Annotated in this window: 110 protein-coding genes and 4 pseudogenes; 57 read left to right on the top strand and 57 right to left on the bottom strand. The window is 62.4% G+C overall.

The annotated features are described in order from the left end of the window. The first annotated feature begins 457 nt into the window (after positions 1-457). From NKI08_RS05005 to NKI08_RS04985, 5 genes are all read left to right on the top strand, one after another. The gene (locus tag NKI08_RS05005; protein ID WP_352767573.1) at positions 458-1462 is read left to right on the top strand and encodes a LacI family DNA-binding transcriptional regulator; all 1005 of its coding nucleotides are present in this window, start codon (positions 458-460) and stop codon (positions 1460-1462) included. Between the two features lie 73 nt (positions 1463-1535). Next, complete coding sequence (locus NKI08_RS05000; RefSeq protein WP_352539309.1) at positions 1536-2891, top strand: ABC transporter substrate-binding protein; 1356 nt, start codon at positions 1536-1538, stop codon at positions 2889-2891. Between the two features lie 21 nt (positions 2892-2912). Then, positions 2913-3839: a carbohydrate ABC transporter permease gene (locus tag NKI08_RS04995; RefSeq protein ID WP_352448137.1), complete on the top strand. Its 927-nt coding sequence runs from the start codon at positions 2913-2915 to the stop codon at positions 3837-3839. Then, complete coding sequence (locus NKI08_RS04990; RefSeq protein WP_352469604.1) at positions 3832-4674, top strand: carbohydrate ABC transporter permease; 843 nt, start codon at positions 3832-3834, stop codon at positions 4672-4674. The genes NKI08_RS04995 and NKI08_RS04990 overlap by 8 nt, the downstream gene beginning before the upstream one ends. A 24-nt stretch (positions 4675-4698) precedes the next feature. Next, positions 4699-5895, top strand: coding sequence for a glycoside hydrolase family 172 protein (locus tag NKI08_RS04985; RefSeq protein WP_352767570.1), 1197 nt, complete (start codon positions 4699-4701; stop codon positions 5893-5895). Between the two features lie 76 nt (positions 5896-5971). Here NKI08_RS04985 and NKI08_RS04980 read toward each other — a convergent pair whose 3' ends face one another. Continuing rightward, positions 5972-6397: a VOC family protein gene (locus tag NKI08_RS04980; RefSeq protein ID WP_352469607.1), complete on the bottom strand. Its 426-nt coding sequence runs from the start codon at positions 6395-6397 to the stop codon at positions 5972-5974. Positions 6398-7090: 693 nt separating this feature from the next. On the opposite strand from NKI08_RS04980, the gene NKI08_RS04975 reads away from it, so the two are divergent. Beyond that, positions 7091-7531, top strand: a complete 441-nt coding sequence (locus NKI08_RS04975) for a DUF2267 domain-containing protein (RefSeq protein WP_352448133.1) — start codon at positions 7091-7093, stop codon at positions 7529-7531. Between the two features lie 12 nt (positions 7532-7543). Here NKI08_RS04975 and NKI08_RS04970 read toward each other — a convergent pair whose 3' ends face one another. The 12 genes from NKI08_RS04970 to NKI08_RS04915 form a co-directional block, all read right to left on the bottom strand. Then, complete coding sequence (locus NKI08_RS04970) at positions 7544-8539, bottom strand: LacI family DNA-binding transcriptional regulator (RefSeq protein WP_352539305.1); 996 nt, start codon at positions 8537-8539, stop codon at positions 7544-7546. Between the two features lie 68 nt (positions 8540-8607). After that, a complete protein-coding gene (locus NKI08_RS04965) occupies positions 8608-9942 on the bottom strand; it encodes a sulfatase family protein (protein ID WP_352767567.1) in 1335 nt (444 codons plus the stop codon). A 22-nt stretch (positions 9943-9964) separates the two neighbouring features. After that, complete coding sequence (locus NKI08_RS04960; RefSeq protein ID WP_352539303.1) at positions 9965-10780, bottom strand: carbohydrate ABC transporter permease; 816 nt, start codon at positions 10778-10780, stop codon at positions 9965-9967. A gap of 7 nt (positions 10781-10787) precedes the next feature. Continuing rightward, complete coding sequence (locus tag NKI08_RS04955; protein ID WP_023675501.1) at positions 10788-11741, bottom strand: carbohydrate ABC transporter permease; 954 nt, start codon at positions 11739-11741, stop codon at positions 10788-10790. 4 nt (positions 11742-11745) lie between these two features. Beyond that, positions 11746-12993, bottom strand: coding sequence for an ABC transporter substrate-binding protein (locus tag NKI08_RS04950; protein ID WP_352469613.1), 1248 nt, complete (start codon positions 12991-12993; stop codon positions 11746-11748). Positions 12994-13190: 197 nt separating this feature from the next. Beyond that, entirely contained in the window at positions 13191-14003 is an 813-nt protein-coding gene (locus NKI08_RS04945) for an SDR family NAD(P)-dependent oxidoreductase (protein ID WP_352469614.1), read from the bottom strand. Continuing rightward, positions 14000-15001, bottom strand: a complete 1002-nt coding sequence (locus tag NKI08_RS04940; protein ID WP_352469616.1) for a sugar phosphate isomerase/epimerase family protein — start codon at positions 14999-15001, stop codon at positions 14000-14002. Before NKI08_RS04940 ends, NKI08_RS04945 begins: the two co-directional genes overlap by 4 nt. Before the next feature lie 37 nt (positions 15002-15038). After that, a complete protein-coding gene (locus tag NKI08_RS04935; RefSeq protein ID WP_352469617.1) occupies positions 15039-15812 on the bottom strand; it encodes an SDR family NAD(P)-dependent oxidoreductase in 774 nt (257 codons plus the stop codon). 4 nt (positions 15813-15816) lie between these two features. Continuing rightward, positions 15817-16914, bottom strand: a complete 1098-nt coding sequence (locus NKI08_RS04930; RefSeq protein WP_352448125.1) for an ABC transporter ATP-binding protein — start codon at positions 16912-16914, stop codon at positions 15817-15819. 10 nt (positions 16915-16924) lie between these two features. Further along, complete coding sequence (locus tag NKI08_RS04925) at positions 16925-17827, bottom strand: carbohydrate ABC transporter permease (protein WP_292660005.1); 903 nt, start codon at positions 17825-17827, stop codon at positions 16925-16927. Next, complete coding sequence (locus NKI08_RS04920; RefSeq protein ID WP_352448124.1) at positions 17820-18758, bottom strand: carbohydrate ABC transporter permease; 939 nt, start codon at positions 18756-18758, stop codon at positions 17820-17822. The genes NKI08_RS04925 and NKI08_RS04920 overlap by 8 nt, the downstream gene beginning before the upstream one ends. Before the next feature lie 57 nt (positions 18759-18815). Further along, positions 18816-20081 (bottom strand): ABC transporter substrate-binding protein, encoded by a 1266-nt coding sequence (locus NKI08_RS04915; RefSeq protein ID WP_352448123.1) that lies wholly within the window; start codon positions 20079-20081, stop codon positions 18816-18818. Positions 20082-20224: 143 nt separating this feature from the next. Between NKI08_RS04915 and NKI08_RS04910 the strand changes: the two genes are divergently transcribed. Then, positions 20225-21421: an ROK family transcriptional regulator gene (locus NKI08_RS04910; RefSeq protein WP_352767560.1), complete on the top strand. Its 1197-nt coding sequence runs from the start codon at positions 20225-20227 to the stop codon at positions 21419-21421. A gap of 68 nt (positions 21422-21489) precedes the next feature. Here NKI08_RS04910 and NKI08_RS04905 read toward each other — a convergent pair whose 3' ends face one another. Beyond that, entirely contained in the window at positions 21490-22449 is a 960-nt protein-coding gene (locus NKI08_RS04905) for a DMT family transporter (protein ID WP_031211408.1), read from the bottom strand. 399 nt (positions 22450-22848) lie between these two features. On the opposite strand from NKI08_RS04905, the gene NKI08_RS04900 reads away from it, so the two are divergent. Then, positions 22849-24180: a PQQ-dependent sugar dehydrogenase gene (locus NKI08_RS04900; protein ID WP_352767558.1), complete on the top strand. Its 1332-nt coding sequence runs from the start codon at positions 22849-22851 to the stop codon at positions 24178-24180. 104 nt (positions 24181-24284) lie between these two features. Here NKI08_RS04900 and NKI08_RS04895 read toward each other — a convergent pair whose 3' ends face one another. The 8 genes from NKI08_RS04895 to NKI08_RS04860 all read right to left on the bottom strand — a co-directional run bounded on the left by NKI08_RS04895 (position 24285) and on the right by NKI08_RS04860 (position 31829). Beyond that, positions 24285-25793, bottom strand: coding sequence for an aldehyde dehydrogenase family protein (locus NKI08_RS04895; RefSeq protein ID WP_352767556.1), 1509 nt, complete (start codon positions 25791-25793; stop codon positions 24285-24287). Positions 25794-25954: 161 nt separating this feature from the next. Beyond that, positions 25955-26299, bottom strand: coding sequence for a cupin domain-containing protein (locus NKI08_RS04890; protein ID WP_352767554.1), 345 nt, complete (start codon positions 26297-26299; stop codon positions 25955-25957). A gap of 23 nt (positions 26300-26322) precedes the next feature. Next, on the bottom strand, positions 26323-26670 hold the full coding sequence (locus tag NKI08_RS04885; protein ID WP_352767552.1) for a cupin domain-containing protein: 348 nt from the start codon (positions 26668-26670) through the stop codon (positions 26323-26325). Beyond that, positions 26667-27941: a glycosyltransferase gene (locus NKI08_RS04880; protein WP_352469624.1), complete on the bottom strand. Its 1275-nt coding sequence runs from the start codon at positions 27939-27941 to the stop codon at positions 26667-26669. Before NKI08_RS04880 ends, NKI08_RS04885 begins: the two co-directional genes overlap by 4 nt. 17 nt (positions 27942-27958) lie before the next feature. Beyond that, the gene (locus NKI08_RS04875; protein WP_352767550.1) at positions 27959-29032 is read right to left on the bottom strand and encodes an ABC transporter ATP-binding protein; all 1074 of its coding nucleotides are present in this window, start codon (positions 29030-29032) and stop codon (positions 27959-27961) included. Then, a complete protein-coding gene (locus NKI08_RS04870; RefSeq protein WP_352767548.1) occupies positions 29029-29823 on the bottom strand; it encodes an ABC transporter permease in 795 nt (264 codons plus the stop codon). Before NKI08_RS04870 ends, NKI08_RS04875 begins: the two co-directional genes overlap by 4 nt. Then, the gene (locus tag NKI08_RS04865) at positions 29816-30658 is read right to left on the bottom strand and encodes an ABC transporter permease (RefSeq protein WP_352767546.1); all 843 of its coding nucleotides are present in this window, start codon (positions 30656-30658) and stop codon (positions 29816-29818) included. Before NKI08_RS04865 ends, NKI08_RS04870 begins: the two co-directional genes overlap by 8 nt. A gap of 106 nt (positions 30659-30764) precedes the next feature. Then, positions 30765-31829, bottom strand: a complete 1065-nt coding sequence (locus NKI08_RS04860) for a polyamine ABC transporter substrate-binding protein (RefSeq protein WP_352767544.1) — start codon at positions 31827-31829, stop codon at positions 30765-30767. A 231-nt stretch (positions 31830-32060) separates the two neighbouring features. On the opposite strand from NKI08_RS04860, the gene NKI08_RS04855 reads away from it, so the two are divergent. The 5 genes from NKI08_RS04855 (at position 32061) to NKI08_RS04835 (ending at position 37459) form a co-directional block, all read left to right on the top strand. Continuing rightward, positions 32061-32999 carry a GntR family transcriptional regulator gene (locus NKI08_RS04855; protein WP_352767542.1) on the top strand — a complete coding sequence of 313 codons (939 nt, stop codon included), beginning with the start codon at positions 32061-32063 and terminating at the stop codon, positions 32997-32999. A 5-nt stretch (positions 33000-33004) separates the two neighbouring features. Beyond that, positions 33005-34300: a nucleotide disphospho-sugar-binding domain-containing protein gene (locus tag NKI08_RS04850; RefSeq protein ID WP_352767900.1), complete on the top strand. Its 1296-nt coding sequence runs from the start codon at positions 33005-33007 to the stop codon at positions 34298-34300. Continuing rightward, positions 34293-35678, top strand: a complete 1386-nt coding sequence (locus tag NKI08_RS04845) for a glutamine synthetase family protein (RefSeq protein WP_352767540.1) — start codon at positions 34293-34295, stop codon at positions 35676-35678. The genes NKI08_RS04850 and NKI08_RS04845 overlap by 8 nt, the downstream gene beginning before the upstream one ends. Then, positions 35678-36982 carry an NAD(P)/FAD-dependent oxidoreductase gene (locus NKI08_RS04840; RefSeq protein ID WP_352767235.1) on the top strand — a complete coding sequence of 435 codons (1305 nt, stop codon included), beginning with the start codon at positions 35678-35680 and terminating at the stop codon, positions 36980-36982. The genes NKI08_RS04845 and NKI08_RS04840 overlap by 1 nt, the downstream gene beginning before the upstream one ends. A 231-nt stretch (positions 36983-37213) precedes the next feature. Beyond that, on the top strand, positions 37214-37459 hold the full coding sequence (locus NKI08_RS04835) for a hypothetical protein (protein WP_352767537.1): 246 nt from the start codon (positions 37214-37216) through the stop codon (positions 37457-37459). Positions 37460-37747: 288 nt separating this feature from the next. Here the strand turns inward: NKI08_RS04835 and NKI08_RS04830 are convergent, their stop codons facing one another. From NKI08_RS04830 to NKI08_RS04795, 8 genes are all read right to left on the bottom strand, one after another. Continuing rightward, a complete protein-coding gene (locus tag NKI08_RS04830; RefSeq protein WP_352767535.1) occupies positions 37748-38287 on the bottom strand; it encodes an NADH-quinone oxidoreductase subunit B family protein in 540 nt (179 codons plus the stop codon). 12 nt (positions 38288-38299) lie between these two features. Beyond that, on the bottom strand, positions 38300-39817 hold the full coding sequence (locus NKI08_RS04825; RefSeq protein WP_352452926.1) for a hydrogenase large subunit: 1518 nt from the start codon (positions 39815-39817) through the stop codon (positions 38300-38302). A 19-nt stretch (positions 39818-39836) separates the two neighbouring features. Further along, positions 39837-41288, bottom strand: coding sequence for a hydrogenase 4 subunit F (locus tag NKI08_RS04820; RefSeq protein WP_352469630.1), 1452 nt, complete (start codon positions 41286-41288; stop codon positions 39837-39839). Beyond that, positions 41285-41947 carry a hydrogenase-4 component E gene (locus tag NKI08_RS04815; protein ID WP_023675519.1) on the bottom strand — a complete coding sequence of 221 codons (663 nt, stop codon included), beginning with the start codon at positions 41945-41947 and terminating at the stop codon, positions 41285-41287. The genes NKI08_RS04820 and NKI08_RS04815 overlap by 4 nt, the downstream gene beginning before the upstream one ends. Beyond that, positions 41947-42903, bottom strand: coding sequence for a respiratory chain complex I subunit 1 family protein (locus tag NKI08_RS04810; protein WP_352469631.1), 957 nt, complete (start codon positions 42901-42903; stop codon positions 41947-41949). The genes NKI08_RS04815 and NKI08_RS04810 overlap by 1 nt, the downstream gene beginning before the upstream one ends. Then, positions 42894-44915 (bottom strand): hydrogenase 4 subunit B, encoded by a 2022-nt coding sequence (gene hyfB / locus NKI08_RS04805; RefSeq protein WP_502893726.1) that lies wholly within the window; start codon positions 44913-44915, stop codon positions 42894-42896. The genes NKI08_RS04810 and hyfB overlap by 10 nt, the downstream gene beginning before the upstream one ends. Then, positions 44912-45226, bottom strand: a complete 315-nt coding sequence (locus NKI08_RS04800; RefSeq protein WP_023675522.1) for a helix-turn-helix domain-containing protein — start codon at positions 45224-45226, stop codon at positions 44912-44914. The genes hyfB and NKI08_RS04800 overlap by 4 nt, the downstream gene beginning before the upstream one ends. 456 nt (positions 45227-45682) lie before the next feature. After that, positions 45683-45832 (bottom strand): hypothetical protein, encoded by a 150-nt coding sequence (locus NKI08_RS04795; protein WP_352469632.1) that lies wholly within the window; start codon positions 45830-45832, stop codon positions 45683-45685. Between the two features lie 83 nt (positions 45833-45915). Here NKI08_RS04795 and NKI08_RS04790 point away from each other — a divergent pair, with 83 nt between their 5' ends. Beyond that, on the top strand, positions 45916-46719 hold the full coding sequence (locus NKI08_RS04790; protein ID WP_352612811.1) for an ABC transporter permease: 804 nt from the start codon (positions 45916-45918) through the stop codon (positions 46717-46719). 369 nt (positions 46720-47088) lie between these two features. On the opposite strand, the gene hpaH is transcribed toward NKI08_RS04790, so the two are convergent. From hpaH to NKI08_RS04765, 5 genes are read right to left on the bottom strand one after another with little or no spacing between them, the layout of a single operon-like run. Then, on the bottom strand, positions 47089-47895 hold the full coding sequence (hpaH, locus tag NKI08_RS04785; protein WP_352767531.1) for a 2-oxo-hept-4-ene-1,7-dioate hydratase: 807 nt from the start codon (positions 47893-47895) through the stop codon (positions 47089-47091). Further along, positions 47892-48767, bottom strand: coding sequence for a fumarylacetoacetate hydrolase family protein (locus NKI08_RS04780; RefSeq protein ID WP_352767529.1), 876 nt, complete (start codon positions 48765-48767; stop codon positions 47892-47894). Before NKI08_RS04780 ends, hpaH begins: the two co-directional genes overlap by 4 nt. A 25-nt stretch (positions 48768-48792) precedes the next feature. Next, a complete protein-coding gene (hpaD, locus tag NKI08_RS04775; protein ID WP_352767243.1) occupies positions 48793-49773 on the bottom strand; it encodes a 3,4-dihydroxyphenylacetate 2,3-dioxygenase in 981 nt (326 codons plus the stop codon). A 15-nt stretch (positions 49774-49788) separates the two neighbouring features. Continuing rightward, a complete protein-coding gene (gene hpaE / locus NKI08_RS04770; RefSeq protein WP_352767526.1) occupies positions 49789-51306 on the bottom strand; it encodes a 5-carboxymethyl-2-hydroxymuconate semialdehyde dehydrogenase in 1518 nt (505 codons plus the stop codon). Positions 51307-51320: 14 nt separating this feature from the next. After that, positions 51321-51707 (bottom strand): 5-carboxymethyl-2-hydroxymuconate Delta-isomerase, encoded by a 387-nt coding sequence (locus NKI08_RS04765; RefSeq protein WP_352767524.1) that lies wholly within the window; start codon positions 51705-51707, stop codon positions 51321-51323. Positions 51708-51931: 224 nt separating this feature from the next. Here NKI08_RS04765 and hpaR point away from each other — a divergent pair, with 224 nt between their 5' ends. Beyond that, positions 51932-52342: a homoprotocatechuate degradation operon regulator HpaR gene (hpaR, locus tag NKI08_RS04760; protein WP_352767897.1), complete on the top strand. Its 411-nt coding sequence runs from the start codon at positions 51932-51934 to the stop codon at positions 52340-52342. A 6-nt stretch (positions 52343-52348) separates the two neighbouring features. Here hpaR and NKI08_RS04755 read toward each other — a convergent pair whose 3' ends face one another. Continuing rightward, positions 52349-52858 carry a flavin reductase gene (locus NKI08_RS04755; RefSeq protein ID WP_352767522.1) on the bottom strand — a complete coding sequence of 170 codons (510 nt, stop codon included), beginning with the start codon at positions 52856-52858 and terminating at the stop codon, positions 52349-52351. Between the two features lie 10 nt (positions 52859-52868). Continuing rightward, positions 52869-54046, bottom strand: a pseudogene (locus NKI08_RS04750) (4-hydroxyphenylacetate 3-hydroxylase N-terminal domain-containing protein). 91 nt (positions 54047-54137) lie between these two features. Between NKI08_RS04750 and NKI08_RS04745 the strand changes: the two are divergent. After that, a complete protein-coding gene (locus NKI08_RS04745; protein WP_352767520.1) occupies positions 54138-55007 on the top strand; it encodes a helix-turn-helix domain-containing protein in 870 nt (289 codons plus the stop codon). 13 nt (positions 55008-55020) lie between these two features. Here NKI08_RS04745 and NKI08_RS04740 read toward each other — a convergent pair whose 3' ends face one another. Genes NKI08_RS04740 through NKI08_RS04725 form a run of 4 tightly spaced genes read right to left on the bottom strand, consistent with a single transcriptional unit; the run spans position 55021 to position 59116 of the window. Next, on the bottom strand, positions 55021-56373 hold the full coding sequence (locus tag NKI08_RS04740; protein ID WP_352767518.1) for an aminotransferase class III-fold pyridoxal phosphate-dependent enzyme: 1353 nt from the start codon (positions 56371-56373) through the stop codon (positions 55021-55023). A 21-nt stretch (positions 56374-56394) separates the two neighbouring features. Beyond that, a complete protein-coding gene (locus NKI08_RS04735) occupies positions 56395-57045 on the bottom strand; it encodes an HAD family hydrolase (protein WP_352767894.1) in 651 nt (216 codons plus the stop codon). A gap of 8 nt (positions 57046-57053) precedes the next feature. Next, positions 57054-58349: a Tm-1-like ATP-binding domain-containing protein gene (locus NKI08_RS04730; RefSeq protein ID WP_352767516.1), complete on the bottom strand. Its 1296-nt coding sequence runs from the start codon at positions 58347-58349 to the stop codon at positions 57054-57056. After that, the gene (locus NKI08_RS04725) at positions 58346-59116 is read right to left on the bottom strand and encodes an IclR family transcriptional regulator (RefSeq protein ID WP_352767251.1); all 771 of its coding nucleotides are present in this window, start codon (positions 59114-59116) and stop codon (positions 58346-58348) included. The genes NKI08_RS04730 and NKI08_RS04725 overlap by 4 nt, the downstream gene beginning before the upstream one ends. Before the next feature lie 177 nt (positions 59117-59293). Here NKI08_RS04725 and NKI08_RS04720 point away from each other — a divergent pair, with 177 nt between their 5' ends. The 3 genes from NKI08_RS04720 to NKI08_RS04710 are packed head-to-tail and all read left to right on the top strand — an operon-like array spanning position 59294 to position 63478. After that, positions 59294-60739: an APC family permease gene (locus tag NKI08_RS04720; protein ID WP_352767514.1), complete on the top strand. Its 1446-nt coding sequence runs from the start codon at positions 59294-59296 to the stop codon at positions 60737-60739. A gap of 58 nt (positions 60740-60797) precedes the next feature. After that, on the top strand, positions 60798-61991 hold the full coding sequence (locus NKI08_RS04715; protein WP_352767512.1) for a cytochrome P450: 1194 nt from the start codon (positions 60798-60800) through the stop codon (positions 61989-61991). After that, positions 61988-63478, top strand: a complete 1491-nt coding sequence (locus NKI08_RS04710) for an aldehyde dehydrogenase (RefSeq protein WP_352767510.1) — start codon at positions 61988-61990, stop codon at positions 63476-63478. The genes NKI08_RS04715 and NKI08_RS04710 overlap by 4 nt, the downstream gene beginning before the upstream one ends. Before the next feature lie 10 nt (positions 63479-63488). Here NKI08_RS04710 and NKI08_RS04705 read toward each other — a convergent pair whose 3' ends face one another. Together NKI08_RS04705 and NKI08_RS04700 are read right to left on the bottom strand one after the other, a co-directional pair. Further along, positions 63489-65078 carry a GMC family oxidoreductase gene (locus NKI08_RS04705; protein WP_352767508.1) on the bottom strand — a complete coding sequence of 530 codons (1590 nt, stop codon included), beginning with the start codon at positions 65076-65078 and terminating at the stop codon, positions 63489-63491. Between the two features lie 4 nt (positions 65079-65082). Beyond that, on the bottom strand, positions 65083-66585 hold the full coding sequence (locus NKI08_RS04700; protein ID WP_352767506.1) for an aldehyde dehydrogenase family protein: 1503 nt from the start codon (positions 66583-66585) through the stop codon (positions 65083-65085). 209 nt (positions 66586-66794) lie between these two features. Between NKI08_RS04700 and NKI08_RS04695 the strand changes: the two genes are divergently transcribed. The 10 genes from NKI08_RS04695 (at position 66795) to NKI08_RS04650 (ending at position 75226) form a co-directional block, all read left to right on the top strand. Beyond that, positions 66795-67688, top strand: a complete 894-nt coding sequence (locus NKI08_RS04695; protein WP_352767504.1) for a hypothetical protein — start codon at positions 66795-66797, stop codon at positions 67686-67688. 41 nt (positions 67689-67729) lie between these two features. Beyond that, entirely contained in the window at positions 67730-68311 is a 582-nt protein-coding gene (locus tag NKI08_RS04690; RefSeq protein ID WP_352539477.1) for a YceI family protein, read from the top strand. 175 nt (positions 68312-68486) lie between these two features. Next, entirely contained in the window at positions 68487-69275 is a 789-nt protein-coding gene (locus NKI08_RS04685; RefSeq protein ID WP_352469653.1) for an SDR family NAD(P)-dependent oxidoreductase, read from the top strand. Positions 69276-69288: 13 nt separating this feature from the next. Beyond that, a complete protein-coding gene (locus NKI08_RS04680) occupies positions 69289-70083 on the top strand; it encodes a MoaF C-terminal domain-containing protein (protein WP_352767502.1) in 795 nt (264 codons plus the stop codon). A gap of 17 nt (positions 70084-70100) precedes the next feature. Then, positions 70101-70490 (top strand): nuclear transport factor 2 family protein, encoded by a 390-nt coding sequence (locus tag NKI08_RS04675; protein WP_352469655.1) that lies wholly within the window; start codon positions 70101-70103, stop codon positions 70488-70490. Between the two features lie 55 nt (positions 70491-70545). After that, positions 70546-71754 carry an amino acid ABC transporter substrate-binding protein gene (locus tag NKI08_RS04670; protein ID WP_352469657.1) on the top strand — a complete coding sequence of 403 codons (1209 nt, stop codon included), beginning with the start codon at positions 70546-70548 and terminating at the stop codon, positions 71752-71754. 140 nt (positions 71755-71894) lie between these two features. Further along, positions 71895-72632, top strand: coding sequence for an ABC transporter ATP-binding protein (locus NKI08_RS04665; RefSeq protein ID WP_027027454.1), 738 nt, complete (start codon positions 71895-71897; stop codon positions 72630-72632). Further along, a complete protein-coding gene (locus tag NKI08_RS04660; RefSeq protein WP_502899556.1) occupies positions 72613-73341 on the top strand; it encodes an ABC transporter ATP-binding protein in 729 nt (242 codons plus the stop codon). The genes NKI08_RS04665 and NKI08_RS04660 overlap by 20 nt, the downstream gene beginning before the upstream one ends. Continuing rightward, a complete protein-coding gene (locus NKI08_RS04655; RefSeq protein WP_352469658.1) occupies positions 73338-74234 on the top strand; it encodes a branched-chain amino acid ABC transporter permease in 897 nt (298 codons plus the stop codon). The genes NKI08_RS04660 and NKI08_RS04655 overlap by 4 nt, the downstream gene beginning before the upstream one ends. 5 nt (positions 74235-74239) lie before the next feature. Beyond that, complete coding sequence (locus NKI08_RS04650; protein ID WP_352767499.1) at positions 74240-75226, top strand: branched-chain amino acid ABC transporter permease; 987 nt, start codon at positions 74240-74242, stop codon at positions 75224-75226. Positions 75227-75263: 37 nt separating this feature from the next. On the opposite strand, the gene NKI08_RS04645 is transcribed toward NKI08_RS04650, so the two are convergent. Both NKI08_RS04645 and NKI08_RS04640 read right to left on the bottom strand, forming a co-directional pair. Then, a complete protein-coding gene (locus NKI08_RS04645; RefSeq protein ID WP_352767497.1) occupies positions 75264-76211 on the bottom strand; it encodes a helix-turn-helix domain-containing protein in 948 nt (315 codons plus the stop codon). 456 nt (positions 76212-76667) lie between these two features. Beyond that, a complete protein-coding gene (locus tag NKI08_RS04640; protein WP_352767495.1) occupies positions 76668-77567 on the bottom strand; it encodes an MBL fold metallo-hydrolase in 900 nt (299 codons plus the stop codon). A gap of 497 nt (positions 77568-78064) precedes the next feature. Here NKI08_RS04640 and NKI08_RS04635 point away from each other — a divergent pair, with 497 nt between their 5' ends. After that, positions 78065-78982 (top strand): LysR family transcriptional regulator, encoded by a 918-nt coding sequence (locus NKI08_RS04635; protein ID WP_352469662.1) that lies wholly within the window; start codon positions 78065-78067, stop codon positions 78980-78982. Between the two features lie 293 nt (positions 78983-79275). Here NKI08_RS04635 and NKI08_RS04630 read toward each other — a convergent pair whose 3' ends face one another. Beyond that, on the bottom strand, positions 79276-80022 hold the full coding sequence (locus tag NKI08_RS04630; RefSeq protein WP_352767493.1) for an IclR family transcriptional regulator: 747 nt from the start codon (positions 80020-80022) through the stop codon (positions 79276-79278). A gap of 156 nt (positions 80023-80178) precedes the next feature. Between NKI08_RS04630 and NKI08_RS04625 the strand changes: the two genes are divergently transcribed. The 3 genes from NKI08_RS04625 to NKI08_RS04615 are packed head-to-tail and all read left to right on the top strand — an operon-like array spanning position 80179 to position 83141. After that, the gene (locus NKI08_RS04625; protein WP_352767491.1) at positions 80179-81570 is read left to right on the top strand and encodes a transaminase; all 1392 of its coding nucleotides are present in this window, start codon (positions 80179-80181) and stop codon (positions 81568-81570) included. Positions 81571-81573: 3 nt separating this feature from the next. Next, positions 81574-82371: an SDR family oxidoreductase gene (locus NKI08_RS04620; RefSeq protein ID WP_352767489.1), complete on the top strand. Its 798-nt coding sequence runs from the start codon at positions 81574-81576 to the stop codon at positions 82369-82371. Then, on the top strand, positions 82368-83141 hold the full coding sequence (locus tag NKI08_RS04615; protein WP_352767268.1) for an SDR family NAD(P)-dependent oxidoreductase: 774 nt from the start codon (positions 82368-82370) through the stop codon (positions 83139-83141). The genes NKI08_RS04620 and NKI08_RS04615 overlap by 4 nt, the downstream gene beginning before the upstream one ends. Before the next feature lie 493 nt (positions 83142-83634). Here NKI08_RS04615 and NKI08_RS04610 read toward each other — a convergent pair whose 3' ends face one another. Next, positions 83635-84009 carry a glutathione S-transferase N-terminal domain-containing protein gene (locus NKI08_RS04610; protein ID WP_352767487.1) on the bottom strand — a complete coding sequence of 125 codons (375 nt, stop codon included), beginning with the start codon at positions 84007-84009 and terminating at the stop codon, positions 83635-83637. A 138-nt stretch (positions 84010-84147) separates the two neighbouring features. Continuing rightward, complete coding sequence (locus tag NKI08_RS04605) at positions 84148-85017, bottom strand: NmrA/HSCARG family protein (RefSeq protein ID WP_352767485.1); 870 nt, start codon at positions 85015-85017, stop codon at positions 84148-84150. 101 nt (positions 85018-85118) lie between these two features. Here NKI08_RS04605 and NKI08_RS04600 point away from each other — a divergent pair, with 101 nt between their 5' ends. Then, positions 85119-86012: a LysR family transcriptional regulator gene (locus tag NKI08_RS04600; protein ID WP_352767274.1), complete on the top strand. Its 894-nt coding sequence runs from the start codon at positions 85119-85121 to the stop codon at positions 86010-86012. Between the two features lie 128 nt (positions 86013-86140). Here NKI08_RS04600 and NKI08_RS04595 read toward each other — a convergent pair whose 3' ends face one another. Then, positions 86141-87202, bottom strand: coding sequence for an alkene reductase (locus tag NKI08_RS04595; RefSeq protein ID WP_352767483.1), 1062 nt, complete (start codon positions 87200-87202; stop codon positions 86141-86143). Positions 87203-87234: 32 nt separating this feature from the next. Continuing rightward, entirely contained in the window at positions 87235-87696 is a 462-nt protein-coding gene (locus tag NKI08_RS04590; RefSeq protein ID WP_352767481.1) for a zinc-binding dehydrogenase, read from the bottom strand. On the opposite strand from NKI08_RS04590, the gene NKI08_RS04585 reads away from it, so the two are divergent. Genes NKI08_RS04585 through NKI08_RS04570 form a run of 4 tightly spaced genes read left to right on the top strand, consistent with a single transcriptional unit; the run spans position 87650 to position 91943 of the window. Next, positions 87650-89062, top strand: a complete 1413-nt coding sequence (locus NKI08_RS04585) for a sugar ABC transporter ATP-binding protein (RefSeq protein WP_352767479.1) — start codon at positions 87650-87652, stop codon at positions 89060-89062. The genes NKI08_RS04590 and NKI08_RS04585 overlap by 47 nt on opposite strands. 33 nt (positions 89063-89095) lie before the next feature. Then, the gene (locus NKI08_RS04580; protein ID WP_352767477.1) at positions 89096-90094 is read left to right on the top strand and encodes an ABC transporter permease; all 999 of its coding nucleotides are present in this window, start codon (positions 89096-89098) and stop codon (positions 90092-90094) included. Next, positions 90091-91059, top strand: a complete 969-nt coding sequence (locus NKI08_RS04575; protein ID WP_352539234.1) for an ABC transporter permease — start codon at positions 90091-90093, stop codon at positions 91057-91059. Before NKI08_RS04580 ends, NKI08_RS04575 begins: the two co-directional genes overlap by 4 nt. A gap of 2 nt (positions 91060-91061) precedes the next feature. Then, on the top strand, positions 91062-91943 hold the full coding sequence (locus NKI08_RS04570; protein ID WP_352539233.1) for an SMP-30/gluconolactonase/LRE family protein: 882 nt from the start codon (positions 91062-91064) through the stop codon (positions 91941-91943). Positions 91944-92289: 346 nt separating this feature from the next. Here the strand turns inward: NKI08_RS04570 and NKI08_RS04565 are convergent, their stop codons facing one another. Beyond that, positions 92290-92589 (bottom strand): hypothetical protein, encoded by a 300-nt coding sequence (locus NKI08_RS04565; RefSeq protein ID WP_352767474.1) that lies wholly within the window; start codon positions 92587-92589, stop codon positions 92290-92292. A 95-nt stretch (positions 92590-92684) separates the two neighbouring features. Continuing rightward, the gene (locus tag NKI08_RS04560; protein ID WP_352503877.1) at positions 92685-93440 is read right to left on the bottom strand and encodes an SDR family NAD(P)-dependent oxidoreductase; all 756 of its coding nucleotides are present in this window, start codon (positions 93438-93440) and stop codon (positions 92685-92687) included. A gap of 190 nt (positions 93441-93630) precedes the next feature. On the opposite strand from NKI08_RS04560, the gene NKI08_RS04555 reads away from it, so the two are divergent. The 6 genes from NKI08_RS04555 to NKI08_RS04530 all read left to right on the top strand — a co-directional run bounded on the left by NKI08_RS04555 (position 93631) and on the right by NKI08_RS04530 (position 97715). Then, positions 93631-94203 carry a L,D-transpeptidase gene (locus tag NKI08_RS04555; protein WP_352503876.1) on the top strand — a complete coding sequence of 191 codons (573 nt, stop codon included), beginning with the start codon at positions 93631-93633 and terminating at the stop codon, positions 94201-94203. Positions 94204-94402: 199 nt separating this feature from the next. After that, positions 94403-94537: an ABC transporter gene (locus NKI08_RS04550; protein WP_352503875.1), complete on the top strand. Its 135-nt coding sequence runs from the start codon at positions 94403-94405 to the stop codon at positions 94535-94537. 139 nt (positions 94538-94676) lie between these two features. Further along, on the top strand, positions 94677-95249 hold the full coding sequence (locus tag NKI08_RS04545) for a hypothetical protein (RefSeq protein ID WP_352503882.1): 573 nt from the start codon (positions 94677-94679) through the stop codon (positions 95247-95249). 200 nt (positions 95250-95449) lie between these two features. Beyond that, positions 95450-96037, top strand: a complete 588-nt coding sequence (locus NKI08_RS04540; RefSeq protein ID WP_352503881.1) for a protein-S-isoprenylcysteine O-methyltransferase — start codon at positions 95450-95452, stop codon at positions 96035-96037. Between the two features lie 11 nt (positions 96038-96048). Next, positions 96049-96828, top strand: a complete 780-nt coding sequence (locus NKI08_RS04535; RefSeq protein WP_352539231.1) for a hypothetical protein — start codon at positions 96049-96051, stop codon at positions 96826-96828. Next, positions 96825-97715 (top strand): SDR family NAD(P)-dependent oxidoreductase, encoded by an 891-nt coding sequence (locus NKI08_RS04530; protein ID WP_352767471.1) that lies wholly within the window; start codon positions 96825-96827, stop codon positions 97713-97715. Before NKI08_RS04535 ends, NKI08_RS04530 begins: the two co-directional genes overlap by 4 nt. A 25-nt stretch (positions 97716-97740) precedes the next feature. On the opposite strand, the gene NKI08_RS04525 is transcribed toward NKI08_RS04530, so the two are convergent. Beyond that, the gene (locus NKI08_RS04525) at positions 97741-97902 is read right to left on the bottom strand and encodes a hypothetical protein (protein ID WP_352539229.1); all 162 of its coding nucleotides are present in this window, start codon (positions 97900-97902) and stop codon (positions 97741-97743) included. 101 nt (positions 97903-98003) lie between these two features. On the opposite strand from NKI08_RS04525, the gene NKI08_RS04520 reads away from it, so the two are divergent. From NKI08_RS04520 to NKI08_RS04510, 3 genes are all read left to right on the top strand, one after another. After that, entirely contained in the window at positions 98004-98351 is a 348-nt protein-coding gene (locus tag NKI08_RS04520; RefSeq protein WP_352539228.1) for an ester cyclase, read from the top strand. After that, on the top strand, positions 98264-98629 hold the full coding sequence (locus NKI08_RS04515; RefSeq protein WP_352539474.1) for an ester cyclase: 366 nt from the start codon (positions 98264-98266) through the stop codon (positions 98627-98629). Before NKI08_RS04520 ends, NKI08_RS04515 begins: the two co-directional genes overlap by 88 nt. Before the next feature lie 324 nt (positions 98630-98953). Then, a complete protein-coding gene (locus NKI08_RS04510; RefSeq protein WP_352767468.1) occupies positions 98954-99856 on the top strand; it encodes an ArdC family protein in 903 nt (300 codons plus the stop codon). A 119-nt stretch (positions 99857-99975) separates the two neighbouring features. Here the strand turns inward: NKI08_RS04510 and NKI08_RS04505 are convergent, their stop codons facing one another. After that, on the bottom strand, positions 99976-100311 hold the full coding sequence (locus tag NKI08_RS04505; RefSeq protein ID WP_352767466.1) for a hypothetical protein: 336 nt from the start codon (positions 100309-100311) through the stop codon (positions 99976-99978). 359 nt (positions 100312-100670) lie between these two features. On the opposite strand from NKI08_RS04505, the gene NKI08_RS04500 reads away from it, so the two are divergent. The 3 genes and pseudogenes from NKI08_RS04500 to NKI08_RS04490 all read left to right on the top strand — a co-directional run. Next, positions 100671-100937, top strand: a complete 267-nt coding sequence (locus tag NKI08_RS04500; RefSeq protein WP_352767464.1) for a hypothetical protein — start codon at positions 100671-100673, stop codon at positions 100935-100937. Between the two features lie 630 nt (positions 100938-101567). After that, complete coding sequence (locus NKI08_RS04495; RefSeq protein ID WP_352539225.1) at positions 101568-102950, top strand: adenylate/guanylate cyclase domain-containing protein; 1383 nt, start codon at positions 101568-101570, stop codon at positions 102948-102950. A 47-nt stretch (positions 102951-102997) separates the two neighbouring features. Then, a pseudogene (locus tag NKI08_RS04490) lies at positions 102998-103228 on the top strand (hypothetical protein); the annotation flags it as partial. Between the two features lie 265 nt (positions 103229-103493). On the opposite strand, the gene NKI08_RS04485 reads toward NKI08_RS04490, so the two are convergent. Further along, positions 103494-104096 carry a hypothetical protein gene (locus NKI08_RS04485; protein ID WP_352767462.1) on the bottom strand — a complete coding sequence of 201 codons (603 nt, stop codon included), beginning with the start codon at positions 104094-104096 and terminating at the stop codon, positions 103494-103496. Positions 104097-104244: 148 nt separating this feature from the next. Between NKI08_RS04485 and NKI08_RS04480 the strand changes: the two genes are divergently transcribed. The 5 genes and pseudogenes from NKI08_RS04480 to NKI08_RS04460 form a co-directional block, all read left to right on the top strand. After that, entirely contained in the window at positions 104245-104811 is a 567-nt protein-coding gene (locus tag NKI08_RS04480) for a hypothetical protein (protein ID WP_352767886.1), read from the top strand. Then, positions 104808-105497: a hypothetical protein gene (locus NKI08_RS04475; protein WP_352767460.1), complete on the top strand. Its 690-nt coding sequence runs from the start codon at positions 104808-104810 to the stop codon at positions 105495-105497. Before NKI08_RS04480 ends, NKI08_RS04475 begins: the two co-directional genes overlap by 4 nt. Before the next feature lie 8 nt (positions 105498-105505). Beyond that, positions 105506-105699: pseudogene (locus NKI08_RS04470) on the top strand (LysR substrate-binding domain-containing protein); the annotation flags it as partial. A gap of 217 nt (positions 105700-105916) precedes the next feature. After that, positions 105917-108667, top strand: coding sequence for a TM0106 family RecB-like putative nuclease (locus NKI08_RS04465; RefSeq protein ID WP_352767458.1), 2751 nt, complete (start codon positions 105917-105919; stop codon positions 108665-108667). Between the two features lie 10 nt (positions 108668-108677). Further along, positions 108678-108758, top strand: a pseudogene (locus NKI08_RS04460) (ParA family partition ATPase); the annotation flags it as partial. 60 nt (positions 108759-108818) lie between these two features. On the opposite strand, the gene NKI08_RS04455 reads toward NKI08_RS04460, so the two are convergent. Further along, entirely contained in the window at positions 108819-109085 is a 267-nt protein-coding gene (locus tag NKI08_RS04455; RefSeq protein WP_352767456.1) for a conjugal transfer protein TraD, read from the bottom strand. Position 109086: 1 nt separating this feature from the next. Then, on the bottom strand, positions 109087-109413 hold the full coding sequence (locus tag NKI08_RS04450; protein ID WP_352767454.1) for a conjugal transfer protein TraD: 327 nt from the start codon (positions 109411-109413) through the stop codon (positions 109087-109089). 172 nt (positions 109414-109585) lie between these two features. On the opposite strand from NKI08_RS04450, the gene traA reads away from it, so the two are divergent. After that, the gene (gene traA, locus NKI08_RS04445) at positions 109586-112576 is read left to right on the top strand and encodes a Ti-type conjugative transfer relaxase TraA (RefSeq protein WP_352767452.1); all 2991 of its coding nucleotides are present in this window, start codon (positions 109586-109588) and stop codon (positions 112574-112576) included. A gap of 130 nt (positions 112577-112706) precedes the next feature. Then, positions 112707-112904 carry a helix-turn-helix transcriptional regulator gene (locus NKI08_RS04440; protein WP_352767450.1) on the top strand — a complete coding sequence of 66 codons (198 nt, stop codon included), beginning with the start codon at positions 112707-112709 and terminating at the stop codon, positions 112902-112904. Positions 112905-113133: the final 229 nt, after the last annotated feature.

The following is a 113133-nucleotide window of genomic DNA, read 5'->3' as shown; positions in this document are numbered from 1 at the left end:
AACTCAGTTCCTGAAACTCTCGCATTTCGGGCTTTTGCGATAGCAGCCTCGGACCAAAGTTTGGCTGTGCGGGTCCTTGGTCGATAGGCCTACAGACTGAAGTCCCTATGCCAGGAGCCACCCTGCATTCGGCGACCTTTGTGTCCAACTGGCAGCTGCGATCCACCGCCCCCTTCGAATGCTTTGCGTTTCTGGCTCTATGGCAGCAACGCCGTTGGTCTACTGCCGCATCGTTGAAACGCCACCAATACAGACCCATATGCGAATTGCGTCGGATGTCTCCTCCCATTGCGTCCGGCGCGTTCCCCTCTGGAGGTTATAGACCTTCACACTTGGCCGGGCTTAACAGTCCGGCCTTTTCTTTTGGCATTTTGCGCAATCCGCCTGACGGCCCTAATTTGCGAGACACCGGTAAAATCGATTTGCAAATGCATTCATGTGCTCATAACCTGTCACCATGAGCACGATTTCCAAAGTTGCTACGCGAGCGGGCGTGTCGCGCACGACCGTGTCGCATGTCATCAACCATGCGGACCGGGTATCGAAATCGCTGCGTGAACGCGTACAAGCGGCGATCGACGAACTCGGCTACACGCCGAACCCGCAGGCGCAAAGCCTGCGCACCGGCCGCACCAACATCATCGCGATGCTGATCCCGGACATCCGCAACCCGTTCTATCCGGAGCTGGTGAAAACGGCGCAGTCGACGCTCGAAGTGGTCGGCCTCGACATGCTGATCTTCAACACCGACGTGCCGGGCGGACATTCACAGGATCACGGCCGCGAGTATTTGCGCCAGATAGGGCGCAAGCGGGTCGATGGCGTCATCGTTGCCGACTTCGCGCTGCACGGCATGCACAGCGAACTGCTCAGCCTCGATCTGCCCGCCGTCTTCATCGGCCATCTGCCGAACCATGCTGTCGACAGCGTCCAGCTGGACGATTTCGGCGGCGGCTATCTGATGGGCGAGTATCTGGCGAAGAGGGGCCATCGCCGCGTCGCCCATGTCACCGGGCCAGCCTTTTTCAAGGAGGCGATGGCGCGTGCCGCCGGCTTCGAAAAAGGGCTCGCCGACAATGGCGTGCCAATCTCCGCCGATCTGCGGTTCGAGGGAAGCTATCTTGCCCCGTCAGGGCGGGAAGCGGTCACCTGGCTCAGGGAGAAGCACGGCGGAAACCTGCCGTCGGCGATGTTCTTCGCCAATTATCTGATGGCCTCCGGTGCGCTGACCGAATTCTACGACCATGGGATCAATATCCCTCAGGATATCGCCATCGCAGTCTTCGATGACCTGCCTCAACTGGAATATGTCAGGCCGAAGCTGACCCGTGTCGGCAACAGTCCGACAATGCTTGCCAAGCGCGCCACGCAAATGCTGCTCGAACGGCTGGCTGGCAAAGTCGAGGGCGCGCCGCGCACCGAAGTGATCCCATGCGTGTTGAGCCCATTCGACAGCGCGTGACGCCAGATGCCGGCAAAGGGAACGGAGGTCCCTTCGCCAACGTTCGACCGAACAACATCCAAGGGAGGAATTGATGACTGACAAAACGACCCGCGACCGGCCATTGGCCAGCCTGAACCGCCGTCGGCTGATCCAGGGCGGCGCCACTTTCGCTGCCGCCGGCCTCACAGGCTTCCCGTTCATCAACAGGATGGCCGTGCGCGCTCAGGAAGCGCCGCTGAAATTCTGGCAGTTCTATGCGCCTGGGGGAGACGTGAAGCCGCAGGTCCAGTGGTTCGAGAAGCTGGTGGCCGACTGGAACGACGGCCACGACCAGAAGGTCGAGCTCGAATATGTCGTCAACAGCGAATACATCTCCGGTTCCAAGCTGGCAACGGCCTTCGCGTCGGGCGAGGGCCCTGACATCTTCCTCATCAGCCCCGGCGATTTCCTGCGTTATTACAATGGCGGCGTACTTGCCGACCTGACGCCGCATATCGAGGATGCCGCCAAGGCCGATTTCCCGGAAAGCGTCATCGCCAACCGCATGGTGGACGGCAAGATCTACGGTGTGCCGATGGAAGTCGAGCCGATGGCCTTCTACTATTCGGTCAAAGCGTTCGAGGATGCAAAGCTCAACGAGAACGACGTGCCGAAGACCTGGGACGAGCTGTTGGCGGTCGCCAAAAAGCTGACGACGCCCAGTCGCTACGGCGTGCTGTTCGAAACGACTCCCGGCTATTACCAGAACTTCACCTGGTATCCGTTCCTGTGGCAGGGCGGCGGCGAATTCCAGGGCAAGGACGGCAAGAGCGCCTTCGATTCGCCGGCCACCGTCCAGGCGCTGAAACTCTGGCAGGATGCCATCAATACCGGCGTGGCGCCGCGTCAGGTGGTCGGCGGCGGCTTCGACATAGTCGCCAATCTCGGGGCAGGGCTGTGCGCCATGCAGAACTGCGGCATCTGGGGTATTTCGGCGATGGACAACAACGCCAAGGACGTGCCCTACGGCATCTTCAAATTGCCGACACCGGCCAATGGCAAATACGTCACCGTCGGCGGTGGCTGGGCCTTTGTCGCCAATGCCGGAGGCAAGAACCCGGATGCTTCCGCCCAGTTCTGCGCCTGGGCGCTGGCCTCAATGGATCCGGCATCGATCGACCGGGTCGTCAACTGGTGCACTGTCGCCAAGAGCGACATGCCGCCGCGCAACAGCGCGCTGAAGGCCGGCGCCGATGTCTTCAGCACCGGCAAGTTCGGCACCTTCGCCAAGGAGATCCATCCGGGGACGCGCGCCGAGCCGCGGGTTCCGCCGGAGGCCTACAAGATCATCTCCGACGCCATCCAGTCGGCACAGCTTGGCGGGGTTGATGCCCAGCAGGCGGCGACGACGGCCAGTCAGCAACTCGATGCGTTCCTCGCTTCCTATTCCGGCGCGCCGATCCTTTAGGCCCTTTCCAGCATGGATCAGATGAAACCGCCAGCCGCGGGCGCGAATTCCGCCCGCGGCCTCACCGCCAAGCAAAGGGAGCGCTGCGCCGCATGGCTGTTCGTCCTGCCCGATGCGGTTGGCCTGCTGGTGTTCGTCGGCGTGCCGATGCTGCTGTCGCTCGCCGTCGGGTTCTTCGAGGTCAACGGCTTCGGCGGCTACAGGTTCGTCGGGTTCGGCAATTACAGGCGCATGTGGGGCGACCCGCTGTTCTGGTCGTCCGTGAAGGTGACGGTAGCTTATGCCGTCATGCTGGTGCCGGCGCTCTACGTCGCCGGACTGGGACTGGCGCTTCTGGTGCAGAAGACCAACCGCTTCAACGCGGTCATGCGCTCGATGTTCTTTGCGCCGCAGATGGTCAGCCTGGTCGTGGTGGCGCTCGTGTGGCAGCTCATGCTGGTCGAAAAGGTCGGCATCGTCAGCCGGCTGGCGCCGCTCGTCGGCCTCGGCGGAATTTCGCTGCTCGGCGATCCAAATCTGGCGCTGTTCACGCTGGTGCTGGTCAGCGTCTGGTTCCTGATGGGTTTCTACATGCTGATCTTCCTCGGCGGGCTCCAGGACATCCCGGCAGAGTACTACGAAGCCGCAAAGATCGACGGTGCCGGGCCGGTGACAAGCTTCTGGTACATTACTTTGCCCCTGCTCAAGCCGACCAGCTTCTTCGTCCTCCTGGTCTCGCTCGTCGCGGCTGTCGCCGGCGGCCAGGTCTTCGACCTGATCTATGTGATGACCAAAGGCGGTCCGGTCAATTCGACCTCGGTGCTGATCATCTACATCTACAAGCAGGCATTCCAGTTCGGCGCGTTCGGCTATGCATCGGCAATGGCATCGCTGCTGGTGCTGGCGCTGATGCTGGTCACGGTCTTCTTCTTCGTGCTGACGCGCGGCGGACGTTTCGAGCATGACTGACGGCCGAACTCCTTCCGGCCGTTCGCAGATACGAGCGGCGAGACTTGCCTGGATGCTGGCAACCGCCGCACTTGGCCTGATGACGGTATTCCCGCTTGTCTGGATGCTGGTCATCTCGCTCAAGCCGGCGAGCGACGTCTTCACGCCGAGCCTCATTCCGGAACGCCCGACGCTCGGCAATTTCCTCTATGTGCTGACCGAGGTGCCGTTCCTGCGCTATCTCTTCAATTCGTTCTTCGTGTCGGCGACGGTGACGGTCGCCGCGCTGTTCTTTCATTCGATGGCCGGCTATTCGCTCGCACGGCTGCGTTTTCCGGGCCGCGACACGCTGTTCCTCGCCATGTTCTCGACCTTTCTGGTGTCGCTGCCGGTAATCATCGTGCCGCTGTTCATCCTGACGCGGATGCTGCACATGCTGGACAGCTATGCCGGGCTGATCATTCCGGCGATCTTCAACGCGTTCGGCATCTTTCTGCTCAGGCAATACTACCTGTCGCTGCCCAGGGAACTGGAAGAAGCGGCGATCATGGATGGTGCCGGCTACTGGCGCATCTATTGGAGCATCATCCTGCCGCTCAGCCGGCCGATCCTGTCGGCACTGGCGATCCTGTTCTTCCTCGCCAACTGGAATGCTTTCCTGTGGCCGTTGACGATCACATCGGACCTCGATCTCTGGGTGGTGCAGGTAGCCATTGCGAACTTCAAGAGCCAGTACGCCGCCGCCTGGAACTACGTCATGGCCGCCTCGACCATCGTCGCCGTGCCGATGCTGGTTCTTTTCGTGATCTTCCAACGCCAGATCATGGAATCGATCAAGACAAGCGGCCTGAAATAACCGCTGAAGCAAGAGGAGAAACACATGGATAATGCCGGCTTGTCGCCGCTTCGCGGGCTCGCCAAATTGCGCGACGCCAAAACCCGCCGGTTCTCGAGCTACGACCGCACCGGCGGCAATGACGACCGGCTGCATGTTGAACCCGGCCAGACGGTGGTGATTGCCGAGCATGACGGTGCCGGCATTGTCACGCATATCTGGGCGACGCTCGCCTGCAAGAGTGAGGACTTCCTGCGCAAGATCGTGCTGCGCGCTTACTGGGATGGCGAGGAGTATCCGAGCATCGAAACGCCGATCGGTGATTTCTTCGGCATGGGGCATGCCCGCACCCGCAATTTTGCCAGCCTGCCGGTCCAGGCAAGCCCCGAGGATGGCAAGGCCTTCAACTGCTACTTTCCGATGCCGTTTGCCAGCCACATGCGCTTCACCGTCGCCAATGAAGCTGAGGACGACCTGCTTTTCTATTACTATGTCGATCTCGAACTGCATGAGGAACTCGAGGAAGGCCTGGGCCGCTTCCACGCCCAATACAGTCAGCAGCGACCTGACGGCATAGACGAGACGGGGTTGGCCAACGAGCAGGTCCTGTTTGGCGGGGAAAACACCGACGGGAACGGCAACTACACCATCCTGGAGGCGGAAGGTCATGGCCACTATGTCGGCGTACTCTATTCCGTCTATTCGCGGCGGCGTTCCGCACTATGGGACTGGTATGGCGAGGGCGACGACATGATCTTCGTCGATGGCGAGCCGGGCATTTCCGTGCCGGATACAGTGCGCAAGCCCGATCCGCGCATCGGACCGAAGGCCGAACTGATCGACGATCGCGGCGAGACCGGCCCCGGCGCCAACGATGCCTGGCCGCCGACGCTGCACGGCACCGGCACGGAAGATTATTTCAATACGGCATGGTGCCCGACACAGGACTACAGCGCGCCCTATCACGGCATCATCGCCGCCGGCGGGCCGAACTGGACCGAGCCGGTTACGCTCTATCGCTGGCACATAGAGGACCCGGTCATCTTCCACAAACGCATCCGGGTGACCATCGAGCACGGACACGCCAATCGCCGCTCGGACGACATTTCGTCGGTCGCCTTCTGGTATCAGGCCGAACCGCACAAACCGTTCGAAGCGCTTGCCGATGTCGAGGACCGCATCCCCACCTATCGCGCGCCTTATCACAATTGGAATGACGCCTTCGACGAGAAGAGGCGTTAGGCCGGGATGCGTTCGAATTGAACCGTGCATCCCGCGCTATCTGTGTCGGGGCACGACCGTGCCGCAGCGCGCCGCCTCAGCTGCGAGGTGGAAGTTGCTGGACAGACCAGGTGTTGCCGTCGGGATCCTCAAAGAAGACAAATCTGCCCCAGGGAAAATCCTTGATATCGCTGACCTCGATACCTTGAGCGGCCAGGTACCGGTGAGCCTCATCGATATCGGGCACGACGAGTTGCAGGCCCCTTATGGATCCCGGGGGGCTGTCGACGAGGCCCTTGCCCATGGCAATCGAACAGGCCGAACCGGGCGGCGTCAATTGCACGAAACGTATCTCGTCGCTTACGGTGTGGTCGTGATCGAGATGAAAGCCGACCTTCCCAACATAAAAGGCAATTGCTCTATCGACGTCCGATACGGGGACCGGGACCAGCTCCAGCTTCCAATCCATGACAGCCCTTTCGCAGCTTGATCGCCAAGTGGTGCCGAACACCGTGGGCGCCATCCCGCCATCTTCCCAATGCCATTGTCGGCGCGGGCCGCTCAGTCAGTCAAGAGATACCCGGGCTCGGGCAACGTGAGGACTGGTCTCATTGCTGAGACGGCGTTCGTAACCGATGAGCACAAGCTCAGTTAGGCGGAGGACAACCACCTTTCGGATCAGCAAGGCCGACTTTAATGATCGGAACGCAGGCGCCGAATACAACTGTGGGAAGGTTGAACGGGCGTCGTTGACGCGCGAAGGGATTGCTTGGAAGCGACGCTCGCCGAAGCTGGCGAGATCGTCGGACGGCGAAGCCGAAGCGCAATTATGCCGTGAATGCCTACGATTCGGCCTGCCTTCTCCTTGCCGCGATCAAAGACGCCAGCACTGTATCCAAGGGGACATCCGAGCCGGCGCGACGTTCTGGCGGCGGTGCACAATATCCGTTTCAAGGGAATCGCTTATCGCGAGCCCGTTCGGTGGGATGAAAAGGGTGACAATCTGGCCGCTGTGACTGCACTCAACGGGGTGGAAAACGGCCGCTTCCGACAGATCGCCGAAATCCAGCAGATGCAGAGTGTCGAGCAGACCTGACGCCGACAGGCTCTCCGACCGAACCGGTTTCCGCCGCTTTGCCAGGACGATTTTCACAGGACCACGAAACAATAATCTCCGGTCGCCGTTTCGCCCGCAGAACCTTTCGAGGAGGCGACGATGAGCGCAACCGGCTTGGACGTTTTCGACAAAACGCTGCAAATAACAAACATCTGGCTTGACGAGATCATGGCGGATCTTGGTCCGGATCGACACGTCGCCTGGCATACATTGGGCGCCGTTCTGCGAACCCTTCGCGACAGGCTGCAGATCGGACTGGCGGCCAAATTGGGAGCGGAACTGCCGCTGCTCGTGCGCGGCGCCTACTATGATCGCTATCGGCCCGCCGACATGCCCGACAAGACACGCTCGCTCGAGAAATTCCTGCAACACATCGCCGATGAATTGAAATCGACCCGTCCTGTCGATCCCGAGGATGCGGCACGCTCTGTGCTGCGTGTGCTTGCACGGCATATCGACCTTGGCCAGTCGGCAAAGGTGCGGGATGCGCTGCCAAAGGAAATCCAGGTCCTCTGGCCTGAAAGCGTGGGCGTCAAATAGCGGCGATCCTGCTCATGCGGACGCGCGACGGACCAACTGCCACGAAACGCTGAAAAGGGTAGGTATTGCGCCCGGTGTTGCCGAGATCAATGAGATCAGATGATCGGCAAGATGGTCGTAGTGGGCAGTTTCGGGGCCGATTGTCGTCAATGCCGGATGACTGAATTCGCCCTCGTCGATATTGCCGCAGCCGATGACTGCAATGTCGCCGGGCACGGAGAGGCCGGCCTCCTCGAATGCGTGCAGGGCGGTCACGGCGGCAAGATCGGATTCGACGAAAAGCGCGGTCGGCCGATCCGCGCGGGCGGCCAGCGCCGTAGCATTGGCAAACGCAGCCTTGCGCGCCTCTGCACCGCCGATCACCAGGTCGTCTCGCAGCGGAAGGCCGCGTGCTTGCAGGAAGCTGCGATAGGCGGCGAGACGGCTCCCGTCCACCGCTTGCTCATGCACCATATAGGCGATGCAGCGATGGCCGGCTCGGTAGAGGTAGTCGAGTGCCTCGAAAACGGCCCTGCCGGTATGCTGGCGCACAACCGAGAAGCCTGCCGGCTCGATGGTCGGATGGAAGATCACCGCTGGCCGGCCCGCGGCCGCCAGGCGCGCGGCCAAAAGCATCACCTCGGGCTCGGAGAGATGCTGCCAGTCGGCGATAATGCCGTCTGCCAGCCCGCTCTCGATTTCCCTCACGATCCGGTCGGTTCGTTCGAACGTGTCTCCCGCGGTGATAATTGTCGAAAATCCCCTCAGCGCCGCTCCAGATTGGATATCCTGCGCGATCCGGTCGCTGAACGGCACGCCGAGACGAGGCAGTACAAGGCAGATTCGCTCGGCCTGCTGGCGGCGCAGCTGCCGCGCGGTGCGGTTTTGCACATAGTTGAGCTCAGCGACGGCCTCGAGGATGCGCTGCCGCGCCTCCTTGCCGACGAACTTCAGGCGCGTGCTGTCGCCGCTGAGCAGGTACGACACGGCAGCGGTCGATACATTGGCGCGCCGGGCGACATCGGCCATGGTCGGCGCCTTTCTGCGATCGGAACTTCTCTCGTGCATTGTTGGATCCGCTGCGCGACGTGACATGATCAGCTGTCGCTCAGCCGGATTTCATTCCAGCTTCCATGCCCGGCGGCAAGGATCTCGGGCCTTGCCTCGCCGGCCTCCTCCATCAGGGCAACGATGCGGCCTCGCAGCCATGCACGCGTCGCTGCGTGATCGGGCGAAGCTATGAGATTGATTAGTTCGTTTGGATCGGCATCGAGGTCGTAGAGTCTCGCCTCGACATAGAAATCGCTGCCGGAATTCCGCCAGCCGTCTTTTCCCGGTGCCTCGACCTCATATTTCCACCGTCTGGTGCGCAAGGCGCGGCCGACATGGTGCTCGCTGATTTGAATGAATATCTCGTCGCGCGGCGGCCGTTCGCCCTGCAGTGCGTCGAGCAGCGAGACGCCCTGCATCGAATTGGGCACTTTCAGGCCGGCCGCGGCGAGCAGGGTCGGCGCGAGATCGACGAGGCTGACCAGGCCTTCATATGTGCCGATGCGCTGGAAGCCGGGGCCGTGGAATAGCGTCGGCACGCGGATCGACGCCTCATGACAGGAACGCTTGTATTCGTTGTTGCGAGTCTTGAAGTGACATCCGTGGTCGGAGGTGAAGAGGATGATCGTGTCGTCAAGCCGGCCAAGGCTGTAGAGCGCCTCGATCAGCCGTCCAAACGCCTCGTCGAGGCGTGCGACCATGCCCAGATAGCCGGGGAAATGTTCCGCTGTCGTGCCGCCAAGTGCGGCGAGATCGCCGGGAATGGCGAGCTTCTTGCGGATCCTGTCCTCGTATCCGAGCGGGGCAGGGTAGTTGTCCGTCTGGTTCTGGTGATGCGGCTCGAGGAAGGACAGGAATAGAAAGAACGGCTCGTCTTCCCTCGATGCGACATAGCGGATTGCAGCGTCGGTTAGGGCATCGACGCGGTATCCCGGCAGCTTCACCGCCTTGCCGTCATTGTCGTGGACGACGGTGTCGAAGGGGCCGGAAGTGAACTCCAGGATGTTGGAGGCCAGCCAGTAGCGATAGCCGCCGCGTTGTTCCTGGGTGACCGGCTCGGCGGACCCCAGGTGCCACTTGCCGATGTAGGCGGTGTCATAACCTGCCGCGGTGAAATGATGCGCGAGCGTGCGCTCGCTCTTCGGCAGTGGGATGTCGTTGCGGTAGCAGCCGGTGATGGTCGGGTACCGCCCCGTCTGGAATACGGAGCGGGCGGGTCCGCAAACGGGCTGGCAGGTAAACGAATTCGCCACGAACGTGCCGGTCCCGGCGAGGCGGTCGAAATTTGGCGTAAGCTCGAGCGGATTGCCATGGACGCCAACGGTGTCCCAACGCTGCTGGTCGGTGAAGAAGACGATTACATTCGGTCGGCGGGACGTCATAGGGTGCAATGCCTTCGAATGGTCATTTCATGCCTGCCAGCATCACGCTGCGGACGAAGTAGCGCTGCGTGAAGAGGAACAGCAGCAGGCTCGGGATGAAGAGAATGATCCCGCCCGTCGCCGTCAGGTTCCACTGAGTGAAGAATTCCTGGTTGAAAAGCGTCAGTCCCGTCGTGATCGGCCGCATTTCGGTGGTGTTGACGGCGACCAGCGGCCAGAGGAATTCGTTCCACTGGAACACGAAGGTGAGGAGGGCCAGCGTCGCCAGTGCCGGACGGACCTGCGGCAGCACGATGCGCCAGTAAAGGCCGAGTTCCGAGCAGCCGTCCATCCGTGCAGCGTCAAGCAACTCGTCGGGAATTGGACGGATGAACTGCCGCATCAGGAAGATTCCGTAGGCGCTCATGGCGAATGGAAGGATAAGGCCCTGATAGGTGTTGAGCCATCCCATCCGCGCGGTGAGCACATAGAGCGGGATCATGCGGATGAAGAATGGGATCATCAGCGTCGACAGCACCGCGACAAACATGACGCGCTTACCGGCGAATTCCATCTTCGCGAAGACGTAGCCGATCAACGGATCGAAGATCAGATGGAGGAAGGTAATCCCGCCGGCGATGATGAAGCTGTTGAGCGTGAAACGCGCGAACGGCGCCTTCTGCCAGATGTCGATGTAATTCGTGAATTGCCACGTCTCGGGGATCAGAATCGGAATGCCGCTGAAGACGTCGGCATCGCTCTGCAGCGACAGCGAAAGCATGTAGAGGAACGGAAAGATCGACAGCGCCACGCAGAAGAGCAGCAGTAGGTAGGACGGGAGCGTTTTTGCCAATGTCATGCCAACCTCAATAGGTGGTTTCGCGGTTGAGCAGGCGGAACTGAACGAAGGTGATGGCCAGGATCAGCAGGAACATCAGGAAAGACAGCGCCGAGGCGTAGCCGATGTTGAGCTCGAAGAAGGCTGCCTCGAACACGTGCAGGCTGAAGAACCGCGTCGCGTCGGCCGGTCCGCCCTTGGTTATCAGGTAGGCCGGCGCCAGCTCCTGCAGTTGGCTGATCGTGCTGACGACCGCGATGAACAGCGTGGTCGGCGTCAACAACGGCCAGGTCAGATAGCGGAATTGCTGCGTCGGCGTGGCGCCGTCGATGGATGCGGCATCATAGAAGTCGGACGGGATCGACTGCAACGCGGAGAGGTAGATCAGCATGGCATAGCCGACATCCTTCCAGACCGTGATGGCGATGAGGGTCGGCAGCGCGGTCGAGGTGTCGCCGAGCCAATTCTGGGTCGGCAGCCCAAGCTCGGCAAGGAAGCTGTTCAAGATGCCAGTGTAGGGATCGAGAATTGCCTGCCACATCAACGCGACGATCACGAAGGAGGTGATGTAGGGAAAGAAGATGATTGCGCGGATCAGAGTGCGCCCCGGGATCGGCCGGTTGAGCACGACCGCCAGTCCGAGGCCAATGGCGATGCTGGCCGCGGTGACGCCTATCGCGAAGGCCAGCGTCACGAAGAGCGACTGCCGAACGCGCGCGTCGCCGAGCGCAGCAACGTAGTTGTCCAGTCCGGCGAATCGGCTCTCGCCGATCAGCGGCTGGCCGCTGTACAGGCTCGCCCAAAACTCCAGTCCTATCGGATAGAAGAAATAGACCGAGAAATAGAGGATTGCTGGCGACAGCAGCAGGTAAGCGAGAAGCGTTTGTCTGGTGCGCCGGCTGAAGCGGGCAGCTCGCCGGGTCGGCATCGCGCCGACGCGAATGTCCGTATCGGCCGTATCGGTGCTGCCGCTGATAAACATCGGCCTAGTTGTTGGCCAGGATGACGTTGGCCTCGGCCGCGAATTTCGGCATGATCTCGGCTGCTGGCTTCTGATTGTAGATGATATCCTCGAGCGCACTTTGCAGAAGCTTCTCGATTCGCGCGTGTTTGCCGGTGAGGCGCAGCTCGGCGGTGACGTCTTGCGCGTAAGGCAGGCATTTGCTGAAGCTGCCGATGACCGGATCGGCCTGAACCTCGGCGTTTTCGGCCCAGGATTTGCGCGGCATCGTCATGCCCGCTTCCTTGGTAGCCGCTAGTTCCGTGTCGAGCGCGACGAGCCGCTTCAACAACTCCCAGGCCTCCTTCGGGTGCTTGGCGTCCTTAGGGATCATCACGCTGACGCCGCCCGCGAACGTCGCCTGCACCTTGTGCTTGAGTGATGGCGCAACCGCCCAGTTGAGCTTCGGGTTGCCCGAGCGGATCGGCTTCACGTCCCACGGACCGGTTATGATCATTGCGACCCGGTTGGCCGTGAACAGCTTTTGCGGACCCTCATAGTCAGCACCCGCCGCCGGCTTGGTCGCTGCTTTTTCCTTGTGGATCAGGTCGGCGAGGAACTGGATCGCTTCGATCGCCTCAGGACTGTCGAGATTGACCTTGTTTGTCTTGGGATCGTAATAGCTTACGCCGTTCTGCAGCAGCCACGACGAATAATATCCGATGCTCGGGTTGGGAGCGAAGCCGAAGCGGGCGCCGGTCGTCGTCGCCTTGGCAACCTTCAGGAACTCCTCCCAGGTCGCAGGCGGCGCGTCGAAGCCCGCCTGCTTAAGCATATCGACGTTGTACACGAGGGTGGCGCAGGTGAGGTGGATCTGGACGCCATAGTACTGGTCGCCGAGTTTGTTGCGCTCGACGGAATAGGCTTGCCAGTCGTCGGGATAGCCGATCGCCTTGCCGTCTTGTTCGATGAAGTCGTTCAGCGGCCGCAGCAGATTCCGCTGGCCGAATTCCTGCACCCAGCCGCCGGGTTCGGCGACGAGATCGGGCGCGCTCTTCGCCGCAAAATCCGCCACCAGCTTGGTGCGCATATCCGGCCACTGGAATTTCTCCCACTGCACCGACCATCCGGGATGATCGGCCTCGAACTTTGCTATTGCATCGGCATAAGCTTGATAGGCGTGGCCGGCGTTCCAATAGAGCGTCAAGGTCTCGGCATGGGCCGCAGTCACGGTCGTCAGGGCCACGCCCAAAACCATGCCGTGCAGGAATCCGACTGACTTGTAGCGGCTCATCTTGGTCTCCTCCCTGGTTTGCCCGCCTTCCTCACAATGGATGGCGTCATATTATTCGATTAATATACCCGCCATACCGCAGTTTTTGTCAAGCTCCGACTGTAATGCAGTGCATAGTTCTGGCCGAACTCGGGCGGAGCTATCTACAGCGCGCGATGGCGAAGTTGCTTCCGGTACCCGGTATGGACGATGGCGGCCTAACCTGGAAAGATCGTGAAACCGCCATCGACTCGGATTACCTGCCCGTTGATGAAGCGCGCGCGCGGACCGGCTAGGAAGGCCACCGCTTCGGCGATCTCTTCAGGCTCCGCGTACCGGTTCAGCGATTTCTTGCTCGAATCCATGCGCTGCGGATCGACCACGCGGCTCGCCTGGAACCGTGCCGTCTTGGTGGCGCCGGGGCTCACCGCATTGACGCGTACGCCATCGTCGATCAGTTCCTTGGCGAGGCAGCGCGTATAATGGACGACAGCCGCCTTGAGCGTCGAGTAGACCACCTCGGGCGAACATCCGATATGCGCTGCCGCCGAGGCGATGTTGATCACCGAGCCTGAGCCACGCTTGACCATCGGCGGAACGAATGCCTGGCAGACCAGCATCGTGCCGATGAGGTTGTTCTCGGTTAGAACCTTGATGTCTTCGTAGTCGATGTCCAGTGCGTTGTTGGGATTGGGCTTTATGCCCTTGGCGCCGATGTCGCCGCCGGCGCAGTTTACCAAGACGTGCACATCGCCGAGCTCCGCCTCGATCTTCTTCTTCATTTCCGCGACAGCTTGCTTGTCGCCGATGTTGCCGGTGACCGCGGTGATGCGCGTCCCGTGCTTCTCCAAGCCCCTGGCAGAGTCGCCGAGGTCCGCGAATTCGCCATATTGGGATGGCCGGGCCCAATCGAGGTCGTGGACCGCGACGTTTGCGCCAAGTTCGGCCAAGCGGTCGGCCATCACGCGGCCGAGGCCGCGTCCCGAGCCGGTGACGAAGGCGGTCAGGCCGCTGAGTTCTCGGGCAGTCATGCTGATTTCTCCATTGCAATGAAATCGAATTTCATCATGTTGGCGGCGCTGCGCCGGATCATGTCGAGTTCGTACGAAACGAGCGCACCGTCATCATCGCGCTCCCATGGCGTGCGGTAGTCGGCGTCGTCCGCAAGGCGGTTCAGGCGCGCAGCACTCAGGCAGGCCGCGAATTCGCGGGCGGTCTTCGGCGCATATCCGTTCCACCAGTCGTCGGTGAGACAGCGAACGTGACGGGCCTCCAGCGCGCCGGGCTCAAGCACCGCCGTCACCGTGTCGTGGTGCTCGCCAAGGATGGCTGCCAGTTCGGCGAAAGGCACGGCGCCGTCGCCGATCGCGCAGCGGACCAGGCGGTAGCCCTCATCCGTGAACTGGACGCGATAGTCCTTGAGGTGAACGTGGCGGACATGGGGCGCGATCCGGCGCGTGAAGGCAAGCGGCGCCTCGCCGACAGGAAAGGTGTTGCCGGTGTCGTAGGTGATGCCGACACCCGGCCCGCCAAGTTCGCAGAACGCAACCAGTTCGTCGCTGCCGAAGTCCTGATGGTTCTCGATGCCGAGCACGCGTCCCTCGGCCGCCGCACGCGGCCCCCATTCCGTCAAGGCAGCGCGAATCATTGCGTTGAACTCGCTCCATTTCGGACCCCACGCATTGCGGTCGCCGCACAGGACAGGCGTCAGTGCGATACGGATCGTCGTCGCCTCGAGCAGGCGCGCAGCCCGGAAGGCGGTGTCCAGCGGACCTGCCACCAGCAGTCCGCCGCTCACCACCGGGACGATGTCCAGCGCGGCAAGACGCCTGCGCAGCGCGACGATTTCGGCGTCAGTCAAGTCGGTCAACCAGGGTTCGTAGATCTCGAGCGTGCGTGCGCCCAGTTCCTGCCCCAGCGTGATGAAGCCTTCCAGCCCCGCGCCGTGCGGATTGTGCCGCGGCGTGCCGCGGCCCTGCAGTCCGAGATGATAGGTCAGTCCGTAGGGGTTGAGGCCGAGACGAAGCATCAGCTTGGCGGTTCCAATGGAGAGCGGAGAGGCGTCACTAGCGCAGACCAGCATCGACGGTAATGGACTGTTTGGTGATCATGCGGCTGTCGTCGGCTGCCAGGAAGAGCACCGTGCGTGCAATCTCCTCGCCCAGCAGGACGCGGCGGATCAATTGCCGCTGCACCGTCTGGTCGACTGCCTCCTGCGTCTTGAACCACAGCTCACGCTGCCGCTCGGTCATGACGGCGCCGGGTTCGATCGCATTGACGCGGATGTTATCCGGTCCGAACGACCGCGCCAACGCACGCGTCAGCGCCACCACGGCCCCCTTGGCGGTGGCATAGGCCACCATCTGGTCCGCTCCGAACCGCCAGGCAATGGAGGAGAAGTTTATGATCGAGCCGAAGCCGAGTTCCTTCATATGCGGATGCACTGCCTGCGCGGCGAAGAAGTGATGCCTCAGATTGACATCGAAGCTGCGGTCCCAATAGTCGGCCGTTATCGCGTCGACGGGATGGCGCTGATCATTGGCTGCGTTATTCACCAGGACGGCGACCGGACCAAGCCGCGCGCGCACGCCTGCTACCGACGCCTTTAGCGCATCGACGTCGGTCACATCGCAATGGAGATATAACGGAGCCTGCCCGGCGGCACCAGCGAGCTCGCGCACCAACGCCTCCGCTGGTTCGTCCTGCACATCGAGAAAGGCTATCCGGGCGCCGTTCGCCACGAAGGCGCGGACCATATCGGCGCCAATACCGGAGGCGCCGCCGGAGATCAGCACGACCCGATCGGTCAAGCTCGGATAAGTCGCGAATTGTACGGACATCAAACTACAGAAGCGCCTTGGTTGTTGGATCGAACAGACAGGCGCGCGACATGTCGATGCCGAGCGTTATCGTCTCGCCCATGACGGGAGCGTCATCCGGCTCGAAACGGCCGGTGATCTCCAGGTCACCCAGCCTGAGCACGGCAAGCGTCTCGGCCCCGGTAGGCTCGACCAATTCGACCGGCGCCTGCATGGACGCTACAGCAGGTTTGCGCGACTTCAGATCGGTCGTGAAACGGTAGATGTGTTCCGGCCGGATACCGAGCACGACGTCCTTTGGCGCGCCGGCGGGCATCGGCGCGGCAAGGGCGAGGCTGACGTCGCTGCCGTCAGCGGCGCGTACCGAGATGCTGGTCGAGCCCGTAAGCCGGGCGGGAATGAAATTCATCGCCGGCGATCCCATGAAACCGGCAACGAACATGTTGGTCGGCCGGTCGTAGATCCGTTTCGGCGTGTCGAACTGCTGTACCGAGCCCTGGTTCATCACCGCAATGCGGGATGCAAGCGTCATCGCCTCGACCTGATCGTGGGTGACATACACCGTGGTCTTGCCGACGCGATGGTGAAGCTTCTTGATTTCGGTACGCATGTCGACGCGCAGCTTGGCGTCGAGGTTGGACAAGGGCTCGTCGAACAGAAACAGCTTCGGGTCGCGCACGAGGGCACGCCCCATCGCAACGCGCTGCCGCTGGCCTCCCGAGAGCTGGCCGGGCTTGCGTTTAAGCAGCTGTTCGATCTGCAGGAGTGCGGTAACCCGCTGGACAGCTTCCGCCTGCGCCGCTTTTGGCACGCCGCGGCTCTCCATGCCGAAGGTGATGTTCTGGCGCACCGTCATGGTGGGATAGAGGGCGTATGACTGGAACACCATCGCAATATCGCGGTCCTTGGGTTGCACCGAGTTCACCAGCCGGTCGCCGATCCATATCTCGCCCGACGTGACGGTTTCCAGTCCGGCGATCATGGCGAGCAAGGTTGATTTGCCGCAACCCGACGGGCCGACAAGGGCGACGAATTCTCCGGTCTTAGCCTCGAGATCGATGCCGGCAAGAATCTCGAGCGAGCCGTAGCTCTTGTGAAGGTTGCGGATCATCAACGCGGACATGGGCGACGCCTCATTTTATGGCGCCCTGGGTGAGGCCGCGCACGAAGTATTTTCCACCAAACAGATAGATCAGCAGCGGAGGCAACGCGCCGATCAGCACGGCTGCGCTCATCACATCGTAAGCACGCGCGGTCGTGCCGCCGGCCGTGAGCGCGACCAGTGCCGCTGTGATCGGCTGCTGCTGGCCCGATGTGAAGACGACGCCGAACAGATACTCGTTCCAGATGCCGGTGAACTGCCAGATGACGGTGACGATCAGGATGGGCGGCGACAGGGGCAGGATGATCTTGCGGAAGATCCGCCAGAACCCGGCGCCGTCGATGCGTGCCGCCTTGATCAGGTCGTCCGGTATGCTGACGTAGAAATTGCGGCAGAACAGGGTGGTGAACGAGATGCCCTGGACGACGTGGATCAGCACCAGCCCATATGTGGAATTGGTCAGGCCGAGCTTGCCGAGCAGGAACGCCCACGGCATCAGCGAAATCTGGCCGGGCATGAATACGCCGAGCAGCATCAGATTGAAGATCAGTTCAGAGCCCCTGAAGCGCCATTTGGAGAGGATGTAGCCGTTCATGGCGCCGAGAATGGTCGAGATGATGGTGGCGGGGATCGTCATCGCCAGGGAGTTGAAGAAATTGCGCTTCATTCCCTCGCAGGTACCGCTGACGCAGTAGGATCCCCAGGCCTGCGCCCACGCATCGAACCGGAAGCTGCGCGGTACGGAGATGAGGCCGTTGCGGGCAATCTCCGACTGCTCGCGCAATGAGTTGAAGATCACCACCAGCAACGGCACGAGATAAACGACCGCGAAAAGCGTCAGCACGGCATAGACAAGGAAGCGGCTCCAGAAATGCCGGCGCGTGGCAGCGGCTTCTTCCGGATCAAAACGGGCATTAGGGGCAATTTCAGCCATTGCGGCCCTCCGCTCGCCGGCGCCAGACGATCCACAAGGAATACGGCACCAGCACCACCGCGACCGCAGCGAGCATCATCATCGCCGCGGCGGCACCTTCGCCGATTTGGCCGCGCTGGAACATCAGGTCGTAGACATAGATGGCGGGGAAGGTGGTGGACACACCTGGGCCGCCTCGCGTCAACGCCGCCACCAGGTCGAAGGTCTTGATGGCGAATTGTATCTGAATGACCGCCACCGCCAGGAATATCGGGGCGATGGTTGGCAGGATGACCCTGCGATAGGTCCGGAAAACCGACGCGCCGTCGATTTGCGCGGCCTTGACGAGATCCGGATCGACCGACCGCAGACCGGCCAGGAAAAGTGCCATTGCGAAGCCGGACGACTGCCAGATACCGGTTATGATCACAGCATAGATCGCCGTATTGCGGTTTGCCGTCAGGGCGAAGCTGAAGTCGGTCCAGCCAAGCCCGCGAACGAAGGCCTGGATACCGTCGACAGGATTATAGAGCCAACTCCACACCGTACCGGTGACGATGAAGGACACCGCCAACGGGTAGAGGAAGATGGTGCGCCAAGCCGCCTCGCCGCGGACGCGCTGGTCGATCGCGATCGCGAGCAGCAGGCCAACGGCCATCGAGCCAACGATATAGAAGCCGCTGAACAGGAAGAGATTGGTATAGGCGATGTTCCAGCGCCGGTTTGCCCAGAGCGAAGCGTAATTGTCCAGGCCGACGAACCCATAGGTCGGCAACAGCGACGAATTGGACAGCGAGATGTAGAGCGTCCAGAGCGTGAAGACGAAAACATAGATGAAACTCGCCGCTATCGACGGCGCCAGCACCAGAATGGGCACCATCGTGCCCAGGCGCTCGCGCCACGGACGGGCCGCGGCAGCTGCAGCTGGTACCATCAGATCATGGGTGGACATCGGGCTGCTCCGGCGAAGTCTGGCCGGGCGCTTCGCCCCCGGCCATCATCGGCAGCGTCACTTCTGCGCTTCGGCCGCATCCGCCATCGCATTGGCCGCGTCCTGCGCACTCATATCCGGCGTCGCTACAAACTCGGTGATGGTATCCATCATTGCGCCGCGGACTTTTTGCGGCACCGTCATGTTGTGCGCCATCGAACGGACGAGCGTTCCGGCGGCGATCGAGGCTTGCAGATCCTTTTGCGAGAGTTGCTGGCAGGGATTGAAGCCGTTCGAAAGATCGACGTCGAGGCGGGCCGGAATGGACCCTTTGGTCTGATTGAAAATGGTCTGGAATTCGGGCGACAGGATGATGCTGGCAAGCAGCTTCTGTCCCTCGATATAGTCCGGGTCCTTCTGCTTGAAGAACACGACCGAGTCTGAATTCAGGATGAAACCGGGCTTGCCCCAATCGGTCGGCGCCTGAGCGCAGACATAGTCGGTGCCCTCCTTGAAGCCGCCGGCCGTCAGCAGGCCGATCGTCCAGTCGCCCATGATGTGGAAGGCGGCCTCGCCGCGGCCAACGAGATGCGACATGGTATCCCAGTCACGCCCGTTCATGCCGGGGTCCATGTACTTCGAGGTCATGGTGCGAAACTGCTCGAAGGCCTTGACCATGCCGTCGCTGCGCATGGCGTCGACGTCGCCCTCGACGAAAGCTTTCTTGTAGAGATCGAGGTCCTGACCGTACACGACCACTTCGAAGACGGTCGAGTCGGTCCAGTCGGCGGTCGAGTGCGAAATGCAGATCTTGCCGCTGGCCACGATCTTGTCGCAGGCGGCGTTGAATTCCGCCCATGTCTTCGGCATCTCGGTGACGCCCGCGTCCTTCATGACCTTCGGCGATGCCCACAGCCAGTTGATGCGGTGGATGTTCATCGGCGCGGCCACCCAATTCCCGGTCGGCTTCATCACCGGCAGCAATTCGGGAGCGACGACTTTCTCCCAATTTTCCGCCTTCGCCAGGTCGTCGAGATTGGCTGTCATGCCCGTCTCGTTCCATTCGGCGATCTCGGGGCCCTTTAGCTGCACAGCGGGAGGTGCGTTGCCAGCGATCACATCAGCACGCAGTTTGGCCAATGTATTGGCCGTATGGCCTGCGATGGAGGTCTGCTGCCAGGTGCCACCCTTGGCGGTAAACATCTCGCCGAGCTTGGCGATAGCCTGGGCGTCCGATCCGGTGGCCCATTGATGCAAGAGGTTGGTCTTCGGCTCCGCGAGGGCTGTTCCGGTAATCAAGGTGAAGGCGGTAGCGGCCGCAAAGGCCGTCCTCAGGTATTTCATCGTTTCACTCCCATATGTGATGCACGGTTCGTATCGACCGCTTGTGGCCCGCGATTTGAGGTCGTGGCCGGCGAGATGCAGTAATCTCCGTTCTTTCCAAGATGACATATTTGGGCTATCAGTCAACGTGCTTTGTGCTCATCATGAACAAACCTTCGCTTAGAAATTGGCTGATCGACAGGCCGTCGGCGTCGCCGGAGAGCCTGATCGTCCGATGCCTGCGCGAGCGCGGCGTGCTTTCTGCGTCGCAAATTACCCGCATTACCGGTTTGGCGCGGTCGACGGTTTCAACCGCGCTCAACGGCTTGAGAAAGTCAGGGATGGTGATCGAATCCTCGACCCATCATGACGCGGCCAGGGGTATCGGCAGGCCTGCCACGACATTGACGCTCAATCCCGCTGCGGGCACCTGCGTCGGCATCCATCTGGGCCTCGACGAGATGCGGTGTGTCGTCGCTGACGTCTCGCATTCTTTCGTTGCCGAACAAACTATCCCCATGGGTCTGGACTACCAGCCGCAACAGGCGGCCCAGCTCGCCAAGTCAGTAATTGCCCGATGCTACGAAGAGAACGGTCTGCCGATGGCGGGGCTCCTGGGGGTTGGGGTCTCCGTCTCGGGCCCAGTCAGCCGCGAAGGAGTGGTGCTGCGCGCGAGTATCGTTCCGACCTGGGCCGGGGTCAACATCCGCGATGTGTTCGGGCCGGTCCTTGAACAGCCGATCTTCGCCGACAATGAGAGCAACTGCTCGGCCATTGCCGAGCTGATGTGGGGTGCGGCCGTCGGCCAGGACGATTTCGTGCTGTTCAAGGTCGATCTGGGCGTCGGCGGGGCCATTGTCCAGCACGGTCGGCTGGTGAGCGGCATCGCCGGCGGCGCCGGCGAATTCGGGCACATCAGCATCGATCCCGGCGGCGACCTTTGCCGGTGCGGCAATCGAGGATGCCTGGAGCTCTATGCCAGCTTTGCCGGACCGCTCGAGCAGATTTCGCGCATCGTGCGGCGGCCGGTCACGATGGACGACGTGATCATGATGGCCGAGGAGGGCGACGTGAGGGCGCTGCGGATGATCGAGGACACCGCCGAGTTCGCCGGCCGTGGCCTTGGCCTGATCGGTTCGGTTCTCAATCCGCCGCTCATCATCATCAGCGGCCGCATGGCCCTGGCGGGCGACATTCTCCTGGCGCCACTGATCGCATCATATGAACGCCACACGCTCATCAAGTCCCGCGATGTGGCGCCTGCGCTGCGCACGCGGATAATCGTTGGCAAGCACACGGAGAACGACGCATTGCTCGGCGCGGTCGGCCTCGTGCTGCGCCACAACAGCCGGCTTCAGTGACCCGGCTTGCTTCGGGTGGCGCTCTGATTTTGCGAGCTGCTCGCCGAAGCAGCGGAACTGATGTTTGCCTACGCGACACGCACCGTGCGCTGCCTCGGCTTGATCGCGGTGGCGAGCAGCAGGCCGGCGATGATGAAGGCGGCGCCGGCGAGATCGTAGTCGTGCAAGCTTTCGCCAAGGACCAGATAAGCGAGAACGGCGACGAAGGCGGTCTGGAGATAGAGCAGCATGCTGGCGCGCCCCGCACCAAGTGTCTCGACGCTACGGTTGTAGAGATAGTACATCAGAGCGCCGCCGGGGCCGGCAACATAGGCGAGAGCCAGAAGGCCGTTCGCATGCAGCGCCGAACGATCCCCGGAAAACAGTTCCCAGAGATAGAAGGGCAGTGCGGCCAGCGCGCCGGCTCCCAGCAGCAGGACCACCATCGGCAGAAGCTCGATAGCGAATTTGGCGCGACGCAGCAGCACGGTGTAGAGGCCCCAACAAAACGCGCTGCCGACGATCCACAACTCGCCGGGATTGAACTGCAGCTGCATCAGCGCGGCAAGGTCGCCGCGCGCCACGATCACCACCATCCCGGCCAGAGCGACCAGCGCTCCAAGCGCTTTCCAGATACCGAGGGGCTCGCCGAGCACGAAGCGGGCAAGCACCATAGTCATGATCGGCGACAGCGCCATGATGATGCCGGCGGTTGTCGCGTTGGTGTAGTTGAGGCCCGTGTAGATCATGCCCTGACACAAGGTTAGCCCGATAGTGCCGATGACCAGCACCTCGATCACCCGGGATTGGATCAGCACGAGCATCGCCCCGTGATGACGATGGACGATAGGCAGCAGGATCGCGCACGCGAGCGTCAGCCGCCAGAAGCAGAGCGCCCAAGGCGGCATCTCGGGGGCAACCCACTTGGCGGCGATATAGACGCCGGCCGACAGGAGCCAGCAGAGCGTCGCGAGGGAATAGGCGAGCGGAAGTGATGCGCCGGGTGTCGCCTTCGCTACACTTGGATGTGCTATCGGCAGCGATTGGATATCCGTCTCCTCCCACCGCAGACTTTAGCAGATTGGCAGCGTCTTGCTAAGCAGCAACAACAGCTGTTTCACCAGCTGGCGCAATCGGTGGGTCATTGTGGGTCCCGCCGTTCACGGTCTCCTTCCATTCGAACGCATGTTGGCCCATGAGCAACTCGATACCGAAAAGCGCAAGCCGTATCGATTTCGCGCGACACGAATGTGAGATTCATATCGCGCGACAGATATTCGCGCGGTTGCCACAATCTTCTCGCGCCATATTTCTACCGAGAGCAGATCTGTCGCGAATTCCTGGTTCCTAGGATCACGAGCGCCGCTGTTTCGAAGCAATTGGAAGAATAAGCCACTGACTTCCGTTTGCACAAAGAGCGCGACACAGATCCATGCGGAGGACGTCCGATGCATGCCGGCTTCCGAGGAAGCGTACTCGTAGCGGTGTTGGGCACCGTCATGGCAAGCTGCGCTGGGATTCCGGCGCAAAAAACCGGGGCAATAACCGGCTATGGCCCCAACCCCACTTTACCGAAACCAAGACCGACGCTGATCCCGACTGTTAACATCGCCGAGGCGAAAGGCTGGCAGAAAGAAGGTATGCCGACCCCGGCGAAGGGGCTGACGGTGAACGCCTTCGCCACCGGCCTCGAGCATCCGCGCTGGCTACATGTGCTTCCGAACGGCGACGTGCTGGTTGCTGAAACCAATGCCCCTGCCAAGCATGATGAAGGCTTCAGTCTTAGAAAGGTCTTCATGGACCTGGCTATGAAGCGGGCTGGCGCCGCGACCAAAAGCGCCAACCGCATCACGCTCCTGCGCGACACCGATGGCGACGGCATTGCGGATGTGCGCACGACGTTCGCGGAAGGCCTCAATTCGCCCTTCGGCATGACGCTGTCCAAAGGCAAACTCTTTGTCGCGAATACCGACGCGCTCGTCGCTTTCCCCTACTCCAATGGCCAGACCCGAGTCAGCACGTCGCCGGAAAAGATCATCGACTTGCCGGCCGGGGACCTCAACCATCATTGGACCAAGGACGTGATCGCAACTCCGGATGGACGCAAGCTCTATGTCACCGTTGGTTCCAACAGCAACGTTGGAGAAAACGGCATAGCCGCCGAGAAGAACCGCGCCGCTGTCCTTGAAGTGGATCGGTCTACCCGCCGCACTCGGGTCTTCGCCTCGGGCCTGCGCAACCCGAACGGGCTCTCCTGGAATCCTGAGACTGGCCAGCTTTGGGTCGCCGTGAACGAGCGTGACGAGATCGGCGACGACCTTGTGCCGGATTACATGACCTCGGTTCGTGACGGCGCTTTCTACGGTTGGCCCTACAGCAACTACGGACAGAACGTCGACGAACGCGTCAAGCCGCAGCGCCCCGATCTCGTGGCGGCAGCGATCAAGCCCGATTACGCCCTGGGCTCTCATACCGCCTCGCTGGGACTGACCTTCTCCAAAGGCGCGCGGCTCGGTCCGGCCTACGGCAACGGCGCCTTCGTCGGCCAGCACGGCTCGTGGAATAGAAGCGTGCATAGCGGCTACAAGGTCATCTTCGTGCCGTTCCATGGTGGCAAACCGAGCGGTCCTCCGGAAGATGTGCTCACTGGCTTCATCGGGCGTAATGACGAGGCGATGGGCAGGCCGGTCGGCGTCGCTATCGATCAGACTGGCGCACTGCTCGTCGCCGACGACGTCGGTAATGTCATCTGGCGGGTCCGCCGGGCGAATGGCCGTTGAGCGCAGGTGGCCTTTCTGATTCCGATCTCACCAGCCTTCGGCTACATTCGGCGGAGGCGGATATCCTAAACAATTAGCTAGCAGCACGCCCGAAGATAGTCGTGTCAAACATGCTTGCGCCCGCCTGCCTCGCGGAACCAGCTGTCAGGATAGGGATACCACCAGCCCTGAATCTCCGGTCTGTGGTCGATGATGACCATCTTCGAGCGGCGGAATGCATCCAGACCCTGGCGGCCGAGCTCGCGGCCGAGGCCCGAAGCCTTCCAGCCCCCGAACGGCAACGCGTCATTGTCTATCAGCGGATTGTTGACCCAGACCATGCCGGCCTCGAGCCGCTCCGCGGCCTCATGCGCTTCGGCTAGATCGGTGGTGAAGACCGAGGCGCCGAGACCGAAGGGGCTGTCGTTGGCAAGCTCTATCGCCTGGTTGAAATCCTTGACCCGGCAGATTGCGGCGACCGGCCCGAAACACTCTTCGCGCACGATTGCCATATCGGCGGTGATGCCGGTCAGGATGGTCGGCTCGTAGAACCAGCCTACATTATGTGCCGGCGGAATGCGTCCGCCGGTGATCGCTTTGGCACCGCTGCGGATTGCATCGTCGACCAGCCGGATGACCTTCGCACGCGCGGCCTCGCTGACCAGCGGTCCGATCTCGGTTTTGTCGAGGCCGTTGCCGATACGCAGCGCGCGCGTTTTCTCGGCAAACAGATCGACGAAGCGGTCGTGAACGGCATCAACCACGAAGAACCGTTCGGCCGAAGTGCAGACCTGGCCAGTGAGATGGAAGGCAGCCGTGACGCTGCCGGCAGCCGCCACGTCCAGTGGGGCGTGTTGGCTGATGATCAGGGGATCGCTGCCGCCGGCCTCGATAACGCAAGGCTTCATGCGCTCTGCACATGCGACGGCGACAGCCTTGCCGGCGGCGACCGAACCGGTGAAAGCAACCGCATGCGTGCGGTCCGAGGCGATCAGCGCCTGCGCCGTTGCTGCTCCGCCTGGCATGCAGGAAACCAGGCCCTTCGGCAGGGAGCGGAACACGGTCATGTAATCCAGCGTCGACAATGTTGTCGCTTCGGCGGGCTTGATCACGCAGGCATTGCCGGCGGCAAGCGAGGCGGCGACGGTCCAGCACATCAACAGGATCGGAAAATTGTAAGGCATGATGTGCACCGACGTGCCGTAGGGCTCGTAGCGGGCATACTGGAACGAACCGGCCTGCGTCGTGCCGGCGATCTTGCCGGCGTCGTCACGCGCCATTTCGGCGTAATAGCGGAAGATCGGCGCGCAATTGGCGATCTCGCCGATCGCCTCCGGATAGGGTTTGCCCATCTCGCGCACCATCAGCTCGGCGCAGTGCGTGAAGTCGGCTGCCTCGATGGCGTTGGCGACGGCGTGCAGATGCCGGGCACGGCTCTTGGCGTCGAGCTTTTTCCAGGCCGTTTGCGCCTTGGTCGCTGCGGTGAGCACGGCGTCGATCTCGCCGTCGCTGGCTGCGGTGATCGCGCCGACGGTTTCGAGCGTCGCCGGATCGATCACCGGTTTTGCCGCACCGGTCATTGGCCGATAATCCGGATTGACGAAGAAGGTCGGCCGGTCAGGTGAAAAGTCCATTCTGTCCTCCCGTGTGCACGGAACCTTTTTGAGAATTCACCCTGCCGAGACAGGCGGCGTGGTTTTCGAGAACCGAAGCGGAGCGGAGATTAAAGTCCATGAGCATCGGAAGCGGAGAAAACGGCGTCAGGTGTCCGGTAGGGTAGAATTATCGTGAAGGTTCAGCGGATCATGTAGACTTTCTTGATGGTCTCGTGGACGGTGCAGACGCCTTTCCAGTCCTGCGGAAAGAACGCTGCGGTGTCCGGTTCGATCTCGATCACCTCGCCGGATTCGTGGACATAGGTGCAGCGTCCCTCGAGGAAATGGCAGAACTCATCGCGGGTGACGTGGCAGTGCCATTTGCCCGGCGTGCAGACCCACAGTCCGCATTCGGAGCGGCCCTCCGGCCCCTTGTGCAGCAGCTTGCCGGAACTGCGGGATTCGCCGTCGATCAGGGTGGGGATGACGCCCCAGTCGACCAGGTCGGTGAGGGCGAGCGGCGATTTCATGATCGGTGTCGGCATGTCGGGAGCTCCAGTGGCCGGCTTTAGGCCAGCATGTAAACGTTGCGGATGGTCTCGTGGACGGTGCATTCGCCGGTCCAACCGGCCGGGAACATGACAACCGTGGCGGCGGATACCTCGATCACCTCGCCGTCGACCGATCTGTAGGTCGCACGGCCGGCAACGAAATGGCACAATTCGTCGCGCGGAATCGCCAGCCGCCAGCGACCGGGCGTGCAGACCCAGATGCCGGATTCCGGCTGGTTGTTCGGCCCTTTGTGCACCAGCCTGCCGGTGGAGTGCGAAGCGCCTTCCAGCGCGTCGGGCTGGGTGCCCCAGTCGACGAGGTCGGTGCGGGTCGAGGCTTGGTGGAGGTGTGGGGCAGAGATCACAGCAATTTCTCCAGCAAAGCAGCCGCTTTCTCCGGGCCGTTCTGCGACTGCATCTGGGCCGACGTCTTGGCCAGCTTGGCCCTGATTGCCGGGTCGGTCAGGCAGGTTTCGATCCTGGCGATGAGCTCGGCGTCGCTCCAGTCGTAGCGCGGCATGCCGAAGCCGTGGCCGGTCTCCTCGACCCGCGTCGCATTGTCGTGGCCGTCCCAGACGTAGGGCATGATGATCGCCGGCTTGCCGAAATACAGGCACTCGGTGAACGAATTGTTGCCGCCATGATGGATCACCGCATCGACCTGCGGGATGACCGATGGCTGCGGGAACCAGCTCTCGACGATGACGTTTTCGGGCACTTGCGCGTACTGCTCCTTGTAGCCGCCGACATTGACCAGCGCCCGGTAGCCCGTCTTGCCCAACATTGCGACGATGCGCTTCAGCAGATCGACATCGCCGGCGCCAAGGCTGCCGAAGGAAACATAGAGCAGCGGCCCGTCATTATTCTTCGCAAAAACCGGCACGGTGTAGGGCTTCTCCTGCCGCACGCAGCCTTCCAGATATTGGAATTTTGCCGGGTCAAGCGGATAGCGGCGCTTGAACTTCGCCGCCTCGGGATAGAGCAGCAGATTGAGGTACGGCGAGGCCTCGAAAAACTGGCCGATCGGATACGGCGCTTCGTTGTTCGCTTTCAAAAACGCATTGAAGTCGTCATGGATCGGCTTGATGACGGCGTTGAAACGGTCGCGGTAACGCCGATGGCAGGCGTGGTCGTTCTCGCCGCAGCCGGACAGATGTGGCGGGATGTCCTCGTCCTCGATCTCGTTTTCCGAGCAGGAGATGACGCGCACCCAGGGCTTGCCATACTGCTTGATTGCCGGGAACAGGATGACGTTGTCGACGCAGATGACATCAGGCTTGATCGTCGCAAGCACGCCAGGCAGATCCTTCTCAGCCCATTTGGCGCTGTCGACGATCGCCGTCCAGCAATCCTTCACGTAATTGTCGACCTGGTCGTAGGGCGATTTGCGGAAGTTCGGGATGTGGCCGTTGATGAAGTCTTCCCAGAACTTGGCCATCTGTTCCGGCGGCATCGGCTCGGACAGGTTCACCGGATGAGCCTCGAAGCCGTAGCCCTTGTAGACGTCGACGAAACCGGGGTCCGACAGGAACACCGCTCTGTGGCCGCGCGCCTCGATCGCCTGGGCTATGCCGACGGAATTGAGCGCGGGGCCATAGGCGGCCTCCGGAAAGAACGCGATCGTCTTCTGCGCCATGAGAGGTTCTCCTTCGATCAATCTGCGAAAATTCTGACGTCAGCCGCATCCCAGCCGAGCTCGACTGTATCGCCCGACGAGACCGGGCGGCGGTCGGCGGCGGCGGCGGTGACGCGCACCAGGAACGGCTTTGGCGACAGGGCGGTGCGGACGTGCAGCTGCAGATCGAGTCCCTGATAGGCCAGCGCCTCGACCGCGCCGAAGATACGGTTGGCCGTTTCTGCCGACGGGAACAGCCGGATGCGTTCGGGCCGCACTGAAGCTACCGCCGCAGCGCCGGGCGAAATTGTTGCGGGAACATCGCCGGCGATCCGCACGCCGTTGCTTGCCAGCACGCCGTCGCCGGCGGCTTTGCCCGGTACGAAATTCATGACGCCGATGAAGTCGGCGACGAAACGGTCCCCCGGATGCTCGTAGACCGCATGGGGTGTATCGCATTGCAGCAGCTTGCCGTCCCTGAGCACTGCCATACGGTCGGCCATGACGAGCGATTCCTCCTGATCATGGGTGACGATGACGAAGGTGATGCCGACCTCGTGCTGCAGCCGCTTCAGCTCCAGTTGCATGGCCCCGCGCAATTTCTTGTCGAGCGCGCCAAGCGGTTCGTCGAGCAGAAGCAGCCGTGGTCGCTTGACCAGCGCTCGGGCAAGCGCGACGCGCTGTTTCTGGCCGCCGGACAATTGCTCCGGCTTGCGGTCGGCGAAGGCAACGAGTTCGGTCGTCGCCAAAATGGCGTCGACACGGGAGCGGATTTCCTTTGCAGGCAAGCGTTCCATTTCGAGGCCGTAGGAAACATTGGCCCTGACGCTCATATGCGGAAACAGCGCATAGGACTGGAACATCAGATTGACCGGCCGCTTATTGGGCGGGGTCCTGGCGATGTCGCGGCCGTCGAGCAGGATGCGCCCGTCATTGGGCGTCTCAAAGCCGGCCAACATGCGCAGCAGCGTTGTCTTGCCGCAGCCCGAAGGTCCAAGCAAGGCGAAGAACTCGTTCTCGCGGATATCCAGCGAAATGCCGTCGACCGCCGTCACCCGGCCGAACTTCTTCGACACGTTGTCGATCGCCAGCAGCGTGCGGGGCTCGTTCATTGGCCGATCACCCCACGGTTGAACCGCTGCGACAGGGTCAGCGCGGTGATTGAGACCGCCATGACGATAGTCGCCAAGGCATTGATCTCCGGCGTGATGCCGAAGCGAATCATCGAATAGATCTGCATCGGCAGCGTGGTCGAGGCGCGGCCGGCGCCGGCGGTGAAGAAGGCGATGATGAATTCGTCGACCGAAAGGGTGAAGGCGAGCAGCGCGCCGGCGACAACGGCAGGCAGGATCACCGGCAACGTCACCCGCCGAAATGTCGTGAGGGCGGAAGCACCGAGATCGGCAGAGGCCTCGACGATCGACCAGTCGAAGCTTTTCAGCCGCGCGCGCACCACGGAGCAGACGAAGGCGAGATTGAAGACGACATGGGCGAGGATGATGGTGTGCAGGCCCAAGGTGAGATCAAGCATCGAGAAGAAGCTGAGCAGCGCGATCGCCAGCACGATGTCGGGAATGATCATCGGCGCAAAGATCAGCGCCTCGAGACCTTTGCCGTGTTGCCGGCGTATTTCGACGCCGATCGCCAGCAGCGTGCCGAGCAGCGTGGCGATGGCGGTCGAGACAAGCGCCACGATCAGTGTGTTGAGCGCGGCAGAAAGGATTGCGGCGTTTCCGATTAGCGAGACATACCATTTCAGCGAAAAGCCCGACCAGACGGTCGGCAGCCCGCCTTGGTTGAACGACAGCGCCACCAGCACGGCGATCGGGATGTAGAGGAAGGCCAGGACCAGTGAAAGCACGAGCCAGAGCGCGCGCCTCGTGGCGAGGGAGCGCTCAGCCATCGGCGCCTCCTCTCGCTTCGGCGGCACGGCCCGAGGCGCGATCAGCAGCCAGGGCCTGCGCCGTCAGCACCAGCAGCATGATGGCGATCAGCACCATTGCCAGTGCCGCACCGAAGGGCCAGTCATTGGCGGTCAGGAACTGCTCGTAGACGACATTGCCGATCATCTGGAAGCGCCCACCGCCGAGCAGAGCAGGGGTCACGAAATTGCCGATCGACAGCACGAAGACGAAAACAGCACCGGCGGCGATACCCGGCACGGTCAGTGGCAGGATGACCCGGCGAAAAGTGGTCACGGCCGACGCGCCGAGATCGCGCGAGGCCTCTGCGAGCTCCGGATTGAGCCGCGACAGCGGCGCGTAGCAGGCCAGGATGACGAAGGGCAGATAGTTGTAGACCAGACCGGCGATGACGGCGCCTTCGGTATAAAGCATCGACGGCGGCTCGCCGGTGTAGCCGAACCAGCGCAGCAGTTGTGTGATCAGCCCTTCGCGGTTGAGCAGCACGATCCAGGCATAGGTACGGATCAGGTAGTTGGACCAGAAGGGCAAGACGGCAAAGAACAGAAACATCGGCTGCAGTTGCCGGGGTGCTGCCGCGATCGCATAGGCGGCGGCATAACCGATCACCACCGCGACCAGGGTTGCCGTGCCGGCAATGCGCGCCGAATTGAGGAAGATGCCGGCATAGAGCGGGTCGAACACCAGTCCGAAATTCTCCAGGGTGAAAGTGTAATCGATGCCGCCATAGATCCCGCGCCGGAAGAAGGCGAGCGCCAGCACCAGCGCGCATGGCACGACCATCAAGGCGGTGAGCCAGGCCAGCGCCGGCGTCATCAGCAAGGATGAGCGAAGTCTTGTTTGGGACAAGATTGCGGTACCGCATTCAACGGTCGGCGGCGAAAACCCCGCCGTCGACCGGGATCTCTGATTTTGATGTCGGTTATTGCGCGGCCTTGATTTCGCTGACGATCTTCGAGTAATCGCGTTGGACATCGCCGACATCGCGCAACTGCTCGAACTTGACCAACTCTGCCACCGGCATGCTCATATTGGGAAATTTGGCGAGAAAATCCGCCGGCAGGCTTTCCATAGCCGGCTTGTTCGGTACCTTGTAGTCGATGTTCTGGGCCGCCCAGGCGTGGTTCTTGGCGTCCAGCATGAAGTTGATGAACTGGAAGGCGGCGTCCTTGTTGGCCGATGCCTTCATCACGACCATCGTATCGACCCAGAGATCCGAGCCTTCTTTCGGTATGGTGTATTTAATTTGTGGATTCTCGGCGATCCCGTAATTGCACCAGCCATCCCAGGCCTGAACCATCAGCGCCTCGCCCGAGACCAGCTTTGAATAAAAGGTCGTGTCGTCATAGGCCAGCAAGGTCTTCTTGGCCGAGATCAGCAGGTCCTTGACTTCGCCGAGCTTTGCCCGATCGGTCTCGTTCACCGAATAGCCCTTGGCGAGTTGGCCGGCGGCAAGCAGCCAGCGGTCGGTCGCCAGCATCGTCGTCTTGCCCTTGAGCGCATCGGACGGGGCGAGAAGGTCGTTCCAGCTCACCGGCTCCGCCTTCACCAGATCCGAACGGTAGCAAAGGCCGGTGGTGCCCCAAGTGTAGGGCACGGAAAAATTGTTGCCGGCGTCGTGCGGCAGCTTCGCCGCCTCGGGATAGAGATTGGCGAGGTTAGGGATCTTGGCATGGTCGATCGCCTCGATCAGGCCGAGCTTGTTCAGCACTTCGGCGAAGGGCGAGGAGACGAAGACCACGTCATAGCCCTTGCCGCCGGACGCGACGAGCTTGCCCATGATCTCCTCGTTAGTGGCGTGAACCACGACTTCACCGGAGACACCGGTCGCCGCCTTGAAAGCTTTCATAGCATCCGGCGCCATGTAGCCGTCCCAGTTGGAGATAACGAGGTCGGAGGCAGCCGCCGGCGCTGACAGCGCCAGGCCAAGGCCAAGTGCGATCAAGGATTTCCTTAACGGACGGTGCCGCAGGGTGGTGGTGGTCATGACAGACTCCCATTCTGGTTGATCATCGAACTTAGTCGTCGGACCGGCACTTGCAGCCGTAGCCGCTTTGATCCTGTTCCCCGGTCTTTTTATTGCCGATTGATCTCACAGTACTATTGCAGAAAAAAGTACGTCAATCCATAATTTGTCAAACTACGGTGAATCCCGGCCGATCGCATCCGCAAGGGCAATCGGCCAAACCTCCGCCGCCCGTCCTTCATGAGAATTGCCATGCAAGTTGCAGCCCGACGTCCCCGCACCAACCATCTCGACCTCGCACAGCGCATTCTCGATGTGGCCCGGAAACGCGGCTTTGAACCCGGCGCTCATCTCCCGGAGCAGCAGATCGCTTCGCTCTGCAATGTATCCCGAACTCCGGTGCGGGCCGCGCTGCGTCTGCTCACTGAAAAAGGCGTAGTTCAATGGGAGGCTGAGTCCGGCTATCGCTTGGCCGTAGACCTCACAAGCCAGGCGACCGTCGCCGCCGACCTGCCGAGCGCCGAGGAGGATGAACTTGCCGACGTGATCCTGCGAGACCGCTCGGCGCGCCGGCTGGACCGGACGGTCACCGTCGGCGCGCTGATGCGACGGTATAATGCCGAGCGCAAGACGGTACTAAAATCGCTGAAGAAACTGGCCGAGGAAAATCTTCTGGACCGCGCGCCGGGGCAGTCCTGGCTTTTCAGGAGAGTGCCGGACGATCCTGGCGCACAAGGGGAGAGCTATGAATTCCGGCTGTTGCTGGAACCCGCCGCCCTTCTGGCGCCTGGATTCCGGCTGGATGGGACGCGCGCGGCAGCCTTGCGACAGGGCATGGAAATGCTGCTGGCTCTGCCCGACGCGGCATTCGATTCCAGAGAGTTCCAACGGCTGGACATCGATTTTCACGGGATGATTGCCGGTGGCTCCGCCAACCGCTTCGTCGGCGAGGCGTTGGCCGATCATCTCAGGCTGCGCCGGCTGCCGGGAACGTATGCCGGCGTCAATGTCTTCCGGCTGAAGCAATCATTGCGCGAGCATCTGACCATACTCGACCATCTGGAGAGCCAGCAGTACGAGGTTGCAGCCGATCTGCTTCGGGTCCATCTGCGGCTTTCACGCAGCCAGCGACCGCAGGCGGCCAGTCGCGGGGCGCCCGCGCTGTTCGGCATGATCAGCCGGCCGGAATAACGAGGATCATGCGCAAAGGCAGCCCGACCATCGCACTGTTTCCGGAAGCGAGCTTCGGCGCTGCGCTGAATTGCGTTGGCATAGCGCAGGCCCTGCGCGCTCGTGGCGCCCGCCCGGTGTTCATCTGCCATGCCGGCTTTTCTGGCGTGTTCGCCGACTATGGGTTTCAGGAATACCAGTTGCCGACTGACGACCCGTTGACCGACAGCGAACGCCAGAGCTACTGGCAGGCCTTCGTGCGCCGTCATCTGCCGCATTTCAGGCTGAGCCCCATCGATCAGCTCGAAACCTACGTTGCCCCGACCTGGCAAGCAATTGTAGACACTGCGGTCAACGCCGAGGCGCCACTGCGCCAATTGCTGGCGCGGCTGAAGCCGGACGCCGTGGTGCTCGACAACGTCGTCATGTTCCCGGCATTGGCGACCGCCGGCTGCCCGTGGGTGCGCGTCGTCTCCTGCGCCGAAACTGAGCTTCCCGATGCCAATGTGCCACCCTATCTGTCCGGTCTCGCCGCCGACGACCCGAGCCGCGCGGCGTTCGAGGCGCGCTACCTGGCAGCGGTCGCTCCAGCCCATGACCGCTTCAATCGGCTTCGGACCGACGCCGGTCTTGCGCCCTTGCCGACGGGTCTTTTTCTGGAACCTTCGCCCGCCCTCAATCTGCTGCTGACCCCAACGATTGTGCGAAGGCAGCGCGCCGAGCCGCTCGACCCTGCCAGCTTCGTCTATCTCGAAGGCTGCGTTCGCTCGGAAGGGCCGTTCGACGTGCCGGTTTTTCCGCGCGATGGCGGACCGCTGGTTTATGTCAGTTTCGGTAGTCTTGGCGCCATGGATGTCGGCCTGATCCAGCGGATGCTCGCCGTTTTCGACAGGCTGCCGGCCCGCTTCATTGTCAACGCCGGAGGTCTGCGCGACAGCTATCGCGCCGTTCCGGACAATGTCTATCTCGATGCCTGGTTTCCACAGCCTTCGGTCGTGGCGAAATGCGACCTCTTCATTCATCATGGTGGCAACAACAGCTTTTGCGAAGCACTGCGTTTCGGTGTGCCGTCGCTGGTCATGCCCTATTGCTGGGACGGGCATGACAATGCGCAACGTGCCGAGGAAACCGGCGTCGGGCGCCACATCAGCCGCGATGGCTGGACGGAAGACGAATTGGAGCGAAGCATTCTCGGCCTGATGGCCGATGCTGCAATGCGCGCACGCCTCCGGGAGAATGCAGTGCATATGGCGCTGACACCCGGAACGGACGTGGCTGCCGAAGCCATTCTCGCTCTCGCAAGGACCCGACCTGATGCTTGACACCACAACAACGGATGCCTCGACCATGAACGGCACCAACGACCCGAAAGACTGGTTGGCCGCTCACGCTGTCAGCGAGGTCGAGTGCCTGGTGCCCGACATGAACGGCGTGCTGCGCGGCAAGGCCCTGCCAGCGGCCAAGTTCCTCAAGGCGATCGAGGACCGAGCACTCTATCTGCCGAGCAGCGCGTTCCTGGTCAGCATCGACGGCCGCTATTCCGGTTCCGTCGACGAGGGGTTCGCCTACCAGGACCCCGACATGCGGATGGTGCCGGATGTCGCAACACTCTGTCTGGCGCCCGGTGGCGGGCCAGGCAAGGCCTATGTCTTCGCCGATGCGTTCCACATGGACGACCGGCCGTGGATGGCTTCGCCGCGGCACGTGTTGCGGGCCGTGCTCGATTTATATCGCCAGCGCGGCTGGCGGGCGGTGGTGGCGCCGGAGCTTGAATTTTATCTCACCGCGCCCAATCCCGATCCCGACAGGCCGGTGACGGCGCCGGTCGGGCGCAATGGCCGCTCCGAAAGCGTGCAGCATCCCTACGACATGGCGGCACTGGAGCAATTCGAGCCGGTGATCCGGCGCCTCTATGACTATGCTGCGGCAGCCGGACTGCCGCTCGACACGCTCATCCATGAATCGGGCACGGCCCAACTGGAGATCAATTTCCTGCATGGCGACGCGCTGCCGCTGGCAGACAAGGTGTTGCTGTTCAAGCGAATGACGCGCCAGGCCGCGCAGGAAGGTGGCATGCAGGCGACCTTCATGGCCAAACCGATAGCCGCACAAGCCGGCAGCTCAATGCATCTCCACATGTCTGTCGTCGACGAGGCCGGCAACACGCTGTTTGCCGGGCGTGACGGCGCCGACACCGAGATGTTCGGGCATTTCATCGGCGGCCTGCAGAAATACATTCCCGAGGTGATGCCGCTGTTTGCGCCGAACGTGAATTCGTTCCGCCGCATCCGGCCGAACCACAGTGCACCCGCCAACATCGAGTGGTCGCACGACAACCGCTCCTGCGGCCTGCGTGTGCCGGCCGGCGGGCCCACCGCGCGGCGCGTGGAAAATCGGCTGCCCGGCGCCGATGCCAATCCCTATCTGGCGATAGCCGGCTCGCTGCTTTGCGGTTATCTCGGCGTCGAGGAGAAGATCGCTCGTTCGACGGAAGCGTCGGGCAATGCCTATCGCAGCAGGAGCACGCTGCCCAAAACCATGGAAGAGGCGCTCGACCGCTTCGCTGCGTGCGATCCGCTTCGGGCGGTGCTCGGGGAGGATTTCTTCCAGACCTATTTGCGCGTCAAGAGCGTTGAGCTCGACCTGTTCCAGAGCGTCGTCACCTCTTGGGAACGCGACCATCTGCTGCTCAAGGTGTGATGATGGGCTTCAATTCTGGGGGCTTCAACTCCGGCCTGGATATCGGCAAATCCTACTATGTCGCGACGGCCAATCCGGCTCCGGACCATCCGGCGCTGCAGGGCGACGTCGACGCCGATCTGGTGGTGGTCGGCGGCGGTTGTACCGGCCTCTCCGCAGCCTTTCATGCAGCCGAACGCGGCCTGAAGGTGGTGCTGCTCGAAGGCGGCAAGATCGGCTGGGGGGCGTCGGGGCGCAATGGCGGCCAGATGATCCCCGGCCTGCGCAAGGGCGCCAAGGGGCTGGTCAAGCTATATGGGCCGGAACGGGGGAGGGCGCTGTTCGATCTCGCCTTCGAGGCGCGGGCCCTCGTGCTCGGTCTGATCGAGCGCCATGCCATCGATTGCGACCTCAGGCTCACCGGCCATCTGGCTGGTGCGGTCAACGGTTCCGACCTGCGCGACCTCGAAGAAGAGGCCGAGTGCCTTTCTACGGTGATGAACTTTCATGATGTCGAGATGCTGTCGGCAGCGCAGGCGCGCGGAATGGTGAACACACCTTATCACGGCGCGATGTACGAGAAGCTCGGTGGCCATATGCATCCGCTGAACTACACGCTCGGTCTTGCTCGCGCCGCGGCTGCGGCGGGCGTCACCATCCACGAGAATTCGGTGGCGCTGCGGCTGGAGCGGGAAGCTTCCCCCCGGGTTTCGACGGCCAAAGGCTCGGTCCGGGCCAGGCATGTCGTACTGGCCGGCGATGCGCTGCTCCACGGGCTTGAGCCGCGCGTCAACAGTCGCATTATGCCGGTCGGCAACTACATCATCGCCACCGAGCCGCTGGGCGACACGAGCGACGTCATCCCAAGCAATGTGGCCGTCTCCGACACGCGCTTCGTCGTCAATTACTACCGGCTGTCGGCGGATGGACGCCTGCTGTTCGGCGGCGGCGAGCGCTATACGCCGTCGCCGCCCGCCGACATTGCCGGCTTCGTGCGGCCGCACATGGAAAACACCTTTGCGCAATTGCGCGGCCGCCGCATCGATCACGCCTGGGGCGGGCTGGTCTCGGTGACGACATCGCGCCTGCCGCATGTCGGTCGCTATGGCGACGTCTATTTTGCGCATGGCTATTCGGGCAAGGGGGTGATCCTGTCGACGCTGTCGGGCAAGTTGCTCGCTGAGGCGATCATCGGTGATGCTTCGCGGCTCGATCTGTTTTCGACCCTAAGCCCGCTGCCGTTCCCCGGCGGCACGGCGCTGCGCGGCCCGCTCTATGTGCTCGGCATGCTTTGGTACGCAATGCGTGACCGCATCAAACATTGAGCGCAGGCATGCGCAATGAGGCCGAGCGCCGCCACCAAGCGATTAACAGCTGATTTCGCGGCAGCGTCCGACTTGATCGATCTTGAATATGGTCCGCAGGCAATGGCCGCGAGTCGGTCCAGGTCCTGCTCCCGAAGCCTGAGCGCCGATAGACCTGCCTGGTATTTCCTCAGCTAATAGATCGATATGATTGCAGGATTAACCGTTTCATATCCCAGGCGCGGCTCCGATTTGTCTTTCGAAATCGCGCTGGAGACAGTTCCGGTTGAACTGCAGTCCAATTTTGTTTTCCTGTTTTTCTTGATCGTGCTGCCCGACAGGTCGGCACAGCACGACGTTACTGGTGTACTGACCACCCTCTTTTTCTCGTGTGCAACGGCGGCGGTGGATACGGCCATCACAATTGCCGCACAAATAATCGTCAATCTCATTGATTTCCCCCTTAGAGCACCGCAAAAATGTGGTCGACTGCCTTGAGACGCCGGCGAAGACGGTACTCGCGCTTAGCCGGCCCATGCAGCTTCCGACTGCACAAGATTGTAACTACATTAGCTGCAGCGCAAGTAACCATTTCGGACTAGGGAACGGGTTCCCTTCAATCGAAAGCGTTGGGCTGCCGGCGAAAAAGCAGGCGTTTTAGCCGTTCTCGCCGCCGAGCGCCTTCCAATTTTGGGACAGAGGTTGGCTGATGCCCCTAAACTCACGGCTACGCCTTGGTTGGATCTATGCAGCGACAAGGCCAACCTTGGCAAAGCCTCTACATGGTCACCTTCGGGCAGCACCAGTCTTGGAATTCACGCCCTCAAGCAAGGCGAGCAGGCCTTTCAGAATTTCGATTGGCGGCGGCGGACAACCTGGAATGTGCAGATCGACGGGCAGGGCCTCGGACACTCCGCGCAGCACTGCATAGCTGCCGGAGAAACAGCCGCCATTGCCTGCGCAATCTCCCAGCGCGACCACCCATTTTGGGTTGGGTGTTGCGTCGTAGGTCCGCTTCAATGCCTCGCGCATGTTTTTTGTGACCGGCCCGGTGACGAGCAGTACATCAGCATGGCGCGGCGATGCGACGAACCGGATCCCAAAACGCTCGATGTCATAGAAGGCGTTGTTCAGCGCGTGCATCTCAAGTTCGCAGCCATTGCAGGAACCGGCATCGACCGCCCGGATCGACAGGCTTCGCCCCAATCGTTTGTGGGCAGCCCCATCGAGCGCGCGTGCGAGTTCGTCGACTGCCGTGCTGCTTGCCAACGGCGGACGCTCGGTGAGAGGGGGGCGTATCAGGCTTTCAAAAAGAAGCTTGCGCATGACAGCGTGCCTTCAGAGATCATGGCCCGAATAAGAGCAGTTGAACGATTTGTTGCACAGCGGAAAGTCGGCAACGATGTTTCCTTCGATCGCCGCTTCAAGGAGCGGCCATTGAAACCATGACGGATCACGGAGGTGACAGCGCTCGACCAAGCCGCCCTTGCCAATGCGCAGCCAGGCCAGAATGTCGCCGCGGAAACCTTCGACGAGCGCCATGCCTTCATGCGATCGGTTTGTCTGCGCGAAATCGACACGGATCGGTCCGTCTGGCAGTTGTCGCAGGACTTGTTCGATCAGAGACAGGCTCTGTTCGACCTCGTGGATACGAATCCATACACGGGCGTTCACATCGCCTTCCTGGAGGAGAGGTACATCGAAGGCGAGTTCGCCATAGGGTGGATAAGCGAGATTGCGTCGGGCATCGAAGTCCCGACCGGAGGCCCGGCCAACGTAGCCTCCGGCGCGATATTGACGAGCGAGTTCCACCTTCAGCCGGCCAGTTGCGACAGTCCGATCCTGCAGCGATGCCGTGTTGTCGTAGAGCTCGACCAGCGCGGGAAACCGCTGCCTGATCTCTGCGATCAGGGACCTGAGCGCTGTCGTGCCCTCATCGCTCAGGAAGCTTGCCACGCCTCCGGGCACGATGCAGTCGCGCATCAAACGATGACCGAAGGCAGCATCGCTTGCCCGCAATACGCGCTCACGCAGCACCCCACAGTGGGCATGCATAAGCGCGAAGGCGGCATCATTGCAGATAGCGCCTATGTCGCCCAGATGATTGGCCAGGCGCTCCAACTCGGCCATGAGCGCTCGCAGCCAGACCGCGCGTGGGGGAACCTGGACACCCAGCGCCGCCTCGACCGCGCGGGCAAAAGCGAGGGAGTATGCCACGGTACTGTCGCCAGAGGTTCTGCCCGCCAATTTGGCTGCACGGTCGATATCTGACCCCGCCATCAGGCCTTCTATACCCTTGTGCGCGTATCCGAGGCGCTGCTCCAGCCGGACGACCGTTTCACCGCTTGCCGTGAACCGGAAATGGCCCGGCTCGATGATGCCGGCATGCACGGGCCCGACCGGGATCTGATGCAGGCTCTCCCCCTCGGCAGGCAGGAAACTGTACGGGAAGGCAGTCGCAGCAGACGTCCGGACGCGGGTACTCAACGGATAGCTGACACCCCAATGGCCATGATCAAGCCACCGTCTCGTATCAGGCGCGCCTTGTGGCAGGAGCCCGAACAGGTCAGCAGCCGCACGTTCGAGCCGCAATGCGGGCGGATGCAGCCGGCCGACCGATGGGTAGCGGCCACTGGGGCATTCCAGGCTGACAACGCCGATGTCCCCGGCGCTTTCATCGAGAAGTGCCATGTGGACGGCGCCTGGCTCACCCCATAGGCCGAGCAAGCTCCAGTGGCCCTCGGCCAGTTGCTCGACGGCAAAGCCCCATTTTTTCGGAGTCACCACGGCGCGCGACCACGGGAAATGATTTTCGACACGTTGGCCAGCAAGGATGAGGTCGATCAGCGCAGGCATGCTCTTTTCTCTCCTCTGCTCACCCCAGGATACTTGCGACGTGCTGGAACCATGTGACCAGCGGTGGCGGCAGATAGATGCCGGCGGCAAACACCAACGCCAAGTGGGAATACATCGGAATGTAGGACGCCTCGGCGGGTGCAGTGCTGCCGCGCGGTTCGCCGAAAGCGACGCCGGTCAGTCGAAGCAGCAGGGCGCCGAAAGCGAGCAGAATCCCGAAAACCAACGGCATCGCCAAAAGAGGGTGTCTTGCAAATGTCGAACTCACGACCAGGAATTCGCTCATGAAGATACCGAGCGGAGGGAGGCCGGCAATGGCAACGACGCCGATGACGAGCGCCCAGCCAAGGGCAGGATGTGTTTCCGTCAGTCCCCGGATTTCGGCGATGTTCTGTGTCCCCTTGACCTGGGCAATGTGGCCGACCGTGAAAAAGATCGCCGACTTGGTCAGGCTGTGCATGACCATGTGCAGCAGCCCGGCAAAATTGGCGAGCGGGCCTCCTATGCCGAAGGCGAACACGATGATGCCCATGTGCTCGATCGAGGAGTACGCGAACAGGCGTTTGATGTCGCGGCGGCGGTAGAGCATGAAGGCCGCGAAGACAAGCGACGTCAGTCCCATCGTGATCATCAATGACCCAGGTGCGATCGCTTCCGGGCTTGCCGCGAGCAACAGCTTGAAGCGCAGCACGGCATAGAGTGCGACGTTTAACAGCAAGCCCGACAGCACTGCTGAAATCGGCGTTGGACCCTCAGCATGCGCGTCTGGCAGCCAGGCATGTAAGGGCGCAAGGCCGACCTTCGTCCCGTAGCCGAGCAGCAGAAAGATGAAGGCGACATTGAGCAGAGCCGGATCGAAGCGCGCGGCGTGAGCGATGAGCACCGTCCAGACCATCGCATTCGTCCCCTCGCCAACAACCGGCTGTGCAGCCATGTAGACGAGGATGGTGCCGAACAGTGCGAGCGCGATGCCGACGCTGCCCAGAATGAAATATTTCCAGGCGGCCTCCAGCGCTTCGTGCGTGCGGTAGATGCCGACCATGAGCACGGTGGTCAGCGTGGCAAGCTCCACCGCCACCCACATCAAGCCAATATTGTTCGACACGAACGCCAGGTTCATGCCGAACATCATGACCTGATACATTGCGTGATAGAACCGCAAGTTCGGGACTGTCAGCCGCCCGCTCTCCAGTTCGTGGGCAATGTAGGAAGCGCTGAAGACGCTGGTGGTGAAGCCGACGAATGTGTTGAGCACGATGAAGACGATATTGAGATCGTCGACGAGCAGATACTGCCCAGGCTGCGGGCGGTCGGTGACAAGAAGCGACAGTGCGGCGAGCACGGTCAGCAAGCTCGCAGCGACATTGACGCCCGCCGATATCCGGTATTTCGGCAGCGCCGCCAGAAGTGCGGCCGCGAAGATCGGTATCAGCAAAATGGCGGCCACCGCATCGAGGGAAAACGCGGTCAACGGTGTTCTCCCCTGTAGTCGTCGAGCGCGCCGACATCCACTGAGTCGAACCTCTCGCGGATGCGGAACAGGAAGACTCCGATGACGATGAAGGCGATAAGGATCGAGAAGGCGACACTGATCTCGACAACCAGAGGCATGCCCTTGGCCCCCGTGGCGGCGAGGACCAGACCGTTCTCGAGCGACATGAATCCGACAACTTGGCTGACGGCGTTGCGGCGGGTGACCATCACCAGCAGCCCCAGCAAAATGATGGACAGCGCGAAAGCCAGGTCCTCGCGGGCGAGGGGATCAGCCTCGGGAGTGACGCGCAGCATCAGGACCATGGACAGGGTCACCAGGCCTATCCCCGCAAGCATCGTCGTACCGATGCCGACGGCGGTCTCGACGTCACGATGGATGCCGAGCCGCTGAATGATGCGATGAAGCCCGACAGGAATGACGATCGCCTTGAAGACGAGGGCGATCGCCGCCGTGACGTAGAGATGATGCGCGTCCTGAATGTATGCCTGCCAAGCTACGGACAGGGCCAGCACGATTGCATGAAGCGCAAAAACGTTGATCAGAGCAAAGAGGCGATCCTGATACAGCATCATGAAACTGACCAGCACCAGGCCGCCGGCGAGCAGGTGAGCGATGTCGAAGGTGAGGCCGTTCATCAGAGGCTCCGTGAGACGAACAGCAGGAGCGTGCCGAGCAGGGCCAGCATCAGCGCTGCCCCGAGGAAATCCGGGACGCGGAAGACGCGCATCTTGGCGATGGCAGTCTCAAACACGGCGAGGAGAACGCCACAGACGGCAAGCTTGCCGACATAGGCGACGACACCCGGAGCAAGGGATTCCAGTCCTGCCCCGGCGCTCGCCAGTCCCCAAGGTAGGAAGACGCAGGAAATCAGCGACACATAGAGCAGAAGCTTGAGGAAGGCGGCAAACTCGATCATCGCCAGATGGCGACCGGAATATTCCAGCACCATCGCCTCATGAACCATGGTGAGTTCCAGATGGGTCGATGGGTTGTCCACGGGTATGCGGGCGTTTTCGGCGATCGCCACCATCACGAGGGCGATGAGCGACATCCCGAGCGACACCCGCAAGCCAACCTCCGGTGACCCCATGAAGGCGGCGACCGTTGAGAGTTGCGTAGCACCCGCGACGAGCGCCAGGCTGAACACGATGAGCAGCATGGCGGGTTCGGCCAGCGAAGCGATCATCACCTCGCGGCTCGAGCCGATGCCGCCGAAGCTCGTGCCGACGTCCATGCCTGCCAGCGCCAGGAAGAACCGGGCGCTTCCCAGCAGTGCGACGATGGCTATGAGATCGGCGGTCCAACTGAATGTGAGGCCGGCGGCGAATGTCGGGATGAGCGCCGCGCCGACCCAGGTGGTGGCAAAGATCAGATAGGGCGTCACGCGAAACAGCCAGGATGCGTTGTCCGCCAGAACGACTTCCTTGCGCATCAGCCGCAAGAGATCGCGGTAAGGTTGGATCAGGGAAGGACCCTGGCGGCGCAAGAGCCGTGCCTTCACCTTGCGCACGAATCCGGTCAGGAGCGGCGCCAGAAAAAGCACCAGCGCCATCTGCGCGCCTTGAACGGCCAACTCGCGAATCACGGCCATAGTGCGAGCACCAGGAGCAGGACAATGAGAAAGAGAAAGACTAGGGTCAGGTAGCGCCTGATCGTCAGGAACTGCAGATGGTTGAGGTGGTCGGTCGCAAAGTCGAGGGCCCGGCCGATAGGCAGGTACAGCGTCTCCCAGATCACATCATGCATTTCGACATTCAGACGAGCCGGACCGGTCTCGCCAGGTGCCGGCATTTCGACGGTTTCCCTTGCACGGAATACGAACGTGCCGAAGACGCGGCGGATAGGCTGCGCGAAGCTGACGGCCGTGTACTGCGAGCTCGGGACCACATCCGGGAAGCCACAACCCCAGGCGGGACCCCGACGGAGTGCATGGGATGCAAAGCGATGGATCACATATGCCGCAGCGGATGCGGAAAAGGCGATGAACAGGAACACCAACAAGCCGTTGTAGGAACTGCGGCTCGCTGCAATCGGCACGATAGAAAGCCAGGGCTGGGCCATCTGCACAGGCATCCGGCTGCCGATCAGTGGCAGTGTCACCGATGAGAGGCCGTCTATCACAAGACCGGGCAGAATGCCGGCCAGGAGACAAAGGGCAGCAAGAATGAACATTGCCGCCAGCGAGTAGCGGTCGACCTCATGCGGCAGTTCCACCGCGGCCGAGCGTGGCCGGCCGAGGAATGTAATCCCGAACGCCTTTACGAAGCAGGCCGCGGCCAGTGCCGCCGACAGCGCCAGCAGACCGCCAACGGCGGGCACCATGACCTTCAGTCCCCATTGTGGCAGATCGGGGCTCTGCAATATGGCCTGAAAGGCCAGCCATTCGGAGACGAAGCCGTTGAAGGGTGGAAGTGCCGAGATCGCGACGCAACCGACGAGAAAGGCAAAACTTGTAAAGGGCATGCGGTGGATGAGACCGCCCAGCTTCTCCATGTCCCGCTCTCCGGTCGCCGTCAGCACGGCGCCCGCGCCGAAAAACAGCAGGCTCTTGAAAAAGGAATGATTGAGGACGTGGAACAGCGCGGCGGTGAGGGCCAGCGCTGCAGCCGATGGCATGGCGTTCGCCTTGAAAGCGAGCGCGAGACCAAGGCTTACGAAGATGACGCCGATGTTTTCAATGGTGCTATAGGCAAGCAGTCGCTTCAGGTCCTTTTCCATCAGCGCGTAGAGGATGCCGAGAACCGCCGTCAGGCCGCCAAGGAAAAGCACGGCAACACCCGACCACCATGCCGGCTCACCGAGCAGATCGAAAATAACGCGTATGAAGCCATAGACTGCGACCTTGGTCATCACGCCGCTCATGAGAGCCGAGACGTGGCTTGGCGCGGCCGGATGAGCGAGTGGCAGCCAGACGTGCAGCGGGACGAGTCCAGCCTTGGAGCCGGCGCCCAGCAGCATGAGAACCAGGACGAAAGCAGCGGCGAACGGGGTGGGATCGGCGGCTCGCATCGCGTCGAATGTGTAGGTTCCATCGGATCCGGCGAGCAGGCCGAACGCAAGCAGCAGCGCGAGTGTGCCGAAGCTCGCCATCACGAGATAGATGTAGCCCGCCCGCGCATTGTCCTGCTTGCGATGGTGCGCCATGACGAGCGCCCAGGAGGCGAGCGACATGAATTCCCAGGAAAGCAGGAAAGTGAAGGCGTCGTCGGCCACCACGACAAGGTTCATTCCGGCTAGGAAAGCCGGGAAGAACGGCAGCACCCGATGCGGCGCAGACTCATGCCTGCCGTAGCCGAGGCCATAAAGACTGGCCATGGAGCCGCCGAAGTTGACGACGATGAGGAAGAAAGTCGACAGCGCATCCAAACGGAAATGAGCGCCAATCCATGGCAATCCAAGAGGCAACACCACAGTCGACGGGGTGACGGGATTGTCGGCGATGCGGCTCGCGAGAACCATGAGCACGGCCGCCGATATACCTAGCGTCAAGCCGTAGATCAGGCGTGTTCCCGAGTCGGATCTGCGGCTTTCCGCAATCGCAAGCACCGCAGTCCCCAGGAGCGCAGCGACGCCCCACAGGAGGACCGCGGCCCCCGAAATCACGCCACGCTCCTCACGGGGAGTTTGGCATCCGTATCGACTCCGCCAAGGATTTTGGCGGGGTCAAAATCCGCTTTCAGTCGCACGCCGCGCCCGCCGATTTGGCTGGAGGCGCCTTCAGCGATCAATTCCACGCCGGCGAGGTCAAGTGCCCCGATCAGCTTCATGAGAGAATCGACGTTACCCCGAATAATCGACTCGCTGGCTTCCATGCGTTGAATTGTCGGCACGGAAAGACCGGACAATTCGGCAAGCCTGCGCTGGTCGATGCCAAGGAGCGCCCTCGCGGCACGCAACTGTGGAGCAGTTATCACGGTCGCATCCCCCTTTTTGATCAGCTTTGAGATATTATCTCTACGTCTTGCAGCATATATTAAAATGCGGCGCATTCAATTAGTGATGCGTGACGCATCTGTCTTGAGGCTGTAGAAAACCGGGCGATACGCCCTGCCTCGAACCAAAGCCATGCGGCCATTCCCGTCACGGCCAGTCTTGTCGCCAGCCATCTCGGATTTGCGCGTGATGGGGCTGGCAATGGGCCCTTATCTCGGCCGGCCACTCGATTGGAGCCGCCGCGGGCGCGTCGGCTATCTCTTCGACCTCACTCTACGCTATGAGTGGGTATGGCTGAGTTCGCTTGCTCTTGTCGTTGGGCCGATCTCATCGTGTTCGTGCTTCAGGATCGGCCAAAACAGATAGCTGCCGAAATCCAGGAACAGCGCCTTCGCGAATGTGCTGCCAAATCTGGCATGCGGCAAAGCTCTGCAGCGCTACTGCCAAAGCCGCCTCATGCGAACGGAGACGTCCTCCAGGACTGGCATGGAGGCCAGCACGAGGAGAATGGCCGCCAGAAACAACGTCGCCGCGAAGCCGACATGCTTGAAACCCACAGCGCCGACGACGCCGCCGAGAAAGAACAATGCTGGTCGTCACGCTCTCGCTTTATGCCATCCAGAACGCGCTGCTCAGCCGCAGCGGCGCCGGTCTGCGCTAGGAGGCCCGGATGTCCTCCCCGCGATCAACCACCACCAGCCGGCTTGGCCGCTTCGGCCTCGGGCTGACGGCCATGATGGTGCTGGCTTTCCTCATGGCGCCGCTGATCATCATCGTGCTGTTCTCGTTCAAGAGCAGCGGCGATTTCACCTTTCCCATCACCGGCTGGTCGCTGAAATGGTACCGCGAGTTCTTCTCGATGCAGACCTGGATGGATGCCCTGCGCAACAGCCTGGTTCTGGCTGTCTCGACGACACTTTTGGCGACGCCGCTAGGCACCATGGCCGCGCTCGGCCTCGCGGCGCCTAATCTGCCAGGTCGGCGCACGATCTCCGCCTTGCTGCTGGTGCCGATGATCGCGCCGGTGGTCATCGTCGGCGTCGGCATGTATTTCGTCTTCTCGATGGCCGGCCTGACCGCGACCCTTCCCGGCCTCATCCTCGGCCATACCTCGCTCGCCGTTCCCTTCGTCGTGGTGACCGTCTCGGCCGTTCTCACCGGTCTCGACAGGCGGCTGCTCTGGGCGGCCGCCAGCATGGGGGCGCCACCCTTCCTCACCTTCCGCAAAGTCACGCTTCCGGTCATTCTGCCGGGCATCGCGTCGGGCGCGCTGTTTGCCTTCGCCACCTCGCTCGACGAAGTCGTGGTGACGATGTTCCTCGCCGGTCCCGGACAACGCACCTTGCCGCGCGAGATGTTCACCATCGCGCGCGACACGCTGACGCCGACCATCGCGGCTGCTGCCACAGTGCTGATCGCCGCCTCGATCGTTTTGCTGATTGCGTCCACAGCGCTCGGCCGCTCGAATCGATAGCGCCGGCCGTCCCGACAAGGAACCCCTCGGCTTCTGGCCACGGGTTTGTCGATCAAACGCATGTTGCCCAAAACTGCACAGCGGCTCGGGACAGCGGCTCGGATTGAAACAGGAGCGCAAAAGCGCGTCAGCGGATCGTGGTCTATCGCGTAATAAAGCCTTTCAGGAACGCGGCCAGCGATGGAAGTCGAGTTAATCCTGATCGTCCAGCAAAGCGATGGCATCGAACGGTTGTTCGCGCGGCACCCGGATTTCGGCGCCGATACTTTGAAGGCTGGCAAGGAGTGCCGACACCCTTTCGGGCTCTTCCGGGTTCTGTTTCAGCACGCCGCCGGCAAGTCGGGTCAGCGGGCTATGGAGGAATTGCCGCTAGCGGGCAAAGGTGATGCGGATCGCTCCATAGGGTCCGAAATCGGCAGCGATAGTGTCACTGTGGCGACACTCCACGGGCCGGATGAACGAGCCCGACAGCACGACCTGTCCGGCGGATATCTGCATGCCGTACTGATGCAGCCGGTTGGCCAGCCAGGCGATGCCCTTCGCCGGATGATCGAGCACCCCGGCGCCGAGCCCGGTCTCTTCGACCTCGCCATTGCGCGACAGGATGGCGCCGATCCAGCGCAGGTCGGCCTCGCGCGGTCCGGCACGACGGCCGCCGACGACGACGCCGGCATTGGCGGCATTGTCGGAGATGGTGTCGAAGAAGGTCCGTATCCTGCCGCTCTCCTTGTTGACGCGCTCGATACGGGTGTCGAGGATCTCCAGCGCCGGCGTGATGTAGTCGGTGGCGTCGAGCACGTCGTCGATCGACACGTCCGGACCGGCCAGCGACGCATTCATGACGAAGGCGATCTCGGCCTCGATGCGCGGCTGGATGAAGCGGCCGGCTGGAACGGTGCCGCCGTCATCGAAGAACATGTCGTCGAACAGCACACCGGAATCCGGAATGTCGATGGCGAGCGCCGACTGCATCGCCTTGGAGGTCAGGCCGATCTTCCAGCCTTTGATCGTCAGGCCCGAGGCCACTTTTCGTTTCACCAGCGCCGCCTGGACGAGATAGGCGTCATCCATCGTCGCCCCGGGGAAATCGAGGCTGAGCAGCCTGATCTGGCGGCGGTCGCGCTCGGCCTCGAACAGCCTCGCGGCCGCGTCGTCGACCTGTTCCGGCGTCATCATCGACCGGTCCCTTCGTCGACGACGCCGTTGCTGAGCAAGCCAATGCCGTCGGCCTCGACCTCGATCACATCGCCCGGCTTCAGCCAGATTGGCGGGTCGAACCGGGCGCCGGCGCCGGTCGGCGTGCCGGTGACGATGATGTCGCCCGGCGCCAGCGTGGTGAAGGTCGAGATGTAGTTGATGATCTTGCGGAAGGAAAAGATCATGCGGCCGGTGCGGTCCTGCTGGCGAACCTCGCCATTGACGCGCGTGGTCAGCGCGATGTCGGCGATCTGTGCCTCGTCGGTAAACGGCACCAGCCAGGGGCCGATAGAGCCGGTCAGGTCGAAGTTCTTGCCCTGGGTGACATTGAACTTGGCGTGGCGCACCCAGTCGCGGATGGTGCCCTCGTTGCAGAGCGAAAGTGCTGCGATATGGCCCAGCGCATCCGCCTCGGCGATCCTGCGGCCGCCCTTGCCGATGACGATGACGATCTCGCCCTCATAATCGAGCTGCGGCGATTCCGACGGCCGCACGAGGGGCCTGCCATGGCCGACGAAGGAGCGCGGGAAGCGGATGAACAGCGACGGGTTCGAGGGTGCGGCCTGTCCGTCCTTGTACTCCTCGTTGCGGTCCGGATAGTTGACGCCGACGCAGATGATCTTTTCGGGCGAGGGGACGGGTATCTCGTAGGCGATGGCGTCGAGCGGGAAATCGGCGGCGAAAGCGTCCGCCTCTTCCGCCAGCCGTCGCAGTGCGCCGGCCTCTATCACCTCGCGCAAACTCAGCCACTGTGCGTGTCGCGCCGACAGGTCGACGCCGCCCTTGTCGGTGATTGCGCCGTAGCGCGTTTTGCCGCCAACGGTGAAGGTGGCGAGACGTGCCGCGCTCATTTGTTTCCCCTGCAGTTAGCCGACGTCACGGCGCGACGATCGGCGAGGCCGCCAGATCGGACTTGCGCGGCTCGACGCCGGCAAAGGTGCTGCCTTCCTCGAACCAGCTCTTCGGCGCCGGTGCGCCCCACAGCGTCTGGCGCTGCGGGTCCTTGAGGTCCCATTTGATCGGCTCTAGGTCGGGATCTACCGTCTGGTAGTCCGAGCAATAGATCTCGATGCGGTGATTGTCGGGATCACGGATATAGAGGAAGAAGGCGTTGGAGATGCCGTGCCGGCCGGGGCCGCGCTCGATGTTCGGCAGCCAGCCGGTGGTGGCCATCAGGTCGAGCAGATCGATGATGTTGAGCGGTGTCGGCACCCAGAAGGCGACGTGGTGCAGGCGTGGGCCAATGCCGTTGGTGAAGGCGATGTCGTGGACACCGCCCTTGCGGTGCGTCCATGCCGCCCAAAGTCTTCCGGTCGCGGCATCCTCCGTGTACTCGGTCACGCGGAAGCCGAGCTCGTTGTAGAACGCCACCGATTCATCGACATTGGGCGAGAAGCAGTTGAAGTGGTCGATGCGCAGCGGCTTGACGCCTTTGTACAGCGCATACTTCTGATGGATCGGCGGCAGCCGCTCCATTCTGGAATAGAATTCGAGCGGAATGCCGTGCGGGTCGTGGGTGCGGAAGGTACGCGACTGGTAGGGCCGCTCGACCCATTTCACAGGCAGACCCCTGGCTTTGAAGAAGTGCTCGGCCTTGTCGAGATCGTCGTCGGAAAACAGCTTGAAGCCGAGGTCGCGGGCTTCCGGCGCGGCACCTTTCCTGAGCACGATGCAATGGTGGCCGCGCTCTTCCATGGCGCGCAGATAGATGGCGTCCTTGGTCTCGTCGGTCACCTGCAGGCCGAGCGTGTCGACATAGAACGCGCGCGACTTACCGAGGTCCGTAACAGCCAGCTCGACGTGGCTGAGCCGCACGATGTTGAATGCCGGGTAGAGATTGGGTGTGGGCAAGGGCATCGTTGGGGTCTCCGGTCAGCCGCCGAGCTTCTGGATGGAATGCGGCGCCGTGGCGAACGCGATGTTCTTGGTTTCCATGTAGAAATCGAACGACCAGTCGCCGCCGTCGCGGCCGATGCCTGAGTTCTTGGCGCCGCCGAACGGCGTCGGCAGGTGGCGCACATTCTCCGAATTGACCCAGATCATGCCGGCGTCGAGCGCGTCGGTGAAGCGGAAGGCGCGGGTGACGTCCGAGGTCCAGAGATAGCCGGTCAGGCCGTATTGCGTGTCGTTGGCCAGCGCCAGCGCCTCGGCCTCGTCCTTGAACGAGATGGCGGTCAGCACGGGTCCGAATATCTCTTCCTGGGCGATGCGCATCTTGTTGGTGGCGCCGACGAACAGCGTCGGGCTGACATAGCAGCCGCCGCCCGGACCGGCGAACTTGCCGCCGCCGGCGGCGACGACAGCGCCTTCCGACTTGCCGATCTCGATATAGGACAGCACCTTTTCCTCATGCGCCGGATGGATCAGTGGGCCAACCACGGTTTCGGGGTCGAGCGGATGGCCTATCCTGATGCGCTTGGCCTTCTCCGCCACCAGCGCGGTGAACTTGTCGTAGATGCTTTCCTCGACCAGCAGGCGTGAGGACGAGGTGCAGCGCTCGCCGTTCAGCGAATAGATCATGAAGACGGCAGCGTCGGCGGCCCGCTCCAGGTCGGCATCGGCAAAGACGATGACCGGGTTCTTGCCGCCGAGCTCGAAATGCACGCGCTTCAGCGTGTCGGCACCCTGCTTCATGATCATCGAGCCGGTGCGGCTTTCGCCGACGAAGCCGATCGCCTTGATGTCGGGGTGTTCGGTCAGCGCTCTGCCGGCGTCCTCGCCAAAGCCGTTGACGAGGTTCCACACGCCCTTCGGCAGGCCGGCCTCCTCGGCGATCTCGACCAATAGCCGTGCCGTCAGCGGCGAGAACTCGGCTGGCTTGTGGACGATCGTACAGCCGGCGGCGAGCGCCGGCGCGATCTTCCAGGTCGACAGCATGAAAGGTGTGTTCCACGGCGTGATCACGCCGACCGGGCCGACCGGCACGCGCGTCGTCATGTTGACCTGGTTCGGTGCGCGGATCGCGTGGCCGTCGCGGGCCTCCGGCGCGCGGTCGGCGTAGAAGCGGAAGTTCTCCGCGCCGCGCAGCGCTGCCTTGGCCATGAACTTCAATGACTGGCCGGTGTCCATGCATTCGACGAAAGCGATTTCCTCGGCCCGCGCGACGATGGCGTCGGCTATTTTGTGCAACTGCTTCTTGCGGGCGTCGCCTGATATCGCCGCCCAGTCGCGGAAGGCAGCCTTCGCCGCTTTGGCGGCGCGGTCGATGTCGGCGGCCTTGCCGCGTGCCACCTTGGCGATCGGCTTCAGGTCGATTGGCGACAGCGTCTCGTATGTCGAGCCGTCGGCGGCCGGCACGGCTTCGCCGCCGATCTGGTTGAGCACGCCAGCGCTTCTGAAGCGCTCGAGATAGGCCTCGGCCTTTCTCAGATTGTCGTCCAATGCCGCCATGATATGGGTTCCTGTCACTTGCCGCCCAGGCGCGGGTGGATGGCATTCTTCTTCCAGCTTAGTTCGGCATCGATCTCGCGGATCTCCAGCGACAGCGCGAAATGCGGCGTCGTGAACAGAGATGCGAGATGATCCGAAACAGTAGTGAAGATCGCCTCGCCGGTGCGTTTCTCTTCCTCGGCGCTGCGGCCCTTGCCGATGCGGAAGTTCATGTCGATGAACCCGTTCTCCGGGAGGCGATCGGCGATCGCGTATGCCTCGGCGCAGAAAGCGCGTACCCTCACCGCGCCATGTTCGAACAGGCCGGTTTCGAGGATGGTGCGAGCGACCAGCGTGCAAAGCGCGCTGATGTCGACCTTGGCGTCGAGATTCGCCGAATATTCGATCACCATATGTGGCAAGGTTTCCTCCACCTTGTAATTAACATGTGAATTACATCTTGACGGCGGAATGTCAAGTGTCGTTCTCTATGCAGATACAGCTCCCGATGGTGGGATTGCCGCCCCCGGCGAAATCGCGGATATAGCTGCGATCCGAGTCTCATTGTGTGGTGCGAGTCGTACCGGAATTGGAATTTTTTGGAGACCTGATCTTGCTACCGCCCAGCACCCGCCGCTCCCTGCCCATGGCTCTGCTTCGCGCCCGCGAAGTGATCATGGCGCATTTCCGGCCGATGCTTGCCCGCCACGACATCACTGAGCAGCAGTGGCGCGTGCTGCGTGTGCTTGCCGAAGCCGGGCCGCTCGAGGCAACCGAACTTGCCAATCGCGCCTCGATCCTTCCGCCCAGCCTGACCCGCATCATCAAGGCGATGGAGGAACGGCAGTTCATCACCCGCAACAAGGTCAAGGATGACGGTCGCCGGGCGCTGCTCGCAATCAGCCCGGCCGGGCTGGCGCTGATCGAGGATTTGTCGCCCGAGCGCATCGCCATCTACGATGCGATCGAGCAGCGCTACGGCGCCGAACAGCATGAGCACCTGCTCGACCTGCTCGAAAACCTGATCCAGTCGGAATCATCCGAAAACCAGACTTGACAGCCTCTACCCGCCAAAACTGCCGAGTGCACTCGGCTGCATGTAGTTGCGGCCGACATAGAGCAGCGCCGCCTTGTCGCTGCCGTGGCGGATGTCGACGACGCGGCCGAACATCACATTGTGCGTGCCAACCTTGTTCACGTCGCCGATCTCGCAATCGAAGCTGACGATGGCGTCGAGCAGCGCCGGCATGCCGGACGGCATGGTCTGCCATCTTGCCGCATTGTAGCGCTCGCTCATGTCGCGGATCGTGCCGGCGAACTTTGCCGCCAGATGGGTGTGTAACTGCGTCAGCACGTTGACGCAGAAACGCTGGTTGGCGAGGAACAGGCCGGTCTGCGCCGAGCGCTCGTTCATGCACACAAGCAGCGTCGGCGGATCGTCGGAAACGCTGCACATGGCGGTCGCAGTGAAGCCGCCGCGGCCGGCCGGACCATCAGTCGTGACGATGTTGACCGGCGCACAGACCCGCGCCATCGCCTCACGGAACTCCAGCCTTGCAACTTGTGGCTCCATGGCCGGGACCTCAGCTTGCGCCAGCCGGCAGCGGCGGCAGCCAGGTGTCGCCGGTCCAGCCCATTTCGTCGTAGTCGGCCATGCAGGTGTCGACCAGTTCCTCCATCGCCCTCAGGCGCCCGCCGCGCTCAGCGCCCTTCAGCACCTGCAGCCGCACCTCTTCCGGCGCACCGGCATAGTTGAGCTCATAGAGCGCGTGGCGGCCGCCGAACTCGGTGCCGGTCGCATCCCACAGCAGCTTCATGATCTTGATGCGTTCGACATGGCCCATGTCATTGGAGCCGCGCACGTACTGGGCAAGGTACTTGTCGATCTCCGGATTGTCGAAATCCTTTGCCGAGGACGGCAGGTAGATCAGCCCCGAAGCGATGACTCGGCGCACCGTATCGATAACGCGCGGATAGGCCTCCGACATGAAAGTGCGATAGGCGAGCGCCGCTTCGAGATTGGGCAGCACGGCGCCGTTCGCCCATGGGATCGGGTTGTGCGCCATGGCGTTGGCGCGTTCATAGGCACGATGAACATCACCGACAATGACGGGTCCTCGGTGACCGTCGCCGAGCTCTGCGCCAGGAAATTGTAATGGGTGAGCGCTGACGACGTCGCCACCACCTTGGCGCCGGACACCCAGATGCCGGCGTCGTTCTCCTTCGTGATGTGCACGAACACGTCCTTCACCTGCTCGGCCGGCTTGTGGCGGTCGATCGGCGGGTTGACGATGGCATGGTTCATGAACAGGGCCGCTTCCTGGGCGCGTTTGTGCCAGGCGAGTGCATTGTCCCTGAACGGGCCGTACCACTCGGCATTGGCGCCGAGCGTGTTCATAAGTGCTGCCTTGTAATCGGGCGTGCGCCCCATCCAGCCGTAGGACATGCGCGACCAGTCGGCGATGGCGGTCTGCTGTGCGGCGAGATCCGCGGCGGAATGGGCGACGCGGAAATATTTGTGCGTGTAGCCGCCAGAACCGGTGTCGGTCGGCGAGGTCAGCACCGCCTGCCGCGCCGGATCGTGCAAGGCATCGTAGAGGCGGGCCAGCGAGCGCGCCGAGTTGCGCATCGCCGGATGGGTGGTGACGTCGGCAATCCGCTCGCCATTGATATAGACCTCGCGCCCGTCGCGCAGGCTCTGCAAATATTCGGCACCGGTAAACGGCCGTTTCGTGTCGGCCCGGAAATCTTCCGATCGCATCATGATCCTCCTTTAACGCGTCAACTGTAGCGATCGTCGTGACAAAGGTTTATGGACGAAAGTATAGAACCACTTGGATTTTTTTGCCGTCATGAGCCAGACTGCCATTCCCGAATTCTTCGTCTACGGCAAACCGGCGCGTGCGCTCGACGTCGGATTCCTGCATGTCGAGACTGTTCTTGCACGTGCCTCCGTGCATCGCGGCCAGGTTCTCGCGCACAAGCACCCGCAAATGGCGCAGATCACCTTCTGGACCGGCGGCAGCGGCATTTATCGGATCGAAGACGAGACCTGGAGTTTTTCGGCGCCGACGGTGAGCTTCATGCCGAGCGGCGTGGTCCACGGATTCAGCATCGAGACGGGCGCCGACGCCATCGTTGTCTCGGTCTCCGATGCTGCCCTTGCGGCGATCGCTGAGCAGTCCGCGCTGCCGCTCGACCAGCCGGTCTTCGTCACCGGACGCGGTGAAACGGCCCTCTGGGAAAGGTTGGGTGATACGGTTACGATGATCCAGGCGGAATATGCCGACAGGTTGCCCGGTATGGAGAAAATCCTGCCGCCGCTGATCGCCGTGGCATTGTCGGGCATCGCCCGCCTCGATGCGCAGTCGCATGCTGTCGCGGTGCCGGCGACGGTGGCGCTGGGCGGCCGGCTGCGGCGTCTGATCGACCGGCATTTTCGCGACGACTGGCCGGTCGAGCGCTATGTCGCCGCGCTCGGCACCACGCGCCATCTGCTCGACAAGGCAGCGCGGCAGGTGCTCGGCGCGGGCGTACGCCAGGCGGTTGGTGAGCGGCGGCTGGTCGAGGCCAAGCGCCTGCTGCTGTTCACCGTGCGCCCGGTCGAGGACATCGCCTATGAGACCGGGTTCAACGACCCGGCTTATTTCTCGCGCTTCTTCCGCGCCGCCGTCGGCCTCTCGCCGGCGGCGTGGCGACGCCTGCGGCTCGGTCAGGACTGAGCGTCACCGTCGCTCAGGCGGCTGCCGTCAGTCCGGCGTTGAGAGCCTCGGCGATCTTTGCCACATCGGCGGACGAGATCACCAGCGGCGGCGACAGGATGATGGTGTTGCCGGAGACGCGCAGCATGACGCCGGCCTTGTAGGCGGCCTCTGCGGCGGCATTCATCGTCTTCTTGTCGGCCGGCTTCTTGGCGGCACGGTCGGAAACCAGTTCGAGCGCCGCCATCAGCCCTTGGTAGCGCACATCGCCGACCAGAGCGTGCTTCGCCTTCAGCGCCTCCAGCGCCTTGCCGAGCTCGACACCGCGCGCCGCCGCATTCTCGTTGACGGCAAGCCGCTTGGTCTCGGCGAGTGTGGCCAGCCCCGCCGCGCAGCCGACCGGATGGCCGGAATAGGTGTAGCCGTGCCCGATCGAGCCGAAGCTGGTCTTGTCGGCCTCGAAGACGTCGGCAACCTTGGCGCTGATCAGCGTGGCGCCGAGCGGGAAGTAGCCCGAGGTGATCGCCTTGGCGATGCTCATGAAATCCGGCTTCACTCCGGAGAGCCGCGAGCCCGACCAGGCGCCGGTGCGACCGAAACCGGTCACCACCTCGTCGGCGATGAGCAGGATGTCGTGACGGTCGCAGATCGCCCGCACCATCGGCATGAAGCTCTCATGCGGAACGATCACACCGCCGGCGCCGAGCACCGGCTCCATGATGAAGGCGGCGATGGTGTCGGCGCCCTGGAAGGCGATCTCGTCTTCGATCGCCCGCGCGCAGAGTTTCGCCAGCTTCGCCGGGTCGGTCTCGTCGAATGGGTTGCGGTAGGTCCAAGGCGCTGGCGTGTGGAAAACGCCGGGCATCAGCGGCTCGTAGTTGCGGCGGAAATTGGCGTTGCCGTTGACCGAGGCGCCGCCGAAATGCGTGCCGTGATAGCCCTTCTTCAGCGCCAGGAACTTCGTCCGGTCGCCCTGGCCCCTGATCTTCCAGTATTGCCGCGACAGCCGCAGTGCCGTCTCGACCGAGTCCGAGCCGCCGGAGGTGAAGAAGGTCCGTACCATGCCCTCGGGAGCGAACCAGTCGCACAGCTCATAGGCAAGCTCGATCGACGGTCCGGTCGAGGTGCCGCGAAAGCCGGAATAATAGGGCAGGGCGTCGAGTTGTGCTGCGATCGCCTTCTTGATCGGATCGCAGCTGTAGCCGAGGTTGACGTTCCACAGGCCCCCGACTGCATCGAGGACGGTGCGGCCTTCGGCATCGGTGACCGAGACGCCTTCGCCCTTCATGATGATCTTTGGCGGCGTCGCGCGCATCTCGGCCGGATGCGCCATCGGATGCCAGATCGGCTTGGCGTTGTTCTCGGTGAGGAAGTTGATGTCGCGCATCGGTGGGAACTCCGTTTCTTCTTAGGCCGCAACGCCGAAATGGCCGAGCGCCTCTGCATAGCCTTGCCCCGGTTGGGCGACGTCGAAATGCACGGCCAGCATGCCGGCGGCGACCGCGCCGTCGACGTTACGCTTCTGGTCGTCGACGAAGACGCAAGCCGCGGGCGGCAAGTGCAGTGCTTCGCTCACCATCGCATAAGCGCGCGGATCGGGTTTGAGGATATGCGTGTAGGTGGCGTCGATGATGGTCTCGAACAGCGACAGCAGCGGCAGGCGCTCGCGAAAGCTGTTGCCGTAGAACAAGTCGAGCTCGTTGGAGAGGATGGCGAGCCGGATGCCAGCTTCATGCGCCGCACGGATCGCTCGTTCCGCCTCTGGCCGCACCACCGCTTGCGGGTCGGTGCCGCGCGCCCGCTGCACGAAAGTCGACATGTCGTCCCAGTCCTCGCCGACGAGACGGCCGACTTCACGCGTGCGCGTCTTCCAGTAGTCGCGCTCGCTGATCTCGTCGGCTTGCATGGAACGCCACAGCGGGTCGGATTCCGAATCGAACGGCCCGCGCCAGCCGAGCGTGCCGGGCGTCAAGTCCAACGCGCGTTCGGTCAGCGCGTGCGTCTCGAACAGCGTGCGGGTGACGACGCCGCCGAAGTCAAGCACCAGCGCCTTTGGCAATGGCCCGCTCATGCAGCTTGTGTTCCTTCCGGCGCGCCCAGCGGCACAATGCCTTCGGCGACCCAGCGGTCGAAGATCTCCAGTGCCTTGGCGCTGAAGGCGGCGTCGTTGATGTGCCCTGATATCTCGTGCAACTCGGCATTGCCGGGCACGCTAGAGCGCATCTCCTCGACAAAGGCCGACAGCGCCTCCGGTTCGTGCAGCGGCTCGCCCTCCTGGTCCCATTGCTGGATGCCGCCTGCCGGCAGGATGAAGGCGGTCGGCCCGGTTGCGGCGGCGAGCTTCTCGCCGATGGCGCGCGCGATCTCCTTGCGGGTTTCGCCGTCTGATGTCACCGAGGCGAGCAGGCGGTTGTGCGCATGGTACGGACGTTCGAAGAAACGGGCAGGCAGTGCTTGCCAGGTCGGAAAATCCACCATGTCGATGGCGCCAGGTGCCACGATCTGAGGGATGCCTTGCCGACCGGCATTTTCCAGCCGGTCGGAGCCGGAATTCACCACCGAGCCGGTCAGCTGGTTGGCGAGTTCCTGCAGGCTGAAATCCATCACCGCGACGAAGCCGCGCTGCGCGGCGATCGCCTCCAGCGCCCGGCCGCCCATGCCGGTGGTGTGGAAGACGATGACTTCATAGCCGCGCTTCTCCAGCTCCGGCTTCAGCGTCACCATATAGTGCAGACAGCTCTTGCCGAGCGAGCTCATGCCTATCCTCGGTCGCGGCGCGTCCGGCTTGACGACGGCGCGCGAAGCACCCACCACCGCGCCGCAGGCCTGCGACAGCACCGCCTTGCAGGCGCTGTTGAGGCCATAGAGACCGCCCGCCCACAGGATCATCATCAGGTCTGTGGCGATCCGTTCTGGTGGCAGCAGATGTGAATAGGCAATGGTCGAGATGACGAATTTCGGCACGCCGAGCGGCAGCGCCAGCGCGACGTCAAGCGCAAGGTCGGTGCCCATCGAGCCACCGAGCGCGATGAAACCGTCGATTTCGCCCTTGTCGCAGAGTGCGCGGGCAAGCCGCGAGGCGCCGAGCGCCATCAGCGTCATCGCCGAATTCTCGTCGCCGCTGGCGATGATCGCCTCGATGGTCGTGTCGGCAGCTTGACCCACCGCATGCTTGTCATGCGCCGGCTGGTAGGGCGGATCGCCGAGCACGCTCACATCCATCATCACGGCGACACCGCCGACCGCCTCGATGCGCTCGCGCATGAAGAGCAATTCGTCGGCCTTGGTGTCACCGGTGCCTATAACCAGGATTCGGCGTGTCTCCTCCACAGTCCATCTCCTTGCAGGGGTATTTGTTGTCATGCTCGCTTGCGGCCCGGCTGGCCCTGCCGTCCGAAAAGCCGCTCGCTGATAACGCGCGCAGCCGCCGCCACACTGGCGCCATAGCGCTCGATCTCGCCCTTCTGGACCCGCACCTTAGGCGCCGCGACGGCGATGATGCCGATGGCAAAACCGTCGGCGCCGAGGATCGGCGCCGCGACGCTGAGCACGCCCTCCTCGAAGCCTTGCGAGCCGGTCGAGTGCCCGCGCGCGCGGGCGGCGGCGACATGCTCGGCAAGTGTTTTCGCGTCGCCTATTGTGTGGGGCGTGAAGGCCGGCAACGGTCCGGCCAGAACAGCGTCTCGGATACGCTCTTCCGTGAACGCCAGGAACGCAATGCCAGAAGCCGTCGCATGCATCGGCAGCACCTCGCCGAGTTGCACGCTGACGCGATTGGCCCTGGTCGATTCGACGACATGGACTGTGATCAGGCCGCGCTTCGAATATTCCGACAGGTGCACCGTCTCATCGGTTTCCGCCGCCAGCGCCTCGACCACCGGCACCGCCATGCGCAGGAAGGGGAACTGGGCTTCGCGCATCAGCGCCAGCCGCGCGACACCGGCGCCCAGCCGGTAAAGACGCGTGGCTTCATCCTGCTCGACCAGCCCATGCGCGATCAGGGAGACCAGCAGCCGGCGCGTTGTTGCCTTGTCATAGCCGGCGCGCCGGGCGAGGTCAGCCAACGCCGTCTCGGGCTCGCCGCGACCGAGCATTTCCAGCAGCGTGATGGCCTTGCTCACCGTACCCATGCGTATCTGATCCTCCATCTGATACTTAACGTGCGAATTAACTTGACAGGAAGCCGGTTCCTTTGCAAGTCTATATTCGAAATGTCGTTGCAAATAATGAAACGACAAGGCGGCCCGACACAGGGCCTCGACATTTCAGGGACACTTGGCTTCCGCAGCGCGGAATTGGAGGGAAAGATGACGACAATTGAAGCCGGCGAAGCGAACCGGCTGAGGAAGAACAGCCTTGGCGTTGGCGCCATCACCTTCATGGTGATCTCGGCAGCGGCGCCTCTGACGGCTGTGGCTGGCGGCACGCCGCTCGGCATGCTGATGGGCAATGGCGCGGGCTTTGCCGGCACCTATCTGATCGTGACGCTGCTGCTGCTGTTGTTCGCGGTCGGCTATGTCGCCATGTCGCGCCATGTCGGCAATGCAGGCGCCTTCTATGCGTATGCGGCGCGCGGGCTCGGCGGTCTCGCCGGCGGCGCCACGGCGCTGATCGCAATCCTGTCCTACAATGCCATGCAGATCGGCGTCATGGGCCTTCTCGGTGCCGCGACCGCCGGGCTGTTCGCCGGCTGGGGCATCAACTTGCCCTGGTGGGCGTGGAGTTTCGTCGCCATCGCCATCGTCGCCGTGCTCGGCTACAGGCAGGTCGACCTGTCGGCCAAGATCCTGACCGTTCTGGTGCTTGCCGAATACGTCGTGGTGCTGATCCTCGACATGGCGATCGTCAAGACCGGAGGCGATAGTGGACTGTCAGCGGCGCCGTTCAGTTGGAGCCAGATCACCAGCGGCGCGCCGGCGATCGCCATCCTGTTCTGCTTTGCCGCGTTCATCGGCTTCGAGGCAACGACGATCTATGCCGAGAAGGCGCGCGACCCCAAGGTCACCATTCCGCGGGCGACATATTTCTCCGTCATCCTGATCGGCGTCTTCTACATGGTCACCGCATGGCTGATGGCGGTCGGTGCCGGCGTTGACAAGCTGCTGCCGGCGCTGCAGGGGCTTCAGGATCCGACCACGTTCCTGTTCGGCCTGTCCGACCGCTACGCCGGAACGATGCTCTCGCACGCCATGAGCATCCTGTTCGTGTCGAGCCTGTTTGCCGGCGTACTGGCGTTCCACAATGCGGTCGCCCGCTACATCTATGTTTCCGGCCGCGAGAAGCTCCTGCCGCGGACCATCGGCGTGACCCATTCGACGCACCAGAGCCCGCATGTCGCCTCGGTCATCCAGAGCATGCTTGCCGCTGTCGTCGTCGGGCTCTTCGCCGTGCTTGGCCTTGATCCGGTGCTGGCGCTGTTTTCATGGCTGACCAACGTTGCCACCCTCGGCGTCATCGTGATGATGGCGGTGGCCTCGCTCGCCGTCGTGATGTACTTCCGCGCCAACCCGTCCAGTCAGGAGAACGCGGTGAAGACCACAATCCTGCCGGGGCTGACCTTCGTCGCCTTCGTCATCATCATCTACCTGATCGTCATCAATTTCGGCAGCCTGTCCGGTGCTGGCGGGTTCCTCGGCGTGTTCCTGCCGGCGCTGGTGCTGATCGCGGCCGTGGTTGGCCTTGTGCTGGCGAGCGCGTTGAAGAGCCGGGATCCGGTGGCCTTCGCCGAGCTTGGACAGCCTTTGAAGGACTGAGATCAAGAGGGGCGGCGCATGACGCCGCCCCCTTCTTCACCCTAGGGGAGTAGCGGCGTTGAGCTTTGCCGAGAGCATCACCGTTGAGGCGCTGGAAGCCGATCCGTATCCGATCTATGCTGAACTGAGGCGCAACGCGCCGGTCGCTTTCGTGCCGGCGGTCAACCTCTGGTTCGTCACCCGCTGGAAGGATGTCGAAACGGTCGCGAAGTCGCCCGACATCTTCTCCGCGGTTGTCGGGACATCCCCGGTCGAACGCTCCTTCGGCAAGCCGACCATCCTGACCACCGACGGAGACGTCCACAAGGATCTGCGCCAGGGCGTCGACCCGAAATACCGGCCGCGCACCGTCGCTTCCTATGCCGGGGATCTCGTGCACTCGATCGCCGGACCCTATCTCGACCGGATCGCCGAGCAGGGTGCGGCGGAACTGATGGCCGAGTATTTCGAGCCGGTGTCGACGCTCAGCCTGGCGCGATCGCTCGGGCTGGCCGACATCGACATGCCGACCTTGCGGCGCTGGTTCTATGGCCTTGCCCAGGGCGCCATCAATTTCGAGAACGATCCGAAGCGCCAGGAAATCGCCGATGCGATCAGCGCCGAGGTTGGCGCCGCCATCCTGCCGACGCTGGAGAGGCTTGTCCACGCGCCTGACGACTCCGCCCTGTCGCACATACTGCATGACGGCATGCCGCAGGGTGCGACCCGCGCCATCGACTTCGTGATGCCGAGCATCAAGGTCATCCTGCTCGGCGGCATGCAGGAGCCCGGCCATGGCGCCGGCTCCATACTTGCCGGCCTGCTTTCGCATCCCGAGCAGATGCGGCAGGTGCTGGACGATCTGGAAACCTTGGTGCCGAAGGCGGTCGACGAGGGTCTGCGATGGGTCGCGCCGATCGGCACGCAGACGCGCCAGACGACGCGCGCGGTCGAGCTCGGCGGCGTGACCATCCCGGCGGGCGCGCCAGTCGCCGCGCTCGTCTCCTCGGCCAGCCGCGACGAAATCCGGTTCTCCGATCCCGACCGTTTCGACATCCTTCGTGATGAAGGCAACCACGCTGCCTTCGGCTTTGGCCATCACTTCTGTTCGGGTCGGTTTTTTGCGCGCGAGCAGATGTGCCTCGCGGTAAGGCTTCTGCTGGAACGGTTTCCGGATCTGCGGCTGGTGCCAGGCAAGGAACCGGTGTTCCGGGGCTGGGAATTTCGCGCGCCAACCACCCTGCATGTCGCCTTCGGAGCCGGTACCCAATGATCAACCAGAACACCATCGATATGCTGCGCAAGGCCGAGGTCGGCGTGCGAAACCTCTTCATCGATGGTGCGCAGACCGCAGGTGCAAGTGGCGCCACGCTGCCCGTGATCTCGCCGATCGATGGCCGCCCGTTCGCCAGCATCGCCGACGCCAACGCCGTCGATGTCGATCGCGCCGTGGCGTCGGCGCGCAAGGCGTTTGAGAAGGGCTCGTGGTCGCGCGCCGCCCCCGCCTTCCGCAAGAAGATTCTGACGAAGTTAGCCGAGCTGGTCGAAAAGCATGTCGATGAACTGGCGGTGCTTGGCGTCCGCGACAACGGCACCGAGATCGGCATGGCCTATAAGGCCGAGCCGTTATCGGCCGCGGGCACCATCCGCTACTACGCGGAGGCTATCGACAAGGTCTATGGCGAGATCGCGCCGACGGCCGAGAATGTGCTCGGGCTGATCCACAAGGAGCCGCTCGGCGTTGTCGGCGTCATCGTACCCTGGAATTTCCCATTGATGATCGGCGCCTGGAAGATCGCGCCGGCGCTGGCTGCCGGCAATTCCATCGTCGTCAAGCCGCCCGAGGTCGCTTCGCTGACGCTTCTGCGGCTGGCTGAGCTCGCTGCCGAAGCCGGGCTTCCCGCCGGTGTGTTTAACGTCGTTACCGGCCGTGGCGCGGTTGCCGGCGAGGCGCTCGGCCTGCACATGGATGTCGACGCCATAGCCTTCACCGGCTCGGGGCCGGTCGGCCGGCATCTGCTTGAGTATGCGGCGCGTTCCAATCTGAAGCGCGTCTTCCTCGAACTCGGCGGCAAGTCGCCCAACATCGTCTTTGCCGACGCCCCGGACCTGAAACAGGCCGCAATCGTCTCGGCCAACGGCATTTTTCGCAATTCCGGCCAGGTCTGCGTTGCCGGCTCGCGCCTGCTCGTCCAGGCGTCGGTCTACGACCGCTTCATGGACGAGCTCCTCGCAGCGACCACGCGGCTGAAGGTCGGCGATCCGCTCAATCTGACGAGCGACGTCGGTGCGGTATCAAGCGCCGAGCAGCTGGACAAGAATCTCGGCTTCGTCGAACGGGCGACAGCTGAAGGCGCCCGTCTGGTCACCGGCGGCGGACGGATCCTGGCCGAAACCGGCGGCAGCTACATGGCGCCGACGATCTTCGAGAACGTGACGCAAGAGATGCAACTCGCCCGCGAGGAGGTGTTTGGGCCGGTGCTCGGCGTGATGCGCTTCGAGACCGAGGAAGAGGCGGTGCGGCTTGCCAATTCGACGGTCTATGGCCTTGCCTCGGCGGTGTGGACCGCCAACCTCTCCACGGCGCATCGTATGGTGCGCAACATCAATGCCGGCGTCGTCCACGTCAACACCTATGGCGGCGCCGACATCACCGTGCCGCTCGGCGGCGTCAAGCAGTCCGGCTTCGGTCGCGACAAGTCGATGCATGCGCTGGACAAATACACCGATCTCAAAACGGCCTGGATTTCTCTCGGCTGACCGTTTCTCGCTAAGCGCTGCCGAGGATGAAATCGGCACAGCGGTCGGCGATCATGATCACCGGCGCGTTGGTGTTGCCACTGATGAGCCTGGGCATGACCGAGGCATCGCAGATCCGCAGGCGCGGCACGCCGCGGACGCGCAACCGCGGATCGACCACGGCACTGTCGTCATTGCCCATCCGGCAGGTTCCCGATGGGTGGTAGACCGTCTTGGCGTGTTCGAGGATGTGGCCGACGATCGCCTGGTCAGGAAGATCCGCGGCCGCGCCCGGCGAAAGCTCCTCCGCCACCATGGCCTGCAGCGCCGGCTGGCGCAGGATGGTGCGGGCGATCTTCATGCCGGCCAGCAGCAAGGCGAGATCGTCCGGATCGGACAGGAAGCCGGTGGTGAAGCGGATCGGATCGGCCGCATCGCGCGAGCGCAGCCTGACCGTGCCGCGCGACTTCGGCCTGAGCACACAAGGATTGATCTCCATGCCGTGCCGCTCGATCGAGCCGTGTTCGGCGCTCTCGATCATCACCGGCAGGACGTGGAACTGGATATCGGGACGGCCATCGCCATCGGCGTCGAAGAAGCCGCCGCTCTCGACCACATTCGAGGTGAGCAGGCCGGTGCGGAACATGAGGTACTGGAGGCCGTGGCGCAGCGCCCGCAGGCCACGGTCCTCACCAAGCAGCGAGATCGGCTGGCGCGTCAGCGCATAGACGGGAGCCGCGACGTGATCCTGCAGGTCGCGGCCGACCGCGGGCATGTCGCGGATGACGGGAATGCCCAGCGCGGTCAGATGTTCGGCTGGCCCCAGTCCCGACAGCATCATCAGCTTCGGCGTCGCCAGCGCGCCTGATGTGAGGATCACTTCGGCTTCCGCCGTCGCTGTATGGGTCTGTCCGTCCGATGTGGTGTAGGCGAGGCCGCTTGCCGCACCGTTTTCCAATGTCACGCCGGTGACAAGCGCATCGGTGACGACGGTGAGGTTGGCATTGCCTGCCAACGGCTTCAGGAACACCTTTGCCGCCGATTGTCTTTCGCCATTCGCGGTCGTCGTCTGGTAAAAGCCGACGCCTTCCTGCCTGTCCCCGTTGAAGTCGTCATTGAAGGGATAGCCGGCCTGTTGCGCGGCCCTGACATAGGCCAGAGACAGCGGATGGCGATGGCGGGGATCGGAGACGGGCAGCGGTCCGGTGGTGCCGTGGCGATCGCCGGCCAGCCGCTCGTTGCGCTCCAGCCGCCTGAACACCGGCAGCACCTCGTCCCAGCCCCAGCCGGGACAGCCAAGGTCGCGCCAGTCATCATAGTCCTGCGGCTGGCCCCTGACATAGAGCATGGCATTGATCGACGACCCGCCGCCCAGCGTGCGGCCCTGCGGCACCGGTAGCCGGCGGCCGCCGACGCTGGGTTCGGGATCGGATTCGTAGATCCAGCTGCGCGCCGTGCCGATCACCTTGGCGAAGGTGGCGGGCATGTCGATGAAGCGCGAATTGTCGGCCGGCCCGGCTTCGACGATCAACACGCGCTTGCCGGTATTGACCAAGCGGTTGGCCAGCGTGCAGCCGGCCGAGCCGGCGCCGGCGATGATGTAGTCGTACGCAGCGTTCATGGCGTCAGGCGTAGCGCATGATGACGGTCTTGGTCTCGAGATAGCCGTCGATCGCCGCGCGGCCGTGTTCGCGGCCGATGCCGGACTGCTTGAAGCCGCCGAAGGGTGCCGCAGGGTCCAGCGTGTTATGCGAATTGACCCACACCGTGCCGGCCTTGAGGCCGTGGACGGCGGTCATCGCCTTGCCCATGTCGCGGGTCCAGATCGAGGCCGACAGGCCATAGCGCGTGTCGTTGGCGATATGGATCGCCTCGTCGAGATCGGCGACAGGCATCGCCGCCACCACCGGACCGAACACCTCCTCACGCGCGATCTCCATGTCGGGCCTGATATTGTGCAGGATGGTCGGCGCGACATAGTGGCCCCTGGCCGGCACCGGCCGCGCACCGCTGACACGTTCGCCGCCGGCCGCCAGGCCGCGCTCGACAAAGCCCTCGACGCTCCTTCGATGCTTGGCCGAGACCAGTGGGTTGATCTGGGCTTCGGCATCGCGGCCGGCGCCCAGTGTCATGCCATCGGCGATCTCGGCCAGCCGCGCCAGCGTGCGTTCGTAGATAGACTTTTCGATCAGCAGCCGCGAGGCCGAGGTGCAGACCTGGCCCTGGTTGAAAAACATGCCGAGCCCGGCGACCAGGGGCTCAATGCCCTCTTCCATGTCGGCAAGCAGGATCATCGGCGATTTCGACCCGAGCTCCAGCGTGAAGCGGGCGACATGGTCGACGGCCGCGTGGCCGACGCGTTTTCCCACTTCCGTCGAACCGGTGAAGGTCAATTTGTCGATGCCGGGATGACGGATCAGCGCCTCGCCGGTGACGCTGCCGCTGCCGGTCACGATGTTGATGACGCCGGGCGGGAAGCCTGACGCCTTGATCAGTTCTGCGAGCCTGAGCAGGCCGAGCGGCGTCTCCTGCGGCGGCTTCAACACCACGGTGCAGCCGCAGGCGAGCGCCGGCGCGATCTTCCACATGCCGATCAGCAACGGGAAATTCCACGGCACGATGGCGCCGACGACGCCGACCGGTTCCATTATGGTCATCGCTTGATGCCTGGCGCCAGGCGGCACCGGAATGGACACCTGGAAGGTCGAGCCCTCGATCTTGGTCGCCCACCCGGCATAATAGCGCAGCCAGTCGACGCTGCCGCCGGCGCTAAGCATGCGGGCGACACCTAGCGACTTGCCGTTCTCGATGCTTTCGATCTCGGCCAAGAGATCGGCATCGGCCTCGATGGCGTCGGCGAGCTTCAGCATCAGGTTCTGGCGGTCGACCGGCCGCATTGAGGCCCACGGGCCTTCAAGGGCTGCACGCGCAGCACGCACCGCCTGGTCGACCAGTTCGGGACCGCTCTCGGGCACATGCGCGACGATCTCGCCGGAGGCGGAATCATCGACAGCGAGGCCATTTCCCGCCAAGCCGTCAACAAAGCGTCCATTGATGAAGGGCCGGTGCGGACGCGCCAGGAAAGCGGCGGCAGCAGTGCTGATCGGCGGCACGGTTCTCTCGTTCACGCCATCCTCCTCGATTGCTGGTGAACACGTTGCATCAGGGTTATGGAGCGTGTCGGCTGGCTTCAAGCGGCTGATGGTGCCAGTGCACGCTCAGTCAAAACAAAGTTCCCGCTTGGACAAGACGCCCCGCAGTCGACTGGCCTAGATCAAAGTCGCATCGAGCAGCGTGTTTTGCGCAGGCTTCCCGGTTGTCAAAGAGGTGTCGACGATTGAGTGCGTTGCTGGGCAATCCGATGGTCACCACTGCTGCGCTGCCACTCGCGCTCGGCACGGTGATGGCGCTGTTGGCAAGGGTCGCACTGCCGGGATCAGTGCTTTCTCTGCTGTGGGCCGCTTTGATTTTGTTCTTCTATTGGGACACGCTCGGGCCGCCTGTGGTGCCGCCGGTCGCCGCCAGCCAGAAGCTGATCTATCTCGCCTCTGGCGGCATCGTCGTGGGCCTGTTGCCCGAACGCCTGTTGGGCGCTGCCGTTGCGGGCAAGCTTGTCGCCGCCGCGCTTGCGGTAGCCTTGCTGTGGCTTGGCTGGCGCCGCCTGGCCGGCGGTTCACTCGACCTGCAGATGGTCGCCGCCCTCATCGCCGGCCTGTTGGCGATCGTCGGCGCCGCGATGCTGCTGTCGGCGCGGTCCTCGCCATCGTCGTCCGCCGAAGCGCCGTTCCTGGTGCCGGCGGCGATGCTCGCTTTTTGCCTGGCCGGCGCCATCATCTCGGTGCTTGGCGCCTCGATCGTCACCGGGCAATTGCTGGGATCGCTTGCCGCGCTCGCCGGCGGCTGGTGTCTTGTCCAGTACATCACAGTGCTGCGCGGAGGCTCCGCCGTTGCCTGGAGCAAGGGCACTGAACTGCTGCTTATCTACGCCGCAGCCACCGTGCAGATCCAGGTCGCGCTGCTGGCGCCGAAGGCTAATCCGGTCGCGCTGGTGCTTTCATCCTTGCCGCTGATCGTGGCCATGCTGATGCCCGGTCCGCTGCGGGGCCTTGTTCCCGGCGTCCGGCCGTTGCGGCCGCCGATTGCCGGTCTGCTGATCGCCACACCGGCGATATTGGCCATCCTGACGGCGATCCTATGGGCGCCGCATGGAGCCGCCCTCGGCTTTTCCTGAGCCAAAGAACGACAACCAACAATGGGGAGAGTTACGTGACGATGAGAAAACTGACGGCCGCGTTGGCCTTTGCCTCGGTGTGCGCATTCGCATCGGCAGCACATGCCGACACTTACGAGATCGACGGCCAGCACGCCTGGATCACCTTCACCATAAAGCACGGCATCTACGGCATCGCGCATGGCCAGTTCGATGCGGTGAAGGGCGCCATCGTGATGGACAAGGCCGATCCATCGAAAAGCAGCGTCAAGGCCGAGATCGATGTCGGCTCGGTGCACACCGCCTATGACCAGCGCGACAGCGATTTGAAAGGCCCCGACTTCTTCAACGCCGCCGAATTCCCGGCGATCTCCTTCGAAAGCACCAAGGTAGAGAAGGTCAGCGACAAGACCGGCAAGGTCACCGGCAATCTCACCATCAGCGGTGTGTCCAAAGAGATCACCCTCGACGTGACGCTGATCAACGAGGCGCCGGCGCCGTGGGATGCGACGCTGACCAAGGCGGCGTTCAGCGCCACAGGCAAGGTCAGTACGGCCGACTTCCCGATGGCCAAGGCCGCGGCCGGCTTCGGCCTTGGACCGGATGTCGACATCGTCATGGATTTGGAAGCGGTGAAAAAGTAATCCGGCGAGCGAGTGCCGCGCGCAAGGTCGCGCGGCACTTCATCGGACAGGGCGCAAAGTGCGCACTCAGTCAAAACAAAGTTCTCGCTCGGACAAGACGCAGATTGGCCGGTGCCGCATTATTCCCAGCGAAGATCGGCACATAGCCGGCGCGCTTACCAATCGGGATGGAACAATGCGATTTTCGGGAAAGACGGCTTTCATTACCGGCGGCGGCACCGGGATCGGCGCGGCGGTGGCCAGGCGCATGGCGGCCGACGGCGCCAAGGTGGTCCTGATGGGCCGGCGGCGCGAGCCGCTGGAAGCTGTGACCAAGGATATTGGCGGTCTGGTGGTGCAGGGCGATGCCGCCGATCCGAAGGCGGTGCGTGCGGCGCTTGCCGAAGTGCATGAAAAAATCGGACCGGTCGACATCCTCGTCGCCAATGCCGGCGGCCATGGTGTCGGCCCGACGATTTCGATGAGCGACGAAACCTGGAGCCTGGCGACGCGCACCAATCTCGACACCGCTTTCGTCTGCGCCCGCGAATGCCTGCCGGACCTGATCGCGCGGAAGGGCAACATCGTCGTCGTTGCCTCGATCGCCGGCCTGTTTGCCGGCCCGGACGCCGCCGGCTACGTCACCATGAAGCATGCCTGCATCGGCTTCGGCAAATCGCTGGCGCGCGACTATGGCCGCAAGGGCGTGCGCACCAACATCATCTGCCCGGGTTGGGTCTCGACCGACATGGCCGACGAACAGATGGCGGTGATCGTCGAGAAGCACGGACTTGGCTCGATCGACGATGCCTACCGGCTGGTGACCAGGGACGTCCCGCTCGGCCGGCCGGCGACACCGGAAGAGGTTTCCAACGTCGTCTGCTTCGTCGCTTCGAGCGAGGCGGCCATGATGAACGGTTCGATCCTGACCGTCGATGGCGGCGCCACCGTCGTCGACCTGCCGACATTAGCTTTTGTCGATTGATTGGGAGAGTGCGATGAACGACCAGAACAGGCCGGCGGACTGGAAGCATTTCGACGATTTCGCCGCCGGCATCGCCACCAACCGGCTGGCGACGACATCAGCGTTGCGCGGCCAGACCTTCAAGATCACGCTCGACACGGGGCGCACAATCGACCTTGCCTTCACGTCGCCCGACACGGTGGCGTGGAGCGAGGGCAGCGAGGCCGGCGCGGACTGGTACGAGGCGCTCGAAGTCGCCGCCAACGTGTTCTTCATCAACATGACTTTCGCCGCCCGGCCGACCGAGGATGAGGCCTACATCGTCAACACCAGCACGCGCCGCGTGCTGTCGGTGCGCGAACGGGTGCGTGAAGCAGGCGAAGCGCCCGGCGAGCCGCGCGTCGCGCAGACCTGGTCGGCCGGCGTGCTCGGGGATCCCAGCAACGCGCCGACCGGTATCAAGCCGGCGCCGACCCGGGACCTGATCGGGCTCACCGCGCACTACACATACAGCCCCAACCACGTCTACGAGCACATCTATCTGAGCTCCGAGCGCTATGCCTGGCAGAACCTCGTCGGCATCCAGCGTGGCCATGGCGACGTCGACCTGGCGACCACCTGGAAGTTTGCCGACAACCAATATGTGTTCGGCTTCCGCGAGTTCATCATCCCGGTCGCCTCGCTGTTCTTCTACAATTGGGACGTCATGCGCTCGACCGGGAAATTCCTCGGCGTGACCAGCCTGGGCAAGGTCGAGAAAAAGCCGGCCGGCGCTCACATCGAGAAGAAATCCAGAACCGTCTACGACGAAGGCAAGGCGCCGGTCTGACCGCGCGGGAGAACGCGATGAACAAGAACTACGAAGCGATCAAGGCCCATTACGCCGGTTCCGATGCCAAGGACCTATCTGCGATGATGGCGCCAATCACCAGCCGCACCGCCTGGACCGAAATGGCGGGCTTCCCCTATGCCGGCACCTATGTCGGCCCCGACGCCATCATAGCGGGGGTCTTCAAGCGCATCGGCGAGGAGTGGGACGGCTACACGCTGAAGCTCGAAAGACTGGTCGACGGCGGCGCCACCATCGTCGGCATCGGCACCTATTCGGGCACCTACAGGAAGACCGGCAAGCAAATGTCGGCGCGCGTCGTCCATGTCTGGGAGATGGACGACGGTAAAGCCGTGAGTTTCGAGCAGTTCACCGATACCAGGCTGGTCGCGGCAGCGACGGTCTGAGGCATGCGGGCGGGCGCCGATGCGTCCGGCCGATGAAACAACCTGGGAGGATGCAATGGGAAACAATCTGAAGGCAATGCTGGCGGGCCTGGTGCTGTCGACCGCACTTGCGGCCGGCGGCACAGGGGTCGCGAATGCCGCCGGCGACGAGATCGTCATCGGCGCTCCGATCTCCTTGACCGGGCCGCTGGCCGGCGACGGCAAGGAGCAGAAATGGGCCTATGAGCAAGCGGTGGCCGACATCAACAAGGCCGGCGGCATCATGCTCAAGTCGGCCGGCAAGAAGCTGCCGGTGCGCCTCGTCGTCGCCGACGACGAAAGCTCGGAAGGCAAGGTCGCCTCGGCGCTGGAAAACCTCATCAAGGTGCAGAAGGTCGACGCGCTGCTATCGACCCATTCCGGGCCGATGAACATCGCCGGTGCCATCGTCGCCGAGAAATACAAGAAGTTCTACATGATCACGACGGCGTTCCCGTTCGAGTGGCAGCCGTTGAAGCTCAAATACTCGGCCCTCTTCTTCTTCCACCCGGGGCCGGGCGCCGAGGTGCCATTCGAGATCTGGAACAAGCTGCCGGCCAATGAGAAGCCGAAGAACCCGGCACTTGTCACCGAGGATTCGCCCGACGGCAAGGGCTTTGGCGGCGCCTTCGAGGCGGCGGCCAAGAAATATGGCTACTCTTTCGCGGTCGACGATCCCTGGGCGATCGGGGCCACCGACTATTCGGCGCTGATCACCAAGCTCAAGGCCGCCAATGTCGACGCCATGCTGGTGTTCGGCTCGCCGGCCGACACGGTGACGCTGCTGCGCCAGATGAAGGAGCTCGGCTTCTCCGTGCCTTATCTGCATGGCTGGAAGGGCACCTGGACGGGCGAGTTCCACGAAGCGCTCGGAGCGGATTCGGACTACATCATGACCGACGGTTTCTGGTCGTCGAGCTATCCCTATCGCGGCGCCAAGGAACTCGGCGATCGCTACGAGGCCGAATTCAAGAAGGACTCCGTCACAGTCGGCGCCTTCTACGCTAATGCGCAGGTGCTGGCGCAGGCGATCGAAAAGGCGGGAACCACCGATGCCGCCGCGCTGCATGACGCGGTCTTCAACCAGGAATTCAAGGACACCGTCGTCGGCGATCTCAAATTCGACCAGACCGGCTTTGCGCTGATCCCCAGCGTTGCCACGCAATGGTGGCAAGGCAAGCACCAGCTGATCTTCCCGAATGGCAACTGGACCTACAAGCCGGCGCCGGCCTGGGACAAGCGCTGAGCGGCGAGGGCACGGGCTCCGACGTTGCCGCCTGCCCTTCTCCCCGTCCTACTCGGGGAGAAGGCCGGCAGGGCGATGAGGGCGGCGCTGACCTCGATAGATTGCGCGGATAGCTTCCCCTCGAGAAACGGAAACACACGATGCAGCCTGACGAAACCTTGCTTCGCCTCGAGGCGATCCAGAAGCGGTTCGGCGGGCTTGTCGTGCTCAACAACATCGACATCGCCGTCGGAGCCAATGAGCTGATCGGGCTGATCGGTCCCAACGGCGCCGGCAAGTCGACACTGTTCAACGTAATTACCGCGCTCTACACCCCAACCCAGGGCCGTATCCGCTTCCGTGGCGAGGACATCACCGGCACGGCCCCGCATCGCATCTGCCGGCTCGGCATTGCCCGCACCTTCCAGCTGGTGCGCACGTTCCTGACCATGACGGCCTTCGAGAACATCATGGTCGGTGCCGTCTATGGCTCGGGCGGCCGCGTCAAGCATGCGACGGCAGCCGCCGAGGAGGCACTTGAACTGGTCGGGTTGACCGCCAAGCGTGATGTCCGCACCGCGCATATGACGTTGTCCGACCGGCGGCTGCTGGAGATCGCGCGAGCCGTTGCCTCCAGCCCGGGGCTGCTGTTGCTGGACGAACCGATGGCGGGGCTGAACCCGACCGAGATCCAGCGCACGGTCGATGTCATCCGCCGCGTGCGCACAGACAAGGGGGTCTCGATCCTGTGGGTAGAGCACAAGGTCGATGCCATCATGAAGGTGTGCAGCCGGGTGATCGTGCTGGACCATGGCGAGAAGATCGCCGACGGCACGCCGCGCGAGATCGTCGCCAACCGCAAAGTGATAGAGGCCTATCTTGGCGAACCGGCTGCTTGACGTCACCAATCTGGAAGTCGCCTATGGCGACGTCGGAGCGCTGTGGGGCGTGTCGATCCACGTCGACGCCGGCAGCATCGTCGCCATTGTCGGCGCCAATGGCGCGGGCAAGACGACGCTGCTGAAGACCATCTCCGGTCTGCTGAAGCCGAAGCGCGGCGAGATCTTCCTCTCCGGCGCGCCGCTGACCGGCAAGGCGCCGGAGGAGATCGCGGCGATGGGCATCGCGCATGTACCGGAAGGGCGCGGCCTGTTCCGGCAGATGACCGTGCTGGAAAACCTCGAGCTCGGCGCCTTCCAACCCAAGGTGCGGAAGCGCTTCAAGCAGTCGCTGGAGAAAGCCTACACGCTGTTTCCGCGGCTAAAGGAGCGGGCAGGGCAGAAGGCCGGTTCGCTCTCCGGCGGCGAGCAGCAGATGCTGGCGATCGCGCGCGCCACCATGTCGGACCCGTCGCTGCTCATCCTCGATGAGCCGTCGCTGGGGCTCAGCCCGATCGTGGTGCAGCAGATGTTCGCGCTGATCGAGACCTTGCACAAGCAGGGCGTCACCATCCTCCTGGTCGAGCAGAACATCCATCAGGCACTGAAGGTCGCCGACTATGCCTTCGTGCTGAAAACCGGCGAGCTTGCCATGCAAGGCACCGGTGCCGAGCTCATCGCCGATCCCGAAATCCAGAAGGCCTATATGGGCGTCTTGGAGGTGCAATGATGCAGAACATTCCGCCTCCCGAAATCCTGCTGCAGCTGTCGCTCAACGGCGCGCTGGGCGGCGCCATGTACGGCGTTGCGGCGGTGGGCCTCAGCCTCATCTTCGGCACCATGCGGCTGATCTTTCTGGCGCAGGGCGCGATGATCATCCTGTCCGCCTATTTCGTACGGGCGCTGTTCTACGGCGTCGGCATCGACCCTTTCGCGTCGCTGCTGATCGTCGTGCCCGTCGGGCTCGTCGTCGGCTGGCTGGTCTACCAAGGCCTGTTTCGCCGCGCGGCGGCAGCGGAGGACCGCAACATCTCACTCTTGATCGCGGTCGGTCTGATGTTCCTGATCCAGAACCTGATGACGGTTATCTGGGGCGGCAACACCGCGGCCATCGTCACCTCCTACACGGCGAGCGGCATCGAGATTTTGGGCGTGCGCACCTCCTTCACCCGCTCGATGGGCTTCGTGATTGCGCTCGCCGGTACCGGCCTGGTGGTGCTATTCCTGCGCAAGACATTGGTTGGTAAGGCGGTGCGCGCGGCCTCCGAGGACATGGAGGCGGCGACGCTGATGGGCATCAGCCCGCACCGCGTCAACGCCGTCGCCTTCGCGATCGGCATCGGACTCGCCGGAGCGGCCGGCGTCGCGGTGGCGACGACTTTCCCGTTCAACCCGTTCGCCGGCTTCATCTTCAGCCTCAAGGCGCTGGTGGCGCTGGCGCTGGGCGGGATCGGCAATGTCGCGGGCGCACTTGCCGGCGGCATCATCCTCGGCCTGATCGAAGCCTATGTGCAGTATTTCATCTCGGGCGGCTGGACCAACGCTATCGCCTACGGCGTGTTCCTGGCGGTGCTGATGTTCAAGCCGGAAGGCCTGTTCAGCCGGCCCTACAAGAAGGCTTGAGCGTCATGATGATGAAAGCCTTGCCGGAACAATTCTGGATTGGGATCGCAATTGCCGTGGTCGCTGCCCTCGCGCTGGTGCCGCTCCTGCCCGGCGCGATCGATTCTTATGCCTTCTCGTTCCTGTTCTTCGTTTTCATCTACGCCACTATGGCGCAAGGCTGGAACCTCGTTGCCGGCTTCGGCGGCCAGATCAGCCTCGGCAACCATGCCTTCTTCGGGCTCGGCGCCTACACCACCGCCATTCTGTGGAGCGGCAATTATCTCTGGGGCACGTTCTATGACGCCTATCCGCGGATCTACTATTTCGACCCGGTGACGATGATGCTGGGTGGGCTGGTCGCGGCCGTCGCCGCCATCATCATCGGCCTGCCGCTGCTGTCAAAGCTGCGCGGCGACTATTTCGCGCTCGGCACGCTCGGCTTCGGCGAGATCATCAAGGTGATGTTCATCAATGGCGGTGATTTCACCGGCGGCGCCTTCGGCGTCGTGGCGCCCGCCGGCACCTTCGATACGCTCTTGCCGCACTATCTGGTCGGGCTCGGCCTGATGGTGGGCACGGCGCTTGCCATCCGCTTGCTGATGCGCTCGCGCTACGGCCTGGCGCTGATCGCCGTGCGCGACGACGAGATGGCGGCTTCGGCCAACGGCATCGACACGCTGAGGGTCAAGGTCGCCGCCTTTGCTGGCAGCGCCTTCATCGCCGGCGTCTCCGGCAGCCTCTATACCTACTACATCTTCCATGTCGGCCCGGACTCCGTCTTCGACCTCGACTGGATGCTTTTGCCGCTGATGATGACGGTGGTCGGCGGCACCGGCACCCTGCTCGGCCCGATCCTCGGCGCCTTCGTCATGTACGCGGTGTTCGACCTGGCGCGCATAGTGGTGCCGGATTACCACCCGGTGATTTCGGGGCTGACCATCATCTTGGCGATGCTGTTCTTGCCGAAGGGGCTGATGCGGAGTTTTGCGGGCAGGGCGCGGACGGCTTGAGGTCTGGGTACAGCCCTGTTGAAGCGTCAGCACCTTCCTAATGCACCACCATACGCACTCGCTCCCGCAAATCTCTCGGCGCCACGTCATACTTGCTTCTGAACGCCCGCGAAAAATGTGCGCTCGAATTGAACCCGCAGGCAAACGCGATTTCCGAGATGGAGGCTGAGGCGCGGGCGGGCGACAGCAGCTCCTCCTTGCTGCGCTCCAGCCGTCTATCCCACACGAACCGTTCCAGTGTGGTGCCTTCGCCTTCGAAGGCGCGGTGCAGATAGCGGCGGGAGCAGCCCATGTGGCGGGCTATGTCCTCGGCCGACAGGTTTGAGCGCGCCAGGTTGGCGTCGATATAGGCGACGATGCGTTCGCGCAGCGCTTCCAGCGGCGAGCGGCGGAAGTCCGGCGCCGTCGGCTTTGCCTGGATCAGTCCGTTGACGAGTTGTATCAAGCTTTCTCCGACACGGCGGCAGCCGGCCTCGTCGAGCTTGTGCGCGGTGCCGATCGCCATCTGCATCAGACCGGAAACGATATGGGTGAGGCTGTCGTCGTTGCCGGGCAACGGCACCGGCGCCGAGAGCCGCGCCAGCGTCCCGTCGCCGAAGGTCGAGCGCGGCACCTGCAGGATGAGCTGGTCGACATCCGACAGGTTTTGCAGCGAATAGCTGCGCATTGGATCATAGATGATCGCAGCGCGTGGGCCGAGATCGACCGCGACCTCCTGCTGCTCGAAGCGGCTGTGACCGCTGAGCTGCATCAGGATCTTGATCGCGTCGGGATCGAAGCTGCGCCAGAAGGTACGGTCGCTGACGACCAGATGCGACTTGGCCTTGATCTCGGAGAGCCGGCAGGAGCCGAGATGCACGGAAACGAGCTTCGGCAGCGACGGCGCCTCGCCGCGCGAGAAACGCTGGGTGATCGGGCCGAACAGCATCCGCGACGCAGATAGGAAAGCCTCGCCGTCGGCGACGCTCACGTGGTGGGCGATCATAGTCTCCTCCACATTCTCGTTGTTCCCGTCTTGTCGCGGGATTGTGACGCAGCGGCAGCGCCACGTCATCCTTAACATGATAAGCATCTTTGCCGCAACGGCGGAGGTGCTTCACGCCGCGCCGGACGAAGTCGGCCGGCATCCTGGTGTCCGCGTTACTGAAGGGCCGCATGCCGCTGCCGTGCGGAAAGGCCCGATCTTGCGGTCGAGCCGTTTCAAAGGCCGGTACCCGGTCGCCGTCGGCGAGATAGCCGTGCACGTCGGCGCGATAGCCGGTCTGCTCGGTGGCCAAGCACTGGAAGACACATTTCATCAGGGCGTCCATGCCGGCACAGGGAAGGCGTTCCGCCTCGGTCTATTCGACTTCGGACGCGCGAGCACGGCGAGCAGATCGCCGCCGTTCTCCTCGGAGGACCCTTCATAGGTCCTCCGGATCAGATCGAATTGGCGCTCATCTCAGCCCCACTTCATCTCGCCCTTCGCGACCTTCGAGCCGATGTCGAGGGCGACGCCCATGCCGAGGCCTGGGAAGCGGGCCTCCATCGCGCTCTTCAGCGCCGCGGCGTCCGCGGCCTTGGCGAGTTCCTGCTCGAAGGCCAGAAGATAGGTCTTGGTGTATTCGACAGCGGAGATGTCGAGCGGCGACTCAGGCGTCATGTGCCCCGGCACGACGACGGTCGGTTTGCGCGCTGCGATCTTGTCGAGATTGGCAATCCAGACCGCGCGTGATTCCCTGGTCGGGGTGTCGGCGGTCCAAACATGAACGCCGGCGAAGACCAGGACGCCGCCAAACACCGCGTTCAGCGAGGGCGCCCAGAGATAGCGGCGATTAGCGAGGCCCTCGGCGGCGACGAACTCCACCGTCTCACCATCCACAGTCAGTGACGGACCGTCAAACGCATCGGGCAGGACGATGTCGGCCAGCGTCTGCGGACCGTTCTCCTTCAGTTGGGGTCCCCATACATCGAGCTTCTTCTTGACCGACGCCTTGATCGCGGCAACCGTGTCCGAGGCGGCGACGACCTTGGCCTCGGGGAATGCCTCACGCACCGGCTTCAGGCCGAAATAGTAGTCCGGGTCCGACTGGCTGACATAGATCGTGGTCAGTTTCTTGCCGCTGGCCTTGATCTCTTCGGCCAGCGCGCGGCCGTCCGGATAGGTGAAGCCGCCGTCGATCAGCAGCGCCTCGGTGGCGCCGGAAAGCAGGACGGGGGCGCGGAAAAAACCGTTTGGGCCGGCCGGGAAATGCTTCCAGGCAAGTCCGGTTCCAGCCGCACGGCCGATATCGGCAGGGGCGAAGACGGCAGCGGCGCTGATGGCAAATGTGGTTTTCATGACTTGTCTCCTCGTAATCATGTGGGTGTCCTCTCGGATTGGATGAAGAAATCGGGCTGCGCGCGATATTGAGATCGAGTCGGCCGGGTCCAGCCGCCGGATAAATTCAGGAAGCTCAGATAGGGCCGAGTGATCGTGGTGTGGACGATACCGTTCTCGCAGTCCCCGACATGGACCCACGGTCGTACCGGCAACCTCGGTCCAGACCATGAACATCCCTGGCCGAACTTCCAGCGCCCGGTCGCGGACGGCCTTTACCTTGGCGAATTTGACCGCCTCCGCGGGGGCAAGCGCATGAAGGCACCTCGGTATCGAACTGCAGATGGAAGGCGAGGTCGCCGAAGCGAGCCTCGTAGACGTGGCCCATTGCGGGAAAAGCCTCGATCGTCACTCTGCTTTTCCTCCTGCGCGGACCCGGTTGCCCGACGCACAGAAGGATGGACCGTTTCGATTGGACGATAAATATCGATGAATTGGATTCAATGTGAGGTATAAGCGCACAATCGGAGCAGGCGAGCATGGAAGCAATCAACCTCAACAGACTGGCGTACTTCGCGGCCGTGGTGGACATGGGCTCGTTCACTCGCGCGGCCGATCGGCTAGGCGTCAACAAGACAGTCGTCAGTCAACAGGTTGCGCGGCTTGAAGCGGAATTGAAGACAAGCCTGCTGCTGCGCACGACGCGCAGGGTCGAGCCGACCGAGGCAGGCCGGCAGCTTCACGCGCGATGCGTGATGATCCTGAGCGAGGCAGAAGAGGCCTTCGCCGAACTTGCCCAGACCAATGCTCAGCCGTTGGGCGTACTGCGGATCACCGCGTCCAACGATTACGGCGCGATCACCGTCGCGCCACTGGCAGCCGAGTTCTGTCGAATCTATCCGGCATGCCGGGTCGATCTCATCCTCTCGGACGCCAGGATGGATCTGGTCGCCAACCAGATCGACCTTTCGATTCGCGTAGGTTGGCTTACCGACTCCAGCCTGCAGGCGCGCCGGATCAGCTCATTCCGGCAATTTCTGGTCGCCGCGCCCGACATAGCCGGAGACTTGTCCCCGAGCGAGCCCGAGGAACTGTCCGGCCTCCCCTTTGTCGCGAATGTCGCGCTGAAGGAGCCGCTGGTGTGGCGGTTTACCCGGGGGGATCATGAACTGCGGACAGTCCGCATGAAGCCCGGCATGACGATCAACAGCACCCCGGCCGTGCTGGAGGCAACCCTAGCGGGCGCCGGTATGTCGATCCTTCCCGATTTTCTTGTCGGCGATCATATGGCGGCTGGCCGGCTGGTGCCGATTCTGCCTGCCTGGACGCTGCCTACCGGCGGCATCCACGCCGTGTATCCGGCCGGCCGGTTCCGCCCGCCCAAGGTTGCACGGTTCGTCGAGATGCTTTCTCAGAACGGCAGGCAGCGGCCTCGAAACCTCTTCCGCAACGGCTGATGTCTGCTCGCGGGCGTCGTCTCGCCACCGTGTACAGCGAAGTCGCCCCGAGTTCCTCTTTCGAGAAAGTCCGTCCAACGCCCTGAGCGTGTTCCGACCAGCCGGTCGAACCGATCGGAAACTGATCTTTGGGCAGCAGAAATCTGACCGCCGGCTATATGAGCCGCTCGCGGCATTGCGCGAGCGTCTTCGCTCTGCGGATATCCGGGCGGAGGGCAGCCGCTCGTTCCGCCCGATTTTGCGAGATTATGGCGCAAGGGCATGCCCGATGCATCCGTCGCGGAGATGCAAGGCTAAGGTTCGCCGGTGAGACGCGCCGTGATCAACCGTGCTGCCTTGATTGCTGCCCTGCCCTGTGTGGCTGCGGTCGCGTCGTCGACGCGTGAGACGGGCGAAGCCACCGCCAAGGTGCCGATCGGCTGGCCGTCAGCGCCGAGGATCGCCGCGGCGATGCTGTGCACGCCTTCCTCATAGCCCTGTGCGCTGCGAGAGTAACCGCGCGTGGCGGCAAGCCGTATCGCCTCCACAACCTTGTCCGGCCGCGTCACCGTATGCCGGGTGAACACCTGCAGCGGCTTTTTGAAATAGGCGCCGACCACATCCGGGCTTGAAGCGGCCAGGAAGGCGACGCCGGACGCTGTGCCGTGCAGCGGCAGCACCTGGCCAACATCGACATTGACGCGGTTGGCCTTGGTGGAAAGCTCAACATGGACGGTCAGCAGCGCCCCGGCGCTGAATTCCGACAGATGCACGGTCTCGCCGGTTTCGAGCGAAAGCTCTCGCGCCACAGGCGCCGCGACGCGGACGAAGGGGAAATGTGCGTCGCGAATGCGGGCCAGCCGCGACAGGCCGGCGCCCAGCCGGTAGCGGCGACTCTTCGGCTCCTGCTCGATCAGCCGGTGGTTGGAAAGCGCTAGCAGCAGGCGCCTTGCGGTGGCTTTGTCGAGACCGGCCTTGCGGGCGAGGTCGGAGAGGCCGATCTCCGGTTCACCCACCGTGAACAGCTCCAGCAGCGAAACCGCCTTGCCGACTGTGCTCATTATCGATTCTCCGAGATACTTCGCGTGTGAATTAACTTGACAGCAGCCGACCCGCCTTGCAGTCTATAACATACAAAATGCTGGTTCAAATAGTGAACCAGATTGGAACGCGCGCGCCCCAAAATAATCGCGCGGCAGGGAGAGTTAAGCGCTGTGATGGCTGCCAGCAGAAGCGATTCGCATTCAACGACCATTGGTGAGCTGCTCGACCGCGAGCAGGCGCGCTTCAGTGACACGCATCCGCGCTCAGCGGCGGCCTGGGAAGAGGGCAAGCAGCGTTTCCTCTATGGCGGACCCTCGCACTGGATGCGGCGCTGGGCCGGCGGCTTCCCGGTTTATGCCGCGTCGGCCAGCGGCGCCCATATAAGAGACATCGACGGTCACGACTATGTCGACTTCGCCCTTGGCGACACTGGCGGCATGTGCGGCCACGCGCCGGAGGCGGTGACTTGCGCCGCACTGCGCCAGTTGCAGAACGGCACAACGATGATGCTGCCCACGGAGGACAGCCTGTGGGTTGGCACTGAGCTGCATCGTCGCTTCGGACTGCCCTACTGGACGCTGACCACCTCGGCCACCGACGCCAATCGCGGCGCCATCCGCATCGCCCGCATGATCACCGGCCGCGACAAGGTGCTGGTTTTTTCCGGCTGCTATCACGGCAGCGTCGAGGAAGCGCATGTCGAGATCCGCGACGGCCGTGTCGGCCTGCGTAACATGATCCATCCCAACGGTGTCGACCATTCGGCCGTATCGAGGGTGGTCGAGTTCAACGATGTCGCTGCGCTCGAAACGGCACTCTCGGCTGGCGACGTCGCCTGCGTGCTGACCGAGCCGCTGATGACCAATTTCGGCATGATCCCGGTCGCCGACGGCTTTCATGACGCCCTGCGCGAGATCACCCGCCGCACCGGCACGGTCTTGATCATTGACGAGACGCATACGATCTCCAGCGGACCCGGCGGTTATTCGTCCGAGCATGGGCTGGAGCCGGACATTCTGGTCGCCGGGAAGGCCATCGCCGGCGGCATTCCGGCCGGCATCTTCGGCGTCTCGCAGGCGATCGCCGAGCGGTTGTGGGCCATCGTGCCGATGGTCAATCCGCGCGTGCGCCAGTCGGCGCATCTCGGCATCGGCGGCACGCTGGCCGGCAACGCACTCACCGTAGCCACGATGCGCGCTGTGCTGGAAGAGGTGCTCACGCCCGCCAACTTCGAAATCATGATCGGCAGAGCCTCGCGGCTGGCGGAGATGGCACGTGGCATCATAAACGCCAATAAGTTGCCGTGGCATGTGACGCAGATCGGCGCCCGCGCCGAGATCATGTTCATGCCCGATCCGCCGCGGAACGGCGCCGACGTCATCGCCGGCCGGCGCGGCGATCTCGAGACGCTGCTGCACGCCTTCTACATGAACGAGGGCATATTGGTGACGCCCTTCCACACCATGTTCCTGATGTGTCCGGCGACGACCGAGGCCGATGTCGACCGCCACGCCGAGGTCTTCACCCGTTTCATTGATCTCGTGCGTGGCGCCGGAGTCGTCTGAGCGATGGCGAAACCATTCGATCTCAGCGGCAAGGTGGCGCTGGTGACCGGCGGCGGACGCGGCATCGGTGCTGCGATCGTGACCCGCTTCGCCGAGGCCGGTGCTAGTGTCGTCATCGCCAATCGAACGTTCGATATGGCAAAAGCGCTGACCGCCGAATTGTCCGCCCGCAAGCTGGATGTTCGTGCGGTTCCGCTTGCTGGGCTCGACCGCGCCAGGCTGCACGCACTGGTCGGCGACATTGTACGTCAGGCGAGCCGGCTCGACATCGTCGTCCACAATGCCGGCGGCTGTCCCTGGGCCTCGATTGAGGATCTTGACGAGGACAAGCTCGATGAAGCGCTGGCGCTTAACCTCAAGCCTTGCTTCTGGCTGGCGCAGGCAGCAGTTCCGGTGATGCGCAAGAACGGCTTCGGCCGCATCCTTGTCACCTCTTCAGTGTCGGCGCGCTTGGCGATGGCCGGCGGCGCGCATTACTCGGCCGCCAAGGCCGGCGTCAACGCCTTCATTCGGGGTGCCGCCTTCGAATTCGCGCGCGACGGCATTACCGTCAACGGTGTCGAGCCGGGCTTCATAGCCAAGCCGGGTAGGGGCACGATGAGCGCGCCGGAAGTTGCCGGGCGCCTCGGCCAACACATCCCCGTTGGCCATCTCGGCGAGGCGGACGACATTGCCTATGCCATGCTCTACCTCGCCTCGGAGCAGGCCAAATACACCACCGGCCAGACGATCGTCGTCGACGGCGGCTCAACGCTGCCGGAAACCGGCTTCGCCGTCGAGCGCCATTGGGGGCTGACATGAGCCGATGCCTCGAAGGCCGCAAGGCGCTGATCACCGGTGCTGCCACCGGAATGGGCCGCGCCACTGCCGAATTGTTCGGCCGGCACGGCGCCGAAGTCATCGCCTTCGGCCTCGGCGGTGAGGGACTGGACGGCGCCGTCAAGGCGAGCGGCGGTGCCGCCGTGCTCGGCGACATCACTAGCGCAGACGATGTCGCACGTGCTATCGACGCCTGCGGCGGGTGTCTTGATATCGTCGTTAACGCCGCCGGAGTGATGATCCTCGACGAGCCGGAGAGCCTGAGCGATGAGACCTGGGCGCGCAGCTTTGCGGTCAATGTGACGGGCGCCATGATGGTCTGCCGCGCCGCACTGCCGCTCATGAAAAAGCGCGGCGGCGCGATCGTCAACATCGCCTCCGTCGGCGCCTTCAACGCCAGCGGCCAAAATGCCGCCTATTCGGCCAGCAAGGCAGCACTCGTCTCCTACACCCGCTCGCTCGCCTTTGCACATGGCCCCGACGGCATCCGCGCCAACGCGTTGGCGCCTGGCTGGGTGCGCACGCCGATGAGCGTCTACGAAATGGAAGTGGCGGCAGCGGCCAACGGCTCGACGCCCGACGAGGAGTTCACCGCGCTCACCGGCCGTATTGCGCTCAGGCGTGTTGCCGAGCCGTCCGAGATCGCCAACTGCTGTCTGTTCCTGGCTTCCGATGCCGCCTCCTTCGTCACCGGCGCTGTGCTCGTCGCCGACGGCGGCGGCCGTGCACCAACGCAAAACAGGGCAGTGTGATGCGACCTGACCAGTGAGGCTCGTCACAGGCGAATGGCCAGGATACTGGCGCTCTGATAAGCGGCGCCACTTGTCTCACGCTGCTGCCTCTACCGACATTCAGATAGGGAAGACCGCGTTGATTTGCCCCGCCGCGCTTTTGGCTGCAATTCAGGCAGCCACGATGGCGCCAACGGTCGAACAGGCCAGGACTTGCTTTACACCCGCGTTCATAAACACTCAGAACGCGCGGCGATGGCAGGAATGGTCGATATGGTCGCGCGGATTGCCGTGCGAATACATGCACAACGCGCGTTTCGCTTTGCCTTCCGCGGTAATCGAGGCATCTGAACAGAAAACATATCCGACAATATTGCCGCGGACTGCCTTCCGGACGCCCACATAGGTGAACAAGTACGCTCCCGTGGTGAACCCGACCCAAAGCGCTTCTCCCACTGGCGAAGAGACTGCACCATCAAGGTCCGGTGTCAAACACCCAGTTTCGAACCGGCTCTCAGACCGCCTGCTGCTTGAGCCGCATGTTCTCGCGGTACAGGCTGATGTGGTCCTTGAAAATACCGCCGACATAATCCTGGAAGGTCGGCAGCGTCGCGATGTCGATGGCGGCGCCCTTGGCAAACCAGGCGATGATCTCGTCGGATTCCGTCATATACTGTCCCGGCGTTAGCTCGACAGTTGGAAAGCCGACCTTGGGCAGGTGCGCGGCGAGCTTCTCTGTGATCTGGCACTTCTCTTTGCTGCCCTGTTCGACCAGCCGGATGTCGACCTGGTCGAGCAGTCTCGCCTCAAGCAGGAACACGCGAACCTTCATGCAGAACGGGCAGCCATGGAGCAGGTAGACGATGGGCTTGAACACGGTATTGGTCATGGCAAATGCCTTTTGCCGGATGCACTGCGGGTTGGCCGTGGGGCGGCTATGCGCGCTCGAATATGCCGCCGCATGACCCCGTTCGGCCGCCGGCGTTGCAAGCGCACCGGCAGGCCGATATTCAGACATGCGGAATGATCAAGCCAAAACAGCGATTTCCGCTGCGAAGTCGCGATAGGAGCGCAGCGGGCGACCCAGCATGCCGGTCAATCGATCAACATCCCCTGCCTCAGGGACCATGCCAACCACAAGGAAGCGCTCGGCCATGAGACGCATGTCGAGCGCCATCCAGCTCGGTGCGTAATTTCGGAGGTTTTGCTCGAACCCAGCGGTATCGTCGCCGCCATAGTGGATCGTCCGCCCAAGAACATTCGACCAGATGGCGGCGACATCGGCACCGGTCAGCGTGTCGGGACCAACGACATTGATCCGCTTGAGAGGAAGCGGCTCGCTTGCCTGCTCACGGCGAACCAGCTCGATGGCTGCGATCTCACCGAGATCGCGCGCGTCGACCATCGCGATGCCTTTGTCACCGATCGGCATCGGATAGACACCGTGACCGAGCACCACGTCCTTCACCGAATAGTCGTTGTTGATGAAGTATGCAGGCCGCAGGATGGTGGCGTTGAAGCCCAGCTGCTCCAGCATGCGTTCGACACTGAACTTACCGGCGAAATGCGGCACGTTCACGTAGATGTCGCTGTGAAGCACGGACAGATAGACGATCCGCTTGATCCCGGCCTCATGGGCCAGATTGAGGGCGATCAGCGCCTGGGTAAACTCGTCGGGCACCACGGCGTTGAGCAAGAACAGGGTGGACACGCCCGACAAGGCCGTGCGCAGCGCATCGACGTCAAGCAGATCGCCTTCGGCGAGGGCAACGGCGGCTGGTAAATTGGCCTTCGAGGGATCGCGGACGAGCGCGCGCACATTAGCGCCGCGCTTGATGAGCTGATCGACGACATTGCGGCCGACGGTTCCGGTTGCACCGGTGACGAGGATAGTCATGTGGTCACTCCTGCTTTTATCAGATCGTTAGCGCTATTTAGGAGTCCACAAACGCACCGGAAGCTGCCATTTGTAGACACCCTGTCTCACTGGTGGAACACATGGACCTGCTCGCCCTAGCCGACTTCAATCTGGTTGCACGTCATGGTGGATTCGGGCGAGCCGCGCGCGCCACAGGGCGCCCCAAGGCGACGCTCTCGCGGCGCGCCGCAGAACTGGAGAATAGCTTGGGCCTACGCTTGTTCGAGCGCGGGGCGCGTGCCCTGAAGCTCACGCAGGAGGGAAAGGACCTGCATGAGCGAACCAGTCGCTTGCTGACGGAAGTGGAGGAGACGGCCGCAGCGATTGCGTCGGGAGACCGGGAACCGCGTGGAAATTTGCGGATCAGTGCACCGTTGCTCTTCTCTCAACTTGCGATGGGTAAGCTGGCGGCAGGCTTCTCGCTCAAATATCCCGACGTTATCCTTGAAGTCACGACCGAAGACCGTGCAGTCGACATGGTCGAAGAAGGGTATGACCTGGCCATTCGCGTCAATCCGCGTTCCGATGAAAGCCTGGTGGGACGGGTCTTCATGCGTGATCGGCTTGTGATCGTGGCGAGCCCGCAAGTGGCGAGACCGCGAGACGGAGACGCCGCTCCCGCTGTCGTGCGGAGCTCGGACAGAGGACTCTCGTTGTGGAATATCAAACCGGACACGGGGCCGACGACGATCGCGTTCACCCCGGTGCTCAGCCTGTCGTCGCTCATCATGGTTCGCGATGCGGTCGTCATGGGCGTGGGTGCGGCACGGTTGCCGGTATCGCTCGTGAGTCATGATCTGGCCGCCGGCACGTTGGTGCATTGGGGGGACGTGGATGGTCCGGATACGGCCCTGTGGACGCTCTACCCGTCGCGGCGCCTGTTGAATGCCCGCGTTTCCGCCTTTCTCGACCATCTGAGAGGAGCGTTCCCAAAAGGAACTCCCGACGAATTGGCAGCGTTCATTCGGATTTGAAGCCGCCACGGTTACCTTCTGTCGGCCAACGCCATCACCCACGTCGCGGGCCAGCTTGATCCAATAACGCAAGCGACGACCGCCAGAAGGTGGCTGCTGCAGTCCGATGAACTACAGCAGCCGACGCATCAGCCCGCAAGCCGCGGATAGTCCGTGTAGCCGGCCGCGCCACCGCCATAGAAGGTGGATGGATCGGGCTCGTTGACGGGCGCGCCCAACCGTAGACGCTCGACGAAGTCGGGATTGGCCAAAGCCCAACGGCCGATCGAGGTCATGTCTGCCTGGCCCGAGACGATGTCCTGGTCCAGGGCTTCGCGTGTGCGGCCAAGCCGCAGCACCATCAGGGTCGTGGGCCACGCACGGCGGATGTCGGCGAGGAACTCGTCGCCCCCGCCATACATCAGATGGAGATAGGCCAGCTTCAGTGGTGCCAGCGCGGCGACCAGTTCGCGATAGAGCGCAGGACTCTCCGGACCTTCATCAAGCCCGCCCAAAGGCAGGCCTGGCGAAAGGCGGATAGCGGTGCGATCGGCGCCGATCTCATCGGCGACAGCCTGCGCCACTTCGACGGCGAACCGAATGCGGTTAGCGATCGGCCCGCCATAGGCGTCGGTCCGGTGATTGGCGTTCGGCGCAAAGAACTGATGGACGATATAGCCGTTGGCGCCGTGAATCTCGACGCCGTCGGCGCCGGCATCGATAGCCAGCCGCGCGGCCCGCCGGAAGTCCTGCACCGTGGCGGCGACTTCCTCGGTCGTCAGCGCGCGCGGCTCGGGGATGGGCTGCATGCCGCTCGCAGTGAACATCTGCTCACCGGGCGCGACGGCCGATGGGGCGACGGGCTGACGGTGATGCGGCGTGTTGTCCGGGTGCGACATGCGGCCGACATGCATGAGCTGCAGGAAGATCTTCGCGCCTTTTGCATGAACCGCATCGGTGACCTTGCGCCAGCCAGTGACATGTTCGGGCGCGTGGATCCCCGGCGTCGCGAAATAGCCCTGGCCATCGGCCAAGGGTTGCACACCCTCGGTTATCAGCAGGCCAAGGGAGGCGCGCTGGGCGTAGTATTCAGCGGCGTGCTCGCCCGGTACGCCGTTGAACTCGGCACGGCTGCGAGTCATCGGGGCCAAGGCCAGGCGGTGGGGCAGGTCCATTTGGCCCACGCGGACCGGACTCCAGATAGTCGTCATGATAAACTCCTTGAAAGTTGAAAACTTGGTGATCAGCGGGTGAAATCAGCGACGATCTTGCCGGGTGCGCGGCCGGTGCGATTGCGCTCGATTGCGGAAGCCAAATCATCGAAGCCCACCACGTCGGCGATCGTCGATCGCAGGGCGCCGACGGCGACCTGCTGGGCGATCGCGGTCAGGCGCGCGGTATCAGGTTTGTTCGATAAAAAGACGCCGCGGCGGCCTGGCGGCGTACGTGATGCGAGGTCCGTGGCGGCGATGCTTACGAGAAGGCCATCGGGCGACAGGACTGCCCAGGAGCGGTTCACGACCTCACCACCGACGAGGTCGACGATGAAATCGATGTCGCGCGCAAGCATCTCGAAGTTCTGCTGCCGATAGTCGATCACCTCGTCCGCGCCGAGCGCCCGGACATGTCGCAGGCTATTCAGTGCCCGCGCCGGCGAGGTGCACGCACTGCTCGGCGAGAATGGCGCCGGCAAAAGCACTTTCATCCAGATCCTGTCGGGCGCCGTGCAGCACGACGGCGGCTCGATCCTGGTCGATGGCCAGGACTATCGCCCGGCCAATCCGGACGCCGCCCAGGCGCTCGGCATCGCCGCCGTCTTCCAGGAACTGTCGCTGATCCCCGATCTCAGCGTCGAACAGAATATCTGGTTCCGTCACGAACCACGGACATTGCTGCGCATCGTCAACCGCGGCGAGATGCGCCGCAAGACGCTGGCGCTGCTCGACAAATATAGTTTTCCGGCATTGCGTCCCGACCAGGAATTGCGGCGGCTGACCCTGGCCGAACGGCAGATTGTCGAGATTGCCAAGGGCTTGGCCAAGGACCCGCGCATCCTGATCCTTGACGAAGCGACCTCGGCGCTGCCGGCGCGGGAGGCGGAGTGGCTGCTCAATTTGACGCGGCAATTGGCGGCCGAAGGCCGGCTGGTGATCTTCATTTCGCACCGCATGGCCGAGGTGCGCGCCATCGCCGACCGGCTGACCATCTTTCGCAATGGCAGCACCGTCGCCGCGCACGAGGCGAACGCCGTGTCGGACAACGAGATCGTCACGCAGATGATCGGCCGCCATCTGGACAGGCTTTATCCGGAGCGTGTGTCCACAGCGACAGACCACATCGCGCTGAGGGTCAGGAACTTCTCCAGCGGCAGCCGGCTCTCCGGCGTCGACTTCACGCTGCGCGAAGGCGAGGTGCTGGGTGTTGGCGGCTTGCAGGGCCACGGCCAGCGCGACCTGTTCCAGGCGCTGTTCGGCGCCAGCAAGGCGAGCGGCACCCTCGAACTCTGGGGCAAGCCGGTCTCGATCGGCAATCCGCGCCAGGCGCTGACAGGCAAGGATGGCATTGCGCTGGTGCCGGAGGACCGGCGCGGGCAGGGCCTGCTCCTGACCAAGAGCGTGCGCGAGAACCTGACCCTGTCCGTTATCAGGCGTTTTACCGAAAATGGCTTGCTCAGCCGACAAAAGGAATTGGCTCTGGTCAAGGAAATGGTCGACTTCCTGCGCATCAAGGCAGGCACGCCGGAACAGCTCGCCGGCACGCTGTCCGGCGGTAACCAGCAGAAGGTGATCTTCGGCAAGATGCTGCTCACGCAGGCGCGCGTTTTGTTGCTGTACGATCCGACGCGCGGCGTCGATGTCGGCACAAAGGGCGAGATTTTTCAGCTGATGCGCGACCTCGCGGCCAAGGGCTATGCGATCCTGTTCCATTCCAGCGACATGCCGGAACTGGTCCATGTCGCCGACCGGGTGCTGGTGATGCGCAATGGCCGCATCGCGGCGACGCTCGAAGGCGACCGCATCTCGGAGGCGGGCATTTTGCGCGCCGCCATGCTCGACAGCGAGGCGGCTTGAGGCATGGTGATGTCCGCGGAGCAAACTGTGGGGATGGCGCAACGACCTGCCGAAATGAAATGGACGAGGCCCGGCATCGACTGGCGCGGCCGCCTGCTCGACCGCGCGCCGTTCCTTGTCGCCTCCCTCATGCTGGCCTTGATCGTTGCCATCTATGGCAGCCTGCAGGCCGGTGTCTTTTCGCTGGACGAACTCAACCTCGACACGGCCGCGGCTATGACGCTGATGCTGGCGGCAACCGGCCAGACCATCGTGCTGGTGCGGGGCGGCATCGACCTGTCGATCGGCGGCATGATCAGCCTCGGCACGGTGATCGCGGCGACGCGCTTCACCGATGATCCGTCGGCCACAGCACTTTGGGCGCTGATCATCCTAGCACTCGGCTTCCTGATCGGCGCACTCAACGGCCTGCTGATCTCGCTGCTCAAGCTGCAGCCCTTCCTGGTGACGCTTGCCACCTGGTCGATCCTCAACGGCGTCGCCATGATCATCCTGCCGACCGATGGCGGCAGCGTTCCCGGCTGGTGGGTCGGCTTCGCCTCGGCACAGCTTGTCGGCCTGACGAGCCCGGTCTGGATGCTGCTGGCGCTGCTCGTGTTCTGGTGGTGGTTTCGCGCGACGCGTGTCGGCATAGCCATCCAGGCGACTGGTTCCAACGAGAAATCAGCCTTCCTGTCCGGTGTTTCGATCACCCGCGCCAACCTCGTCACCTACGGCCTGTCCGGCCTGTTCGCGGCCGGCGCGGCGCTGTTTCTGGTGACGCAGACCGGCGCCGGTTCGCCGACCATCGGCAAGGACTATATCCTGCCTTCGGTCGCGGCCGCGGTCATCGGCGGTGTCAGCCTGTTCGGCGGTCGCGGCCATCTTGCCGGCACGGTGATCGGCGCCTTCGTGCTCACCCTCATCGGCAATCTCGTCTTCGTCCTGCATGTGTCGAGCTACTGGCAGCCGGTCGCTTCCGGCATCATCCTCCTGCTCTCGGTGCTTGCCAGTTCCGTTGCCGAAAAAGCCGCAAGGAACCGTGTCCAATGAGCGCCTTCCTTGCCCGCAACCGCCTCATCGTACTCGCCTATGCCGGCATGGTTGTGCTGCTGCTGGTCACGGCTTTGTTCTCGCCGGGCTTCCTCTCAGTATCCAACATGCGCTCGACTATCGTGCTGGCCGCCTTTGTCGGCATCGTCGCGCTCGGCCAGACCTTTGTCATCATAGGGGGCGGCATCGACCTGTCGGTGCCTTGGGTGCTCAACTCGGCGGCAATCGTCATGGCGCTGCTCTGCGGCGGTCGGGATCTGCCGCTGGTCTGGGTAATGCCGCTGCTGTTCGCCGGCGGCGCCTTGATCGGGCTGTTCAATGGCGTCGGCGTCGCCCGGTTCGGCGTGCCGCCGATCATCATGACACTCGCGACCAATGTCATCCTGCAAGGCCTGATCCTGGTGCTGACCGGGGGCTCGCCGACACCCTCGGCACCGGCCTTGATCCAGTTCCTGTCGGTCGGCCGCATCGGCGGCTTCCCGGTCATCGCGCTGATCTGGCTCGCGCTGACACTGGTGGCGACGCTGCTGCTGTCCAAGGCGGCATTCGGCCGCCATCTTTATGCGCTCGGCACCAGCGCCACGGTCGCTGAATTCTCCGGCGTGCCGACGGCGCGCACCACCATCCTGACCTTTGTCATCTCCGGCCTCACCGCCGCTTTCGCCGGCATGTTGCTCACCGGCTATTCCAGCCAGGCTTATCTCGGCATGGGTGACGCCTATCTGTTCACCTCGATCGCGGCAGTCGCCATCGGCGGCGCCTCGATCCTCGGCGGCAGCGGCCACTATCTCGGCACCGTCGCCGGCGCCATGGTGCTCACCATCCTCACCGGCCTGTTGCCGGCGCTCAACCTGTCGAGCGGAGCGCTGCTCATCGTCTATGGCGCGGTGATCCTGCTCACCGTGTCGATCGGCAGCGAGACCTTCGCCGGTCTCGGCGGCAAGATGCGCAGAAAGGAGAGCTGACCATGGTCGAAATCACCTGTGTCGTCGATGCCAGGGCCGAGCTCGGCGAAGGCACGCTCTGGGACCCCAAGGCCGGCGTGCTGTGGTGGATCGACATCTGGAAGAAGCTGATCCATCGCTACGATCCATCGACCGGCAAGGACGAGGTCTTCGAGACGCCGGAATATCTCGGCTGCCTTGGCCTGCGCGAGAAGGGCGGCCTGGTGCTGACCATGACAAACGGCTTCCATTTCTTCGACCCGGCAACCGGCAGGTTCGAGGCGATCGTCGACCCGGAAGCGCATATGCCGAAGACCCGCTTCAACGACGGCAAGCCGGACCGCCAGGGCCGCTTCTGGTCGGGCTCGATGTTCGAGGTGCCGGGCCAGCCGATCGAATTCATCGGCGCGCTCTACCGGCTCGATCCAGACCTTTCGGTCCACAAGATGATCGACGGCATCGGATGCTCCAACGGGCTCGCCTGGAGCCCGGATTCGAAAACCATGTATTTTTCCGACAGCCATGCCGGCGCGGTGTGGGCCTATGATTTCGATGCCGCCACCGGCGAGATCGAGAACCGCCGCACCTTCATCGACATGAGGGCGACCGGCGGCGTCGCCGACGGTGCCACCGTAGATGCCGAAGGCTGCTACTGGGTGACTATCCCAGTGACCGCCAAAGTCTGCCGCTATGATCCCGACGGCGAACTGATGGAAACCGTGATCTTGCCGACCGACCTGCCGACCTGCTGCGAATTCGGCGGCAAGGACCTCGATATCCTCTACGTCACCTCTGCCGTACTCCGGCGTCCGGCCAGTCACTTCGTCCGCCAGAAGCATCCGGGCGGATTGTTCGCGCTCGATGTCGGCGTCAAGGGCCTTATCTTGCCGGCGTTCAAGGGCTGACCCGCTTTGGCTAAACAGCCGGCATGACCAGCGGTGTCTCGAACTTGCGTATCAAAGGCGACATCAGGACATCTGCTTGGTAAAGACCGCTTACGGCGCCTCTGCGACGTTCGTTGGCACCACCAGATAGCAGGCTCGGCCCCTGAAATCATTGAAGATTTTTGGACAGGGCGCTACCAAAGTTTCAGTTTTTGTTGTTATTTCAACAGCTTATCCGTAGGGTGGTAGCGGGAGAGGGATACCGCCAATACAGTGCTGCTACTGAATTCACTTGCTAAATTGAGTCCCTGCGCCTGTTGGCGGTTCGAATCGCGTGCTGTGCGCCACTTTACGATTTTGCGCGATTTCATACCCTGCCGCGGACGGATGCCGCATCACGCCGCCGACAGCCGCACGTGGAACTTGCTGTCGGTTGCCGAAGATTGTGGCAATCCGGACAGACCCGTCGAAACAGGGTGTAGGCTTCCGCCTCCTGGGTCACAACCGCTGTTTGCAGGGTGGCCATGATCTTCTTGCCGTCGTCGATCGACAGGCCCAGGTCTCCTTCACGCAGACGCTCATCGCTTTTGTCGATCCGGACCTCTCGGCGACAGATGTCGCCGAATTCGTTCGTCCCTTCGATCGAAATCGCCCACTCCATTCCCATCACTACCTCCGAAACCAAAGAGATGGTGATGGCCCAGTCGACGCTAACAAATCGTGGCCGCGCTCACCCCAGAGAAGTTACCGGTCTCCACTGCACTAATGGGCGGTGTAAGCTCCGTCCACCAGATGGTAGCTCCCAGTGATAAAGCTGGCCTGGTCGGACAGCAGGAAGCACACAAGAGCCGCTACCTCTTCCGGTTTCCCGCGCCTGCCCATCGGCTGAAGACCCGCCATGCGCCGGCTGGCTAATGCCTCCATTTGCTCCGATAAAAGAGGCGTTTCGATCCAGCCGGGGCCGACGACATTGATCCGGATGCCCATCCTAGCATATTCAATCGCCGCAACCTTGGTTAATCCAACGACCCCGTGTTTCGCTGCCGTGTAAGCGGACGCAGTTGGCAAGCCGACGGAACCGAGAACAGAGGACATGTTCACGATGGCACCTCCGCCTCGATCCAGCATCGCGGCGATTTCGTACTTCATGCTGTAGAAAACGCCATTGAGATTAACGTTTATCAGTTTGTGCCAGTTGTCGAGCGGATAGTCTGCCGTTGCTTTTCGAATGCCGTCGATACCTGCATTGTTTACCGCCATATCCAGTCCGCCGCATTTCTGGACAGTGAACTCGATCAGCTTTTCCACTGCTGCCGCATCCGTGACATCTACCGCAAAGTCGTAGGCCCTGCCTCCTTGCGAGCTTATTTCGGCGGCTGTGCAGCGCGCGGCCTCGGCATCAAGGTCGGCGACAACAATCTCGGCTCCTTCTTGCGCGAGTTGCCGTGAAACAGCCGCACCTATTCCGGAGCCTGCGCCGGTCACAATCGCGACTTTACCATGGAAGTCAGGCTTCATCGGCTCTGTCCTATGCCATTTCTGACATAACCGAACAGAGGCAGACGGTCATCGCAAGAAGTTTCGCTCCAATTCGCTTGTTTAATCCTGTGAATTCATTTTTGCCACCACACAGCGAGACTTGGCCCGCAGGCCTCGGAATGGTAGAGACGAGGGCGGCGGTAGATGACCAGTTTCCTAGCAGGTACAAATGGAAGAACACCACATTGCGCGCCGGGGGCTCGTGCTGGGTAGTCTGGCTCTGATGATCTCCGGATGCACGTCGATTTCATCCGCGTTCGGACCAAGGCGTGGCCTGAATCCTCGTTACCGACGGCAGCATGTGCGGTACGACGGAAACGAGCCGGCCGGAACGATCGTCGTCGATACTTCGCACCGTTTTCTCTATGCCGTCGAGTCTGACGGGTGGGCGACGCGCTACGGCGTTGGCGTCGGCGAGCAGGGACTTTCCTTCAAGGGTACAGCGACCGTCGGCCGCAAGGCGGACTGGCCGTCGTGGACACCCACCGCCAGCATGATGCAGCGCAAGCCGCGCCTGGTGCAGTATGCAGGGGGGGTCCCTGGCGGACCAAACAACCCGCTTGGTGCGCGTGCCCTTTATCTCTATCGAGACGGGCGCGACACCCACTTCCGGATACATGGTACAAACGAGCCATGGACGATAGGCACAGCGGTATCGAACGGGTGCATCCGTATGATAAATGACGACGTCATTGACCTCTACGACCGTACTCCTTTGGGCACGACGGTGGTGGTTGTTTGATGGTGGGCAGGCCTGATCTTCGTTGGATGGTGAACCCTGCCAGCACGTCACCGCAAAGGTGCCGCCGGCAACCGGGTGCCAACTGTGTCATTTCTGCACTAGGCGTTGGTGTAGATCGCAGCTAACTTCGTGGGGCTGCATATCGTTTTAGTTGTGGCGATTCCATAGGCTATTCCGCCCCCGGGGAAAGGATTGCTTGATGAACAGGATATTGATTGCAATGGTTGCTGTGCTCGCCGTTGCCAGCCTGAGCGGCTGCGCGAACGACTGGATCGGCAAAGGAAAGGGTAAGGCTCCGGCACCCGCTCCGGTAGAGCAACCAGTGATTAAGTAAGGACCGGCTTGTATGGGGAAGGGGTGCCAAGCCCTTCCCCATACATACGCAGCCGGGGCTTTGGCCGGCTTCATAGCGGTTGGCGAGCATAGGCCGTTATTAGGTCTGTGCTTTGTGAAGTTCGGGAATGGACGCGGCGATGACGCTTCTAAGTAGCCGTCTCTTGCTTGTGGCGTTGGTGGCCCTCCCGGCAGCGGCATGTCAGACGAAAGACCTGCCGCCCCAGCCGAATTTCGTATCTTATGCCGATGGCGGAGCTGCGCCTCAAAAAAACGACGAGCGGTACTTCATCGAGTTCCGCTCCCGCTACGCCCTAAGCTACGGCCACACCTACGCAGTTTTTGGGCGCCTGGACCGGGCCGGGAGAATGATCGATCCCCAAGTCGCGGGCCTTCACCCGGCTTCGAACAGTGCGGTTCCCTATGTTCTGGGCCATATCGTGCCGGTGCCAGCCGAAACCGGGTGGAGCGACGGTGATCTGGAAGAACCATACAGATCCGCAAGCTGGCAAATCATATTGACCCGGGCCGAATACGACAAAGTCGTTGCCTACATCCGCAAGCTGCAGGCGAGCTCGCATGTCTGGCAGGCGACGGTCTTGAACTGCAACGGCTTCGTGGCGGACATCGCTCATTCCATGGGATATAAGACTCCCGCCATTCAGCTCCGGCCGCAACAATTCATAACCGAGCTTCGGGAGATGAATACATAACCAAGATTCGAGGGATGAATGGGACCGAATGCGATCGGTACTGCCCCTCCGGCTTTCGCGTCTGCGGACTAACTCGGAGAGGATCGCTGCGCCTGAAGGTCGGCCGGTGACGAAATCGAGACGATGGGTGAAGTGGCCATACTCAGGGGCAGCTGCTACAGTCGCGATCGCAGAAAGGGCGCTGGTGACCTGAAGTGAGCATTGCGGCAGCCTCACTTGGCGAGGTCATTTGGGTGATCGGCATCGTTGCTTGGTACGTGATTCGGTATCCCTTCGAGCGCCGGGCAAGGCGCGTGCGAATTGTAACTGGCTACCGCTCACGTTCCGACATCGTCGGGCTTGCATCTGCTCTGTTTGGCCTCGCAATCCTGCCTGCCTTCTATGTTGTCACCGGCATGCCCGCAGCGGCTGACCACCCGGCCAGCGTTTGGGCCGTGGCTCTCGGCACAATCATCTTCTGCTCCGCGCTATGGGTTTTTCGCAGATCCCATAAGGAACTTGGCCGGAACTGGTCGATTACGCTGGAGATTCGCGAACGGCATGAACTCATCTGCGCCGGACCATACGCTTTGGTCCGCCACCCGATGTATACCTCGTTCCTGCTCATGGGCCTCGGCCAGGTCTTTTTGCTGGCGAACTGGATTGCGGGCATATCGGGTTTGATTGGGTTCGCAGTCCTTTTCCTGCTGAGAGTGGACGAGGAAGAGCGTATGATGCTGGAGAATTTCGGCCCGCAATACCGTGCCTATATGGAAAAGACCAAGCGAATAGTCCCTTATCTTTATTAGAGGTACGTTTTATGCGAGGCCGAGCCCTCAAGCTTTCCGCGCCCCGGCGCCTTGTTGGCGATCTGATGAGGTTTTCGATCGGCGTGCCACGGGTCGCGGTGCAGCGTCAGATGAACCTCAGCCCACTCGTAAGGGCTAGAATGGCGCAGCAGACCAGGCCCTCCTGGACCGCGATCTTCCTGAAAGGATATGCGCTTCTTGCCCTAGAGATGCCGGAGCTGCGGCGCGCCTATGTCAAGTTGCCCTGGCCGCAGCTTTATGAGTATCCGGCAAGCGTAGCCTCGATTGCCCACGAGCGCGAATATGATGGCGAGCCGGCCGTTCTGCTGAGCTGCATCAAGTGCCCGGAGCGCTACTCCATCACGGAACTTGAGGGATCCATCCATGCGGCTCGATCACGGCCGATCCTGGAGGTCCCGGAGTTTCGGCGTGCCTTGCGGGTGGCAGGTGCGCCCGCGCCAGTCAGGTGGCTGCTTATGTGGCTAGGGTTGAACATCGCCCGGCAAAGGGCAAATTACTTCGGTACCTTCCAACTGTCGGTCTATTCTGGTCTCGGTGCGGAATCACTCAACCCGCTGACACCACTGACCACGCTTCTGAACTACGGTCCGATCGGCAAAGACGGATCGGTGAATGTCCGCATCCACTACGATCACCGGGTCATGGATGGAGCGAACGTCGCACGAGCACTGGAGAGATTCGAAAAGATCCTGAACGGCACTGTCGCCAATGAAGTGATGCTGCTCGGTCAAGGAGTTTCCGCTCCTGCAAGACAGAGGAACGCGACGTGATTTCGCACGGTGAATACCGGCCAGCTATCGTCGTGATTGGCGGCTCGGGTGGAATTGGCCGGGCGATTGCGAGCGTCGCGGCAAGGGAGCGCGGTGCGGTTGTGCTGGTTGCCCGCTCGCCCGAGGGTTTGGCCGCCGCGGCGTCTGAGGTTAGGGAGGCGGGCGGCGAGGCATTCACGCTCGAGTTGGATCTCGTGGCAGGCGATGCGCCGACGCGCATGGAGGGCTTTCTGTCCACACACGGCCTGGTCTGTGATGTCCTGGTCAACAGCGCCGGCTATGGCCTGCGGGGCGCGACGACGGCGCTGCCTATTGATGATCAACTGGGCATCATCGATCTCAACATACATTCCCTCACAGAACTGACCCTCCATTTTCTGCCGGGAATGGTGGCGCGCCGACGGGGCGGGGTGCTCAATCTCAGTTCCGTGGCCGGGTTCGTTCCCGGGCCTTATATGGCTCTGTACTTCGCCAGCAAAGCTTTCGTGCGCTTCTTCTCAGAGGCGCTTCACCAGGAATTGCGCCGAACCGGTGTGACGGTCACATGCGTTGCACCAGGCCCGGTGTCGACGGAGTTTCTCGCAAGATCAGGCGCCAATCAGACGGCGCTCTTCAACATCTTGCCCAAGGTGGATCCGGAGTATGTGGCCGAACGGGCGTGGCGAGGGTTCAAATCCGGTCGTCGCCTCGTCGTACCGGGAATCTCGGGCAAGTTGGCTGCCCTTGCGGCAGCGCTCCTGCCTTCAGCAGCGCTGCTGCCCCTGGTCGGCCGGCTGCAACTCGGCGGCAATGATCAATGTCCTTGCGGTTCAGGTATGAAGTTCAAGAAATGCTGCGGTACCCGCCAGATTCAGCTACGCCGGGGCCCTCGGGGAATTATCCCCTGAAGGACCAGCACGCCCGCTCGCTATTTCAGAAGTCGCCGATGGTCTTGGCAACGACCAAACGCTTTCCACCTGAACCGTTGCTGCGCTCGTGCATGAAGTCCCTCTCGGCCAGCGAGACAAAAGCCAAACCTTCCAGACCTACCGCCCTCCAAGCGACCGCCTCTCGGCGTGGCCAGCGCTCGTTCATCTACTCGACTCTTCGAGTCACAGGCGGCTCAGCACGGTCACTGCCGACGATGCAGCCTGCCAGCGAATGGAACCGGGTACAGCAGCCCATGTCCGATTCTGATGCCAATAAAGCCATCGTCCGCCGCTATTTCGATATGTTCCGGTGATCTGACCCAGCTCGCCGACATTGTTTCGCAGGACTATGGTGACAAGCTGAATGAACAATCCTCTGGCATCGACGTCATCCGCGGCTATCTCGAGGGCCTAAAGTCCAGCTTTCCCGATTTCACTTGGACCATCGAGCAGATCATCGGCGAGGGCGATCGGGTGGCGGTCATGAATCGCGTCAGCGGCACCCAGGTGAAAATGACTTCGGTGAGATCAAGGCGACCGGCAATCGCGTCGATTTCGCTGCTTTTCAATTCTATCGGATCGCCGACGGAAAGCTCGCCGAGCACTGGGAGGTAGCCGACTTCGCCAAGTTCCAGGAGCAGCTGACCGCCAAGCCGCCAGGGAGTGCCTTCAATGCTTTTCATGCCTTGGCAGTTATCTTAAACTTCCACCGATTGCGCCGCACTTCCTCAGCTACACCAATGCCAGCTTTCCCGTACGCAGTGACCTCGCATGGCCTCAGGGAAGGCGCATGCGGCGCAGCAAAAACCGGAACAGCGACCGAACCCGATTACGGCGCCGGATTCTGGGCGCGTACTGCTTCGCTGAAGCTACGCAGGACCGGGCTCTCGTAAACCGAACTCCGGCTTCGCCACGCTACGCCGGGATTTCGGCCATCCGGCTTCCATCCCTCGCGCAAGCACGCCCTTTCAGGCCGTGACCTGAACGGGCCGTTTCGGCCCGTGCAACCTTTTCTCTTTTGATCCGGGGCTGCCGCCCCCTGCCGTCAAGGCCGGGCGCTATTCGCGTGAAAATCAAAGGCCGTGTGCTCACTCCGCTGTGGGCCGCACCACCCTTTGATTTTCAGCCTTGACCGCATTCCGCCCGCTCATTGGCGCGGGGCCTAGTCCGGTTGCAGCAGCAGCTGCTGCGCAACCGTAAACTAGGAGGAAAAACCAATGAAAGCAGATGTTTATGAGAAGGTGACGGCGAGCATTGTTGCCGAACTGGAACAGGGCCTGCGCCCATGGCTGAAGCCTTGGAACGCGGAGCACGCCGCCGGGCGGATTTCGCCGCCCTTACGTCATAACGGCGTGCCCTATCAGGGAATCAACATCATCATGCTTTGGTCGGTAGCCATGGCGCAGGGCTTTGCCGCGCCGATCTGGATGACCTTCAAACAGGCGCAAGAGATGGGCGCGCATGTCCGCAAGGGCGAGAGGGGCAATCTTGTCGTTTATGCCGACCGTATCCGCAGGACAGAGAAGGACGAAGCGACCGGCGAGGAGCAGGAGCGGGATATCCCGTTTATGAAGGGCTACACCGTCTTTAATGTCGAGCAGATCGAGGGCCTACCGGCGCAATTCTATGCCCCGGCGGAACAGCGCCTCGATCCGGTAGCACGCATCGAGCATGCGGAAACTTTCTTCGCCGCGCTGCGCGCCGATATCCGTCACGGCGGCAATCAGGCCTATTACAGCATGGGCAGCGACCATGTGCAGATGCCGCCGTTCGAGACCTTCCGCAATGCCGAAAGCTATTGCGCAGCGCTGGCGCACGAGTGCACGCACTGGACGCGCCACCCCTCGCGGCTGGAGCGGGATTTTGGCCGCAAGCGCTGGGGCGACGAAGGCTACGCGATGGAAGAACTCCTTGCTGAACTTGCTTCGATCTTCCTGTCCGCCGATCTCGACCTGACGCCCGAAACCCGGCCCGACCATGCCGCCTATATCGGCTCATGGCTGAAGGTGCTTAAGAACGACAAGCGGGCGATCTTCACCGCAGCCAGCCACGCGCAGCGCGCCGCGGATTTTCTTCACGGCTTGCAGGAAGAAGCCGGCTTGCTGGAGGCCGCGGAATGAAGCGGCCCGAGACCATCTGATGTGACCCCACCGTCGCACAAGGTCGGCGATAGCCTTCTGTTTCCTTCTGTCGACCTCAACCATGGTCGAGGATAGAACCTCCTGCCGAGAAGATTTGTTCATTGGTTCCTTGGAAGGCGGGAATGTTGGTAGAAATTTCTGAGCGGGATCGGATAACTGGCTGGCGCAAAGAGTGCCCTCTCGGGGTTGAACCAGTGGGTTGCCATGACGCTATTCGTGGAGGTCGAACGCGACAAACAGGCCAAAGGCTGGGCAATCTCTACAATAAGCTCGACCGGCGCGCAGTCACTTTCCACTTGCGGCCCGTCTCGGCGCACCACTGTAATGGTCTCTTTGACGGAGATGATTTGACCGCGACGGGCTTGTAGGATCAGCTCTTCAACAATCTCGTGGGCAGTCACGTTGCTGGGTCGCCCGTTCGTAAGAACGCTCATCCGAGGCCTCCACCTCAGCGATAACCCCGAGCTTGGCCCGCCGGGTCATGACAGGCACCTACGCCCAACTGCCCTTTCCGACCCCAGCGCCGGATCCCGATATGTGCCACGCGAGTCCTTGCTGTTGTTGTCCGGCTGTTTGCGCTTGTCACATGTCAATAGCCACAGCCGCGTGACCGCGATCCTGGTTCATTGAGGTCGAACGGTCCGTAAGAAACGCCCACTCCGAATCGTTCTTCCGCGCGCCTTTAACGAAATAATTGACAGTCCAACCGAAACGGCGCTCCGTCGTTCGACGGGATGGATCTTGGCACTTTTGGTTGATGCCGGGCCTTCGCCGTTACGATAGGGAGGATGCAATGCTGACAGTCATTGGCTACCATAACATCACAAAGGGCACAAAACACTGGCTCGACTCGCCGAAGCGCAAAGAGCTTTTTGGTCCGCTCGGCGTGACCAACATACGAACATTTGTAGATCCACAAAATCCGACTCGGGTGGCCGTTCTCATGGACGTTCCGGACATGGACGCCATGATGAAAGCTATGCAGAGCAAGGAAGCCGCGGATGCGATGGCCTTCGATGGAGTGGTTCCAGAGTCCTTGGTGATCCTGGTCGAATCGTAAAGGTGATTGCTCCGCTGGCCAAGCTTAGGTTTGGTCAGCGATGGTGCGGTTCCAGTCATTCTGGAAAGCGCCCATTGTTGGCGTAGAGCCCGCTGGCCACTGGCTTCAAGAGCGGGCCTGCGTCAGCGCCGACGTTGGTCTCGGTCGCGCCAAGGTCAGCCGCTACAGCTTGCGCAACCTAATGCCGGCTCAAGTCCGCAAATCAACTATTCCGCGCGTTCACGCTGGACTTCCGCTTGCCACCCCAGCCAGTCGTTATGCTCGTTTCGGGCTTGCTCCGGCTCATGTGTTTGAACCAGCGGGACGCGCCATTGACGGAAGTTCGACGATTAGAGCGAGATGATCCGCTTCCCGCGCTGATTGCGGGCGTACATCGTTGCTGCGTGGTTGTTGCATCTGGACTAAGCCCGATTCTGCTCTGCGAGGACACCAACACGATCCGCGCCGTGATGAACCCTCGTTGTCCGCTCAGCAAGCGGTCGCTGCCGATGCAAGCGGTCTTATGGTCCGGTCCCCGCAACGAAACCATTTCGGCTTCGTCGGTGCTCGAATTTTGCATGATTCTATTGCCTGAGCCGATTGGTGCTACACTGGCAAGCCAGTTAATGCGACGGACCTGTGTTCGGTGATATGACCAAAGTAACCGCTTTACCCGACAGAGTGGGTTTCGACGTGGCTGCAGATGAGACCTTGCTTGAGGCGGCTCTCAGATCGGGCGTGCCATTTGCCCACGCATGCGGCGGCAGGGCGAAATGCTCGACATGCCGCGTTTGGGTTCTCGACGGCATTGAGGCTTGCCCGGACCGGAATCCGGACGAAACCCTGATGGCGAACCGGTTGAGATTGGCCGATGAGGTTCGGCTGGCCTGTCAGCTCAGACCGGAAGGCGAGCTTCGCGTCCGACGCCTGGTGCTAGACGAAACCGACATGATGATCACCAGCCAGCTTGGCGCTTCTGCCGCGACGCGTTGCGGCGAAGCAAGGCATGTTGCGGTCTTCTTCAGCGACATTGTAGATTTCACAGCGCTGTCGGAGCGGCTTTCCCCCTACGACGTGATGTATCTGCTCAATCGTTACTTCGCCCAGGTCGGCGACATCATCGAGCAGAATGGCGGTTTCATCGACAAACTGATCGGCGATGGCCTCATGGCAATATTCGGCATCGACGACCAGCCCGACGCTCCGCTCCGCGCCGTGAACGCCGCACTTCAGACCCTCGCCACAGTTGATCGTCTGAAGCCGTTCTTTGCCTCGATGTATGGCATCGATTTCGATATTCGCATCGGCCTCAACTATGGCGAAGCCGTCATCGGCACATTGGGTTTTGCTGGACACAAACGTCTCACGGCCATCGGCGACATTGTAAATCTGGCCAGCCGGGTCGAGGCCGCCAATAAAGATGCCGGTACGCGATTGCTGATATCCGAGGCCCTCCGCGACCAGATCGCCGACAAGGTGGAAATCGGCGACTTCGTCAGGGTACGCCTTCGCGGTACCGGCGAGCGCACAAGCCTGTTCGAAATCGTCAGGCTGAAGCCCGAAATTGACGCCGAGCTGAATGCCAGACGGCCTCGCGAAACCATCCGTCAGGGCGGCAGGAGGTGGATTCGCGCTTTCGCCGAAGACGAGCTTCAGCCCCACGAACGCCGGATTCTCGATTTTGAAGATTACGACATCGTCGTCGTTCGCGGATCCGATAGCTATTGCGCCTTCAACAATGCCTGCCCGCATCTTCATCTGCCGCTCTACGAGCGCCGAAGTTCCGCTCAGGCCGAAAAGCTGAAGCTCCCACACATGGAGAGCACGATCACCGCAGATCTTGGCCTGGTCTGCCGCTGGCATCAGAGTTGTTTCGACCTGCTTACCGGCGAAATCAGGGAGTGGGCGAAGTTGGAGCACGATGGTACCAGGGCGGGCCTTGAATATTTGGGTGACATTTCGAAAAACCGCGCAAAGCTGATCGTATATCCCTGCCGAAAGCAGGACGGCTTTGTGTGGATCGGGCTCGAGTGAAAACGGTCCAATATTTCAGTTTTTCCGTCGCGGTCCCATGTCGCCCCTCTCTGAGGGACCTTCACTTTCTCAACTCTTCCGGCATCAACCTGCTGGCGAAATTTGCCATCGAGGTGCGCAAGCATCCCGATGTTCGACTCGTCGTGCGTGGAACGCCCGACATACCCTGGCAATCGAAAAATCGAAAATCAATGTCGAACCTGAAGAAGCGAAGAAGCGAAGAAGCGAAGAAGCGAAGAAGCGAAGAAGCGAAGAAGCTGCATCCCGCTCTGGACTGACCAGGCCCCGGACTGCGTGAGCTAGCGGCAATCCGGATGGCACATGCCAGTCGGACGGTGCAAGGCGCAAGTGCGCCGCACCGAGCGAGATATGTACGCCAAGATAAGTATTAGCCTGAATATCTCAAAGTGAGGGGTGCATCGGCCCCGAGAATCTGAGAAACTGCTTTTGCAACAAAGAGTCATCAGATCCAAGGACGGGGTCCGATGCACCCCTCACTTTGAGATATTCAGGCTAGCTGGTCGCTTGGGGCGGTGCTTCATTTTACCAGCCGGCTAGCTCTGGCAGATCGTCAAGCCAGCTTTTCTCTGGCATCGAGGCCTCGCCGGCTAGCGGCGCAGCCTCGGAGGCGTTGTGAATGAGCCAGTCCATCCACTTTCGATAAGCGGACGGTGCCAACTCGGGCGGCAGCACCTTGGCCTTGGCCAGCATGCGTTTGCGAAAACTGACTTGCCTGCGCAGTTTGATTGACGTGAACTTGATTGACTTGCCCTGGTATTCAACCGTCCAGCGCCCATCTCCGTGGCTGGTGAGCCTGTCGATGGCGAAATCGGCGTCGACCGGCCTGTCTCGCCAGGGAAGCTCGATGGCATTCTTCCTCAGATTGAGTGCCCATCGCCTGTAACTGGCCCCGGCACGCCGGGGCGGCAGCACGCCAGCCTGTTCGAGTATCTTCCTGCGGAAGGCAGGCTGCTTCTTGAGCTGGCCGGTCGACAGCTCGATGCGATGCTCACGGAATTCGACGTGCCAGCGGATCCTGCCATTGCCGAAATACTTCACCAACCTGTCTATGACGAACTCGTCATCGGAAAGCATCACGCACCCCTGCTTGATACTTTCGAAAATGTACTGGCTATCGGTGGGCATGACGCGCCTCGTGCAGGACCTTTCAGAAGCTCAGAGCTGCAAAAAATCAAGGGCCAATTTCTCCACCGGCGCGCGGCGTTGACAGTGCGGCCTGTCACATGGGTTAGTGTCCTCTGTCCGAGGACAAAGGACAGAAGCGATTACTATGATGAAGAGCCAGGATGTTGTCGTTCTGCTCAAGTTGGTGAGCTTGGAGGACGACGAGCAAAATATCGGTCATCAGCCGGCGCGGCAAGGGCTCGTGGGGGGAGAGGATCCTTATTCCGTCCGCGGCCTTGAGGCGGCGCTTGGGATCAGCAAGACCGAAGTCAGCGCCTCAATCAAGCGCAGTCTCGCATCTGGTATCGCGATCAAGGACAGGAAGACCGGTCGATCCAAGCCGAACCGGCGACAGCTGCGCGAATTCATCGTTCATGGCCTGAAATTCGTCTTTCCTGCAAAGCCGGGCACAATGCAACGCGGTCTACCTACGGCCTTTGCGGCACCTGTTCTTCGCAATTCCCTGCAAAGCGCCGGCAGCCTCATCAGCGTCTGGCCTTATGCTCGCGGTCAGGAAATGGGCCAGTCGGTCGAACCGCTCTTCAAAAGCGTGCCGGACGCTGCCGAGAAGGACGAGCGTCTCTACGCCTATCTCGCGCTCGTTGACGCCGTGCGTCTTGGCAATCAGCGCGAGGCCAATCTGGCCGCCAACTTGCTGGCAGAGAGGTTGGGATGACGGTCCAGGTTCAGCTGAAGACGGTCGCCGTTGCGATCGGCGACGAGCTTCGGGCGCGCCTGGTCTTTGTCGGCGGCTGCACGACAGCGCTCTATATAACGGATCCCATCACCCTGGAAGGGGTCAGGGCGACCGACGACGTCGACCTGATCGCTGATCTTGCCGGTTTCGCAGAATGCGCGGAACTAATGAATCGGTTGCGCGAGCGCGGCTTTTCCGAGTCGCCGGACGACAATGTCATCTGCCGCATGAAACTTGGCGACCTTAAGGTCGACTTCATGCCGGACGACGAGGCTATCCTCGGCTTCAGCAATCGCTGGTACGCCAAGGGGATTGAGACGGCGGTCCCAGCGGCGTTGGAGGAAACGCTCGTGATCCGACACCTCACGCCTCCTTTATTTGTCGCAACCAAACTGGAGACGTACCGCCGGCGCGGTGAAGCCGATCTCATCGGTAGCAGGGATGCTGAGGACATTCTCCTGCTCGTCGATGGGCGTGAGGAGCTCGTCGAGGAAATCGCCGGGGCCGAACTTGAGATCCGAATCTATATCGCAGAGCAAATTGCCGAGATGCTTGCCGACCCCAACTTCGACCATTTCCTCGAAGGAAACATTCGCGGACCGGCGGGCCGCGCCGACATCGTTTACGATCGCCTGGTCGCCATAAGCCACTTGGGCGCTCACTGAACATGGCCCTCGAAGGCATTGGGCTTGGCTTCTTCATGGAACAGAATGTGCGACCGACATCGAGGCAGGACGCCTCGTTCGCGTGCTGGAGGACCTGACACCCCCCTTCGCCAGGCTCTGCCTCTACTATCCGGGACGCCTCAACCCCTCGGCCGCTCTCAAGGCCTTCGTCGGCCTGGCCCGCGAGTTCGCTGCAAGATCAGAAGCGCGATCGTCTCCACGGACTCCGAAGCCGCTATATGAGATGGTTAGCGGTTGGGCCGGTAAGAATGTCGGCTTTCCGGAAATGAAAGGCGCTGCTCTGCGACGGCAAACTTTGAATCGACATTGTAATCTCTAGTGACGGCGGTGGCGACGAGCGGGTTTTCGGCAGCTGCCTCCTTTTGCGCTCACGATGCAGTTCGTATGGTTCGAACGAGATGGACGCGAATGGGAACATCAGTGCGGCAGTCTTTGCCGCCTACCAGAAATGCTCGACGAAAGCATATCTCATGGTGCATGGCGAGAAGTCGCCAGACAGCGTCTTCGCTGATACGCGCGGGTGCATTGCGGCCGAGTACAAAGCCAGGGTGAGCCAAAACCTTGGCTTTGGATCGACCAATAAGGTAGTATCATTCGATCACCTGCGGCTGACCGGCGTTTCCGCTGAGTGCATGTCCACCCTGCTCGTGGATTGTGAGACCACGTCGTACGGGTGCGACCTGCCTGTGCCCGTGCGGGTAGGCAGCCAGGCCGAGAGATCTGACCCTGGTCACGGCTATGTCCCGGTTGCTTTTTCTGCGTGGAACAAGCGTGACCGGTCCGACGATCTTCTCGTTTGTTTCGGGGCTATGGCGATCCAGCAGGCGATCGGAGGAGAAATTCCGTCGTGCGGAAAAGTCATTTACGGTGAAGGCTACTGCGGCAGGACCGTCAAGATTGCCGACCACCTCCCGAAAACGCGACAGATCGTCGAGGCAGTCGCATCGGCTTCTCTTGACAGAGAGCCGCCGCCGCTCGTCCTGAACAAGCATTGCGCAATATGTGATTTCCAGACGCGGTGCCGAGCCGTCGCTGTCGAACGGGAAAACCTGAGTCTCCTCGGAGCCATGACCGCAAAGGAACGGTCGCAAAACGGGGAAAAGGGCATTTCAACCATCACCCAGCTTTCCTATGGCTATCGTCCGCGACGCCGAAGGCGAATTAAGTCGACGGCTCCTCGTGCAAGCCCGCCGGTGAAACACGATCACAAGCTCAAGGCCCTCGCCATCAAGAAAGCTCAGACCCACGTCGTCGGTTCTCCAACGCTATCGATCCAAGGGATGCCAGTTTTCATGGACGTTGAGGGTGTTCCTGACCGGGACTATTATTACCTCATTGGCCTTAGATACGAAGCGGAAGGCATTCCTGTTGAGAAGTCCTTTTGGGCCGACGGGCCGGAAGGCGAGCGCGAAATCTGGCGGCAATGCCTGTGCGCCCTCAAGCTGGTCGAAAAACCGCAGATTGTGCATCACGGCGCATATGAAAGCCGCTTTCTCAAAGCCATGAGGGAGCGGTGGACGGCGTCAATTGAAGACGCCGACTTTCTCGATCAACTCATCGACGGGGCGGTGAACCTTCTGGGCTGCATCTACGGAAGAATCTATTTCCCCACCTACTCAAACGGTCTGAAGGACATCGCCCGGTGGCTCGGATTTGAATGGACCTGCTCACAAGCGTCAGGCAGCGCCGCTATGCTTATCCGGCGATGTTGGGAACTTACTTCCGACGAGAGCCTCCGGCGCGAGCTGATCGCATATAACATTGAAGACTGCCGTGCGGCCGAGCTGGTCGCCGAGGCCCTCGCTCGTATTTGCGGCACCAGCGAGTCCGGCGGCAAGACGAAGTTGGAAACCGTGAACGTCGAATCTCTGGAAGTCGGGTTCCAACGGCCCTTCGGGAAATTTCCCAGCGCACTGCCTGAATTCGAGAAGATCAACGCGGCCGCATACTGGGACTACCAGAGGTCAAAGGTCTATGTGCGAACCGATAAGGCGATACGGCGAACCATCGAGAACAGTGTGAAACCCGTCAAGAAGGTGGCCGTGGAAAAGGAGGTAACGGTCGATGATAAACCCGCGTGCTGTCCCAGATGCGGCGCATCGAAGATGTGGGTTGCCACACGCTTGTCCCAAACTGTTTTCGATCTGAAGTTTACGCGCCGTGGGATCAAGCGATGGGTCGTCCGGTACCGGTACAACAGCTATCGGTGCGGTGCCTGCAAGGCAGAAATGACGATCTATCAGAGGCGCTCGAAATATGGCCAGAACCTCTGCGCCTACATCATCTACCTTCTGATCGATATGCGCCTATCGCGCCAAAAGACAGCTGAGCACGTCGCCACTCTTTTCAATCTGTCGATAACGGCATCCGCGGTGCACAACGTGAAATCCGCGATGGCAAGGTATTACGAGCCAACGTATCGTTGGATCCTCGAACAGATCAGAAGCGGTCCCCTGGTAAATGCCGACGAGACCAAGGGCGTCGTATACGGTGGCGGCCATTACGTCTGGACATTCGCCAATCTGACGTCCATTGCCTACGTGTATTCGTCATCGCGCGAAGCATCGATATTAGACGAGGTGCTAGCAGGCTTTAAGGGCGTATTGGTCAGCGACTTCTACGGCGCATATGACGCGGTACCTTGCCAGCAGCAGAAATGCCTCATCCACCTAATGCGAGATATTAACGAGGATGTGCTCAAGCACCCGTTCAACGAAGAACTGACGTTCATCGCCACGCGGTTTGGTTCGCTGCTACGGGAAATCGTCGAAACCATCGATAGATACGGGTTAAAGAAGCGGAATCTCGGAAAGCACAAGCGGTCGGCCGAACGATTTCTCAATGACGTGGCGGAACTGCGATGTGCGACAGAGGTTGGGATAGCCCTGAAAAAGAGAATCGACAAGAACAAGGAAAAACTCTTCGCTTTCCTCGGTTATGACGGCGTTCCCTGGAACAACAATAACGCCGAGCACGCAGTTCGGGCGTTTACCCGTATTCGGAACGTGATGGCTTCTAGCACGCCGAAAGGTACAAACGAATACTGCGTTCTTTTGAGTGTGCAGCAGACATTACGATGCCGGGGTATTCGCTTTCTGGATTTCCTCCGATCTGGCAGGATTGAAGTCGAACCGTCTGTTTGTTCCTAGCCACACCATTGATCCGCCGGTGCTCGCCAGCACCATTGGCCAGCGCGTCGTCTTCGCTGACGCCGCGCAGTCCGGCCGGCTTGTCTTCGAGCGCGGCAAGCTGCGCGATGGGGGGCAGCGCTGCGATATTTGGGGTCTCCGCGGCCATCGGTCATGCCCGGTCTTGCTGTTCCTGCGCGACGGTAGGCATCTCTTCTTTCCGTTCCGCCTCGAACGCGATCTTCCCCAGCTTTGTCCAGACGCCGCGCGCATGTCTGCCGTCCTCGCTCTTGAGCTTGTCAGCCATCCAGAGTAGCGCGCCATAGATTGTGGCACGATCATCGCCGGTAAGGTCCACGATCCCGGCCTTGACGACGAGGCCGCCCAGTTCGATCAGGTGCCGCGTGCGCTTGCGGCGCTCGACCTGCCATGTGCGCATGTCATGCTGCGCCCGTGCCGCCTGGTAGCGGTTGCGCGCCGCCCGAGTCCGTCGCAGCGCCGCCAGCGTTACGCTCAGATGCCGAAGGAGATCGCCGCGCTCGGCTCTGGAAAAACGTCGCACCGCGTTTCGCCCATGCCTCCCGCTTTCCGGCTTCTTTGGTCTCGGCCAGCACGATCAGCGCACCCGCCAGTTCCTCGGCGCTGAGCGCATCGGCGCCGGTGGCGATCACCAGTTCGCCAAGCTGCTGCACCTTGCGGCTTTTGAGGTCTCGCGCCTTGTCTTCCAGCGCCTTCAGTTCCGCATCGAAGTCCCGTGGTTTGCGCATCGTCGTCTCCATGAGTTGTCGATGCAATGATGATAGGTGAGCACTTTGCCGAATGCTCCTGGGTTGCCGGGACGGCTCGGGACGGGCTGGTCGCTCCCGAGATTTTTTCGAGGGAGGGCGCGCTTATACGTCGTGCCGACGTGGGCTTTGTCATGCAAATGATCCGGTCGCGATGGCGATCTATCATCTTCACGTCAAGGTCATTGGCCGCAAGTCGGGCTCCAGCGCGGTGGCGTCCGCTGCTTACCGTTCGGCCTCGCGGCTGCGCGACGAGCGCCTTGATCGCAGCCAGGATTTTTCCGCCAAGCGCGGCGTCGTCCATTCCGAAGTCATGCTGCCGGAGAATGCGCCCGAAGCATGGAGGGACCGCGAACAGCTGTGGAACGATGTCGAGGCGTTCGAGGTCAGGAAGGATGCGCAGCTTGCCCGCGAGGTCGAATTCGCCCTTCCGCGCGAGATGAGCGAAGCGCAGGGCATCGAGCTTGCCCGCGACTTCGTGCAGTCGGAATTCGTGGAGCGGGGCATGATTGCCGATCTCAATGTGCATTGGGACATGGCAGAGGACGGCATGCCCAAACCCCATGCCCATGTCATGCTGACCATGCGCGCGGTTAACGAAAACGGCTTCGGCCAGAAGGTGCGGGACTGGAACCGCACGGAAATGGTCGAACGCTGGCGCGAACGTTGGGCCGAATTTGCCAATGAGCGCATGGCCGAACTCGACATAGACGCGTGCATCGACCATCGCAGCCTTGAAGCGCAGGGCATCGCGCTTGAGCCGCAAAGCCAGATCGGTGCGCCTGCGTATCGGATCGAGGATCAGGGGGCCGAAGCCGACCGCGCCGCGTTGCACCGCGAGATCGCGCGCGGCAATGGCGAACGCATCATCGCTAATCCCGACCTGGCGCTGGATGCGATCACGCATCAGCAATCGACGTTCACGCGCAGCGACATGGCAAAGTTCGCGCACCGGCACAGCGACGGGATCGATCAGTTCAACAAGGTGATGGACGCGATTCGCGGCGCGCCCGACCTGGTCGAACTCGGCAAGGACGGCAGGGGCGAGGATCGCTTCACCACCCGCCAGATGATCGAGGTCGAACAGCGTCTGCATGACGCTGCCGAACTCATGGCCGAGAGGGAACGCCATGAGGTAAGCGATACCGACAGGCAGGCGGCGTTGGCCCAAGCAGAAGCGCGCGGACTTGTGCTGTCGGGCGAGCAGGCCGACGCGCTGGCGCAGATCACGGACGGGCGCGATCTGGGGATCGTTGTCGGTTATGCCGGAACCGGCAAGAGCGCAATGCTGGGCGTGGCGCGGGAGGCATGGGAAGCGGCGGGCTATCAGGTCAGGGGCGCAGCACTTTCCGGCATCGCGGCAGAAAATCTCGAAAGCGGATCGGGCATCGCCTCGCGCACCATCGCCAGCATGGAACATGGTTGGGGACGTGACCGGGATAGGCTCACCACGCACGATATTCTGGTCGTCGACGAGGCGGGCATGGTCGGCACGCGCCAGTTGGAGCGGGTGTTGTCCCATGCTGCCGAGGCGGGAGCGAAGGTTGTGCTGGTCGGCGATCCGCAGCAGTTGCAGGCCATAGAGGCGGGCGCGGCCTTCCGCTCGATCCTCGACCGTCACGGCGGGGCAGAAATCGGCGCGGTGCGCCGCCAGCGCCAAGGCTGGCAGCGGGACGCCACGCGCGATCTGGCGACTGGCAGGGCCGACGCTGCGATCCATGCCTATGATGCGCATGGCATGGTGCATGAGGCCCAGACGCGCGAACAGGCGCGTGACGATTTGATCGACCGATGGGACCGCGACCGGCAGGAAGCGCCCCACGAAAGTCGCATCATCCTCACCCACACCAATGACGAGGTGCGCGCCCTTAACGAAGCCGCACGCGAATGGATGCGGGCGGCGGGCAACCTCGGTGCTGATGTGCGGACCACGGTGGAGCGCGGCAAACGGAGCTTCGCCAGCGGGGACCGCGTCATGTTCCTGCAAAACGAACGCGGCCTTGGCGTGAAGAACGGCACGCTCGGCGCCATCGAAGAGGTTAGCACGCGATCCATGTCGGTGCGCACCGACGACGGCCGCTCCGTGCGCTTCGACCTCAAGGACTACGACCGCATCGACCATGGCTATGCGGCGACCCTGCACAAGGCTCAAGGCATAACCGTGGACCACACCCATGTGCTGGCGACGCCTGGCCTGGACGCCCATGGCAGCTATGTCGCCCTGTCGCGGCACCGTGACGGCATGCACCTGCATTATGGCCGCGACGACTTTGCCACGCAGGACCGGCTTGTCCGCACCCTGTCGCGCGACCGGGCAAAGGACATGGCGTCGGATTACAGGCAGATCGATCCGGTGCAAGGCTATGCCGAGCGACGAGGCATCACCTTCCGCGCCCGTGTGGCCGAGATCGTCAAAAGGGTCGTCCCGGAAAAGCTGCGCGACAGGATCGGCGGTCTATTCGACGGCGTCCGCCTGCCCGCAGATGCTGCGCCTGGCCCGGAAGGTGGGAGGCCGGAACGGGAAAGCGCCGGAAAGGAGGCGTGGCGCGAAGCCGCTACGCCCGTCAGAGACGCCTCCGAGGATGGGGAAGCGGGGCTGCGCCACGCCCGAACCGACGCCCTCAAACGTCATGCCCGCGCCGTGTATGCCATATTCAGCAACGAAGACGCTGGCGGCAAGGCTGACCCGGCACAGATGCGCGAACTGACCGATGCCCGAAAAGCCTTCGAGGAGGTGCGCCCGCATGGCTGGCGCGATGCCAAGGCGGCTTACGCCAAGGACCCCGACCTTGCCCGCGAGGCAGGCGCTGGCAAGATTAACCGCGCTATCCGCGCCCTCCAGCTTGAAACCGAACTCCGCACCGATCCGGGCCGCCGCGCCGACCGCTTCGTGGAGCGCTGGCAAAAGCTCGATCAGACCAGCCAACGGCAGTATCAGGCGGGCGACATGTCCGCCTACAAGGCTACGCGGTCGGCGATGGGCGACATGGCCAAAAGCCTCGACCGCGATCCGCAGCTTGAATCCCTCCTCGCCAACCGCAAGGCCGAGCTTGGCATCGAGTTAGAAGCGGGCCGCCGCCTCGGCGCGGAACTCGCCTTTACGCACGGCATCGATTTTGGCAGGGGCCGGAGCATCGGAATCTAGACCCGTCCGATTTACCGCCGTTTCCACGCCGCGCTACGACGCGGTGGCAAACCCTCTTGCGCGCCCGTATCGGCGCGCCCTGTCTGGTCTCAGCAATTGTCAGAAACGGCCAACAAGAGGCAGTGCAGCCATGCCGGAACCAGACCGTATCATTCGCCTTAAAACCATCCTTGCCCGGACCGGGCTGTCCCGGTCCACCATCTACCGCAAGATCGCCGAAGGCACCTTCCCGGCCCAGATCCGGATTAGCCTCAACGGCGCGGGCTGGCGGGAATCTGACGTCAATCGCTGGATCTCCAACCCCGTCTCCTGGCGGCCAAAAGAATGACTCCATTCTCGATGACTAATCGCCCGATTCAGGACGAAGTACGGTTGGTAGCAGTGCCAGAATGGCCCACGGACTGCCACGATATGGCCGCTTTGCGCCCAATGCACGAACCCGCTTCGCGGGAGGGGCGCCTCGTTCTGAGATGGCGCGACTGCCATTTTGACTTGAGCGGGTAGAGGGGTCGATCTGACCATGGAGTTCCCTTCAACGAGAGGAACTCGCCATGGCT

This window comes from Mesorhizobium sp. M0768, assembly GCF_040320195.1.
GTDB lineage: Bacteria > Pseudomonadota > Alphaproteobacteria > Rhizobiales > Rhizobiaceae > Mesorhizobium.
This window is presented reverse-complemented; position numbering and strand designations above follow the sequence as displayed.

Coding starts and splice junctions, on each gene's coding strand:
- NKI08_RS04875 (WP_352767550.1), bottom strand. CDS start 29,032: ATGAACGAGCCCCGCACGCTGCTGGCGATCGACAACGTGTCGAAGAAG.
- NKI08_RS04545 (WP_352503882.1), top strand. CDS start 94,677: ATGACGCTTCTAAGTAGCCGTCTCTTGCTTGTGGCGTTGGTGGCCCTC.
- NKI08_RS04535 (WP_352539231.1), top strand. CDS start 96,049: ATGCGAGGCCGAGCCCTCAAGCTTTCCGCGCCCCGGCGCCTTGTTGGC.
- NKI08_RS04645 (WP_352767497.1), bottom strand. CDS start 76,211: ATGATCGCCCACCACGTGAGCGTCGCCGACGGCGAGGCTTTCCTATCT.
- NKI08_RS04880 (WP_352469624.1), bottom strand. CDS start 27,941: ATGGCGCAGAAGACGATCGCGTTCTTTCCGGAGGCCGCCTATGGCCCC.
- NKI08_RS04840 (WP_352767235.1), top strand. CDS start 35,678: ATGATGGGCTTCAATTCTGGGGGCTTCAACTCCGGCCTGGATATCGGC.
- NKI08_RS04890 (WP_352767554.1), bottom strand. CDS start 26,299: ATGCCGACACCGATCATGAAATCGCCGCTCGCCCTCACCGACCTGGTC.
- NKI08_RS04865 (WP_352767546.1), bottom strand. CDS start 30,658: ATGACGCCGGCGCTGGCCTGGCTCACCGCCTTGATGGTCGTGCCATGC.
- NKI08_RS04555 (WP_352503876.1), top strand. CDS start 93,631: ATGGAAGAACACCACATTGCGCGCCGGGGGCTCGTGCTGGGTAGTCTG.
- NKI08_RS04900 (WP_352767558.1), top strand. CDS start 22,849: ATGCATGCCGGCTTCCGAGGAAGCGTACTCGTAGCGGTGTTGGGCACC.
- NKI08_RS04450 (WP_352767454.1), bottom strand. CDS start 109,413: ATGCGCAAACCACGGGACTTCGATGCGGAACTGAAGGCGCTGGAAGAC.
- NKI08_RS04615 (WP_352767268.1), top strand. CDS start 82,368: ATGAGCCGATGCCTCGAAGGCCGCAAGGCGCTGATCACCGGTGCTGCC.
- NKI08_RS04560 (WP_352503877.1), bottom strand. CDS start 93,440: ATGAAGCCTGACTTCCATGGTAAAGTCGCGATTGTGACCGGCGCAGGC.
- NKI08_RS04635 (WP_352469662.1), top strand. CDS start 78,065: ATGGAAGCAATCAACCTCAACAGACTGGCGTACTTCGCGGCCGTGGTG.
- NKI08_RS04595 (WP_352767483.1), bottom strand. CDS start 87,202: ATGACGACTATCTGGAGTCCGGTCCGCGTGGGCCAAATGGACCTGCCC.
- NKI08_RS04485 (WP_352767462.1), bottom strand. CDS start 104,096: ATGCCCACCGATAGCCAGTACATTTTCGAAAGTATCAAGCAGGGGTGC.
- NKI08_RS04945 (WP_352469614.1), bottom strand. CDS start 14,003: ATGACTGCCCGAGAACTCAGCGGCCTGACCGCCTTCGTCACCGGCTCG.
- NKI08_RS04995 (WP_352448137.1), top strand. CDS start 2,913: ATGAAACCGCCAGCCGCGGGCGCGAATTCCGCCCGCGGCCTCACCGCC.
- hpaH (WP_352767531.1), bottom strand. CDS start 47,895: ATGATGACGCCGGAACAGGTCGACGACGCGGCCGCGAGGCTGTTCGAG.
- NKI08_RS04525 (WP_352539229.1), bottom strand. CDS start 97,902: ATGAACGAGCGCTGGCCACGCCGAGAGGCGGTCGCTTGGAGGGCGGTA.
- NKI08_RS04580 (WP_352767477.1), top strand. CDS start 89,096: ATGGCGCAACGACCTGCCGAAATGAAATGGACGAGGCCCGGCATCGAC.
- NKI08_RS04985 (WP_352767570.1), top strand. CDS start 4,699: ATGGATAATGCCGGCTTGTCGCCGCTTCGCGGGCTCGCCAAATTGCGC.
- NKI08_RS04650 (WP_352767499.1), top strand. CDS start 74,240: ATGATGATGAAAGCCTTGCCGGAACAATTCTGGATTGGGATCGCAATT.
- NKI08_RS04870 (WP_352767548.1), bottom strand. CDS start 29,823: ATGGCTGAGCGCTCCCTCGCCACGAGGCGCGCGCTCTGGCTCGTGCTT.
- NKI08_RS04740 (WP_352767518.1), bottom strand. CDS start 56,373: ATGCGCGACATCAACTTCCTCACCGAGAACAACGCCAAGCCGATCTGG.
- NKI08_RS04955 (WP_023675501.1), bottom strand. CDS start 11,741: ATGTTTATCAGCGGCAGCACCGATACGGCCGATACGGACATTCGCGTC.
- NKI08_RS04960 (WP_352539303.1), bottom strand. CDS start 10,780: ATGACATTGGCAAAAACGCTCCCGTCCTACCTACTGCTGCTCTTCTGC.
- NKI08_RS04815 (WP_023675519.1), bottom strand. CDS start 41,947: ATGAACGGCCTCACCTTCGACATCGCTCACCTGCTCGCCGGCGGCCTG.
- NKI08_RS04825 (WP_352452926.1), bottom strand. CDS start 39,817: ATGCCTGCGCTGATCGACCTCATCCTTGCTGGCCAACGTGTCGAAAAT.
- NKI08_RS04550 (WP_352503875.1), top strand. CDS start 94,403: ATGAACAGGATATTGATTGCAATGGTTGCTGTGCTCGCCGTTGCCAGC.
- NKI08_RS04925 (WP_292660005.1), bottom strand. CDS start 17,827: ATGGCTGAAATTGCCCCTAATGCCCGTTTTGATCCGGAAGAAGCCGCT.
- NKI08_RS04970 (WP_352539305.1), bottom strand. CDS start 8,539: ATGGCCGATGTCGCCCGGCGCGCCAATGTATCGACCGCTGCCGTGTCG.
- NKI08_RS04935 (WP_352469617.1), bottom strand. CDS start 15,812: ATGTCCGTACAATTCGCGACTTATCCGAGCTTGACCGATCGGGTCGTG.
- NKI08_RS04440 (WP_352767450.1), top strand. CDS start 112,707: ATGCCGGAACCAGACCGTATCATTCGCCTTAAAACCATCCTTGCCCGG.
- NKI08_RS04600 (WP_352767274.1), top strand. CDS start 85,119: ATGGACCTGCTCGCCCTAGCCGACTTCAATCTGGTTGCACGTCATGGT.
- NKI08_RS04510 (WP_352767468.1), top strand. CDS start 98,954: ATGAAAGCAGATGTTTATGAGAAGGTGACGGCGAGCATTGTTGCCGAA.
- NKI08_RS04810 (WP_352469631.1), bottom strand. CDS start 42,903: ATGGCCGTGATTCGCGAGTTGGCCGTTCAAGGCGCGCAGATGGCGCTG.
- NKI08_RS04845 (WP_352767540.1), top strand. CDS start 34,293: ATGCTTGACACCACAACAACGGATGCCTCGACCATGAACGGCACCAAC.
- NKI08_RS04640 (WP_352767495.1), bottom strand. CDS start 77,567: ATGATTACGAGGAGACAAGTCATGAAAACCACATTTGCCATCAGCGCC.
- NKI08_RS04590 (WP_352767481.1), bottom strand. CDS start 87,696: ATGAAAGTGCTTTTGCCGGCGCCATTCTCGCCGAGCAGTGCGTGCACC.
- NKI08_RS04570 (WP_352539233.1), top strand. CDS start 91,062: ATGGTCGAAATCACCTGTGTCGTCGATGCCAGGGCCGAGCTCGGCGAA.
- NKI08_RS04855 (WP_352767542.1), top strand. CDS start 32,061: ATGCAAGTTGCAGCCCGACGTCCCCGCACCAACCATCTCGACCTCGCA.
- NKI08_RS04565 (WP_352767474.1), bottom strand. CDS start 92,589: ATGGGAATGGAGTGGGCGATTTCGATCGAAGGGACGAACGAATTCGGC.
- NKI08_RS04910 (WP_352767560.1), top strand. CDS start 20,225: ATGAACAAACCTTCGCTTAGAAATTGGCTGATCGACAGGCCGTCGGCG.
- NKI08_RS04690 (WP_352539477.1), top strand. CDS start 67,730: ATGAGAAAACTGACGGCCGCGTTGGCCTTTGCCTCGGTGTGCGCATTC.
- NKI08_RS04940 (WP_352469616.1), bottom strand. CDS start 15,001: ATGCTTCGTCTCGGCCTCAACCCCTACGGACTGACCTATCATCTCGGA.
- traA (WP_352767452.1), top strand. CDS start 109,586: ATGGCGATCTATCATCTTCACGTCAAGGTCATTGGCCGCAAGTCGGGC.
- NKI08_RS04705 (WP_352767508.1), bottom strand. CDS start 65,078: ATGAACGCTGCGTACGACTACATCATCGCCGGCGCCGGCTCGGCCGGC.
- NKI08_RS04915 (WP_352448123.1), bottom strand. CDS start 20,081: ATGAAATACCTGAGGACGGCCTTTGCGGCCGCTACCGCCTTCACCTTG.
- NKI08_RS04500 (WP_352767464.1), top strand. CDS start 100,671: ATGCTGACAGTCATTGGCTACCATAACATCACAAAGGGCACAAAACAC.
- NKI08_RS04980 (WP_352469607.1), bottom strand. CDS start 6,397: ATGGCGCCCACGGTGTTCGGCACCACTTGGCGATCAAGCTGCGAAAGG.
- NKI08_RS04475 (WP_352767460.1), top strand. CDS start 104,808: ATGACGGTCCAGGTTCAGCTGAAGACGGTCGCCGTTGCGATCGGCGAC.
- NKI08_RS04710 (WP_352767510.1), top strand. CDS start 61,988: ATGATCAACCAGAACACCATCGATATGCTGCGCAAGGCCGAGGTCGGC.
- NKI08_RS04720 (WP_352767514.1), top strand. CDS start 59,294: ATGACGACAATTGAAGCCGGCGAAGCGAACCGGCTGAGGAAGAACAGC.
- NKI08_RS04620 (WP_352767489.1), top strand. CDS start 81,574: ATGGCGAAACCATTCGATCTCAGCGGCAAGGTGGCGCTGGTGACCGGC.
- hpaD (WP_352767243.1), bottom strand. CDS start 49,773: ATGCCCTTGCCCACACCCAATCTCTACCCGGCATTCAACATCGTGCGG.
- NKI08_RS04495 (WP_352539225.1), top strand. CDS start 101,568: ATGACCAAAGTAACCGCTTTACCCGACAGAGTGGGTTTCGACGTGGCT.
- NKI08_RS04790 (WP_352612811.1), top strand. CDS start 45,916: ATGTCCTCCCCGCGATCAACCACCACCAGCCGGCTTGGCCGCTTCGGC.
- NKI08_RS04725 (WP_352767251.1), bottom strand. CDS start 59,116: ATGGGTACGGTGAGCAAGGCCATCACGCTGCTGGAAATGCTCGGTCGC.
- NKI08_RS04575 (WP_352539234.1), top strand. CDS start 90,091: ATGAGCGCCTTCCTTGCCCGCAACCGCCTCATCGTACTCGCCTATGCC.
- NKI08_RS04480 (WP_352767886.1), top strand. CDS start 104,245: ATGAAGAGCCAGGATGTTGTCGTTCTGCTCAAGTTGGTGAGCTTGGAG.
- NKI08_RS04930 (WP_352448125.1), bottom strand. CDS start 16,914: ATGTCCGCGTTGATGATCCGCAACCTTCACAAGAGCTACGGCTCGCTC.
- NKI08_RS04830 (WP_352767535.1), bottom strand. CDS start 38,287: ATGCGCAAGCTTCTTTTTGAAAGCCTGATACGCCCCCCTCTCACCGAG.
- NKI08_RS04675 (WP_352469655.1), top strand. CDS start 70,101: ATGAACAAGAACTACGAAGCGATCAAGGCCCATTACGCCGGTTCCGAT.
- NKI08_RS04680 (WP_352767502.1), top strand. CDS start 69,289: ATGAACGACCAGAACAGGCCGGCGGACTGGAAGCATTTCGACGATTTC.
- NKI08_RS04965 (WP_352767567.1), bottom strand. CDS start 9,942: ATGACGTCCCGCCGACCGAATGTAATCGTCTTCTTCACCGACCAGCAG.
- NKI08_RS04655 (WP_352469658.1), top strand. CDS start 73,338: ATGATGCAGAACATTCCGCCTCCCGAAATCCTGCTGCAGCTGTCGCTC.
- NKI08_RS04685 (WP_352469653.1), top strand. CDS start 68,487: ATGCGATTTTCGGGAAAGACGGCTTTCATTACCGGCGGCGGCACCGGG.
- NKI08_RS04605 (WP_352767485.1), bottom strand. CDS start 85,017: ATGACTATCCTCGTCACCGGTGCAACCGGAACCGTCGGCCGCAATGTC.
- NKI08_RS04670 (WP_352469657.1), top strand. CDS start 70,546: ATGGGAAACAATCTGAAGGCAATGCTGGCGGGCCTGGTGCTGTCGACC.
- hpaE (WP_352767526.1), bottom strand. CDS start 51,306: ATGGCGGCATTGGACGACAATCTGAGAAAGGCCGAGGCCTATCTCGAG.
- NKI08_RS04730 (WP_352767516.1), bottom strand. CDS start 58,349: ATGACAACAAATACCCCTGCAAGGAGATGGACTGTGGAGGAGACACGC.
- NKI08_RS04860 (WP_352767544.1), bottom strand. CDS start 31,829: ATGACCACCACCACCCTGCGGCACCGTCCGTTAAGGAAATCCTTGATC.
- NKI08_RS04505 (WP_352767466.1), bottom strand. CDS start 100,311: ATGAGCGTTCTTACGAACGGGCGACCCAGCAACGTGACTGCCCACGAG.
- NKI08_RS04920 (WP_352448124.1), bottom strand. CDS start 18,758: ATGTCCACCCATGATCTGATGGTACCAGCTGCAGCTGCCGCGGCCCGT.
- NKI08_RS05005 (WP_352767573.1), top strand. CDS start 458: ATGAGCACGATTTCCAAAGTTGCTACGCGAGCGGGCGTGTCGCGCACG.
- NKI08_RS04455 (WP_352767456.1), bottom strand. CDS start 109,085: ATGCGCACATGGCAGGTCGAGCGCCGCAAGCGCACGCGGCACCTGATC.
- NKI08_RS04745 (WP_352767520.1), top strand. CDS start 54,138: ATGAGCCAGACTGCCATTCCCGAATTCTTCGTCTACGGCAAACCGGCG.
- NKI08_RS04465 (WP_352767458.1), top strand. CDS start 105,917: ATGGACGCGAATGGGAACATCAGTGCGGCAGTCTTTGCCGCCTACCAG.
- NKI08_RS04610 (WP_352767487.1), bottom strand. CDS start 84,009: ATGACCAATACCGTGTTCAAGCCCATCGTCTACCTGCTCCATGGCTGC.
- NKI08_RS04950 (WP_352469613.1), bottom strand. CDS start 12,993: ATGAGCCGCTACAAGTCAGTCGGATTCCTGCACGGCATGGTTTTGGGC.
- hpaR (WP_352767897.1), top strand. CDS start 51,932: ATGGCTCTGCTTCGCGCCCGCGAAGTGATCATGGCGCATTTCCGGCCG.
- NKI08_RS04625 (WP_352767491.1), top strand. CDS start 80,179: ATGGCTGCCAGCAGAAGCGATTCGCATTCAACGACCATTGGTGAGCTG.
- NKI08_RS04755 (WP_352767522.1), bottom strand. CDS start 52,858: ATGGAGCCACAAGTTGCAAGGCTGGAGTTCCGTGAGGCGATGGCGCGG.
- NKI08_RS04630 (WP_352767493.1), bottom strand. CDS start 80,022: ATGAGCACAGTCGGCAAGGCGGTTTCGCTGCTGGAGCTGTTCACGGTG.
- NKI08_RS05000 (WP_352539309.1), top strand. CDS start 1,536: ATGACTGACAAAACGACCCGCGACCGGCCATTGGCCAGCCTGAACCGC.
- NKI08_RS04990 (WP_352469604.1), top strand. CDS start 3,832: ATGACTGACGGCCGAACTCCTTCCGGCCGTTCGCAGATACGAGCGGCG.
- NKI08_RS04665 (WP_027027454.1), top strand. CDS start 71,895: ATGCAGCCTGACGAAACCTTGCTTCGCCTCGAGGCGATCCAGAAGCGG.
- NKI08_RS04520 (WP_352539228.1), top strand. CDS start 98,004: ATGCCAATAAAGCCATCGTCCGCCGCTATTTCGATATGTTCCGGTGAT.
- NKI08_RS04780 (WP_352767529.1), bottom strand. CDS start 48,767: ATGAGCGCGGCACGTCTCGCCACCTTCACCGTTGGCGGCAAAACGCGC.
- NKI08_RS04975 (WP_352448133.1), top strand. CDS start 7,091: ATGAGCGCAACCGGCTTGGACGTTTTCGACAAAACGCTGCAAATAACA.
- NKI08_RS04895 (WP_352767556.1), bottom strand. CDS start 25,793: ATGGACTTTTCACCTGACCGGCCGACCTTCTTCGTCAATCCGGATTAT.